Origin of the sequence: Siphonobacter sp. SORGH_AS_0500, from assembly GCF_031453245.1 — a bacterium.
In the GTDB taxonomy this organism is placed as follows: Bacteria; Bacteroidota; Bacteroidia; order Cytophagales; family Spirosomataceae; genus Siphonobacter.
In genome coordinates this window covers 1,012,573-1,127,915 of sequence record NZ_JAVIYT010000001.1, presented here as the reverse complement: position 1 = coordinate 1,127,915, position 115,343 = coordinate 1,012,573, and the positions used below count along the sequence as shown (strand labels likewise).

Annotated in this window: 100 protein-coding genes and 1 pseudogene (1 of these 101 running past the window's edge); 39 read left to right on the top strand and 62 right to left on the bottom strand. The window is 45.7% G+C overall.

What is annotated here, in order from left to right:
* Positions 1-262: 262 nt before the first annotated feature.
* A complete protein-coding gene (locus tag QE357_RS04765; RefSeq protein ID WP_106637975.1) occupies positions 263-736 on the top strand; it encodes a DinB family protein in 474 nt (157 codons plus the stop codon).
* Positions 737-782: 46 nt separating this feature from the next.
* Here the strand turns inward: QE357_RS04765 and QE357_RS04760 are convergent, their stop codons facing one another.
* The 4 genes from QE357_RS04760 to QE357_RS04745 all read right to left on the bottom strand — a co-directional run bounded on the left by QE357_RS04760 (position 783) and on the right by QE357_RS04745 (position 4,433).
* Positions 783-2,168 (bottom strand): HAMP domain-containing sensor histidine kinase, encoded by a 1,386-nt coding sequence (locus tag QE357_RS04760; RefSeq protein ID WP_106637974.1) that lies wholly within the window; start codon positions 2,166-2,168, stop codon positions 783-785.
* Between the two features lie 174 nt (positions 2,169-2,342).
* The gene (locus QE357_RS04755) at positions 2,343-3,023 is read right to left on the bottom strand and encodes a response regulator transcription factor (RefSeq protein WP_106638018.1); all 681 of its coding nucleotides are present in this window, start codon (positions 3,021-3,023) and stop codon (positions 2,343-2,345) included.
* Positions 3,024-3,190: 167 nt separating this feature from the next.
* Positions 3,191-3,757, bottom strand: coding sequence for a DUF4136 domain-containing protein (locus QE357_RS04750; protein WP_309706247.1), 567 nt, complete (start codon positions 3,755-3,757; stop codon positions 3,191-3,193).
* 136 nt (positions 3,758-3,893) lie between these two features.
* The gene (locus QE357_RS04745) at positions 3,894-4,433 is read right to left on the bottom strand and encodes an RNA polymerase sigma factor (protein ID WP_106637972.1); all 540 of its coding nucleotides are present in this window, start codon (positions 4,431-4,433) and stop codon (positions 3,894-3,896) included.
* Between the two features lie 195 nt (positions 4,434-4,628).
* Between QE357_RS04745 and QE357_RS04740 the strand changes: the two genes are divergently transcribed.
* Positions 4,629-5,555, top strand: a complete 927-nt coding sequence (locus tag QE357_RS04740; protein ID WP_309706244.1) for an NAD(P)-dependent alcohol dehydrogenase — start codon at positions 4,629-4,631, stop codon at positions 5,553-5,555.
* Positions 5,556-5,732: 177 nt separating this feature from the next.
* Here QE357_RS04740 and QE357_RS04735 read toward each other — a convergent pair whose 3' ends face one another.
* From QE357_RS04735 to QE357_RS04710, 6 genes are all read right to left on the bottom strand, one after another.
* Positions 5,733-7,028: an amidohydrolase family protein gene (locus QE357_RS04735; RefSeq protein WP_307142204.1), complete on the bottom strand. Its 1,296-nt coding sequence runs from the start codon at positions 7,026-7,028 to the stop codon at positions 5,733-5,735.
* A gap of 168 nt (positions 7,029-7,196) precedes the next feature.
* A complete protein-coding gene (locus QE357_RS04730) occupies positions 7,197-9,920 on the bottom strand; it encodes an amidohydrolase family protein (protein ID WP_309706240.1) in 2,724 nt (907 codons plus the stop codon).
* The gene (locus tag QE357_RS04725; protein ID WP_309706238.1) at positions 9,853-10,269 is read right to left on the bottom strand and encodes a hypothetical protein; all 417 of its coding nucleotides are present in this window, start codon (positions 10,267-10,269) and stop codon (positions 9,853-9,855) included. The genes QE357_RS04730 and QE357_RS04725 overlap by 68 nt, the downstream gene beginning before the upstream one ends.
* Before the next feature lie 594 nt (positions 10,270-10,863).
* On the bottom strand, positions 10,864-11,652 hold the full coding sequence (locus tag QE357_RS04720) for a polysaccharide deacetylase family protein (RefSeq protein ID WP_309706236.1): 789 nt from the start codon (positions 11,650-11,652) through the stop codon (positions 10,864-10,866).
* Positions 11,627-12,334, bottom strand: coding sequence for a glycosyltransferase (locus tag QE357_RS04715; protein ID WP_309706234.1), 708 nt, complete (start codon positions 12,332-12,334; stop codon positions 11,627-11,629). Before QE357_RS04715 ends, QE357_RS04720 begins: the two co-directional genes overlap by 26 nt.
* Before the next feature lie 37 nt (positions 12,335-12,371).
* Positions 12,372-13,565, bottom strand: a complete 1,194-nt coding sequence (locus QE357_RS04710) for a glycosyltransferase family 87 protein (RefSeq protein WP_309706232.1) — start codon at positions 13,563-13,565, stop codon at positions 12,372-12,374.
* A gap of 439 nt (positions 13,566-14,004) precedes the next feature.
* On the opposite strand from QE357_RS04710, the gene QE357_RS04705 reads away from it, so the two are divergent.
* The 4 genes from QE357_RS04705 (at position 14,005) to QE357_RS04690 (ending at position 16,084) form a co-directional block, all read left to right on the top strand.
* On the top strand, positions 14,005-14,727 hold the full coding sequence (locus QE357_RS04705; RefSeq protein WP_309706230.1) for a hypothetical protein: 723 nt from the start codon (positions 14,005-14,007) through the stop codon (positions 14,725-14,727).
* Positions 14,728-14,940: 213 nt separating this feature from the next.
* Entirely contained in the window at positions 14,941-15,297 is a 357-nt protein-coding gene (locus QE357_RS04700; RefSeq protein ID WP_309706226.1) for a hypothetical protein, read from the top strand.
* Positions 15,298-15,359: 62 nt separating this feature from the next.
* Entirely contained in the window at positions 15,360-15,611 is a 252-nt protein-coding gene (locus QE357_RS04695) for a DUF6582 domain-containing protein (RefSeq protein WP_106637963.1), read from the top strand.
* A 68-nt stretch (positions 15,612-15,679) separates the two neighbouring features.
* Positions 15,680-16,084, top strand: a complete 405-nt coding sequence (locus tag QE357_RS04690; RefSeq protein ID WP_309706222.1) for a phage holin family protein — start codon at positions 15,680-15,682, stop codon at positions 16,082-16,084.
* A gap of 1 nt (position 16,085) precedes the next feature.
* On the opposite strand, the gene QE357_RS04685 is transcribed toward QE357_RS04690, so the two are convergent.
* The 5 genes from QE357_RS04685 to QE357_RS04665 form a co-directional block, all read right to left on the bottom strand.
* Positions 16,086-17,903 carry a M61 family peptidase gene (locus QE357_RS04685; RefSeq protein ID WP_309706220.1) on the bottom strand — a complete coding sequence of 606 codons (1,818 nt, stop codon included), beginning with the start codon at positions 17,901-17,903 and terminating at the stop codon, positions 16,086-16,088.
* 175 nt (positions 17,904-18,078) lie between these two features.
* The gene (locus tag QE357_RS04680) at positions 18,079-20,559 is read right to left on the bottom strand and encodes a prolyl oligopeptidase family serine peptidase (RefSeq protein ID WP_309706218.1); all 2,481 of its coding nucleotides are present in this window, start codon (positions 20,557-20,559) and stop codon (positions 18,079-18,081) included.
* Between the two features lie 66 nt (positions 20,560-20,625).
* Positions 20,626-21,537 (bottom strand): DMT family transporter, encoded by a 912-nt coding sequence (locus QE357_RS04675; RefSeq protein WP_309706216.1) that lies wholly within the window; start codon positions 21,535-21,537, stop codon positions 20,626-20,628.
* Positions 21,538-21,629: 92 nt separating this feature from the next.
* Positions 21,630-22,709, bottom strand: coding sequence for an LptF/LptG family permease (locus tag QE357_RS04670; protein WP_309706214.1), 1,080 nt, complete (start codon positions 22,707-22,709; stop codon positions 21,630-21,632).
* Between the two features lie 141 nt (positions 22,710-22,850).
* Complete coding sequence (locus QE357_RS04665) at positions 22,851-23,513, bottom strand: metal-dependent transcriptional regulator (RefSeq protein ID WP_307142192.1); 663 nt, start codon at positions 23,511-23,513, stop codon at positions 22,851-22,853.
* A 159-nt stretch (positions 23,514-23,672) separates the two neighbouring features.
* Here QE357_RS04665 and QE357_RS04660 point away from each other — a divergent pair, with 159 nt between their 5' ends.
* Entirely contained in the window at positions 23,673-25,001 is a 1,329-nt protein-coding gene (locus QE357_RS04660; RefSeq protein ID WP_106637957.1) for an Nramp family divalent metal transporter, read from the top strand.
* Here the strand turns inward: QE357_RS04660 and QE357_RS04655 are convergent, their stop codons facing one another.
* Both QE357_RS04655 and kduI read right to left on the bottom strand, forming a co-directional pair.
* The gene (locus tag QE357_RS04655) at positions 25,002-26,255 is read right to left on the bottom strand and encodes an amidohydrolase family protein (RefSeq protein ID WP_106637956.1); all 1,254 of its coding nucleotides are present in this window, start codon (positions 26,253-26,255) and stop codon (positions 25,002-25,004) included. It lies immediately after the preceding gene.
* A 290-nt stretch (positions 26,256-26,545) separates the two neighbouring features.
* Positions 26,546-27,376, bottom strand: a complete 831-nt coding sequence (gene kduI, locus QE357_RS04650) for a 5-dehydro-4-deoxy-D-glucuronate isomerase (RefSeq protein WP_309706208.1) — start codon at positions 27,374-27,376, stop codon at positions 26,546-26,548.
* 194 nt (positions 27,377-27,570) lie between these two features.
* On the opposite strand from kduI, the gene QE357_RS04645 reads away from it, so the two are divergent.
* On the top strand, positions 27,571-29,352 hold the full coding sequence (locus QE357_RS04645; protein ID WP_309706206.1) for an ABC transporter ATP-binding protein: 1,782 nt from the start codon (positions 27,571-27,573) through the stop codon (positions 29,350-29,352).
* Between the two features lie 253 nt (positions 29,353-29,605).
* Here QE357_RS04645 and QE357_RS04640 read toward each other — a convergent pair whose 3' ends face one another.
* The 7 genes from QE357_RS04640 to QE357_RS04610 all read right to left on the bottom strand — a co-directional run bounded on the left by QE357_RS04640 (position 29,606) and on the right by QE357_RS04610 (position 37,354).
* Entirely contained in the window at positions 29,606-30,256 is a 651-nt protein-coding gene (locus QE357_RS04640; protein ID WP_106638331.1) for a LysE family translocator, read from the bottom strand.
* 71 nt (positions 30,257-30,327) lie between these two features.
* Positions 30,328-30,960 carry a LysE family transporter gene (locus QE357_RS04635; protein ID WP_309706203.1) on the bottom strand — a complete coding sequence of 211 codons (633 nt, stop codon included), beginning with the start codon at positions 30,958-30,960 and terminating at the stop codon, positions 30,328-30,330.
* Positions 30,961-31,036: 76 nt separating this feature from the next.
* The gene (locus tag QE357_RS04630) at positions 31,037-31,708 is read right to left on the bottom strand and encodes a bifunctional 4-hydroxy-2-oxoglutarate aldolase/2-dehydro-3-deoxy-phosphogluconate aldolase (RefSeq protein WP_106638333.1); all 672 of its coding nucleotides are present in this window, start codon (positions 31,706-31,708) and stop codon (positions 31,037-31,039) included.
* Between the two features lie 190 nt (positions 31,709-31,898).
* Positions 31,899-32,903 carry a sugar kinase gene (locus QE357_RS04625; protein ID WP_309706200.1) on the bottom strand — a complete coding sequence of 335 codons (1,005 nt, stop codon included), beginning with the start codon at positions 32,901-32,903 and terminating at the stop codon, positions 31,899-31,901.
* 132 nt (positions 32,904-33,035) lie between these two features.
* On the bottom strand, positions 33,036-34,007 hold the full coding sequence (locus tag QE357_RS04620; RefSeq protein WP_309706198.1) for an aldo/keto reductase: 972 nt from the start codon (positions 34,005-34,007) through the stop codon (positions 33,036-33,038).
* A 162-nt stretch (positions 34,008-34,169) separates the two neighbouring features.
* The gene (locus QE357_RS04615) at positions 34,170-35,444 is read right to left on the bottom strand and encodes a DNA polymerase IV (RefSeq protein WP_309706196.1); all 1,275 of its coding nucleotides are present in this window, start codon (positions 35,442-35,444) and stop codon (positions 34,170-34,172) included.
* Positions 35,445-36,433: 989 nt separating this feature from the next.
* On the bottom strand, positions 36,434-37,354 hold the full coding sequence (locus QE357_RS04610; RefSeq protein ID WP_309706194.1) for a TIM barrel protein: 921 nt from the start codon (positions 37,352-37,354) through the stop codon (positions 36,434-36,436).
* A gap of 500 nt (positions 37,355-37,854) precedes the next feature.
* Here QE357_RS04610 and QE357_RS04605 point away from each other — a divergent pair, with 500 nt between their 5' ends.
* Entirely contained in the window at positions 37,855-38,637 is a 783-nt protein-coding gene (locus QE357_RS04605) for a murein L,D-transpeptidase catalytic domain family protein (protein ID WP_309706193.1), read from the top strand.
* Here QE357_RS04605 and QE357_RS04600 read toward each other — a convergent pair.
* The 4 genes from QE357_RS04600 to QE357_RS04585 all read right to left on the bottom strand — a co-directional run bounded on the left by QE357_RS04600 (position 38,607) and on the right by QE357_RS04585 (position 41,818).
* Positions 38,607-39,782 (bottom strand): L,D-transpeptidase family protein, encoded by a 1,176-nt coding sequence (locus tag QE357_RS04600; protein ID WP_309706191.1) that lies wholly within the window; start codon positions 39,780-39,782, stop codon positions 38,607-38,609. The two genes, QE357_RS04605 and QE357_RS04600, sit on opposite strands and share 31 nt — an antisense overlap.
* Positions 39,783-39,925: 143 nt before the next feature.
* Entirely contained in the window at positions 39,926-40,891 is a 966-nt protein-coding gene (locus QE357_RS04595) for a YafY family protein (protein ID WP_309706189.1), read from the bottom strand.
* A gap of 92 nt (positions 40,892-40,983) precedes the next feature.
* Complete coding sequence (locus QE357_RS04590) at positions 40,984-41,505, bottom strand: DUF1697 domain-containing protein (RefSeq protein ID WP_309706187.1); 522 nt, start codon at positions 41,503-41,505, stop codon at positions 40,984-40,986.
* Positions 41,506-41,512: 7 nt separating this feature from the next.
* The gene (locus tag QE357_RS04585) at positions 41,513-41,818 is read right to left on the bottom strand and encodes a putative quinol monooxygenase (RefSeq protein WP_106638341.1); all 306 of its coding nucleotides are present in this window, start codon (positions 41,816-41,818) and stop codon (positions 41,513-41,515) included.
* A gap of 249 nt (positions 41,819-42,067) precedes the next feature.
* On the opposite strand from QE357_RS04585, the gene QE357_RS04580 reads away from it, so the two are divergent.
* From QE357_RS04580 to QE357_RS04565, 4 genes are all read left to right on the top strand, one after another.
* Positions 42,068-43,354 carry an MFS transporter gene (locus QE357_RS04580; protein ID WP_309706185.1) on the top strand — a complete coding sequence of 429 codons (1,287 nt, stop codon included), beginning with the start codon at positions 42,068-42,070 and terminating at the stop codon, positions 43,352-43,354.
* Between the two features lie 401 nt (positions 43,355-43,755).
* Entirely contained in the window at positions 43,756-45,108 is a 1,353-nt protein-coding gene (locus QE357_RS04575) for a M24 family metallopeptidase (protein WP_307142179.1), read from the top strand.
* Between the two features lie 92 nt (positions 45,109-45,200).
* Positions 45,201-46,289: a mechanosensitive ion channel family protein gene (locus tag QE357_RS04570; RefSeq protein WP_106638344.1), complete on the top strand. Its 1,089-nt coding sequence runs from the start codon at positions 45,201-45,203 to the stop codon at positions 46,287-46,289.
* 54 nt (positions 46,290-46,343) lie between these two features.
* Entirely contained in the window at positions 46,344-46,769 is a 426-nt protein-coding gene (locus QE357_RS04565) for an EamA family transporter (protein ID WP_106638345.1), read from the top strand.
* A 6-nt stretch (positions 46,770-46,775) separates the two neighbouring features.
* Here QE357_RS04565 and QE357_RS04560 read toward each other — a convergent pair whose 3' ends face one another.
* The 4 genes from QE357_RS04560 to QE357_RS04545 all read right to left on the bottom strand — a co-directional run bounded on the left by QE357_RS04560 (position 46,776) and on the right by QE357_RS04545 (position 50,401).
* Positions 46,776-47,273: a hypothetical protein gene (locus QE357_RS04560; RefSeq protein ID WP_309706179.1), complete on the bottom strand. Its 498-nt coding sequence runs from the start codon at positions 47,271-47,273 to the stop codon at positions 46,776-46,778.
* Positions 47,274-47,369: 96 nt separating this feature from the next.
* Positions 47,370-47,972, bottom strand: coding sequence for a phospholipid scramblase-related protein (locus tag QE357_RS04555; RefSeq protein ID WP_106638347.1), 603 nt, complete (start codon positions 47,970-47,972; stop codon positions 47,370-47,372).
* A gap of 121 nt (positions 47,973-48,093) precedes the next feature.
* Positions 48,094-49,308 (bottom strand): pyridoxal phosphate-dependent aminotransferase, encoded by a 1,215-nt coding sequence (locus tag QE357_RS04550; protein ID WP_106638348.1) that lies wholly within the window; start codon positions 49,306-49,308, stop codon positions 48,094-48,096.
* Between the two features lie 214 nt (positions 49,309-49,522).
* On the bottom strand, positions 49,523-50,401 hold the full coding sequence (locus tag QE357_RS04545; protein ID WP_309706176.1) for a bestrophin family ion channel: 879 nt from the start codon (positions 50,399-50,401) through the stop codon (positions 49,523-49,525).
* 214 nt (positions 50,402-50,615) lie between these two features.
* Here QE357_RS04545 and QE357_RS04540 point away from each other — a divergent pair, with 214 nt between their 5' ends.
* Together QE357_RS04540 and QE357_RS04535 are read left to right on the top strand one after the other, a co-directional pair.
* Entirely contained in the window at positions 50,616-53,948 is a 3,333-nt protein-coding gene (locus QE357_RS04540) for a PDZ domain-containing protein (RefSeq protein ID WP_309706174.1), read from the top strand.
* 728 nt (positions 53,949-54,676) lie between these two features.
* On the top strand, positions 54,677-55,861 hold the full coding sequence (locus tag QE357_RS04535; RefSeq protein ID WP_409050227.1) for an acyltransferase family protein: 1,185 nt from the start codon (positions 54,677-54,679) through the stop codon (positions 55,859-55,861).
* Here the strand turns inward: QE357_RS04535 and QE357_RS04530 are convergent.
* From QE357_RS04530 to QE357_RS04510, 5 genes and pseudogenes are all read right to left on the bottom strand, one after another.
* Entirely contained in the window at positions 55,858-56,562 is a 705-nt protein-coding gene (locus tag QE357_RS04530; RefSeq protein WP_309706171.1) for a pirin family protein, read from the bottom strand. The genes QE357_RS04535 and QE357_RS04530 overlap by 4 nt on opposite strands.
* A complete protein-coding gene (locus QE357_RS04525) occupies positions 56,552-57,061 on the bottom strand; it encodes a hypothetical protein (RefSeq protein WP_309706168.1) in 510 nt (169 codons plus the stop codon). The genes QE357_RS04530 and QE357_RS04525 overlap by 11 nt, the downstream gene beginning before the upstream one ends.
* A gap of 69 nt (positions 57,062-57,130) precedes the next feature.
* A pseudogene (locus tag QE357_RS04520) lies at positions 57,131-57,866 on the bottom strand (intradiol ring-cleavage dioxygenase).
* 106 nt (positions 57,867-57,972) lie between these two features.
* Entirely contained in the window at positions 57,973-58,656 is a 684-nt protein-coding gene (locus QE357_RS04515; RefSeq protein ID WP_309706166.1) for a LytTR family DNA-binding domain-containing protein, read from the bottom strand.
* Entirely contained in the window at positions 58,653-59,723 is a 1,071-nt protein-coding gene (locus QE357_RS04510) for a histidine kinase (protein ID WP_309706164.1), read from the bottom strand. Before QE357_RS04510 ends, QE357_RS04515 begins: the two co-directional genes overlap by 4 nt.
* Positions 59,724-59,846: 123 nt before the next feature.
* On the opposite strand from QE357_RS04510, the gene QE357_RS04505 reads away from it, so the two are divergent.
* Complete coding sequence (locus tag QE357_RS04505; RefSeq protein WP_106638356.1) at positions 59,847-60,890, top strand: methyltransferase; 1,044 nt, start codon at positions 59,847-59,849, stop codon at positions 60,888-60,890.
* A gap of 61 nt (positions 60,891-60,951) precedes the next feature.
* Here QE357_RS04505 and QE357_RS04500 read toward each other — a convergent pair whose 3' ends face one another.
* Positions 60,952-61,974, bottom strand: coding sequence for an LLM class flavin-dependent oxidoreductase (locus QE357_RS04500; RefSeq protein WP_309706161.1), 1,023 nt, complete (start codon positions 61,972-61,974; stop codon positions 60,952-60,954).
* A 325-nt stretch (positions 61,975-62,299) separates the two neighbouring features.
* Here QE357_RS04500 and QE357_RS04495 point away from each other — a divergent pair, with 325 nt between their 5' ends.
* Positions 62,300-63,646 (top strand): NAD(P)/FAD-dependent oxidoreductase, encoded by a 1,347-nt coding sequence (locus QE357_RS04495; protein WP_106638358.1) that lies wholly within the window; start codon positions 62,300-62,302, stop codon positions 63,644-63,646.
* Between the two features lie 159 nt (positions 63,647-63,805).
* Here the strand turns inward: QE357_RS04495 and QE357_RS04490 are convergent, their stop codons facing one another.
* On the bottom strand, positions 63,806-64,630 hold the full coding sequence (locus QE357_RS04490) for a sugar phosphate isomerase/epimerase (RefSeq protein WP_309706158.1): 825 nt from the start codon (positions 64,628-64,630) through the stop codon (positions 63,806-63,808).
* A 240-nt stretch (positions 64,631-64,870) separates the two neighbouring features.
* Between QE357_RS04490 and QE357_RS04485 the strand changes: the two genes are divergently transcribed.
* The 8 genes from QE357_RS04485 (at position 64,871) to QE357_RS04450 (ending at position 71,983) form a co-directional block, all read left to right on the top strand.
* On the top strand, positions 64,871-66,337 hold the full coding sequence (locus QE357_RS04485; protein WP_309706157.1) for a DUF6600 domain-containing protein: 1,467 nt from the start codon (positions 64,871-64,873) through the stop codon (positions 66,335-66,337).
* A gap of 415 nt (positions 66,338-66,752) precedes the next feature.
* Positions 66,753-67,301 carry a hypothetical protein gene (locus tag QE357_RS04480; protein WP_309706155.1) on the top strand — a complete coding sequence of 183 codons (549 nt, stop codon included), beginning with the start codon at positions 66,753-66,755 and terminating at the stop codon, positions 67,299-67,301.
* A 240-nt stretch (positions 67,302-67,541) separates the two neighbouring features.
* Positions 67,542-68,402 carry a methylated-DNA--[protein]-cysteine S-methyltransferase gene (locus QE357_RS04475; protein ID WP_309706153.1) on the top strand — a complete coding sequence of 287 codons (861 nt, stop codon included), beginning with the start codon at positions 67,542-67,544 and terminating at the stop codon, positions 68,400-68,402.
* Positions 68,399-69,112, top strand: a complete 714-nt coding sequence (locus QE357_RS04470) for a 2OG-Fe(II) oxygenase (RefSeq protein ID WP_309706151.1) — start codon at positions 68,399-68,401, stop codon at positions 69,110-69,112. Before QE357_RS04475 ends, QE357_RS04470 begins: the two co-directional genes overlap by 4 nt.
* Before the next feature lie 3 nt (positions 69,113-69,115).
* Positions 69,116-69,364: an Ada metal-binding domain-containing protein gene (locus tag QE357_RS04465; RefSeq protein WP_309706148.1), complete on the top strand. Its 249-nt coding sequence runs from the start codon at positions 69,116-69,118 to the stop codon at positions 69,362-69,364.
* Between the two features lie 36 nt (positions 69,365-69,400).
* A complete protein-coding gene (locus QE357_RS04460) occupies positions 69,401-70,012 on the top strand; it encodes an alpha-ketoglutarate-dependent dioxygenase AlkB (protein WP_309706146.1) in 612 nt (203 codons plus the stop codon).
* Between the two features lie 109 nt (positions 70,013-70,121).
* Positions 70,122-70,502 (top strand): hypothetical protein, encoded by a 381-nt coding sequence (locus QE357_RS04455; RefSeq protein ID WP_309706144.1) that lies wholly within the window; start codon positions 70,122-70,124, stop codon positions 70,500-70,502.
* A 491-nt stretch (positions 70,503-70,993) separates the two neighbouring features.
* Complete coding sequence (locus tag QE357_RS04450) at positions 70,994-71,983, top strand: hypothetical protein (RefSeq protein ID WP_232793851.1); 990 nt, start codon at positions 70,994-70,996, stop codon at positions 71,981-71,983.
* Between the two features lie 96 nt (positions 71,984-72,079).
* Here the strand turns inward: QE357_RS04450 and QE357_RS04445 are convergent, their stop codons facing one another.
* A complete protein-coding gene (locus tag QE357_RS04445; RefSeq protein WP_309706141.1) occupies positions 72,080-72,949 on the bottom strand; it encodes an AraC family transcriptional regulator in 870 nt (289 codons plus the stop codon).
* Positions 72,950-73,093: 144 nt separating this feature from the next.
* On the opposite strand from QE357_RS04445, the gene QE357_RS04440 reads away from it, so the two are divergent.
* Positions 73,094-73,678, top strand: a complete 585-nt coding sequence (locus tag QE357_RS04440; RefSeq protein ID WP_309706139.1) for a sigma-70 family RNA polymerase sigma factor — start codon at positions 73,094-73,096, stop codon at positions 73,676-73,678.
* Between the two features lie 49 nt (positions 73,679-73,727).
* Positions 73,728-74,072 (top strand): DoxX family protein, encoded by a 345-nt coding sequence (locus QE357_RS04435; protein ID WP_307142156.1) that lies wholly within the window; start codon positions 73,728-73,730, stop codon positions 74,070-74,072.
* Between the two features lie 48 nt (positions 74,073-74,120).
* Here QE357_RS04435 and QE357_RS04430 read toward each other — a convergent pair whose 3' ends face one another.
* The 3 genes from QE357_RS04430 to QE357_RS04420 all read right to left on the bottom strand — a co-directional run bounded on the left by QE357_RS04430 (position 74,121) and on the right by QE357_RS04420 (position 78,010).
* Entirely contained in the window at positions 74,121-75,074 is a 954-nt protein-coding gene (locus QE357_RS04430) for an aldo/keto reductase (protein ID WP_309706136.1), read from the bottom strand.
* Between the two features lie 339 nt (positions 75,075-75,413).
* The gene (locus tag QE357_RS04425) at positions 75,414-76,499 is read right to left on the bottom strand and encodes a D-TA family PLP-dependent enzyme (protein ID WP_309706134.1); all 1,086 of its coding nucleotides are present in this window, start codon (positions 76,497-76,499) and stop codon (positions 75,414-75,416) included.
* Between the two features lie 203 nt (positions 76,500-76,702).
* Positions 76,703-78,010 (bottom strand): gluconate:H+ symporter, encoded by a 1,308-nt coding sequence (locus QE357_RS04420; protein WP_106638372.1) that lies wholly within the window; start codon positions 78,008-78,010, stop codon positions 76,703-76,705.
* Positions 78,011-78,240: 230 nt separating this feature from the next.
* Here QE357_RS04420 and QE357_RS04415 point away from each other — a divergent pair, with 230 nt between their 5' ends.
* Entirely contained in the window at positions 78,241-79,956 is a 1,716-nt protein-coding gene (locus QE357_RS04415; RefSeq protein WP_309706132.1) for a M3 family oligoendopeptidase, read from the top strand.
* Positions 79,957-80,325: 369 nt separating this feature from the next.
* Complete coding sequence (locus QE357_RS04410) at positions 80,326-81,657, top strand: DUF58 domain-containing protein (RefSeq protein WP_309706130.1); 1,332 nt, start codon at positions 80,326-80,328, stop codon at positions 81,655-81,657.
* A gap of 57 nt (positions 81,658-81,714) precedes the next feature.
* Here the strand turns inward: QE357_RS04410 and coaE are convergent, their stop codons facing one another.
* The 12 genes from coaE to QE357_RS04350 form a co-directional block, all read right to left on the bottom strand.
* Entirely contained in the window at positions 81,715-82,305 is a 591-nt protein-coding gene (coaE, locus tag QE357_RS04405) for a dephospho-CoA kinase (RefSeq protein WP_309706128.1), read from the bottom strand.
* 61 nt (positions 82,306-82,366) lie between these two features.
* Complete coding sequence (locus tag QE357_RS04400; RefSeq protein ID WP_157830190.1) at positions 82,367-83,044, bottom strand: hypothetical protein; 678 nt, start codon at positions 83,042-83,044, stop codon at positions 82,367-82,369.
* Positions 83,045-83,142: 98 nt separating this feature from the next.
* A complete protein-coding gene (gene yajC / locus QE357_RS04395) occupies positions 83,143-83,439 on the bottom strand; it encodes a preprotein translocase subunit YajC (protein WP_106635161.1) in 297 nt (98 codons plus the stop codon).
* Between the two features lie 44 nt (positions 83,440-83,483).
* Entirely contained in the window at positions 83,484-83,906 is a 423-nt protein-coding gene (locus tag QE357_RS04390; protein ID WP_307142149.1) for a DUF1573 domain-containing protein, read from the bottom strand.
* Between the two features lie 69 nt (positions 83,907-83,975).
* Positions 83,976-84,272, bottom strand: a complete 297-nt coding sequence (locus QE357_RS04385; RefSeq protein ID WP_106635159.1) for a YtxH domain-containing protein — start codon at positions 84,270-84,272, stop codon at positions 83,976-83,978.
* Between the two features lie 192 nt (positions 84,273-84,464).
* Positions 84,465-85,616 (bottom strand): transcription antitermination factor NusB, encoded by a 1,152-nt coding sequence (gene nusB, locus QE357_RS04380; protein WP_307142148.1) that lies wholly within the window; start codon positions 85,614-85,616, stop codon positions 84,465-84,467.
* 407 nt (positions 85,617-86,023) lie between these two features.
* The gene (locus tag QE357_RS04375; protein ID WP_309706124.1) at positions 86,024-87,136 is read right to left on the bottom strand and encodes an MBL fold metallo-hydrolase; all 1,113 of its coding nucleotides are present in this window, start codon (positions 87,134-87,136) and stop codon (positions 86,024-86,026) included.
* Between the two features lie 43 nt (positions 87,137-87,179).
* Complete coding sequence (locus tag QE357_RS04370; protein WP_309706122.1) at positions 87,180-88,226, bottom strand: bile acid:sodium symporter family protein; 1,047 nt, start codon at positions 88,224-88,226, stop codon at positions 87,180-87,182.
* Between the two features lie 915 nt (positions 88,227-89,141).
* Positions 89,142-91,250: a M3 family metallopeptidase gene (locus QE357_RS04365; protein ID WP_309706120.1), complete on the bottom strand. Its 2,109-nt coding sequence runs from the start codon at positions 91,248-91,250 to the stop codon at positions 89,142-89,144.
* A 97-nt stretch (positions 91,251-91,347) separates the two neighbouring features.
* On the bottom strand, positions 91,348-92,457 hold the full coding sequence (locus QE357_RS04360) for a glycoside hydrolase family 18 protein (protein ID WP_309706118.1): 1,110 nt from the start codon (positions 92,455-92,457) through the stop codon (positions 91,348-91,350).
* A 329-nt stretch (positions 92,458-92,786) separates the two neighbouring features.
* Entirely contained in the window at positions 92,787-93,692 is a 906-nt protein-coding gene (locus QE357_RS04355) for a DUF808 domain-containing protein (protein ID WP_106635151.1), read from the bottom strand.
* Between the two features lie 416 nt (positions 93,693-94,108).
* On the bottom strand, positions 94,109-95,191 hold the full coding sequence (locus QE357_RS04350; RefSeq protein WP_309711318.1) for an acyltransferase: 1,083 nt from the start codon (positions 95,189-95,191) through the stop codon (positions 94,109-94,111).
* Positions 95,192-95,685: 494 nt separating this feature from the next.
* Between QE357_RS04350 and QE357_RS04345 the strand changes: the two genes are divergently transcribed.
* Both QE357_RS04345 and QE357_RS04340 read left to right on the top strand, forming a co-directional pair.
* The gene (locus QE357_RS04345) at positions 95,686-96,879 is read left to right on the top strand and encodes a hypothetical protein (RefSeq protein WP_309706116.1); all 1,194 of its coding nucleotides are present in this window, start codon (positions 95,686-95,688) and stop codon (positions 96,877-96,879) included.
* A gap of 10 nt (positions 96,880-96,889) precedes the next feature.
* A complete protein-coding gene (locus QE357_RS04340; protein WP_309706114.1) occupies positions 96,890-97,645 on the top strand; it encodes an MBL fold metallo-hydrolase in 756 nt (251 codons plus the stop codon).
* Between the two features lie 26 nt (positions 97,646-97,671).
* Here the strand turns inward: QE357_RS04340 and nudK are convergent, their stop codons facing one another.
* Positions 97,672-98,250 (bottom strand): GDP-mannose pyrophosphatase NudK, encoded by a 579-nt coding sequence (gene nudK, locus QE357_RS04335; protein ID WP_309706112.1) that lies wholly within the window; start codon positions 98,248-98,250, stop codon positions 97,672-97,674.
* Between the two features lie 113 nt (positions 98,251-98,363).
* Between nudK and QE357_RS04330 the strand changes: the two genes are divergently transcribed.
* The gene (locus tag QE357_RS04330; protein WP_309706110.1) at positions 98,364-99,116 is read left to right on the top strand and encodes a DeoR/GlpR family DNA-binding transcription regulator; all 753 of its coding nucleotides are present in this window, start codon (positions 98,364-98,366) and stop codon (positions 99,114-99,116) included.
* A 181-nt stretch (positions 99,117-99,297) separates the two neighbouring features.
* Here QE357_RS04330 and fumC read toward each other — a convergent pair whose 3' ends face one another.
* Positions 99,298-100,701, bottom strand: a complete 1,404-nt coding sequence (gene fumC / locus QE357_RS04325; protein ID WP_106635146.1) for a class II fumarate hydratase — start codon at positions 100,699-100,701, stop codon at positions 99,298-99,300.
* Between the two features lie 131 nt (positions 100,702-100,832).
* Complete coding sequence (locus tag QE357_RS04320; RefSeq protein WP_309706108.1) at positions 100,833-102,815, bottom strand: T9SS type A sorting domain-containing protein; 1,983 nt, start codon at positions 102,813-102,815, stop codon at positions 100,833-100,835.
* A 266-nt stretch (positions 102,816-103,081) separates the two neighbouring features.
* Here QE357_RS04320 and QE357_RS04315 point away from each other — a divergent pair, with 266 nt between their 5' ends.
* Positions 103,082-104,521, top strand: coding sequence for a serine hydrolase (locus QE357_RS04315; protein ID WP_106635143.1), 1,440 nt, complete (start codon positions 103,082-103,084; stop codon positions 104,519-104,521).
* A gap of 193 nt (positions 104,522-104,714) precedes the next feature.
* On the opposite strand, the gene QE357_RS04310 is transcribed toward QE357_RS04315, so the two are convergent.
* Positions 104,715-104,975, bottom strand: a complete 261-nt coding sequence (locus QE357_RS04310) for a response regulator transcription factor (protein WP_232793547.1) — start codon at positions 104,973-104,975, stop codon at positions 104,715-104,717.
* Positions 104,976-105,118: 143 nt separating this feature from the next.
* Between QE357_RS04310 and QE357_RS04305 the strand changes: the two genes are divergently transcribed.
* From QE357_RS04305 to QE357_RS04290, 4 genes are read left to right on the top strand one after another with little or no spacing between them, the layout of a single operon-like run.
* Positions 105,119-105,700, top strand: a complete 582-nt coding sequence (locus QE357_RS04305; RefSeq protein ID WP_106635141.1) for an RNA polymerase sigma factor — start codon at positions 105,119-105,121, stop codon at positions 105,698-105,700.
* 16 nt (positions 105,701-105,716) lie between these two features.
* Positions 105,717-106,421 (top strand): tetratricopeptide repeat protein, encoded by a 705-nt coding sequence (locus QE357_RS04300; RefSeq protein ID WP_106635140.1) that lies wholly within the window; start codon positions 105,717-105,719, stop codon positions 106,419-106,421.
* A 48-nt stretch (positions 106,422-106,469) separates the two neighbouring features.
* A complete protein-coding gene (locus tag QE357_RS04295; RefSeq protein ID WP_309706103.1) occupies positions 106,470-108,041 on the top strand; it encodes a S8 family serine peptidase in 1,572 nt (523 codons plus the stop codon).
* Positions 108,007-110,739: a CHAT domain-containing protein gene (locus tag QE357_RS04290; RefSeq protein WP_309706101.1), complete on the top strand. Its 2,733-nt coding sequence runs from the start codon at positions 108,007-108,009 to the stop codon at positions 110,737-110,739. The genes QE357_RS04295 and QE357_RS04290 overlap by 35 nt, the downstream gene beginning before the upstream one ends.
* On the opposite strand, the gene radC is transcribed toward QE357_RS04290, so the two are convergent.
* Together radC and rpsT are read right to left on the bottom strand one after the other, a co-directional pair.
* A complete protein-coding gene (gene radC / locus QE357_RS04285; RefSeq protein WP_309706099.1) occupies positions 110,717-111,418 on the bottom strand; it encodes a RadC family protein in 702 nt (233 codons plus the stop codon). The genes QE357_RS04290 and radC overlap by 23 nt on opposite strands.
* 89 nt (positions 111,419-111,507) lie before the next feature.
* On the bottom strand, positions 111,508-111,771 hold the full coding sequence (gene rpsT / locus QE357_RS04280) for a 30S ribosomal protein S20 (RefSeq protein ID WP_106635137.1): 264 nt from the start codon (positions 111,769-111,771) through the stop codon (positions 111,508-111,510).
* A 179-nt stretch (positions 111,772-111,950) separates the two neighbouring features.
* Here rpsT and QE357_RS04275 point away from each other — a divergent pair, with 179 nt between their 5' ends.
* Positions 111,951-112,901 carry a zinc dependent phospholipase C family protein gene (locus QE357_RS04275; protein ID WP_309706097.1) on the top strand — a complete coding sequence of 317 codons (951 nt, stop codon included), beginning with the start codon at positions 111,951-111,953 and terminating at the stop codon, positions 112,899-112,901.
* Positions 112,902-113,414: 513 nt separating this feature from the next.
* On the top strand, positions 113,415-114,605 hold the full coding sequence (locus QE357_RS04270; RefSeq protein ID WP_307142133.1) for a class I SAM-dependent rRNA methyltransferase: 1,191 nt from the start codon (positions 113,415-113,417) through the stop codon (positions 114,603-114,605).
* 231 nt (positions 114,606-114,836) lie between these two features.
* Here the strand turns inward: QE357_RS04270 and QE357_RS04265 are convergent, their stop codons facing one another.
* Positions 114,837-115,343, bottom strand: partial view of an inositol oxygenase family protein gene (locus QE357_RS04265; protein ID WP_309706094.1) — the 3' portion only. The gene runs 369 nt beyond the window's last position; only the last 507 of its 876 coding nucleotides appear in the window; its start codon lies off the right edge, out of view; its stop codon occupies positions 114,837-114,839.

Here is a 115,343-nt window from a genome sequence, read left to right as displayed (position 1 = left end):
TGTAATTTTTGCATTCCCTCTGCTACTCTTTTCATCCGTGATTAACACCTGATTCTTTTCAAGGTCTTTCCTGCCCTAAACCTGCCAATTTTTACCGCACAAGCTCCTATATTTGACTGATGAAGAGCTATCCGGCTGCGACTGATTCTAAGGAAGATAGTAGTTCAAAAAAAATACCTTTTACAGGAAGAAGTGCATTTTCCTCCATAAAATTTAATAGTAACCCTATTTTCTAGCATTTATTCCAAACATATACCTAATAATGAGAGTAGAAGTTGATCGGATCACCTCTTTGTTAACCGCCATCTATGACGGGGAAGCCTGGCATGGCCCCAGCACACAGGAAATTCTGACGGGGATTACGCCTGAAATGGCAGTTTTTCGTCCCTCCCCAACAGTTCATAATATCGCTGAACTTGCCGTTCACTTAACTAACTGGCGAATTTTTGTCCTGGAAAAGCTAACGGATTCCGTGAGCTTCGATATCATCCTGAATTCTGAAGCCGACTGGTCGGTTATTAACGAATTAACGGATGACAAATGGCAGGAAATTTTAGATAATCTTCAGGAAACGCAGGAAGAGTTAGTAGAAACGCTGGGCCGAATTAGCAGCCATAAACTGAACGATCAGGTTCCCGGTCGACGGTATAACTATTATACGCTTTTACACGGGATGCTTCACCACGAAGCCTATCACAGCGGGCAGATGGCTCATTTGAAAAAGATGTTAGTATAAGATGAAAAAGCCTTCTCAGCATAATTTGAGAAGGCTTTTTCATGAATTAACTGGTAATGAGTTTCTTCGACAACGATACCGGTAGCTTAATCATTACGTTAGTCCCCTTTCCTACTTCCGACTGAAAATGGATCGTACCCCCGTGCAGAGCGATAATTTTCTGAACAACAGCCAGCCCAATGCCAAATCCGTTTATGCTGGAAACTTCATTACTTCGGAAAAATGGCTCCATCAAATGGGGTAAATCGCTGGGATTAATCCCGTTGCCATGATCTTTTATCGAAAGCGAAATCATATCTTCCTGACTTAATACGATTTCTACCGATCCTTCCGAATACTTACAGGCATTATCAAGCACGTTCAGAATACAAGTCGTTAGTAGAGAACCATTCCCTTGTGTTTCGAAAAATGTCCCGGAGTCATCCCCGGGTAATATCCCAAAATCGTAATGAATCTGTCGATCGGGGTATTTATTATGAATGTGTGCAAGAGCATTTGTGACACAATCATCCACCGAAATGGTTTCCAGCCCAACCAGCCCTTCGCCCGTTCGGGCCAGCGAAAGCAGACTGTTCGTTAAGGAAATTAGCTGCCGGATTTCCTCCATCGCCGAACGAATCGACGCTTTCAGTTCTTCAGAATCCTGATCGTAATCGTGCGAGATTTGAAGCGTGCCGAGCATATTGGTCAGCGGTGTTCGCAACTCATGGGAGGCATGGGACACAAAACTCCTCTGAGCTTCAAAAGACTTTTGAAGACGGTTTAACATCTCGTTAAAAGTCATCGACAATCGGGCTATTTCATCCCGTCGGTTTCCTTCGTCCAGCCGTTTGTCCAAATGCTGGGCCGTGATGGTATCGACCTCATCCATAGCTTTGGATATAGGTTTCAGCATTCTTTTTACGAAAAAGTACCCCACCGCTACCAGCAAAATTATACTTCCCAGATTTCCCCAGATCATTAACTGTTTCAGCATAATGAGCCGGGTGAACCCAACCCGGTCATACCCCATCGCCACGACCCGAAAAGTCTGCGAAGAATCCCGGTGAGCCATGCCCACGGCTTCATTTTCGCCCAGTTGAGCAAAGGTGGGTTGGTTTGTTTTCAGGGTATGAATAAAGTTCATCAAACTCGGCGAAGATTCTCCACGACGGTTGGTATACACCAGCGTATCACGATCATCAAAAATCATAATGTGCTCGTCAACAATCGTGAGCATATCACTCTCCATGAGCTGATTGAAAAAGTCATCAAACTGGTGTCGACGATTGATTAACAAGCTCGCTGCTGTCTGGGCCTTTTCAGTTAGCCGCGTCCGGAAAATGACCTGACGGTATAAGGAAAACGTTGAGTAAAGAAAGGTTGAAAACAGAATTAGTACGCCCATCGTCAGGAGCGTAAAAAGCAGGATTAATTTATTACGTATAAGCATCTAGGTACGAGGTTATATTCTGGTTCGCCACAAAGGCCCAAGCCACGCAGTTTAACAAAGGAAATGAAGTAATTCATTCCCTCCAAGGGATAGATTTCGCCTTTTTAATCTATAGCAAAAATGGCTGGCGAAAACACCAGCCATGCTATTATTTTATCGTCACAGGAAACTTACTCAGTTTTCTTCCCGCAAAACATAACCCATCCCAATCACGGTGTGAATGAGCTTTTTGGGGAAATCTTTATCTACTTTTTTACGGAGGAAGTTAATGTATACTTCAATCGTATTGGTTCCGGTGTCAAAATGTAAATCCCAAACTTTTTCGGCGATATCTACGCGAGAGACGACCCGTCCGCGATTTCTGAGAAGGTATTCAAGTAAGCTAAATTCTTTCGCAGTCAGGTCAATGCGACGGCCACCCCGGCGGGCTACTTTTTCTTCCAGGTCCAGCTCTAGATCGGCTACCTGTAAAATATGCTGACTCACCGGCCCCGACTGGCTTCGGCGGTATAAGGACCGTAGACGAGCCAGTAACTCCCGGAATTCAAAAGGCTTTACCAAGTAATCATCCGCTCCTGAATCCAGTCCGGTTACTTTATCCTCCAGCTCTCCTAAAGCCGTCAGCATCAATACGGGTGTATTAACTCCTTCAGCCCGAAGCTTTTTTACTAAATCAAAACCATTAATATGGGGAAGATTAACGTCCAGAATTATCACATCAAAAGACTCACTCAGAGCCATTTTCTGGCCAATCATTCCGTCATAGGCTACTTTTGCGTCAAATGCTTCCGCTTCCAGTCCACGCTTTACAAAGGCGGCTAGTTTAGGTTCATCCTCTACAATCAATACTTTCATAGGAGTTGTCGGTACATTTTCTTCCCGGAAAGTAGTAATATTTTGATAGAGCATCATCTCTTTCGACTTTAATATTGAAAATCGGTTGGTTTTCCTGCAGGAATCGGTGCCTGATGAGCAGAAGCAATCTGCATCAGGCACCGACCTAACATTTTTATTTTCAGATCCTAAGCCAATCCGGCAGGATAGTGTTTCATCATTTTATGAATACCTCTGGCAATTTCCCGTTCCAGTCCACGAGGGCCATTTAACGCTCCCTGAGCTACGCCTCTCCAGACCAGATGGTGCGTATGGGTATCCATCATATCTATTACCAGCGTTCCTTCGGTATAGTGATAGTTCTGGTAGCTGGGACCATAGCCATACATGAAAGGACTATACAAAAATCCACGACCCCAGCCATAACCGTAATAAGGGTAGCCATAACCGCCATTCATTACCCGTTGCGTTTTATTTTCGGTGTAGGTATGAACGGTGATTTGTAAATCGGGCTCATCACTTTGGGAAATGCCCCGAGCGTTTAATTCGTCGGCCAGATTATTCTGGATATTCTGAAGAATCAGATCGCTGTGGTAGACCGGATTTGCTCCCGTACGTACGTCAGCGGGAGCCCAATTAAAGGTGTGATACTGGCTAAAATTGGCCTGATTATCTTTATCAATAGTTACCTGAGCGGAGCTATGGAGCGTTACCAGACCCAGGAATAGCGTTGTCAGAAGCAGGATTTTTTTCATGGCAATCCGTCGTTTAAGTTAATCTCAAAACCCCTTTCGTTTCATCGGGTATCTTCCGATTCTTTACGCTTCGTTTGAGTATCATAAACGTAGAAACGCGACCTGAAATCCGTATAAAATCAAGATTATAGCGGGATTAAAAATCATTGCGACGACCGAGAATATACTTCTCTACTTTCTGTACGGCTAAGTGGTAATTAGCTTTAAGAGCTCCTACCGACGTTCCGGTTTGCGTAGCAATTTCTTCGTAGGGTAACTCCTTGAAATAGCGTAAGCGAAAGACCTGACGCTGTTTTTCGGGCAAATGCTCAATGGCCTGCGTAAGCCAGATGGTTACTTCTTCACCGTTCCAGGTCGTATCTACATCCGCGAAAACGGGACGATTTTCCAGAACTTCCGTATCCATCTGCGTACCTACGTGGTGCTTTTGTTTACGAAGAAAATTCAGGGCTTCGTGGGTCGCAATTCGATACATCCAGCTAAACAGTTGAGAGTCCCCTCTGAAATTAGGGAGCCCCTGCCAAATCTTTAACAAAGCATCCTGAGTCACATCCCGGGCATCTTCGGGATCGCGTACGTAGCGACGAATGTGATAGTTCAGTTTACGTTCGTATACTTTGACAATGGCATTAAAAGTGCCAAAGCGATTCTCAGGTTGGAAAGTGACCGTTTGCATGGCTTTACAGAGTTAAGACTGTGGCGATTTCTGACCCAAAAGTCCCGCAACTGAGTTAAGGTGAATTTAAAGCCACATTAAAACGCTATTAAAGTCCAGATGGAACAGCTTTAGTGTGAGGAGATAGGTGTAATAGAAGGGTTCCATGAGAGTCCTTTCTATTTTTTTTTTAGTAACCAATTAATATCCAACCTTATGAAAGCAGCTGTGTTAGAATCCTATGGCTCTGCGGAGCAGTTTATTATCAGAGAAGCATCCACCCCAGACATCAAAGAAGGGCAAATTCTAATTCGGAATGAGGCTTCTTCTGTTAATCCGGTTGATACCATTATTCGTTCAGGAGCAATGAAACTAGCCTCCGGGCTCTTCGGAGATCAAATCATTGGCAGTGATTTCAGCGGTACCGTTATCGCTACCAAGTCTGATAAGTTTAACATTGGTGATGAAGTTTTTGGACATGTTAGTCCGGTAAAAGGCGGAGCTTACGCCGAATATCTCGCTGTCGATGAAGACATCGCAGCGATCAAACCCAAGAACATTAGTTTCGAAGAAGCCGGAAGTCTTTCATTGGTAGCCACTACTGCCTGGCAGGGGCTGGTAGACCATGGCCAGATCGAAGCGGGGGACGAAGTGCTGATTAATGGCTGTACGGGCGGCGTAGGGAGCATTGCCGTTCAGGTCGCCAAAAGTTGGGGAGCCATTGTCACTGGTATGTGTAGCACTGAGCACGTGCAAACGGCCCGTGACCTGGGTTGCGACGAAGTCATTGACTACAAAACCCAGTCCATTCCCGCCACCAAACGCTATGATCTGATTTTTGATGCTTCGGGTAAGTTTTCTTTCGACGACATCAAGGATCATTTGACGGAAGAGGCATATTACGTGACTACTCGCCCGGAAATTAAGGACGTGAGTACGGCAATTGATGTCATCTTTCGTAAACAGGTAAGGCCTTTTATGGCGAAACCCAACGGCAACGATCTGGAAAAGATTAAAATGCTGGTGGAGGAAGGACACTTGAAGCCATACGTCGCCGAAGCTTTTCCGCTGGAAAATATTACGCAGGCTCACCAGAAACTGGAAGAAGGGCACTTTGTGGGAAAAGTAGCGGTGACTATTTAAAGGTGGATTTGACCGCTCAACTTCCACGATAGTTAAGCTGCTATCATACTCGAATGCTGTTTCGGATTTGCCATCCGAAACTTCCGTCTGTCACGGGTTTATAATCCGCCTTCTCAAAATGAAACGGCCCTGAGTCTTTCGATTCAGGGCCGTTTTTAGTAAAAAAGTCAGAAGTAACTACTTCGCGTATTTACTGGAAAACGTACGATAGAGTTTCTTCTGCTTGTCATCAAGGTTTAAGGATTTACCCTGAATATAAGCCTGTTCAACCTTAGCCGTCCGCATGTCCAGAATATCTCCGGCTGAAACGATTAACGTGGCGTGTTTCCCTTTTTCGAGTGAACCTACTACGTTATCGATCCCCAAAATCTTCGCATTATTCAGCGTAACCAGCTTCAAAGCCTCTTCCGCCGTCATGCCATGACCGCCCACGGTTCCAGCTAAAAAAGGCAGGTTTCGCGTCCGCCAGTTCAGACCCACATACCCCAAACCTACCGTTAGCCCTTTTTGGGAAAGCAGGTAAGGCAGTTTATAAGGCAAATCCGTATCATCGTCCGTACGGTTGGGTAAACGGTGCGTGGTATTCACGATAATCGGAACATTGTTTTCTTTCAGGAAATCAGCCGCCATTAATGATTCTTCTCCACCAATGATGACTACTTTTTTCACGCCTTTAGCCTTCGCAAAACGTACTGCTTCAATGATTTCCTTGCCATAATCAGCCGCTACGTACAGGTTTTTCGTTCCGTCAAACAGCCCTCGCATAGCTTCCAGCTTCATATTAACAGGCGAAGCCGCTGGCGTTTGAGCATAAGCAATAGCATCGCTAAACAACTTATCCAATTCGCGAAACTGCTCCTCACGACGATCATTTTTACCGACACTGAATGACCCCGTTTCGAAGTTATATCCCCGGCGGAAGTAACCCGGCCAGTTCACGTGAACGCCGTCGTCTTTCTTCAGAGCAGCATCTTCCCAGTTCCAGCCGTCCAGTTGCATAACGGATGACATGCCCGAGACTACTCCACCAACGGGCGTAGCCTGCGTTAATAAAATCCCATTACCCCGCACGGTTGGAATGACTTCTGAATCGGTATTATAAGCGATCAAAGCCCGCACGTTGGGGGTATAATCGCCTACTTCTTCCTGATCGTTCGTCGCCCGAACGGAGGCAATTTCTACGAGACCTAATTGATTGGAAGGAGAGATTAATCCCGGATACACGTGCTTTCCAGCGACCGAAATGCTTTGCGTTCCGGCGGGTAAGGTCGGCGTTCCGCTGCCTACGTAAGTAATTTTTCCTTTATCAAAAACGACAGTCCCGTTCTGAATGACCTCGCCCGTTCCTACGTGAATGGTGCCTCCCGTCAGGGCAATGGGAGCCGTTTGTGGCGAAGCAGCAGCCTCATTCTGAGCCTGAGCCGTCTTCAGCATCGTGCTGAGTGCCAGTAGGGTAAATACTATCTTTTTCATTAAAATATCTTTAGGATAGCGTTTGAAAAGGTTTGAGATATTGGGCTTGAAAAGTTTGAATAAGTTTAAGAAGTTTGATCAAACATTCTTTACTTATTCAATCTGTATCCTATCAAACCTTCAAACATCTCAAACTATATCTAACTCTGTCAAACTTCATCAAACCAATTAAAACCCGCAAGAACCGTCGCAGTTGAACTGACCGAAGAAACGCATGTGGCCTTCTTCTTCCGACAAACCACCCAGGGTATTGCAGTGGAAGTGACGGGGACGTTGCATGGCTGGACGTTGCGTTGCCGCACCGGAAGCTTTTGCCGTCAGTAACTTCTGGATTAAACGGTTCCGTTCGGTATCAATTTCCTTACGTAATACTTTGTCTTTTTCCAGATCGAAGTAAATCGCTCCTTCAATGATGGTTTTTTCGGGCTTGGCGTATACGGATAAAGGATTGTTATTCCAAATTACTACGTCGGCATCCTTACCTACTTTGATACTACCCAGACGGTTATCCAGGTGCATCATTTTCGCGGGATTCAGCGTTACCATTTTCCAGGCCTCTTCTTCCGAAACCCCACCATACAATACCGTCTTCGCCGCCTCCTGATTCAATCGACGAGCCATCTCTGCGTCATCGGAGTTAATAGCCGTATTTACCCCTACTTTCGATAACATAGCCGCGTTGTAAGGAATCGCGTCTTTTACTTCCATTTTATACGCCCACCAGTCAGAGAACGTCGAACCATTGGCTCCGTGTTTTTTCATTTTGTCGGCCACTTTGTAGCCCTCCAGAATGTGCGTGAAGGTGTTAATGGTAAAGCCCAGTGAATCGGCTACTTTCATTAACATGTTGATCTCCGACTGGACGTAAGAGTGACAGGTAATGAAGCGTTTTTTGTTGAGGATTTCCACCAGAGCATCTAACTCCAGATCACGGCGGGGAGCTACCATCGAAGCTTTCTTCGAAGAACCGTTATACTCTTTCCACTCTTTCTCGTAAGCTTTGGCACGAATGAAGGCATCCATCATCACCTGTTCCACACCCATCCGGGTTTGTGGGAAACGCACACGGGCCGCATCGCCCCAGTTCGCCTGCTTTACGTTTTCACCCAGGGCAAACTTGATAAACTGAGCTTCGGGAATGAGTAGATTGTCTGGCGTTTCGCCCCATTTGAGTTTAATAACCGCCGACTGACCACCGATACAGTTCGCGGAACCGTGTAATAACTGTGAGGAAGTAACCCCACCCGCCAACTGACGGTAAATGTTGACGTCTTCCGAATTCACTACGTCACCCATCCGAACCTCGGAAGTAACCGACTGCGTGCCTTCGTTTACGGAATACAGGCCAATATGCGAGTGCTCATCGAAGATTCCGGTAGTCAGGTGTTTACCCGTGCCATCAATCACTTTTGCCCCTGAAGGTGTGGAAAGGCTTTTTCCTACTTTCGCGATCTTACCGTTTTGCAGGAGCACGTCCGTGTTGGGAACGATACCGTCTTTTTCGTTCGTCCAAACCGTTGCGTTTTTAATGAGAATCGTCTCAGCTTTGGCTTTTTCTTCGGTTCCGTACCCGGCGAATGGGAAAATCAATTTACCCATTTCATAAGGAGCCGCTTTTCTACTAGAATCCGAACGAGCACGATCCGCCTGGGGAGCTGATTTGTAAGTAGCCAGGAAGGTCAACGGAGCTCCCGTCGCATCGAACCCATCCCCTTTGATGTTCTTACCATCGTAATAAGCAGAAATCCGGTTCTCTCCTTTTTCGGCTTTATTGAGTTTAAACGAAAGGGTTAATAAATCGCCCTGACGAGTTACTTTCGGGGTAATTTTGGTGGTATCTACCTGAATTTGATACGTAGGTTTATCCGCCTTCCCGGTAATGTTCAGTTTCAGATTAGAGCGAGAACCTAAGGCCAGATCGTAGGAGCCACGGAAATCGCTTGCATTCATATCGGTCACGATGTAGCGTGTCCCTTTCACCCAGTTTTCGTACAGGGTGTTTGATTCACTGAATACACTTTCAGAAGAAATCAGGAAGTTGGCCAGCATTCCGGGTTTCAGACTTCCTACCATATCTTCAATTTTCATCAACTGAGCCGGAACTGTCGTCAGAGCTGCCAAAGCCGCTTTTTCATCCAGACCCGCCGCAATTGCTTTCCGAACGTTAGCCATAAAATCCGCTTTACTGCGAAGACCACTAGTGGTAAAGCTAAAGGGGATGGATTGCTTCGCCAGTAACCCAGCATTGGCCGGAGCCATTTCCCAATGCTTCATGTCTGAAAGCGAAACTACGCTTGCATCGAAAGGATCTTCCACATCCAGAGCCGTAGGGTAAGTCACGGGCAGGATGAAGGACAAACCCGTAGCTTTAATTTCGGGTAAACGCTGGTATTCATCGCCGCTGCCTTTGATGATATAAGTTACGCCGAATTCCTTGCCAATTTTAGCCGTGCGTAAGACCCCGAGTTTATCCGTTACTTCAAAAACCTGGGGTAAAGATTGATTCTGATTGAAGGCTTCCAGCGAAAGGTTTGTTTCCGTGCGACCCTTCAAGCCTTTATACCACTGAGCATCGTAATACGTCTGACGAACCAGAGCTACTGAGCCCATAAGTGAGTTGGGATAATCCTGCGTAGAACTGCCTTTGGAATACGAGTAATGAGCAGAAACATTCGATTTTAAAAGGGCTTCCTGATCTTTAGCATCCAAAAGAGCAACCAGAGCCGATGTTCCACGAACGATACCATCCTGCGAGTGGGTTACTGCCGAGCCAAAGCCGATGTTCCGTAACTCTGCTGCTTCTTTAGCGTTCCCACTGAACATTTCAGCGGCTTTCACTTCGGGTAACACGGCCTGATTCCAGCCGTAAGCCCCTTTTTTCTTGGATTCCATCTGCGGCCGTTCCGCGACCCATGCGAGCCTCCCGCTTTACTTCGGGCATACCATAAGCCGCATACACTTCGACGAACGAAGGATAAATTCGCTTGCCCTTCAGGTCAATTACCTGCGTACCCGTGGGAATTTTTACGTTTTTGCCAACCGCTTCAATCAAGCCGCCCTGAATCAACAGCGTAGCTCCTTCAAGTGTGGTTTGGGCATCGGTAACAATGGTGGCATTGGTGAACGCTACCCGACCGGGCCGCTCATCCTGAACACCGTTCGTGGGGAACGTCGGCGTTTGGGCCATGGCCTGCATTCCTGCCAGAATGAGGCATAGCCAGAAGAGTAATCGTTTCTTCATAAACAGATGAAGTATCAATGTGGAAATTAGAGAAGTAAAAACCAAAGATAACCTTCATAAGATAATTCAGAAGAAACCTCATCCATCCCAACGACGAGTAAAAGAAAAGTTGCGACGATGTGTAATAGTCATTCCTTTTGTACTGTTTTCTCTGCGAAAAACAAAATTATTCTGTGTTCAGGATAACAGAATCAGGATATTGAATAAATGTAGAGACGTCCATTGATAGCGTCTCAGTCGGAAGATAGAAATAATTGAAAGGTAATAAAAACCGTCTCTACCCAGACGCCATCAATGGACGTCTCTACCTTGAAGAAATTTATCGAGGAGTAACTTTTACGCCGTGGTTGGTGTCTCACCAACCGCTGTTTGCGGCATAAGGGCCTATTTTCTACCTCCAGCTGTCATTCAGAGCAAAGCGAAGAACCTTACCTGAAGCTGGATTTCACTCGTTGGCAGTCAGGTTAAGGACATTCGAAAACGTAGAGACGTCCATTTATGGCGTCTCCGCCGGGTAATGGAAATGATAGCAAGGTACCTGAAAACCGCCTCTACCCAGACGCGATAAATCGACGTTTCTACGAAAGAAGAAACCTATTGACCCGTAGGCATTTCCCGGATGTATTCCTGGCAGGTCAGGAACGTTGCCTTCTGTTTTTGAAGCGATACAATCAATTTTTCAAGTCTTTGCAGTAACCTTTCCCCATCCACTTTTTTGACGTAAGAAGGCACGTTATACGACTGAATATCAGCAAATTCCCAGGGATGAAAATACAGCATTAAAATCTGCCGTTTGTTCAGCGTTTGAGCCGCCCAATAGCGAAATAAAGCCGCAGGCAGATTCTTGAACGATAACCAGAATAAGGGTAAACGAAGCAAAGGCGTTGTTGAACTGGGTAACTCCATCAGACCGTTGCGAAGATGAGGCTGTGGATTTTCGTGCAACAAGTTATAACGTCCGGGCAGGTAAGCCGGATTAATGGAGGCATCATAGGTAATGCCATAATCCAGTAACTTTTCCATGGCAAAAGGCTTCAATCGGGGCATTCGAAACCCCTTTACCTCCTGCCCGGTTAAGGCTTCCAGTATTTGCTTGGACTCCCGTACATCTTCAATCTGGAATTCATGCCTGGGCGAGTGATACAGTGCGTGCGAAGCAATTTCATGCCGTTCGGCTACGGCCCTGATTAAATCAGGATTCATACGGGCGTAATGGCCCGTCGTGAAAAAGGTAGCCCGAACCTTATATTGATCCAGCAGGGTTAATAAAGACTCCGTGCCCCGCCGCGTGACCTCCATTTGCTCACGCTCGGGTACGAGCTGCCCGTACTCTTCGGGAATATCGAATTCTTCCAGATCAAAAGTCAGCGTAACCGCCTGCATACGTCTCGGGTTGGATTTCTATCATGGGTATTTCCACTGCCGTCGCAATGGGAGCTTTCCGGGTAAAGATACGAACCAGATTAATGAGTTCCCGCCAAAGCGTCTGCGAGCCAAAGTCACTAAATACCAAACCGGGTTCAGGACTTACCGCCACCGAACGAATCTCTACTTTTCTCTGCATGAGTTTTCGAATAAACTCAATTTCAAACACAAATGAATTGGTTTGCGTAGCCAGCATTTCATTCAATACCTCCCGACGCAGAGCCTTGATACCCGCCTGCGTATCTTTGATTCGGGGGGAAAGCAGAAATACATTCAGCATTTTCAGACACTGGGATATTACCTTCCGCTTGAAAGGTAACTGCCGGAAATACTGTTTACTGCGAGCCCCATACACAAACTGACATCTGGGGTTGACTTGCAGTAACTCCACCATCTCTACCACCGGTTCGATGCCGAAGGGAAAATCAATGTCGGTATAAATAATAATTTCACCGTGCGAAGAAGCCGCCCCTTTACGAATGGACGCTCCTTTGCCCTGGTTTTCCTGATTGTTTAAGAAAAGGATACCCGTCTCCCGGCTCAAGCGTTCGACTTCTTCCATTTGCAAACAGGTAGAACCGTCGTTTGAAATGATGCATTCAAGTTCGTATGCGGGCCAAATGGCCTTGAGTTCCTGCATACGTTTCAGAATCAAATTACTCCAGCCTTCCGAGGGGTTATAGCAGGGAATAACTAGGCTGATTCTCAGGGGTTCGGTACTTACGTTGTTGAAGCCCACGACTAATCAATTCAAATTGTAAAACAAACCAAATCAGCGTACAGGGAATGACTTTCATGAGGTAGGGATAGAAAAACTCCCTACGCCAGAGGGGGGGACAAAGGTCCGTGGCAGGAAAAATGGCCAGCAAAACGACCAGCACCGCACAGGTATACGCCCAGCGGGGCCGCTTTTCTTTTTCGAGTAAAATATAGAGAGCCGCTCCTTGAATAGCGATGATGTACGTTTGAGCTTCAGCGGCATGATTAAAGAGGATGACCCATAAGCATAAGTAAGCCAGTAAACTCAAACGGGTAGCCAGATCCAAGGGCCGGTAAAGCGATTTCAGGAAGTAGAGGCCCCAGGTTAAGGCCAGTAGTAACAAACCTACCACCTGCACCTTTCCCACGGCTTCAAAAGTCGGCTGTACCAGTTTAATGAGGCCCATGATGGAAAAGCCGTAATTGACTTTGTAGTCGGCCTGTAAGCAGGCCATCCATTGCTGATATACTTCTACAAAACGACTCCAGCCCAGCAGAGGTAAGGGCAGAAAAGTCAGGATCAGTAACCAGCCCAGCGAACTGAAGATATACCGCCAGGGACGCGGATAAAACAAGAACATTCCGGCGAAAATCAGCCCGTACCCCTTGATGCAGAAGGCCAACAGTGGAAATAAAGCAGCCCAGCCCATTTTCCCCTTTTCAAGAAAAGCGAAGGTTAACAAACCCAGAGCTATAATAAGTGGATTGGTTTGCTGATAATGCAACGCAAATACTACTTCCAGGAAAACAAACCACCAGCAAAATAGCTTTTGCGAGTACGTCACTGGCAACTGCCGGATGGCGTAGAAGAGTACCAGAGCACTCCCAGCCGTCCAGAGTGGCATGCCTAACCAAATGGGGAGGTAGGAAAAAGGACTGAAGAAAAGGCAAAAGCTGGGATGATAGAGGAAAATATCAAAGTACTCAGCCGGGTACTCTACGTACGGATTAGTACCCGCCAGCAGGTGTACAAACGACTGCCGGAAGATGAGGTAATTGTTGTAATATTTGGGGCCCATGAAATAATGCTGGATGCCCACGATCAGACCCATTAGCAGAAAACTAACGAGCACTGTCCCTTCTTTCGAAAAGAAGGCCTTACTTTTTTTCATGCAATGGGGTGAGTAACTATGAAAGCAAAAGTATAGACTTTTTAAGTGAAGTATTACATACTTAATAATTAATAAGAATTAAATTATTTTAATATTCAATCCAACTTATCTGGTTTTTCAGGTTTTCTTTCTTTTATAGCAGTGGTCGCTTAGAATGTTGCTTTGGTAGAAGTAATGAATAGGTTCATCTTACTAATAAGCATATCTCAGTATCTGTTAATCAATGAATTGAATGTATCTAAAGTCATCTTCTCTTGTACTATTTATAGGTTTAGGTCTGGTAATTTCAGGCTGTAGCCGAATTCACTCATCAGTCAGAACTAGTTATTGTCAACCTGCTTTTCATGTCGAAGATCCCTATATTCCTTTAACTAATACGGACTCGCTACTCAAGCATACGACGGGTTTAAGTCCTTACTTCTCCAGTCATGATCTTCTGATGGCAAACGCCACCGGAACCTTGACTTTTCTGGAAAAGCTGATTCAGAATCAGGCAGATTCTTCGCTGGCAGGCAAAGTGAATCGGCTTCACCTGAAGAATGAACTACAGAACCGACTCCTGTTAGTAAGTACGGAACTTAATTCCTTTTCAGCCGAGCTGGACTGCGAGGGCGAACGAGCCGATCAACTGGCCTCGTATCTGGACGAACGGGCGGATCACCGAAACGATTTACTCACGGTAGCCTCCATCACCGTGGGTGCTTTAACCACCATTTTAACCGTAGCTATTCCCTCCGACGCAACCCAGAAAACGGTAGGTCTGGTGGGTGGTCTGATGAGCGGGGGCTTAGGGGGAAGTAGTTTGATTAAAGGTCGGAAAGTACAGTTCGATCATCCCAGAAATGTACTGAGGGACATTTGGTTAATGCCTGAGAAATCTGAAATCTACACGCCTTTCATCTGGTACATGCTCAATGAAAAAAGCTTCAGCAATGAGCATAAACAGGGAATTATCCGCTCCATCCACGACCGCTGGTTAACCCTGGCATTTGATGGTGACAAGGGAGGGAAAAAACAGCAATTATTGTTTGGTAAAGGCGGCACATACAAAGCCGAAGATTTGCACACCCGGGCCGATTTGCTGAATCAGTTACAATCCAGCATTCGTTCGCTTAATCAGGATTTGCAGAGTTTTGTAATGGCGGTAAACCGTTTGCCCTAAGGAGTGATGCCTTACATTTCGACGTCGCAAATAGTAGAAAAATGCATGGATAATGCTTCAGTGTCGCATACGCGGACTAACAGTGCGTTCATGCACCGCTACTAGCAAAAAAGTGGGCCGGCCACACTGCCAGCGAATGCCTGGGAATTAGTATTTTCTCAATCCAACCTTCTCCCTTGTTCAAGGGTTTTACTAGTAAAAACCCACTTTATTATGCGTTATCTTTTACTTATTCTTTTACTCGGCCTAGGTCTGGGCTGTAACAAAAAAGACGTAATACCCAACACCTGTGGCGTTAAACGTCCGCTCAAAGATTTGTCCTGGTTAAAGGCTAAGACGCAGGCAGTTGAGTCGATTTCTCAGGCCCGTTATCAGGATCAGACGGTTTATGTAACCGCAACTTCCAGCCGTGGTATTGCTGGTGCACTTGTAACAATCTATAGCTGCGATGGTACCAAGCTGTGTGATTTCATGTTAGTACGCATTTATAATCAGCCTGGTCTATGCGAAATATATTCGCAATTAACAGATGAGAAAGTAATTTTTGAACAAAATCTTTACAACTGGTAGCTGAGGATACTGAGGCTGGTACAGTGTTTGTTACAGGTTTCCTGAACCAACTCTACCAAGCCATGAGTACAAAAATTGATCGTCGGGACGACGTCAATCCCGAAGAAGGGGAACGGAAATACGGAGATGTTTCCTTCGCCGATACTACCAATAACAAATATCCCATCGATACGCCAGAACACATCCGGGCGGCCTGGAGCTATATCCATCACAAAGACAATGCCTCTACATATGACTCAGATGAATTGGAATTAATTAAAAGTCGGATTCGGCGAGCTGCCGACCAACACCATATTGAAATAAAAAATGAGTAATAATGCGTCGCATTGTTACTCATTTTTTATGTTTGAGTAAGTATTTTCAACCTTAAATTATTTCATCGATGAATTTAATTCTGCATTTGCTACTTGACGCAGCTGTCATTTTTGGTCTGGCTTATGTGATGCCCCAAGTTGACGTGAAGAGTTTTGGAAAAGCTTTTCTGGTCGCTATTATCCTGGCTTTTCTAAACGTTACGATTGGCTGGCTTTTACGCGGAGTCGGTAATCTGGTTACCTTCTTCGCTTTGTCATTTGTCATTCGGCTGGTCGTTACGGCTCTTTTACTAAAGCTGGTCGACTCGTTTATGAGCAGTCTCACCATTCAGGGTTTCTGGCCCGCGTTGGTCATCGCCCTGGCAGTTGCCGTGGCTGGAGCTGTTCTGGATCAGGTGCTTGCTCCTACTCCTGCCGCTACTTATGACTCGGTTACGCAACTCATGCCGGTGTCATCAATACAAACTTTTTAAGCTACTGGCCCAGCCAGCTTTGTAAAATTTCTTTTTGTAACGGTGAAGCTTGTGGCAGGTAAGAAAGGGTAAAATCTTTCGTTCCTTTTTGTCCAAGCGTCACCGTTATTTCTTTGATCTTTCCATTCTGCCATACCTTCATTTTCACCATTTCTCCTACTTTGCGGTCCTTCCAAATAGCGTCTAACGCTGTTGGCCGCTGATCGTCTATTTCAAGTATAGCGACCTTACTCCGCAAGCCCGCTTTCCAGGCAGGAGATTCGTACTCTACGTTTGTAATGAGTAATGAATCACCTTTGGTTGCCGCATTAATGCCCAACCACCCACCGGCTAGGGCTTTTGTGGTGGTATCTATCGCCAGCCCAGCGTAACCGAAATATTTTGGGTAATTGATTTCCTGCGTAGTAGAAGCATAATCGAAGATTTCTTGCAGCGAAGTTCCAGCGATTCTCTCGCAGCCTTTTCTAAATTCATCTTCTGTAAAACCTCTTTGCTTTTTCTGGTAATATTGCTGATAGAGCAATCGCATGACATCATCAAGCGACTTCTTATTGTGAGTTTCATGTCGAATAGCGAAATCGAGCATGGCTCCGAGCACAGGGCCTTTGTTGTAATATGAAATCGTTTTATTAACCTCATCTCCTGTTCGTCCAAACGGTCCATCTTCCCAGGTTTCGTAACTCGACTGTGTAGCCGATTGAAACAAATGGCCGGGCTTATTTTCATAACTCTGAATTTCCTTCTGGAAAGCTTTGATTAACTCTTCGTCTGTCATCAGGCCAGCCCGCTTTACCGCCAGGTATTCGTAATAAACCGTAAATCCCTCTGATACCCAGAGCATTTTGGTTTTATTTTTCTGATCATAATCAAAAGGTCCCAGTTCGATGGGACGAATACGTTTAACATTGTAATGATGAAAATATTCGTGAGCCAGAAAGTTATACATCTTCAATTTTCCGGATCGTGTATTCATCTGCTTGCCACTGAAACTCACGGCAGTGGAATTCAAATGTTCAATCCCACCTCCACCGGGACCAATCGCAATAAAGGTGTAGTGTTTGTAGGGAATATCACCAATAACCTGAGAAGCCTGCTCTACAATTTTTTTAAGATCCGTCATGAACGTTACCCGATCAAATTCGCCCATGTTATATCCTACGAAATAATGCGGAATGCCCTTCACTTCAAACGGTACTAATTCCTCCGTCTTTCCAATCAGAATGGGGCTGTCGTATAAAATATCAAAATTCGGAGCAATGTAGGTTTTTGGCGAACCTGCCAGGGAATCCAGTCCCGTCGCAATACGAGGATTCCAGGAAGAATCAGGTACAAAAGTGACCGTCACCTTTTGATTCAACTGGCCCCTCGGGTATAGGAATAAACCCGCTGGAGAGATATAAGCCCGGTTTTCATCCAGATAGTTGCTAGCTACGAAAGACATACCTGTCCGAACCTGATACTTTACTTTTAAGGTTTTACTACCACCCGTCCGAACCTGCCAGGTACTAGGTGTGGACTTCTCGAACAGCAGAATTTTACCTGCTTCATCACTGGCCTCGAAACCTTCTACCGATTTGGCATAATTCATCAGTTGGTAATATCCCGGCGTCCAGACTGGCATTTTCAGCTCAAGCACGGAGGAGGTAAGCCCGGTATACGTAAGACTTACCTGATAAGTATGGTTTTGAGGGTTTTCCATCCGAACTGTATAGGCGATCGACTGAGCCCAGATCGTATTAGAAAAGAAGAGAAGCAGAAGGCTTATCATATCTTTGTAAAAACGCAGCATATCAATGGAAGAAAGAATATCATATTCCATAATCACCATCAATAATACCGCATATTGATCCTTTTACAAAATAATATTCCAAAAGGTCCTTTAATGAAAAAGCCCGGCTGGGCCGGGCCTGAATCTCTTATTAACTATTAATTAAGACAATAAAAAGGCCTGCTGAAAACTCAGCAGGCCTTTTTAATCAACAATAAACTTCTAATTACTTTTCACCTTTACCACCCACAGAACCCGAAGCTCCCGTGGTTTTTCCGGCATTTTTCACGTATTTGTCGAGCCAGTTATTCATTTCGCTCAACATGTGCATGAGTGACTCCTGCGAATCATAATGGTGACTTTCGTAAGGTAAAAATACCAGTTTCGCTGTTGCTCCCATTCCTTTCAACGCATTGAAATAACGCTCGGACTGCACTGGGAAAGTGCCCGTGTTGTTATCCGCTTCTCCGTGAATTAGCAACAGGGGGGTCTTCATTTTATCAGCGTTCATAAACGGCGACATCGTATTATAGACATCCGGTGCCTGCCAGTAGGTGCGTTGCTCATTCTGGAAACCGAATGGCGTTAACGTCCGGTTATACGCACCACTCCGGGCAATACCTGCCTTAAACAGCTTGCTGTGCGTTAATAAATTGGCGGTCATGAAAGCTCCGTATGAGTGCCCCCCTACGCCTACGCGGCTGGAATCTACCACACCCATTTTCACACCCGTTTCAATGGCGGCTTTGGCTGAAGCTACCAATTGTTCAACGTATGTATCGTTAGGCTCTTTGTCACCTTCGCCGATGATGGGGATAGAGGCATTGTCGAGAACCGCATAACCCATCGTAACGAAAGCCGCCGCACCCCAGAAACTGATGGCGTTGAATTTATAAGGCGAACCACTCACCTGACCAGCCGCATCCTTGCTCTTGAACTCAGCCGGATACGCCCACAGGAATGTAGGCAATGGACCGTCTTCTTTTTTATACCCCGCAGGCAGGTATAACGTTGCCGTTAAGTCTACGCCGTCGTTACGCTTGTAACGAAGCACCTGTTTCTGAATCCCTTTCAGTTGTGGATAAGGATCGGGGAAGAAGCTTACCTGCGTCAGAGCTGTTTCGTTTTTCTTCTTCTTTTTGGCGTTGAAATTCAGGTTACGAACGAAGTAATTCGGATTCTGGTCAACGGCTTCGCGACGGGTCAATACTTCGCCTTTTTCCGCATTCAGAATGCTTACTGGAATTTCAAAGTAAGGTGCTTCTGAACGCCAAATGATTTTATTCTCCTTCGTTTTCAGGTTTAGCACACTCACAAACGGACGGTCGCCCTCGGGAGAGGCTCCGGTTGTGTTGAGGTAATAGACTTCATTTTTCGCATTAATGTCCAGCACCTGACGACCGTACTGATTTTTCTTCGTTTCGGGCTGACCAGGATCGGAGTATTTGTCTTCGAACGAACGTTCTAACAGCACAACGGGATTAGCAGGGTCGGAAGGATTCAGAATCTTCGTCACCAGCTTCCGGTTTTGCCACCAGCGTTCAGAAACGATGGCCGTTGTAGCGTTCCCCCAAACTACGCCACCGAAACGCAACGCACTTGAGTATAAGTCTTTTGCTTCGCCAGAGAAGGGAGCTTCCAGAGCTTTCAATACATCGCGAATCGCTACTTTCTTACGGGAATCGCCGCCGTCTTTAGGCTCTACCCAGGTTACCGTTGCAGGCACGTCGGCACGCCAGTTGTAGTTACGAGGAAAAGGAATCGTGGCGTCAGAACCCCAGGGAGCATTTTCTACCAGCGGGTTATCCGTCAGCATTTTAATGGCGGATCCGTTCGTATCAAAAATCTCTACTTTCGAAGGGAAATAACGCAGCGGAACGATGTACGAGAAAGGACGGTGCACGCTTTCCACTAACACGTATTTACCATCGGGAGAAGGCGTTGCGTCACGTACCAGCATGGGCTGACCGATATTCTTCACCGAACCATCCAGTCCTAATTTCACGACCTGAGCGGTGGCGTAATACTCAAACTGCTTTTCATCCGATGGATTTTTCAGCAAATCCTGATACGTGGGAGCCTGACCTTTTTTACCCAGGTTTTCCTGAATGGTCGGCCCTACGGGTACGCGACTTACTTCAGGAGCCGCTCCGCGAGAGGCAGGAACAGTAGTAACGATCAGAGACTGAGCATCAGAAACCCAGCTCACGGGGGAACCTAAAGCGGCATTCAGGGCCAGGTCGGTAACCTTGCGAGCTGTAGCCGTAGCCACGTCGATGACGTATAACTCGATTTTCGTATCTGTCGAGTTAGTAAAGGCGATTTTCGCATCATCGGGCGACCAGCTCAGGTTAGAAATCGCGGCCTTTTGAGGTAAGCCTTTGACCTGAATTTCTTCCTTACCATTCAGTTTACGCAACTTCAGGTTGATGAGCGGAAAACCACGGCTGGGACCGTTATTAGCGGGGTTAATTCGCAGACCAGCGATGCGTAACTCGGGTTGAGATAACTCAGCGATGGAAGGGTTTGCAGCCCGTTCGGTAATAATGACCCACTGCCCTTTAGAGTCTACACTAAAACCGGGCGTTGGCGGCGTGTTCACTAAATCGGCCAGAGCTTTCGGCGGCGTCTGATACGTGGCGTCCTGAGCCTGTACAAACGAAACCATACCCAAGGCCAGAACCAGCACAAGGAGTTGTTTTTTCATGCAAGAATTTGTTAGGAGATGAAGTTCAGTACTTCGGTAATCCAATGCTCTAATTGGATGAACAAGTTAAGAGATTACCGAAGCCTTTGCCCGCCGATTCGACCAACGGTTTAAAATCGGATACAACAGCACTGCTCCCAGTATCAAAGAAGCTCCCGCATAGAAGCCCGCCGTCATTTTTTCAGCACTACCAAAAATGAGAAAGGCGAGGATAATCCCATAAATCGGCTCCAGGTTAGTGGTCAAATTCATGACAAAAGCAGAGAACGTCTGGAATAAACGTACAAAAGCCGCGTAGGCATAAACGGTACAGACACCCGCCAGAATAAGCACCCAAAGCCAGTCCCAACCCTGTGGAATAAGATTCATTTTTTCTTCAGGAGCAATCAGGAAGTAATAAATGGGCAGAAAGATCGCCGTGCTTATCCAGGCCCCGGCCATTTCGTAGGCCGTGATCCGACGAGGCTCTAACGTCCTTGCAAAAAGGGAATTGAAAATGGAAAATAAAGCCGATAACAACGCTGCCACCACGGACATGGTTAATCCTAAAGCATGGTTAAACTCGAACAGGAAAATCAGGTATAACCCTACCATCACTAATAATCCAAGAAAAACCTCCACTAGACTCAGCCGACGATGGGTAAAAAGGGGTTCGAGTAAAGCCGTCCATAAAGAACTCGTCGATAAACCTGCGAGGCATACCGAGACGTTGGAAACCCGGGCCGAGCCGAAAAATAATATCCAGTGCAGAGCCACCAATCCACCCGTCAGCAACAGACGAATGATTAATCCAGCGGAAGCTTTAGACGTAGTTTTCTGAGTTTTTAGAAAAGCCCACATCCCGATCGTAGCCAGGCCCGTTCGCCAGAAGACCAAAGCCAGCGGCGGAATACTAATCAATTGACCTAAAATGGCCGTAAAGCCAAAAATCAGCACCACAAAGTGTAGCTGCAAATACGATTGTAACGATGGTTTCATGGGAGAGTTTGGGAAGTTTTGAGTTTAGGGTTTAAAACAGTTCTGGTATCTCCAGTAACCCAAAACCCTAAACTCAAAACTCGAAACACAAACTATTTAGGGACGGTTCGGTATAGAACCAGGCCAATGAGAGAGAATACGATATTGGGTAGCCAGACGGCCAGGAAGGGATCGAACGCTCCTTTCTTGGCAATGCCGCTACTCATCATGAAGAAGAGGATATAAACAAAGGCCAGACCAAAACCGAGAGCGATCTGGAACCCCACGCCTCCGCGTGATTTACGGGCCGAAACGATAACGCCAATGGCGGTCAAAATGATGATACCGAAAGGATTAGCGATCCGGGTATAACGTTCAATCTGAAATAACACCACCCCTTCGGCTCCGCGACTCTGAAGTTTGGCGATGTGATTGTTAAGCTCGGAAAGGGTGAAGGTTTTCTCCAGATTGTTCGTATTTTCAAAATCCTTGGGTTCCAGAGCAATCGTGGTATCTATTAACTTTCCATACGTCATGGTTTCACCCGTTTCGGTAATGGTTCGAATGCTATAGTCTACCGCCGACCATTTCTTAATCTCCGGTTTCCAAACGATGTAAGCAGCCGAAAGCTTCTGAACCAGCTTATTATCTTCAAACTTTTCCAGCGTAAACTTATCGCCCTGCTGTGTGGTGTTGTTATAACTGGAAAGATAGGCGTACACACTAGGGCCTACCTGAATATGAACGTCGCGTTTGTCGAAGTAATAGGTACCCCCCTCAACGTATTTCTGCTCAAAAGCCAGTCGCTTTTTGTCAGCTGCCGGAATTACATAGGCTACCAGACAGAAAATAATACCGGCAATCAGCATGGAGGCCATCATATACGGACGCATGAAGCGAATAAAGCTAACGCCAGTGCTAAAAATGGCAATGATTTCGGTCTTTGCCGCCATGTTGGCCGTAAAGAAAACGACCGTAATAAACACCATCAACGGGCTTACGTAATTCGCCCAGAAAATGGCCAGGTTCATGTAATACGTAACCAGTAGTTCGTACGTGGAAGGTTTGTAACGAATGAAGTTTTCTACCTTTTCGGTATAGTCGATTACTAAAATAATCAGCGTTACGAGCGAAACGACGAAGACATAAGTCGTCAGGAATCGTTTAAAAATATACCAGTCTAGTATTTTCACTGCCTATGATTTGTCTGTGGTCAGTTTGCGGTTTTCAGGGATGACTTGTAAAAAATGGAATCCTTCAGCCCTGATTTATCAATGTCAACCCAGCCTTCTGAACATTCCTGATTCTATCCTTCACTCATTCCCTCATTGAACTTAAACTGAAAACTTAATCAAAATATTTCTGGCCACTTCGTAACTGACAAAAGAAGGGCCGGATTCGTTTATTTTCAATAGCATGGATCGGTCGAAGTCATTGATTTCCAGCACCGAAACTACACTTCCGGGAATTAATCCCGCTTTACTTAAAAATTGCAAAAAAGAAGCGGCGTGCTCAGAAACGCCCATCATCGTTACCTGTTTCCCGGCGGTTACTTCGCAAAGCTTCTCGTATTCAGCGGAAGGCATCTTCCCCGCTGCCGTCGGAATGGGGTCACCGTGCGGATCAGAAACGGGAAAATCCAGAAACGCATCCAAACGATTAATAAGTTCTTCCGAAGCAATATGTTCGAGTTCTTCCGCAATGGGATGTACTTCGTCCCAGCGAAAACCCAGCTTCTGAACCATAAAGACTTCCCAGAGCCGATGCCGACGGATCACCTGCAAAGCTACCTCCTGCCCTTCCGGAGTTAGCCGAACGCCCTGATACTTCTTGTAGTGGACTAGATTTTTTTCAGCTAGCTTACGTAACATATCCGTCACCGAAGCCGCTCGCGTCTGTGTTTGTTCCGCCAGGGCGTTGGTACTGACTTCATCTGCACCGGAGCCGGACAGATGATAGATCAGTTTCAGATAGTTCTCTTCTGCTAATGAAGCCATTCAAGTTTTCGGAAGTTGGCTGCAAAGGTAGATTCTCACCGTGCAAAATAAAAATTTAGGTGAGTCTAAATTTTTATTTTGATTTAACAAAACCTTCATTACATTTGTTTTACTCATTCAGACATTGCACACACAATCAGACGAATAGATCAATAATAGATGAATACGCCTATACCCAACACAGATCATAAATATAATTTATTGGAGCAGTCCCTTCCCGAATCTCATGCATCTATCCAGATTCCGCACAATGCCAGTAACTGGAAAAAGTTCATGGCTTTTGTTGGTCCTGGTTTAATGGTAGCGGTGGGTTACATGGACCCCGGTAACTGGGCAACGGATATTGAAGGTGGCTCGCGGTTTGGCTACACCCTTCTTTCCGTGGTACTGATCTCCAATCTCTTCGCGATGGTTCTGCAGCATCTAGCCTTAAAGCTAGGCATTGCGACTGGACGAGATCTAGCCCAGGCTTGTCGCGATCATTTCTCCAAACCTGTTGGATTTATCCTTTGGATATTTGCCGAAATTGCCATTGCTGCTACCGATGTGGCCGAAGTCTTAGGTTCTGCCATTGCCCTGAATCTGCTTTTTGGACTCCCCCTTACGGTGGGCGTGGTCATTACCATTCTGGACGTTCTGGTGATTCTGTATTTTCAGAATAGGGGATTCCGGGCGTTGGAAAGTATTGTGGGGGGGTTAATCTTCGTGATTCTCTGTTGCTTTGTGTATCAGATGATTGCGTCTAATCCCAGCCTCCCAGCCATTGTTCAGAACCTGATTCCCAAACCTGAAATCATCACCAACGGCCCCATGCTCTACGTGGCCATTGGCATTTTAGGAGCGACTGTGATGCCGCATAATCTATACCTGCACAGTAGCATTGTGCAAACCCGTAATTTTAATCGGGACGATACTGGCAAGCGGGAAGCCATTAAGTTTGCCACGCTTGACTCCACGATTTCGCTATTCCTGGCCTTCTTCATCAACGCCGCCATTCTGATCGTAGCCGCCGCTGCTTTTCACGCTACCGGCAATCAGGATGTGGCCGACATTACCGATGCCCATCGTTTACTCGATCCCGTTTTGGGGGTGAAGCTGGCGAGTATTTCATTTGCCGTAGCTCTACTTGCCGCCGGACAAAACTCTACCGTTACTGGAACTCTGGCGGGGCAAATCGTTATGGAAGGTTTTCTGAATCTGCGACTGAAGCCCTGGGTTCGCCGCTTGTTAACCCGCTCGATTGCCATTATTCCGGCTTTTGTAGCTACAGCATGGTACGGCGAAAAAGGTACCTCCGAGTTACTGGTTTTCAGTCAGGTAGTGCTTTCCATTCAATTGAGTTTCGCGGTTATCCCATTAGTTATGTTTACCTCGAACGCCAAAATGATGGGAGCATTTGTAAACTCTTCGGTACTGAAAGTTGTGAGCTGGGTTATTGCAGGAATTATTCTGTTACTGAATAGCTACCTGCTGATCCAAACGATTTAGTCAGGGTCTCTTATACCATTGTCCATTTTTCATCACCATCGTTACCTTTCTTAAGGCAGAAATGGTTTCAGTCGGGTTACCTTCTACGGCAATCAAGTCGGCGAGGTAACCCGATTTTATTTCCCCCAACTGCTTCATTTCAAATATTTTCGCGGGAACGGAAGTCGCCGAGCGTAACACGTCCAGTGGTTTCATGCCATAGGTGTTCATTAATTCCATTTCCCGAACATTATCACCGTGGGTAAAGACACCCACATCGCCCCCCATCACAATCGCCACGCCCGATTCCAGAGCGGCTTTGAAGCTTTTCCGTTTTTGCTGAACACGTTCGGGTTCAGCTTCCTGCCCTTTTTTCCAGCCGCGATACTGCGAAATGGCATCACTGGCCGCTAAAGTTGGGCAATAGGCTACGCCTTTATCTTTCATTAACTGAAATAGCTCTGCGGTAGCGGCATCCCCGTGCTCAATGGTTTTGCATCCGCCTAAAATCGCTCTGCGAATGCCTTCTTCGGTAGAAGCATGGGCCACTACCGACCGGCCCGATGAGGCAGCCACTTTCACCATTAACTCAATTTCTTCCTGAAGAAACGTCGCTTTCGCTTCGCCCATTAACCCCCAGCGATAGTCGGCGTAAATTTTCACGACGTCAATGCCACGCCCTATTTGTCCGCGAACAGCTTGTATTAATCGGTCGTTACCGTCGGCCTCTTCAGCTCCCTGCGGTACATTCGAGCGAGTATTATACCCTTTCGGGCCATAGCTTCCCGTAGCAATCAACGCCCGTCCGACCGTAATCATCCGCGGGCCGGGAATAATGCCTTTTTCAATGGCCTGTTTCAGACCCACATCATCGAAATCGGCTCCTTCCGTTCCTAAATCCCGAACGGTGGTAAACCCAGCTAATAAGGTTTTTTCCGCATGAATAACCGCCCGGGCAGCTCGCTCCATCGGTGATTCCTTCAAGACCTGATCGTCCCAGGACGTTTCGTTATACGGATGTAAAAACAGGTGGGAATGGCCTTCTACTAAACCGGGTAACAAAGTCTGATTCTTGAGAATGATTTCTTCCGTTCCCTCCGGCTTCTTGAGGTTAGCCCCCACGGCTTCAATTTTATTATTAATGACTAATACCTGCCAGTTCGTATGTACCTCTTTCCCATCAAAAACCCGATCAGGAATCAATAAGTACGGTTTTGAAGATTGAGCATTCACTAGCGTGCTTAGGAAGACTAAGAATACTAAAAGTCGTTTCATCAGGATGGGAAATGAGGAGTTATGCTTTTAAGATGAGGTTATGAAATCATCCTCTTCCGCAGGTTAACACCCGGGCTATTGTAAATTTAATCCCGCTGAGGTTATTATCAAGTATTAATTTAAGTAGTTCGTAGCTCTGTTTTGTATTTAATTAGTTACCATAACCCCAGCGGGGGTAACATAAATAGCACTAGGGGATAATCTAAAGAAGAAAGAAGCTGGCAGCGTTTTGAAAAGTAATAAGCCCGAAACCATACCGATTTCGGGCTTATTACTTTCAAAAGTTTGTATTACTTCAATTCTTTCAGGTCCACCAGATCCATGTCGGTGTACGTATAGTTTTCACCAGCCATCGCCCAAATGAAGGAATAAGCTGCCGTTCCCGCCCCAGAGTGAATCGACCACGGTGGCGACAAAATCGCCTGATAGTTATTCACCAGCAAATGACGGGTTTGCTGAGGCTCGCCCATGAAATGGAACACCCGCTGATTTTCAGGAACATCAAAATAGAAATAAGCCTCCATTCGACGGTCGTGCACATGGGCGGGAATGGTGTTCCAGATACTACCCGTACTCAGGATAGTCAGCCCCATCACCAGTTGGCAAGACTCCAGACCTTCGGCGTGAATGTATTTATAAATGGTACGCTCATTAGCTGTTTCCTTGGCTCCTGCCTGAACGGGAGAAGCTCCTTCTTTCGTCAGTTTGGCGTTAGGGCACACGCGGTGAGCGGGTGTAGAAGCCAGATAAAATACTGCCGGGCTGGTCGCATCGGCACTGGCAAAAGTTACATCAACCGTGCCTTTACCGAGATAAAGGGCTTCCAGTTTGCTTAATTCGTAGGTTTCGCCATCAGCGGTAACTACGCCGGGGCCACCTACGTTAATGATTCCTAACTCGCGGCGTTCGAGGAAAAAACCGGAGCGTAACTCGTCATACGTGGGTAAGCTTAATACTTCGTTAACGGGTTTCACACCGCCTACAATAAAGCGGTCATAATGGGAATACGTAAATTGAAACTGATCGTCGGCAATGACGTCTTCAATCAGGAATTGCTCCCGTAAACGGTCGGTGTCGTAGTGCCGAACGTCGTCGGGATGGTGTGCATAACGAGTCTGCATAGGAGTTTGAATAGTTGCTACAGCTAAGAAATAGACGACTTCCGTGCCGAATACCCTTCAATTGCAAAAGAAGCGAACCATTCCGATGTATCTTTGTTTTCAGTCTACAGTCTTTCATTTTTTGCGGTATTTGACTGAAATGGCCACCCTTACGACGAGCCCTGATTGCATCCATACATCGAACATTTATACTCTTGAAATCCCTCGCTTATCTTAACAAATACTTGTGGAAGTATAAAGGCACCCTTTTGCTGGGCACTTTATTTACCGTAGTTTCCAATCTTTTCGGAATTATTCCGGCTCAGATCGTCCGGCATGCCCTGGATCTGGTCAAAGAAACACTGGATCTGTATTTTCTTTTTGACGGCTCGAAAGTTCAGGCTAACATTTACGAAGATTTTGCCTATAACATTCTGATTTACGGCGTATTAATCCTCGCCATGGCCCTACTCAAAGGTGTCTTTCTGTTCCTCGTTCGACAGACGCTTATCGTGATGTCACGTCACATTGAGTTTGATCTGAAAAACGAAATCTATGAACATTATCAAACCCTGCCCTTAAGTTTTTATCGCCGGCATAACACGGGGGACTTAATGGCTCGTATCTCCGAAGACGTTTCGAAAGTTCGGATGTATGTCGGACCGAGTATCATGTACGGACTGAACCTCATTACGCTTTTTGTAATGGTCATTAGTTACATGCTTTCGGTAAGTCCACACCTAACTTTTTACGTGTTATTACCCCTGCCGATTCTTTCCGTAAGTATTTTCTTCGTCTCTAACATTATCAATAAACGTTCAGAGGAAATTCAGCGGAATCTTTCCATGCTTTCGACCAACGCTCAGGAAGCATTCTCGGGCATTCGGGTGTTAAAGGCGTACGTTCAGGAATCGTTCTCGACTAAACAGTTTGAAAATCAGTCAGAAAACTATCGTAATAAATCATTAAATCTGATTAAAGTCGATTCGTTATTCACGCCGCTGATTTTCCTGCTGGTGGGGCTTTCCAACATTCTTTGCGTATACATTGGTGGTCAGGAAGTTATTGCGGGTCGATTAACACCCGGTAACATTGCCGAATTTCTCATTTATGTGAACATGCTGACCTGGCCAGTAACGGCTCTGGGCTGGACGACCTCACAAATTCAGCGGGCGGCGGCTTCACAAACCCGGATCAATGAATTCCTGCAACAGAAAACAGATCTTGTTTCTACCGAAAATCTACAAAAAGAAATTTCAGGAGACGTTGAATTCAAGCACGTTACCTTCATTTATCCCGATTCAGGTATTATTGCTCTGAAGAATTTTAACCTGCGTATAAAAGCCGGAGAAACGGTAGCCATTCTCGGTGGAACGGGTTCGGGTAAGAGTACGCTGGCGAACCTGCTGACTCGCATGTATGATACCTCTTCGGGGGAAATTCTGATTGATCAGGAAGCTATTCAGGCCTATGACATTCCGACGCTGCGTCGTCAGATGGGTTATGTGCCACAGGATGTGTTCCTGTTCTCGGATAATATTTCGAATAACGTACGGTTCGGGCTGCCCGACTTACCTCAAGATAAAGTAGTTCAGGCCACGAAAGACGCGGATTTATACGGGAACATCATGGATTTTCCAGAAGGTTTTGAAACTAAAATCGGAGAACGCGGCATCACCCTTTCCGGGGGTCAAAAGCAACGGTTAAGCATTGCCCGAGCCATTGCCCGGGAACCTAAAATTCTGATTTTGGACGACTGTTTATCTGCCGTTGATACCAAAACGGAATCGACGATTCTTTCGAATCTGAAAGGTATTATGCAAAATCGTACTTCACTGATTATCAGCCACCGGGTATCTTCTGCTAAACTAGCCGACCAGATTGTATTACTCGACGAAGGCGAAATTGTAGAGCAAGGCACGCACGAAGAATTAATGAAGAAAAACGGGGCGTACCGTGAGTTATACGAAAAGCAGTTGCAAGGCGAAGAAGCTTAGTAGGTTGAGCGTTTTGAGTTCAGTTAATCTACTTACTCGCAGTCGCTCGGCTCTAGCCGAGTGACGCAATAGCTGTAGGCCTCTGGACGTCTGACTCAAAAAAGATGTGTTTTTTGTACTAAATGTAGAGACGCGACTTTATCGCGTCTGGGTAGAGGCAGTTTCTGTTAAGCCTTTCACTGTTTAAGACAACAGACAGGAATTTCACACCAGTTAATCCTATTCAATCCTTCTCTCATTTAATCATTCAATACTAATAAAAGGCCTGTACGGCTTGCCATAGACCTAATAGAATGAAACCCCAGCCAGTTACCAAGCGAATGGTTTGGGGTTTCATTTTTTCCAGAATGCGTTCCCTATTAATAAAGGTAAGCTTGGCGTACAGGTAATTCATGGCGAAAGACCCCGCCGTTGCTCCGAGTATAAAAGCTATTTCGTCAAAGAAAGTATCGATGGAAAGTTCGGCTTTTCGATTGAACCAGACGGCGGCTACTAACCAGAATGGGATTAACTGCGGGTTGCAAATATTCAAGACCATTGCCTTTAGAAAAGCCTTTCGACTTGCAGGCTGGTCGTCGGTGACCTCATTTTCGGTAGCAGCAGTTGGCGAATCGGGTGTTTTTTTATTGCGTAAAGTGAAGAATCCAACTAGTAATAAAATGGGAATAATCGACCATTGAAACCAGATCAGTACGTCGGGTACTTCTTCGAGCCAACGCATCCCTCGAATGGCCAGAATGCTCCCAATTACTTCCGGCAATGAAGCTCCCACCGATGCCCAGAATCCGACCCGAAGATTTTTCTGAATAACGGATTGAACAACACTTAATTTAACCGGCCCCGGATAAACCGAACCCAGGAATCCGACTGTCAATGCAACAATAAAAATCGATAAAACTTTCATAAATGACCGACTCGTGCGTGGGTAAAATCGCCAGTCAGGTTGTCCTAATTCATGAAAAAGCTATTCCATCTTTAGGATTCCCAGAAGAAAAGAAGGGCCTGCCAAATCCCAACGGCAATGAATAATAAGCCAATAATTCGCTCCATCCATTCAATTTTCAGGTATTTCATCAAACGATCCTGATACTTGCGGGCCAGTGTAGCGTAAGTACACTGCAAAGCGAAAGAGCCCACACTGGCTCCCGCAACAAAACCCGCCTGGTGCCAGCCTGTTTCTACCCGCAGCCAGGGGTAAATCTGATAATTCAGCAGAATAGCAAACCAGTAAATCGGTAACTGTCCGTTAATTAAAGACAGAAAAGCACCTTTCAGAAAAGAAAGTTGGGAGGTCTTCGTCTGGGGAATTTCTGGATTTACCTGCGGTTTGCGAAGGAGGGCCAATACGCCCAGTAAAATCAGGATAGGGATAACGATTAGCTGTAATAGCTTTAATCCGGTGGGGTAACGTTCCACAAAATGAATGCCCTGCAAAGCCAGATAGCCGTAAGGAATTTCTATGATAGCTCCTCCCAAACCAATCCACAAGGCAGCGGGAAAATTTTTTCTCAGTACAGACTGAATCACCGAAAGGTTAACCGGACCGGGATGAATGGAACCGGCAAAGCTGATAAAAAAGGTTACAAAAAAAAGGATAATCGTTTTCAAGGCATCGTTAGATCAGCCACAAAAATAAAAAGATCGCTTCTGAAAGCGATCTTTTTATTGAGCTAAGCCCTAAGTTCTACTGCTCTTTTACCCATTTAGCTACGCGGACAGCTTCGGTGATTTTATCAGCAACCGTCTGCCAGTCATTCGCCTCAACCAGATGTTTTGGGAACAACTGCGAACCAATGCCCACGCCACGCACCCCAGCGTCAAACCAGCTTTTCAAACTAGCCTGCGTGGGTTCTACTCCACCCGTTACCACGATATCGGTCCAGGGCATAGGGCCTTTGATCGCTTTTACAAACTCAGGAGAGGAAGCCTGACCGGGAAATAATTTCACAATTTCGGCTCCCCATTCTTCAGCTTTGGATATTTCAGATAGCGTAAAGCAACCGGGCATCCAGGCAATTTTGCGGCGATTACAAGTAATGGCTACATCCTGGTGTAACACGGGTGCAACGATAAAATCAGCTCCCAATTGCAGATATAACGTTGCTGACGCAGCATCTACAATGGTTCCGGCCCCTACTACTAAGTCGGGGAAGTTCTTCTTACCAAATTTCCGTAACTCCGAATACGTTTCGTGGGCATAATCGCCCCGGTTCGTAAACTCACAAATCCGAATACCGCCTTCGTAACAGGCCGTCAGGATTTTCTTAGCAACTTCTAAATCATTATGGTGGAAAATCGGCATAATCGGATTTTCCAGTAAGGTTTGATAAACCTGTAATCGCGTGAAACTAGCCATTGTAGTTCAGAGTTTTTTGTTTGGAGTTTTGAGTTTTTGCTTCTAACCAGTCTCAAAACGTTGACTCCACTATCACTATAATAATCGTCTAAATTTATACTCTTATTTTACCATTTCGTGATTAAAATTTGAGTATCTCTTTTACAAGCAAAATACCTCCAAACTCTAAACCTAAAACGCTAAACCTAACTTACCTGCTCAACCGTCCGCTCGTGTCTCCGTTCATTACTGTTTCGATTTCAGCCACGGATGCCAGGTTAAAATCGCCTTCAATGCTGTGTTTCAGAGCCGAGGCTGCGGTGGCAAAATCGATTGATTTCTGATCGCTATACCCTTTAATCTGACCATAAATAAAACCAGCCAGGAAAGCATCCCCACCACCAATACGATCCACCATAGGAACCATTTCGTGTGTGATGGTTTCCAGTAGTTCCCCATTCCAGCAACGGCCCGATAAGGTATTGTGAGAAGCCGAAACAGAACCGCGTCTGGTATTAATAATCTTCTTTACGCGAGGGAATTTCTCCTGAAGTTGTTCGGCGACTGAAATAAAGCGATCTCCTTCTCCTTTAGGTCTGATGTCAAATAACTCTTCAGCATCACCTTCCGCACAAACAATCACGTCACAGCCAGCGGTCAATTCTGTCATCACTTCACCTGCCGGACGACCCCATTTCCAGAGGTTTTTTCGGGAATTTACATCCGCTGAAACGCTAATTCCTAATCGATTCGCCGTTTCGACGGCTGCTTTACAGGCCAAATAAGCTCCTTCTGAAATAGCCGGAGAAATACCCGTGAAGTGAAACCACTGAGCATCGGACAGAATTTCTTCCCAATTGAATTCACTGGGGTCCATCTGAGCGAAAGAAGAGTTTGTACGATCATAAATGATTCGACTGGCCCGCATCATGGCTCCCGTTTCCAGAAAATACGTTCCGATCCGATCACCACCCTGAATAATATCCTGAGTCTGAACTCCGTAGCGACGTAGCATCGCGGTAGCCGCATAGCCCCAGTCGTTATCAGGAAAACGGGTTACGTGACTAGCGGGAACATCAAGGTAAGCCAGAGCTGCGGCTACGTTTGCCTCGCCGCCACCAAAGTTTACATTGAGACTTGTCGTTTGAACAAATCGGGCGAAACCGGGCGTACTCAGCCGCAACATAATCTCGCCAAAGGTGACAACTTTTTTCATGCAGGGTAGTAATCCTTCTGAGGTAGAATATAAATTATCTGACGTTCAGCTATTTCTCCGAACGTCAGACTCATTCCTAATAAAGAGACGCAAATAAGCGATAAATACCCGTATAATCTTTGGGTAATCGTTCTATTGGCTCCATTCGGTTGGGGTGCGGTCCCACCGATGGTTTTTTAAATCCTGCAATAAGGCTGGCATTAAGCCTTCTCCGTCGGAAGCGGCCATGTTTGCTTCTACATTTTTGATCTTCCGCATACCGGGAATAATCGTTCCGACATCAGGATTACTTAAAATAAACCGCAAAGCCATTTCAGGCATGGTCATTCCAGCCGGAATGAGCGGACGTAAAGCCTCGGCGTGGTGAACGCTGTCTTTGAGATTTTCAGGAACGAAATACGTTGAACGCCAGTCGTCGGCGGGGAAGGTAGTTTCTTCGGTCAACGTTCCGGTTAATGTTCCTTCATCGAACGGCACGCGGGCAATAACGGCGACATCAAGTTCCTTACAAAGCGGGAATAAGGCATCTTCGGGAGCCTGATCGAAAATATTATAAATTACCTGTACTGAAGAAATAAGGCCCGTTCGAAGCGTTTCCAGCACGTTTTCGGGTTCCCAGCGATTTACAGAAATGCCCCAGTGGGCGACTTTTCCTTCCTGCGTTAATTTCTGAATGGCTTCTTTCCATTCATCATGCGTGGCCCAGGCATCTTCCCAAACGTGAAATTGCTGCAAGTCAATCTGCTCGACTTTCAGGTTTTTCAGGCTCTTCTCGGTGTATTCGATGATGTGTGAAGCAGGAAAGCACTCTTCTAACGTATAGTCTGGTTTAGAAGGCCATTTGAAATTTTTGGGAGGAATTTTGGTAGCTGCGTATAAGCGACGATCCGAGTGGCGTTTAAGCAAATCGCCTAGAATTTCTTCACTTTTTCCGGCTCCATAACCCCAGGCTGTATCAAAAAAGTTGCAGCCTAACTCTACCGAGCGATCCAGCGATTTATTTACTTCTTCAATATCAGAGCCGGTCCAGCCAGCTAGTCCCCACATGCCATAACCCATTTCGGAAATCTTCCAGTCGGTACGGCCAAATCTACGATAGTTCATATTGTCGAGAGGTAATCATTGTTTAGTATGTAGCTGTAGCAGCCCGTTACTTTTCTCAAAGGTATAACAGGATTTTCAGGGATTACCCGCTTTCAGCAAATTTCAGAGGCTCTACTAAATCTATGCAAGACGAGTCAGTGGGTGCTTACGATACTTCGCGGATTATACATTCTGACTGTACATATCCTTCACGGAACCAAATCCGATGACATCCTTCACTGGGGGGTCATCGCTTACTTCTGCGGCCCGCATTATTTTTCTGCTTCCGTGTTTATCCCGTAATTCATAATACACTTTTCGAAGTTTATCCTTCCGAACATTGTCTTCAAAAATTTGATACTGCACCAACTGATCCGGTATAAAATGCCGAACGCCTACGCCGATTAAAACTAACCCTGAATTAAGTATAGATTCGGAGGAATGCTGCCACTGGGCCTTGGTAGCCGCCCGTTTCAGAATCAGATTGAATAAGGCTACTCCGTCCTGAATGGGCATTTGAAACAGCATTTCGTCGCTATACGTCCTTCCCTCTTCGTATTTCGCCCAAAAGAAGGCCGTTTTGCAGAATACATTCTGTTTGACCATGCGTCGTTCCAGCGTCTGACAGAGCATAAAGAGGATTTCTTCCAATACTTCCGGGAATTGCCTTTGACTCCGCGACAGGTGCCGCATGGCCTGCATACTTTTGTACGCGGGCGTGTATTCGGTGTCTATTTCGTAAAAATTGAGTCGCAAGTGCCAGTGCCACCCAATGATGCTCCGACAGGCCGCACGCAGAAATTCAGGATCGGCATAACGCAATTTTAGCGGAGAATCAATACCGGAATGCTGAAGCCGACGGGCCATCCCTGTGGCAATACCCGGCAAATCTACTAACTCCAATTGGCTTAGAATCAAATCAATGTTATCGGGTGTAATGACAGTTAACCCATTGGGTTTAATCAGATCAGACCCCAGCTTAGCCAGAAATGCATTGGGGGCAATGCCGATGGAGCATTGGAGGTAATCGCCTACTTCCTGTTTGATGGCCTTTTTAATAGCAGAGGCAACTTTCTCCAGATCATGATAGATCAGCCGATGATTGGTAAGAATGACGACGGCTTCATCAATGCTTCGCGGAATGACCTGATCCGAAAATCGTTTTAGAATTTCTATGATTTTGGTATGATAATCCCGATACTTTTCCGGGTTGGTAGGAAGTGGCACCAAATCCGGGCATATTCGCATGGCTTCATTCAGACGCATTCCGAGTTTGATACCTTTCTTCTTGGCTTCGATAGACGGAGCTATCACACAGCCAAACTGACTTGGATATACGCATACTGCTACGGGTCTGCCCCGTAGGTAATAGTTATCCTGCTGCTCGCAACTAGCGAAGAAGCTGTTCATGTCTACAAAAAGTACCGCTGCTCCCGGAGGAACTCTGAATTCGTTCATAATTCAAAATCAATACTTTCTGAGCAAGAAAACAAGCTTTTTGATTAAATTATAAAGACAATTAAGAGCATTAAAATATCTATTGATTAAAAATTATATTCATTTTATATATTTTGTCTTGTTTCATTGAACATTTGAGCATTAGTAGTGTTCGTGTGCTTCTTGTATTTCGCTGACTATCTTTTGTTTTTACAGACTTGAATAGTATCCTGAGTTAGTAATCGAGTCCGTCCAGACCGGGCCCATCCAGACCGGGTCTATCCATTATGTAACCCCGGATTTCATCCGGGCTATTCGTATTGGAACCCCTCTGGGGTTATAGTGTGTAGTGGCCTCGCCGTTGCCAGCTTTTTCGCTGGCAACATGAGCCATTGGCAGGAAGTTACTAAATCACTGGAGTTTAACTGTAGCACTGCATCAATCCATTAATCACAGTTTTACTAATGATTCCATTGAGATTTAACATAGACCGACCCCAGTCTGTGTAAATGATAGATATTAACTTATAGAGGTGACTCATGTAAGTAACTCCTATTGCCAGCAAAAAAGCTGGCAACGGCAGGGCCACTACACACTATAACCCCGGAGGGGTTCAATACGAATAGCCCCGGGTGTAGCCCGGGGTATTGCGGATAAACCTAAATTAGATAATAATTTGAGGAGTGACTCCCGCTAGTAACTCATGTTGCCAGCGAAAAAGCTGTCAACGGTAGGACCGCCATATACTTTAAACCCCGGAGGGGTTCAATACGAATAGCCCCGGGTGTAACCCGGGGTATTGCGGATAGACCTAAATTAGATAATAATCTGAGGAGTGACTCCCGCTAGTAACTCATGTTGCCAGCGAAAAAGCTGGCAACGGCAGGCCACCACATACTTTAAACCCCGGAGGGGTTCCATACGAATAGCCCCGGGTGCTAACCCGGGGTAATACGGATGGGACCGGTCCATCTAGACCGGGTCTGGATAGTACCCGGTCAACACCCTGATTAAATCTGAAAACTATCGGCCTGTTTGTAAGCTTCAATTAACTTTTTCTCGCCTTCCACGCCGCGAAAGGAAATGCCGTGTTCCATACCGAAGATGAAATCGCGATTGGTTTCTTTCATCTTCTTGTAGATATGCTTGAAAACATTCTGGTAATTAATTTCTCCTGAACCGGGTTCGTTCCGGCCGGGGTTATCCCCCATCTGGAAGTAAGCAATTTCGTCCCAGGCCCAGTCGATGTGCGGAATGATATTCCCCTCGTTTTTCTGCATGTGGTAAATGTCAAACAGAATTTTACAGGAAGGACTATTCACCGCCCGGCAGATTTCATAAGTCTGATCGGAAGTGCGGAGGTATAAATCAGGCGTATCGCTCAGAGGCTCCAATACCATAATCAGGCCGTGTGGTTCCAGCATTTCCGCTCCGCGACGCAGGGCATCAATAACGTTACCAGTCTGAATACCAATGGGTAAGTTACGTTGAAAGTCACCGGGAACCACCGTCGTATATTTAGTTTTACAACGTTTAGAAACCTCAATTGCGTTTTGGCAACCTTTCAGGAAAATGTCTACGTGCTCTTTCTTGCCTGCCGCCAGCGTATTAGCCCCATTTCCACCTTTATGCAAAACAAATACCCCCATTTCCATGCCCAACTTCGTCAGCATGTCACCGATTTTGGTTTGCTCAGCCTCCGGGCGGCCCGTCATGCCATTGTCTTCCAAAGCTTTGAAACCCTGATCAGCCATGAACTGTAATTGCTTGAAAATGTCCTTTCCGGCCAGGTTTTCAAACATTCCAAAGTGAGGAGCATATCTGAGCTTAAAAGTGTGAGCAGGTGGTGTGGCTGCGGAGGTCTTTATACCACCAAGCATGGCAATGCCAGCAGCAGCAGAGAGGTTTTTAACTAACGTACGACGTAACATGTGATGAATTTAGAGGTATTATATTCAAGCTGAACGGCCAGATTTTCAGACTGCCATCGGGAAATTCTGTCGTAAGGTATAGTAAATTTTTAATTACTTATACTCCAAATGGCCTTCAAAAACTTTAGCTAGTCCATGAATAATGATCCGTTTTAGAAAAGGCCCCAACAGGCCTTCCCCAAAATACCCTTTCACAAAAAGAATTATTAAAAAATTCAGACGTTACGCAAACTAATTAGACCAGTCAGATCGTATATGAAAGATGTTTTATCTAAGTCAGATTTTCCCCATTTTTGGGTCAAAAATGGCCAGATTGTGTAAACATCGAGCTTTGAGAAGAACTGAGGATAAGATTGATGCTTCTACAAAAACTATTCAATCCTTAGGAACTTAAGCAAAAGATTTGCCGTTTCTTAATAATGTCAGTATTTTTCAACTGCCTTCTCCACTAGAGCTTTTATTCGATTAGTACGTTTTTTCACCAACCAAACGAACACTAAATGAACAAGTCACTAGCGATTCTGGTCGCTTCGACCCTGGTTTTTGTCTTCTCACTTGGATTTATTAATCGCTTTACTTTTAACGAGAAAAAAGAAATCCCCCTCTCAAAGACCATCGTCGTTAGTCCCGATCAGGAATGGGTAAGTTTGTATGATAGCTTGGGCCTTAATACCCTTGGCTTATCCTCCGAAGCATTTCATTATGCCTGGTATGGCTTCCAGCGGATGAAACTACAACAACCCATTATTGCCATTGCTGATTTCAGCCAATCATCACGTAACAAACGCTTGTACGTGATTGATTTACTGAAAAAGAAAGTAATTTATAACACTTACGTAGCTCACGGAAGAAATTCCGGTCAGGAATTCGCTACTCATTTTTCCAATGCCAATTCGTCCTATCAGTCCAGCCTTGGGTTTTACCGGACTTTAGGTACTTATCAGGGAAAACACGGCCTTTCTCTCAAACTCGAAGGTTTGGAAAAGGGAATTAACGATCAGGTTTATAATCGTGCAATTGTTATGCACGGAGCTGATTACGTGAGTGAATCTTTTATCAAACAAACGGGTCGTTTAGGTCGCAGCCAGGGTTGTCCGGCCGTTTCCTATGCCGATCACAAAATCCTGATTAATCTCCTAAAAGGCGGCTCAGGGTTGTTTCTGTACTCACCCGATGAGACGTATTTAAAAAAATCAGACCTGTTAGCTGGGTTTTCAGGTTCCCCCGCTCACAAGCCTGATCAGTTAGCAAATCAGGCATCCCAGCCGTATACGTCTTTATAATACACTAGCTTGCCATTCTCGTCAATGTCTGCTCCTAAGTATAGCAGAAATACGGGTACTTTTTGAGGCAAAGCATGCGACTCTGGCGGGAGAGAATAGGCTCCATTTTCTTCCAGAGAATCATTCTCAAGCAATTTCTCTCCTGCCATGAAGTTAGCCAGATCTGTAGGTCGTTGCACCCGCACACAACCATGGCTCCGCCAGCGTTCATTTTTTGCAAACAGGTAACGGGCGTTGGTATCATGCAGGTAAATCGCCAGCGGATTTTTCAGTTCTACTTTTAATAACCCCAGCGAATTATCTGCTCCAGTATCCTGGCGTAATCGATACGGAAATTTATTTACCGAAAGAGCCGCCCAGTCCACATCTTCGGGATCAATGCGATTGCCTTTCGAGTCAATTACCTCGATATTATTTGCTTCCAGAAAGCCTGTATTATTCTGAATTTTGGGCAACATCTCCTTTACGGCAATGCTACGGGGCACGTTCCAGTACGGATGCGTAATGATCTGCGTAGCGTAGGTATCCATGCCCGGCGTGGCCTTGTCTTTCTTACCAGCCACAACCCGCATTTTTAAATCTACCTTGCCCGACGAATCCATTCCTACCAGATAGGCTCCCCGAATGTTAACCAATACCAAGCGAGATGATTTTTTCGCCTGCCGATGAATCCATCGATACGCGTTAAGCGATTCGGCTACCCACTGAGCACTATCTGATTTATTTTCTGTCAGCAAGCGAGTATATTCCTGTTTCAGTCGGTCATACGCTGGATAGTTCGGCTCCAACTGCTTCATAGCATCGGCTACGTCCACACCCTGTACGATACTCCAACCCGCCATTCGTACCGCAGCCGAATCAATGGGTTGTACTTTCTCAACGTACTTCATATACTTGGGCTTATGTCCAAAACCGATTTCAGAGAGTAAGGCAAATCCAGAAGCTTCTGGATCGGTGAAAGTCTCCGTTTCAATACCGTTTTTCTGAGCATATTCCACCAGCTTTGCACGAACTTCCTCTTCATTCAACTCCTGCTTCAATGCCTCGTCGGTTCGTTCAGAAGCTTTTTCGTATTTCTTTTTACAGGAGGTTATTAAACTAATGCAAAGAAGTATAGGTATTAGGTATCGCAGTGGTCTGTTCATAGCTTTGTAACTAAAGTTTATTGCTATTTATTATCAAATAGTTATGCTAAAATCCAGCCTGAACATTATTGCTGATTATCAATTAGTTAATTAACATCCTTCTTTAATAATATGTGTACAATATTCCCCAATTGTCTTTTTAGTTAAACCGTGACGGGCAAAGCGACACTCTGATACAAACGCGTAATTTTCTCCCGAAACTGCTCAATTAACGCTTCAGGACTGATAATCCGCCCGTGCTCGGCATAGAGTATAAACCAGCGAAGAATAGCTTCGGGCCAGGCCGTAAAAAAAGTCATTTCGACGTAATCGCCTACTTCTGTCTGATCCACGAAACCGTATTCGTATTTCTGCGTTTCCAGGTATCTCATCATCGTCTTTTCTACCTCAATAACTACCGTCTGAAGCTTGCGATTGGAAGCATTTTGCTGGAGATATTCTTTCAATAAGGGGTGTTCCCGGCTAAAGGGAATGGCGGTAAGGTGTAAATTACGAATACGATCGACCCGGAAGTCACGGTATTCTAACCGAAGATGGCAATATGCCACCACATGCCAGCAATCATAGGCATAAAAAATCCCGATGGGTTCGATCAGGCGATCGGTAGACTGCTCTTTATTAAAAGCCTTATACTGAACCTGAAGGCTTCGTTTCTCTGAAATACTTTGAAGAATGGGATGCAGAAACGCATGTTTTGCATTTGCCAAACCGGGCGGTAATGGTTTCTGCCGGATTTCGATGCGGTTCTCTATGTGCTCAAGCAAACTCTTCTCCGAACTTCGTAAGACCGATCTCACCTTATACATCGCCGACTGATAACTCTCCCGGATGGAATTGTCGGTTAGCTTCTCAATGAGTTTTTCAGCCGTCAAAAATGCCGTTGCCTCTTCGCGGGTAAACATCACCGGTGGCAGCCGATACCCTTCCATGATGGAATATCCCACGCCCGCTTCGCCAATAATCGGCACTCCTGCTTCGCAAAGCGTATTGATATCCCGATAAACCGTTCGCAGACTAATCCCAAAACGATCGGCAATGTCCTGAGCTTTCACCACCTTTCGGGATTGCAACTGAATTAAAATAGCGGTTACTCGGTCAATACGGTTCATGGCAGGCAGATGGTTAAATCAGGGCTTGTTCATCCCTACCCCTAAACTACTAATGGCTGGCGAAGATGCCAGCCATTAGGGTATGTTTTCCTCTAAAATAGATTTAGAATCTCATTAATCGTTCGCCAGTTTCGAGTAGTGGCTTTTACTTTGAGTTTACTTTCCAAAAAAGAATTACTCAGTTTGGCTCTACCATAGCCGTCAGGGAATTGAAGGAAAATATCTTTATTCTTCAACACCAACTGCTCCGTTCCCAGGTCTAACGAATGTAAATTAGTCCACCTTTCGGGAGAGGGCTTTTCTGCCAAAAACGTGACGTACACTGCTTCAGTGGTTTCAAACGGATTATTGTTTATGACTTGTTGTAACTCAGCCGCAGTTCGAATGAAAACCGTTACGTCAAACCCATAAGTAGCTTCAATGGTACGCTCAATCTTCTGTTGAATAAGTACTTGATCTTCCTGCTCGGTTTCAAAAACGACATTACCACTTTGAATGTAAGTTTTCACGTTTGTGAAGCCTAACTCTTCGTATAAAGTCTTTAAACCAGCCATCGGAATTTTTTTATGTCCGCTGACATTAATTCCCCGAAGTAACGAAGCAAATAATGGCATCGAGTCCTTAGGCGTGAGGCATTTTAGAAGCTAATACATTTACCTGCTCGATGATCGGGGGGCCTGCCAGCAAGTGTGGAGCATTCGCTAAGAGTGCTTCGGCGATCTCACCCGAAAGGTGAGCCTGACGGCCTTTTTCGTGCGGGAACGTATCAAAAATACCGAACGTTGTGGGTGAAATCTGAATGGCGTACCAGCTAATAGTTTCCGTTTCTTCTTCGGCCAGATGTAAGGCGGCTTGAATAAAATCTGCTACTTCCTGCTCTTTTCCGGGCTTCGCTTCCAGGCGAACCAGTAATGCTACGTTTACCATGATCTTCTTGTTAAATGTCATTAAATTGTGCTTTACAAAGAACTAAGAAATAAGCGAATAACAAATATTCTGTGCCAGAATTTAGAATCTCTGCAATTCTTGTGATGATTAACTTTCAACTTTTCTGTTTAGCCTGGCAACGGGCTTTTCACTTTTCTGGTTAAACCCTGCTTTTATCGCTCCTGCCTCGTAATCTTCCGATAGAAATCGGTTTATTTAAGCGATGTTTTACTAATCCTATCTTTCATCATGGAATCAACCTCTATTTCTACAAGACGGCTTAAGGCAATTCTTGGAGGTTCCGTCGGAAATCTGGTGGAATGGTACGATTGGTACACCTATTCGGCCTTTGCTCTGTATTTCTCCTCGGCCTTTTTTCCATCCGCAGATCCTACAGCCCAATTACTCAACACTGCCGGAATCTTTGCCATCGGTTTTCTCATGCGACCGCTCGGCGGCTGGCTTTTTGGTACCATCGCTGATAAGATTGGCCGCAAAAAATCCATGACCTTTTCCGTATTACTCATGTCACTGGGTTCATTACTTATCGCCGCAACCCCAACCTATCACACCATTGGCCTGGCAGCTCCGGCGATATTACTGGTCGCTCGCTTATTACAGGGCATTAGCGTGGGCGGAGAATACGGCGTTTCGGCCACCTATCTCAGCGAAATGGCCACTGCCGATCGTCGGGGCTTTTATTCCAGCTTTCAATACGTTACCCTCATCGGCGGGCAACTCATGGCTTTAGGCGTTCAATTGATTTTACAGAAGCTGTTATTAACCGAAGAGCAAATTCACGACTGGGGCTGGCGAATTCCATTTGTGATTGGAGCTCTACTTTCAGTCGTGGCCTTATACCTCCGCCAGCATTTGCATGAAACCCACGCTTTCGAAAAAACAGTAACAAAGAAAGAAAAAGGAAGCATCCGGGAGTTATTACGGCATCCTAAAGCCGTTTTCACGGTGATCGGGTTAACGATGGGCGGTACCCTCGCGTTTTATACGTACACGACTTATATGCAGAAGTTTCTGGTTAATACGGTTCATCTGACGAAGGGCCAGTCGACCCTGATTTCGTTTTTGTCTCTACTGATTTTCGCACTGTTGCAACCGCTCTTTGGGTTACTGTCTGATCGCATTGGCAGGCGGCCCTTACTGCTGGGTTTTGGTATCGCTGGTACACTCGCCACGGTTCCTTTGTTAACGGCACTCAGCCACGCTACTGGCCAATGGGAAGCCTTTGTACTCTTACTCATCGCCCTCCTTATTGTAAGTGGTTATACCAGCATTAATGCCGTAGTGAAGGCCGAGTTATTTCCCGCCGAAGTTCGGGCTCTGGGAGTAGGCTTACCGTACGCCCTGACCGTAGCCATCTTCGGTGGCACGGCTGAATACATCGCTCTGGATCTGAAAAAAGTAGGGCACGAACCTTATTTTTACTGGTACATTACCGGAGCTATTTTCATTTCGCTGCTGGTGTATGTATTTATGAAAGATACGCGGGATACTTCAAAACTGAAGGAAGACGCCTAGCTATTGGAATTCATCTTTTTGTAGAGACGCGACTTCATCGCGTCTAGCCGGAGGTGAAAATAATTGGCTAGTAATAAGTATCGCCTTTGTTGGAACACGTAACTCATTTTGAATCATCAATAAAAACCGCCTCTACCCAGACGCGATGAATCGCATCTCTACCTTACTTGCATTGCTTTTTCACGTTTGTGATCCCTGATCGTTAGGTAGTCAACTCAAAACTTCCGCCCTGGTTGGTGTCTTCACCAACCATTAGGCTTAGTAATGCTGGTGAAGACACCAGCCACGGCGGAAAATTATTTTAAATTAGCACCAAAGCCATCTCTACCCAGACGCGATAAAGTCGCGTCTCTACATTATTTACAAAACCCTAAACAACCAAAACTCTCTTCCTTATAACCATGATTAAAACTTTATTATCTGTCCTTTTTTTCTTTTGGGGATTCGTTACTGTCGGTGCCCAAACTCTTCCCGTCGTTCTTAATGAACGAGCCCGTGCTGCTACCGTTGATGAAATTCTGGAAGACCGTTTTGAACGTTTACTACCCCGATTGATGCGGGAAGAAGGTGTTGACATGTGGGTAATCATCTCGCGGGAATACAATGAAGATCCGGTTATGCGAACCATGTTACCCAGCACCTGGATTGCCGCCCGCCGTCGTACGATTATGGTTTTTTATGATCCGGGAAAAGACAAACCACTGGACAAACTCGCCATTGCCCGTTATGATGTCGGCACCTTACTCAAGGGCGAATGGGATTTGAGTGCCAATCCTGATCAGTGGGAAGCGTTAGTCAAGGTTATTCAGGAGAAAAATCCGAAGAAAATAGCTCTGAATTATTCTACCACTTACGGCCACGCCGACGGCTTGACGTATACCGAACAGGGCGAGTTCATGAAGAAGTTACCTCAAACTTTTCATGCCCGCATTCAGTCTGCCGAGCGGCTGGCCGTTCGCTGGCTGGAGACGCGTTCGGAAAAGGAAATGGTGATGTATCCCCTGATTTGTCGTCTTTCACACCAGATCATTGACGAAGCTTTTTCGGAAAAAGTGATTCAGCCGGGTGTAACCACGACAGAAGATGTCGTCTGGTATTTACGGCAGCGAGTGACTGACCTCGGGCTGGACACCTGGTTTCATCCCACCGTGGACATTCAGCGGGCGGATGAAGCAAAGTTTGATCATTTACGCACCTTCTCCAAACGTCCCGGAACGCAGGTCATCCTGCCCGGCGATTTATTACACGTAGATTTTGGCATTACCTATTTACGCCTCAACACCGACCAGCAACAACACGCGTATATTCTAAAACCCGGCGAAAAAGAAGTGCCGGATTACCTCCAGAAAGCCTTCCAAAAAGGAAATCGATTACAGGATATCCTAACGGAACGATTTAAGACGGGTAAAACCGGGAATGAAATTTTGGCGGAAGCTTTGCAACAGGCTACTCAGGAAGGTATAACTGCCAGTATTTATTCGCACCCCATTGGTTTTCACGGGCACGCCGCCGGACCAGCCATCGGGATGTGGGATAACCAGAAGTCGGTGAAAGGCACGGGCGATTATCCACTTTTTAAACAAACGGCCTATTCCATTGAGTTAAATGTATCGGTGCCGATTAAAGAGTGGAACAAGTCTGTTCGGATTATGCTGGAAGAAGATGGTTATTATGATGAGAATGGGTTCAGGTACATCGACGGTCGTCAGCGGAACATCTTCATGATTCCCCGAAAATCTGAATCCGTCCGGTAGAGACGCGGCAGGTCGCGTCTACAGGGTTAATCGTAAAAGTATTTTCACCCAAAGACGCGACCCATCGCGTCCCTACGTATATAGATCTATTCATGAATAGTTTCTTACAAAACCTTTCCCATCAAATGCCCGATTATGCGTGGAACTTATGCGTGATTGCATTTTCCATCTTAATCGGCGTTATCGTAAAGTATCTGGTCGTGCCCGTCATTAAGAAATTAACGGCGAAGGAGTTACCTTATTCCGTCTTCCGTTCTTCGATCCGGCACTTTAAATCGATTCTGATTTACTTTATTCCTATTCTGGTTTTCAATACCTTATTTCCATTAATGCACCTGGAAAAAGGAACCCGATTTGTCATTAACCGGATTCTGGAAATCAGTATTATCCTTTGCTTTACCATCATCTTAATCAAAGTAGTCCGGGTCGTTGAAGATTATTTATACCATCTGTTTGACTACAATAAAATTGATAACCTCAAGGAGCGGAAACTTCGAACACAGATTCAGTTCATCCGAAAATTTGTCATTTCCCTGATTATTATTCTGGCGGGCTCGGCGATTTTGCTCAACTTCGAAAGTATGCGTAAAATTGGAGCCGGGCTATTAACGGGCGTTGGCATTGGCGGGATTATCATCGGCTTTGCTGCTCAGAAGTCGCTCGGTAACTTACTGGCCGGCTTTCAGATTGCCTTCACCCAACCCATTCGAATTGACGATGTAGTTATTGTAGAGGGAGAATGGGGAAAAGTGGAAGATATTACCCTCACCTATGTAGTGGTTAACATCTGGGACAAACGCCGGTTGATTTTACCGATTACCTATTTCATTGAAAAGCCCTTTCAGAACTGGACCCGCACAACGGCTGAAATTCTGGGTACCGTTTTCATTTACACCGATTACACACTTCCGGTTGCTGCCGTTCGGGCGGAACACAGCCGATTGTTACGAACAAATGCCTTATGGGACGGAAAAGTAGACGTAGTGCAGGTAACTGATTTCACCGAAACCAGCATGCAGATTCGCTGCCTGATGAGCTGTCGGAATTCGGGCGATGCCTTTGATTTACGCTGTTACATTCGGGAGCATCTCATTACTTACATTCAGAATAACTACCCGGAAAGCCTATCCAGAACGCGGATTAGTCTGGAAACCAATAAGCCAGAAGGTTTTATTCCCTAGAACTCTTGGAACATCCTTTTAGAGTAAAGCAGGCTCAGCTTCTTCTCTAAACGTATGTGGATTGTTTTTGCTCTTCTGGCTGCCTTGTCGGCTGCTTGTGTCGTTGTGCTTTCTAAAGTTGGCATTAAGAACGTCGACTCCAGCGTGGCTTTCGCTGTACAATCGATCCTCATCATTATTGTAGCCTGGAGCGTAGTAGCCTGGCAGGGCAATCTGGTTGAGGTTACGCGAATTGAACGCAAAAGCTGGGTGTTCCTCATTGCTGCCGGCATTCTTACCTGCTTTTCTTCCCTGCTGAGCTTTCGAGCTTTAAAGCTAGGCGATGCGGGTCAGGTTTCCCCTATCACGAATCTGTCCTTTCTGCTGGCTCTGATTTTAGGGATTATCTTTCTGAAAGAAAAGATCAATTGGGTGGTGATTGCCGGAGCCATTCTGATGGCCATTGGTGGCGTCATGATCGCTACGGCCCGGCAATCGTAACCAACTTTATTCGTTAACCAGAATGTCTCCGTGGCCTTTATAGACACAGCTTCCGTCAATGAATTTATAATAAAGTCGTAAGGTATCTTTAGGAGCCGAGGCGGTCAGATCAAAAATATTGATCCCATTCGGAATACTATCCCGCGACAGAATTACCTTAAATTCTTTATCAACCAGGCGTATTTGCACCTGCGTGGCCTGAAGCTTCGTAATGTTTAGCTTAATCAGGCCTTTATTGGGATTGGGAAAGGCAAAAATGTTGTGATTGTGAGCCTGCGTACAGGAGGCTTCCCCCGCGGTTGGGAATAATTTAGCTTCCTGTTCAACCCAGGTGTCGTTAAATCGCCAATCCGTAGTATCTCTCCTCGCAATAATGCCGACATCGTTCGATTCGGTAATGCCCGTGAAGTAAATCTTTTTAGGGGTTTCTTCTTTTTCAGGTTCAGGGTCTTTATTACAAGCCAGCAGGGTTGCAAAGACTAGCAAGTGCGTTAACTTTTTCATGGCGGTAAGCTTATAGTGATAACTGAAGGTAATACTTTATTACTTGAAAAAAGAAACGGTCCATCTAAATATCCGGCCTCCTTTTCTTCGAAAAATTTAACGCTCTTTCAGAACCATATCAATGGTAATCGCAGTAGAAACAATGGCGATCTTACGGGTATCTTCTGCTACCGACTCTTCGATAGAAACTACGTATTTATCGGCTGAAGTAAAGATTTCTCGCATCGCCCCGTTCCATTTTTTGGAAATGCTTCCAATGGGCATGGCATGGGCGTCGGTGATAGTGAAATCCCAGGCTTTCCAGTCGCCGTTTATTTCGGCAATGGTCTGGTCATCTTGATCTGTAATAATAAATCGGGGCTTGAATAGTTTGAACTTCTGCTTAATTGAACCAATAGTTACCCCATTCGAATCAGTAATACTAATTTTAGACAGGAACAGCGTCCATCCCCGACTAATGGTAGCTTGAACCATCCCATTTGTATCCAGAATTTCCAGGGTAAAGGGCATCATCTTTTTCAGATCACCAATGACCCTTAAGGCTTTGTGGAACCCAGAAACTCTCTGCTGAATTAAGCCAATTTCTTCGCCTTCCCTATTAAAGACTTTGTAAGCATTAGAGAATTTAAAAAGGCCTATTTTTTCGTCAATAACAAATTCGTTGTAGTCGAAGAATTGAGGATACTTGGGTACGTTCATAGCAAATGGTTTAAGGTAAAAGTAAAGCCCAAGTATACTCAAATTATCTGAAGATAATGTAAAAAGACCTGCAAGGTTTCCCTCACAGGTCTTAACAAACAGGCAATAAAATCCAAAAAACTTAGCTCAGTTTAGCTACTGCGGCTTTGATACGATCACAAGCTTCAGCCAGTTGCTCGTCAGCAGCAGCGGTAGAAATCCGCATACAGTTAGGGGCACCGAAACCAGAGCCCGCTACCGTAGCAACGTGAGCCTGATCGAGTAACCAGTTGCAGAAATCGTCTGAGTTATGAATAGTCGTCGTACCGTCAGACTTACCGAAGTAAGCACTGATGTCGGGGAAAGCATAGAATGCTCCGTCGGGTACGTTTACTTTGAAGCCGGGAATTTCTTTCAGCTTACCTACCACCAGTTCACGGCGACGCTGATACGCTTCTTTCATTTTCTTAGCATCGTCCAGAGGACCGTTGAAAGCCGCTACGGCTGCTTTCTGAGCGATAGAGTTTGTACCCGAAGTTACCTGACCCTGTAATTTTTCAACACCATCGGCAATCCATTTGGCGGCTCCGATGAAACCAATCCGCCAGCCGGTCATGGCATGGCCTTTCGCTACACCGTTCACGGTAATCACCCGATCCTTAATTTCAGGAATCGAACCGATGCTGAAGTGACCTTCAGCCGTGAAATTGATGTATTCGTAGATTTCATCTGCTACCACGAACACGTTTTCATGACGAGCCACTACGTCGCCAATCGCCCGTAATTCCGCTTCTGAATAAACGGAACCCGTAGGGTTATTGGGAGAGGCAAACATTACTACCTTCGTTTGGGGCGTAATGGCTGCTTCGAATTGCTCCGCCGTAACTTTGAAGTTATTATCAAAAGCACCATCAAGAACCACTGAAGTTCCTTCGGCGAGCTTTACCATTTCAGAGTAACTAACCCAGTAAGGAGCGAAAATTACTACTTCGTCACCGGGGTTTACCAGCACCTGTAATACATTAGCCAGCGAGTGTTTAGCACCCGTAGACACTACGATATTTTCAGGTTTCCAATCAATATTATTATCACGCTTCAACTTATCGGCAATGGCCTTCCGTAAGTCGGGATAGCCAGCAACGGGTGAATAACCGTGGAAACCATCATCGATGGCTTTCTTGGCGGCTTCGCAAATGTGTTGCGGGGTTTTAAAATCGGGCTCCCCAACGGAAAGGCTAATCACCTTGTGTCCTTGGGCGGCCAGTTCGCGGGCTTTTTTCGTCATGCCCAACGTCGACGACTCTTCCAACGCGTTGATACGGTCGGCTAGTCTCACTTCCTGTTCTGCCACTGCCATTTGAATAAATGAATTTGTGATTAATTGATCGGTAATTGCCGTAAGGCTAAATCGGCGGCAAAGGTACGTGTTTTCAAAACAAGATTAAACGAAGGACTGGCTGATTTTTAATAAAGAAATTAATTATTTACCAAAGCGTTAATAAAACGCTGTCTTTCTTAAAGATATGAAAAAAAATGGAGCCATTTCCAGCCCAGATTTACGAGGACCCGCTTTATAATAATTCTTCGACAGCCTTCCGAATTCCATTGGAAATATCGTCCGTGGGTAAATCATTATAATCCTTTCCGAAAGGATCTTCAATTTCCTCCGCGATTTCCTCCAGACTGGTTAATACGTAGAAAATGAACAGCACCATCGGGATCACGGAGTAATGCAGGGAAACTACGTAACCAAAAGGCAGCGAAAGGCAGTAAATGGATATAAACTTCTTGAGGAACAGACTATAAGAAAAAGGAATCGGCGTTTTCTTGATTCGCTCGCAGGCTCCGCAAATATCAGTAAAGGACTGAAACTCGGGGTTCAGTACCAGCAAATGTTCAGGCCGAATGATTCCTTTCTGGTATAACTCATCCATTTTTCCGAAAATTCGCATCGCCATCTGGTTCGGTAAATGATTTTCCTGCTTCAAATCCGTCGTCCGAAAACCGGGAGCTTCTTTCAATTCTTCGGCAAGAAAATACCCTCTTAAATGATTTTTTAAAGTAAAGGCGTAATTAGGAATCATGTAGCGAAAGAAAGCCCGGTCTTCTTCATTGGTAGCAGGAATAATGTGGGCTAGCTTAATGGCCAGATTGCGGGAGTTATTGACTAGTGAGCCCCAAAGTTTTCGTCCTTCCCACCAGCGATCATAAGCCGAATTAGTCCGAAAGACGAGTAACAATGACATTACAAAGCCCAGTAAAGACTGCACAGTGGCGATGCTTTGCAAGTGATAATTAGGTCCGGGTTTCCAGAACTCAAGGACAACGACGGCAACAATCGTTGTGTAAACGGTCATTGCACCTAACAGGGGAGCGAGCCGATTGATCGTTTCGGCTTTATGAATCCGAAAAACGGCCTTGAACCAGTCTTTGGTATTATACTCAACCATGATTTTGTTGTTGGTTGTTGTTTCGTAAGTGATTAGTTGTAAGGAGGGACGTAATAATCGTTGTAAAAAATCATTCAAGCACCTAAACATACGAATGGTTCTGGTTTAGTAACCGTTCATAATCGACACCAACCAAAAACGGATAACCCGCATCAAATCTAATCTTTCGGCTATAACTTGCATCTTATCATATACGACATCAACTCCTTTGTACATGCGGCATCTATTATTGACTGCTCTGGGAGCTTTGCTGCTGGCTCAAAGCCCGGCTCTGCGTGCCCAGACTCCCCCTGAAACCTTGCTATTACGGCAGCCCACCTTATCAAAAACGCACATTGCCTTTACTTATGGGGGTGATCTCTGGATTGCGAATCGGGACGGGTCACAGCCCCGTCGATTGACCATTGCTCCCGGAACGGAAACGGGCCCTTTGTTTTCGCCCGACGGCCAGACCATTGCCTTCACCGCAAATTACGATGGTAACGTTGACGTATACACCATCTCCATTAACGGCGGCGAACCTAAGCGTATTACCTGGCATCCCAGTGCGGACATCGTACGAGGCTGGTCACCCGATGGGAAACATTTGCTGTTTACGTCCACGGGGGAGTCCATGACGCCCCGTTATGCCAAGTTATTTACGGTTTCGCTAAATGGTGAGCTACCTCAGCAATTACCCTTCATCATGACGGGTAACTGGGGCAGTTATTCGCCCGACGGCAAAACGCTGGCTTATACCACCATTTCCGATGCCTTTAATACTTGGAAGCGGTATCGCGGGGGAATGACAACGCCCATTCGGCTCGTGGATTTGAAAACGCTGGAATCGGAAATTATTCCGCACGTGAATGCCTCAGATGTGCAACCCGTCTGGATTGGTTCGAAGATCTATTTCCTGTCGGATCGAAACCGGATCATGAACGTCTTCGAGTTTGATCGTTCTACGAAACAGGTTCGTCAGGTTACCAACTATACCGATTACGACGTCAAAACACTGACGGGCAATGGCTCGGAATTAGTGTTCGAATACGCCGGTCGCCTCCACACCCTCGAACCCGCTTCGGGCAAAGCGACAGCCATCCCTGTTAGTATTTCTCCCGAAATTCTGGCCTTACGCCCCACCTGGAAGAACGTATCCAGCATGATTCGTAGTGCGAGTCTGTCACCCAGTGGCGTTCGGGTTGCTCTGGAAGCTCGCGGCGATATTTACACCGTTCCCGCCAAAAAAGGCGATTGGCGTAACCTGACTCATGCGGATGGCTCCCATGAACGAAATCCAATCTGGTCACCCAAAGGAGACAAAATTGCTTACGTTTCTGACGCTTCCGGTGAGTATCAGCTGTATCTGGTGGATCAGAAAGGCGAGAAAGAGCCCGAAGTTATTTCGCTCGGCGATCCTTCCTTTTACCGACTTGATGAGTTTTCTCCCGATGGTAAAAAGATTCTGTATCAGGATAAAAAATTAAATCTCTGGTACATGGATTTATCGGCGAAAAAACCCGTAAAAGTCGCTACCGATACCTATGGCCCCAGTAACAGCCTGGAGGGACATTTCTCACCCGACAGTAAATGGATCGTCTTCTCTGAAAAACAGAAAAACTATTTCAATACGATCTTCCTCTACGAAGTGGCGACGGGTAACCGTACGGCCATCACGGATGGAAAAAGCGACGTCAATAATCCGGCCTTTAGTCGCGATGGCAAATATCTGTTCTTTACCGCCAGCACCAATACGGCAACGACCGTGAGCGGCCTGGACATGAGTGCGTACGACCGCCGGGTAACGAGCAGTATATACGTAGTAGTATTGAATGCGAAAGATCCTTCCCCATTCGCTCCCGAATCGGACGAAGAGAAAGGTTCTGACTCGGAAAAAGCGAATGATGAGAAGAAAGCAGACGAGAAGAAGTCCGATAAGAAAGACGACAAAAAAGCTAGTAAGAAGTCCGAAGACAAGAAAGACGAACCCAAGAAGGATGAGTCCAAGAAAGATGACGCGACGCCGAAGATCGTCGTGGATCTGGAGGGCATTGGCCAACGCATTCTGGCACTCCCTATTCCGTCGGCTGCTCTCGGTAATCTGGCCGTAGCAGACGGTGGTAAGCTATTCTACGTCAATTATGGTGACGCGATTACCAGTCCGGCTCTGCATCGGTTTGACCTCAAAGAGCGTAAAACTGAACCTTTCCTGCCCGGAATAGGAAATTATACCCTCAGTGCCGATGGCAAAAAGCTGTTGTACTTTGGAGGGAGCTCGAACATCGGTATTGTTGACGTTGGCGGTAAAGCGAACCCCGGCGATGGTAAAATTGAAGTAACGAACCTTCAGGCCCAGATTAATCCCAAGCACGAGTGGAAACAGATGATCGATGAATTCTGGCGAATCGAGCGGGATTACTTCTACGTGCCCAACATGCACGGAGCCGACTGGAAGGCCGTAAAAGAAAAATACGCCAAATTTCTTCCATACGTTTCACATCGCTCAGACCTGAATTATGTTATTGCTGAAATGATGGGTGAAATGGTTGTGGGCCATAACTACGTTTCAGGCGGTGATTTTCCCGAAGTAAAACCTATTCAGATAGGTCTGTTAGGGGCTGACTACGAAACGGATAATGGTTTTTATCGCTTTAAGAAAGTTTACAACGGCGAAAACTGGAACCCCAACCTGAAGGCTCCTTTAACTCAACCCGGCGTAAACGTTAAAACGGGAGAATACTTAATTGCCGTCAATGGTCGACCTTTAAGAGCCACGGATAACGTATACAGTTTCTTCGAAAACCTTGTAGGTAAGCAGGTAGTCTTAACGGTTAATACTAAACCATCCGAAACCGGAGCCCGGAAAGTAACCGTCGTGCCGATTTCTAATGAAATAGGGCTTCGGCAGATGAATTGGGTGGAAGAAAATCGCAAAAAGGTAGATGCGGCCACCAACGGAAAAGTAGCGTACGTCTACTTACCTAACACGGGCGGAGACGGCTATGAGTTCTTCAATCGGTATTACTACAGTCAACTTGACAAAGATGCTGTCATCATCGATGAACGCTTCAACGGGGGTGGCTTCGTAGCCGATTACATCATTGATATGCTTAATCGACCCCTGCTTAGTTATTGGGGTAGCCGCGAAGGCCGTCCGTTCTCCTCTCCTGCCGCTTCTATTTATGGACCTAAAGTAATGATTGTCAATGAGTACGCAGGTTCGGGAGGGGATGCTTTACCCAACTTCTTCCGCCGCCGGAATTTAGGTACTATTATTGGTAAAAGAACCTGGGGAGGACTGGTCGGTATTTCCGGGTATCCTTCTTTAATTGACGGAGGATCAGTGACTTCCCCCAGCTTCGGCATCTTTACACCCGATGGCAAATGGGAGGTTGAAAACATCGGGGTAGCTCCTGACATTGAAGTAGAAATGGCACCCAAAGACACCCAAAATGGGAAAGATCCGCAACTGAATAAAGCCATTGAAACCATACTGGATCAGTTGAAAAAGAATCCAGTGAAGCGTCTGGAGACTGCTCCACAACCAGACACGCGTGCTAATAACTAGATTAGATTATTTAAATTATCAAAAAAGAGTTCGTCCAAAAGGCGAACTCTTTTTTGATTAATTATCCTCATATAACCGGTAATTATACTAACAAATGTTATTGTAATTTTAGTATTAAGTAGCGATTAAAGCCTACCTATTCTGACTCGTATTTAATTAGAGCTATTTACTAAAGGTTTTCTTTTTTTTAAAAAATTAAATACGGATTAAAAATAAAATACGTACAATTATTAATAGATTTAAATTATTGATAGTCAACGAATTACTAAACATATACACTTGTAAAAATATCATTTATAATGACTATATTTTTATTTTCAGAGCGTACCTTCAACAAAAATGGTGTGCGATTAATGCATACTTAGCATTTAATTTATGATCTTTGCGGCCAATTTATCATTCGAACAATCAGCTCTTTAGAGCCTGTTTATAAAGCACAATACCTAACATCGTTTACTCCAACCTACTTGTATTGATTCGTCATTCAAGTAAAACGATGTTCATTACTGGCGGTTATCTGACAAACCATTATTCACATGAATAATGGTTTTCTTTTTAATTAGACTTTTCTCCTTTTACTTACAGAATAGAGCGAGACTTAGGTTTAGTATTCAAATAATATCCTTTATCTTATATTAAATGTGATTTTCTTTAATCTATCATTTTTGGTTATTTTCACTCATTCCTAGTATCTTGCTTCCTACCTCTACCATTAATCTATTTTACCAGTGCGAACTACTGCTGATTTTCAGTCGGAGCGACTGATTTCTATGGACGTCTATCGGGGCTTTGTGATGTTTCTGATGATGGCCGAAGTATTACAGTTTTCCCAGATTTCTGAAGCCTTTCCCCAAAGTACGTTCTGGGCTTTTTTAGCTCATCACCAAAGCCATGCAGAATGGCTGGGTTGCACCTTACACGATTTGATCCAGCCGTCTTTTACTTTTCTGGTGGGTGTAGCTCTGCCCTATTCGTTAGCTAGTCGGCAGGCCAAACAGCAATCATATCGGCTTCAGCTCCGACATACCATTCAACGTTCGCTGATTCTGGTCCTATTAGGTATTTTTCTGCGTTCCGTCGGACGTAGTCAGACTAACTTTACTTTTGAAGATACCTTAACCCAAATTGGCTTGGGTTACCCTTTTCTTTTCCTCTTAGCCAATCAGCCCAAGCGACAAGCCTGGAAAGCCTTATTCATAATACCCTTTTTGTACTGGCTGGCTTTCCTGCTTTTTCCCGTTCCAGCTATTGATCCCCAAACCGTTGGTGTCCCCGCCGACTGGCCTTGTCATTTCACGGGATGGGCTGCCCATTTTAATAAAAATACGAACCTGGCCTGGGCTTTCGATACCTGGTTTCTGAATCTTTTCCCTCGTGAAAAGCCCTTTCTTTTCAATCAAGGCGGTTACGCAACGCTGAGTTTCATTCCTACTCTAGCGACTATGATTCTGGGCCTACAGGCGGGAAAATGGCTAAAAGCAGGGTTACCCGGAGAACTCTTAATGCGAAGATTTATTTTTATGGGTATTGCGGGTTTAGGACTAGGATGGCTATTTACCATCACCGGGATTTGTCCGTCTGTCAAACGCATCTGGACTCCCTCCTGGGTTTTGTTCAGCGGAGGCTGGTGCTTTCTTTTACTCGCCGGATTTTATTACGTTGTAGATATGCTGAAGTTTCGAAGCTGGGCTACCTTTTTTGTCGTCATTGGCATGAATTCCATTGCCGCTTACGTCATCGCTCATCTCTTGGAGCCCTTCATCGCCGACACCTTCCAGACTCACTTAGGGCCTTCCGTCTTTTTAATTTTCGGGGAAGTTTACGAGCCTTTAACCAAGGGTATTTTTGTTTTGGCGGGCTACTGGCTCATTTTGTATTACCTATACCGAAAGAAAATCTTCATACGGATTTAATCTTCTATTTCGATCACTAATAAAAGGGCATGGCTGGAAAGAGCTTCAAATTCTACTTTCCGGCCATGCTTCAGTGATAAGCCATCCCGACTCTCGAGCAGGCGATCCTGCACTTCAAACGCTCCTTCAATGACGAAAACAAAGACACCGGCCCCCAGCTGAGTGATTTGATACTCCGACTGCATACGTCCATCGTACTTACCGATAAAGGCCCGATAGTTACTGACATTCGCTGGCTTTTGTAGAGGTAAGAATGTATTCCTTTCTGTGAGGTCAATCTTTTCAATGACCAATCGCTCTTCAGCTTTTGGATTCTTAATCCAGATTTGCAGGAAATTAATCAGCGTATCCGGGTAAGGATTCGTGATTTCATAACTTCCGGCCTGCGTGGACAGGTGCAGGATTTCGCCCGGCGAAGCGAACCCTTTTCTACCATCGGCCAACCGATATTGTAAACCGCCGGACAGGGGAATAATCATCACTTCCGTGCCCTGTTCTACGTGCATACCCAGCGTCGCTTCTGCGGCCAGTGTATCATCATTCAGCACCTGCAAGACTCCAAAAGGCATGCGGCCTTCCGCCTGATAGGTGCCGAAATTAAACGTGTGCAAACTTCTGAACCAGTCCAGTCCGGAATACCCTCGCTGACCAGATAGGTAAATTCTAGCCTCGGAGGAATCATTCATTACCTTAGCACTCATGAGCTTCAATCGAATGAATAGTTAAAAAGGGTTGCAATGGGATTAAATCCGTTTCGACCTCCTCGCCCTTCCTCAACGCTTCCCGACTATCTTCATAGGCAATAAGCAGGTTGGGGCCAACGGTATCAATCCATGTGAGCGGTTCGGTATAAAAGTAAATCGCAACGGCGTGCTCTTCTTTTCGCTGCATGTGCGAATGAATGATCTCAAAACGAAAGTTTTGAAAGGGAAGACACCGCTTTCCATACGCATTACTCACATCGGGAATCAGGCCTTTTAACTGCCGGATATACCCAACCGCTGCCGTGCTCACCAGGGAATGCAGGCGATCGGCCTGCGGAATGTGGGTTACTAACTCAGCAAAGGTTTGATACTTACCTTGCTGATCGTAAAACTGAGCCTGCATGAAAAACTCCCGATGAGTATCTTCAAAAACCTGCCGATCCCAGGCCTTGTCCGAAGCCGCATTAATCACCTTCCGATAACCTAATCGTATCATACGTGTGGTCCACATCTCTAGTCGCTATGTAAAAGTCTAGATACCGTCTATCCAGACCTTCCTGTAAATTTAGGCACTTACCACAATGGTATGAGTAATAACATACCCCTCAGCAATACTGCCCGTCAAGGTACCCAGCTCCAGAGAAACCGAATCCGAGAATACATTATCTCTGGCGTTGGTAGTGTCCTGCTTTCCTTTTTTATAATAATTGGTTGCGGTGGTATAAATCGTGTTGGTAACATCCTCGGGGAAGGCGATCTGAGTTACTAATAACGACTTGCCGCTGGCGTTATAAATGTGCACATGAATGTGCGTAGCCCGACCGGAATACCAACCGGGAAAGATTGACGTAAAGGTGACCAAAGCCCGCAGTATCCGTCGTCTGGCGACCACGTAAGAAATGTACCGAAGCATAATTGGTTGATTGCATCTGCGTCCCCCCGTATTCGGAATAGTTACCGTCGGCATCGCAGTGCCAGATGTCTACTAAAGCTCCGGCCAGGGCGGCACAACTGTTATTTTTGTTCTGAATGGTAATCTTGATCGTGAAAGGTAAACCCGTACGGTCGGAACGAATGTCATTGGTAACCAGCGAGCTGGGTGATTTCGTAGGGAAAGGGCCTTCCGTTTCCGAAGGCGTGGAAGTACAACTGCCCGTACTGGTACCACTACCCGAACCTGATCCTGAATCGGTATCAGGGGTTGTACTTTCGGTATCTTTTTTGCAGGAGCCAGTTAGTGGAGCAACAGCCATCAGGCCTAAAGCGGTAAAACCTCGTTTTAAAAAATCTTTACGTTCCATCGTTTGCTTATGGTGAGTAGTTCAGTGAATAATACGTTCAACTACCGGGCAACGTTGCAAGCCTTTGGAGCTTTGAGGTAAACACCCGAAATGTCTCGGTAAATGACTAGTTGCGGAAGCGTTTCTGGAAGTCAGCTTCGTAACTGGCTCCAATCGGAATCTCTTCATTGCCGAGTACAATGATCTTATTCCGCACCGATTCAATCCTGGAAAAAGGTACAATGAACGAGCGGTGAACTCGGATGAATTCATCATCGGGTAATTGCTGCATCAGGCTTTTCATGGTCAGTCGGGCGACGATGGGCTTACTTTGCTTTAGATGAATTTTCAGGTAATCGTCCAGTCCTTCGATGAATAGAATATCTGAAACATCAATTTTATGTACGCTGTAATCAGCCCGAATGTAGAGGTAACGCGAAGGTTCCGATTGATTCAGAAAGCGATAATACTCGCTGGCTTTGGTAACCGCCTGCTGAAAACGTTCAGCCGTAAAGGGTTTCAATAGATAATCGACGGCCTGAAGATTAAAACCCTCCACGGCGTATTCCGCGTAAGCCGTTGTAAAAATAACCATGCATTTTTCGGGTAAAGTTCGGTAGAAATCAATCCCGGAAATGGCGGGCATATTAATGTCCAGAAAGAGCAGATCGACCGGATTTTCCTGCAAAAATTGCAATGCTTCGGCGGTGCTGGTGAACGTCTTCAAAAGCTCCACTTCTGCCCCCTTACTGCAAAAATGGGTAATAATGCGAAGGGCGGGCGGTTCATCATCAATGGCAATCGCTTTCATAACTTTAGGGTTAGTTCAATCGTAAAAGTGTTCTCGGTATCCTGAATGTGCAGGTCATGGCGATCTGGATAGAGTAATTCCAAGCGGGCTTTGGTATTTCGTAACCCAATCCCACCAGCATTTTCGTCGGAGGGTACAAGGCGTACTTTCTGGTTAAAAACGAACAACCGTAACTGGTGTTCGTCCACCCTTACCCGAATGATTATTTCCGATCTTCCTTCCGGGTTTACTCCGTATTTAAACGCATTTTCAATGAATGAAATCAGTAGCAACGGAGCAATTTTTTGCTGAGACGCTTGTCCCTGATTGCTATACTGTAGCTGCACGGTATCATCCAGCCGGATTTTCTGAAGAGCCACGTACTGCTCAATATAATCCAGTTCCTTTTTCAGCGGAACCAGATCATTCTGAGCATCGCGAATCACGTACCGCATGAAAGACGATAACTGTACAATGGCATCAGCGGTAGCATCTGATTTTTCGATCGCCAGCGAATAAATACTGTTGAGGGTATTAAAGAGAAAATGAGGGTTTATTTGAGCTTTCAGGTACGATAACTCCGTCTGCAGACGATCCTGCTCGGATTGCTGCCAGCGGTCGTTAATGCGAAGCGACAAGGATAGAAAAAGGGCCAGCAAAAACATGAATAACTTCTGACTCAGGGCAAAATCCAGCGGTGGTTTTTCCCAAAATTCCTGCGGTGGAGGCAAGTTCTTTTCCTCCCCTGACGGCATAACCCAGGACCGCGAGAATTCCTCCTGGCGGGGTCGCTCCCGTTTAAAATCTTCCCTGGGGAATGTTCCAACAATGCATAAAAAAGCCATGAATGAGAGGCCCGCAAAGACTACGTATTTCTTCGGAAAGAAAAAACGGGGAATCAGGACGAAGTAACTCAGGTAAAAAAAGGCAACAATTAATACCGTTGAAATCAGGTTACTCCGCTCGTGTGGATTGGTGCCTAGTTGTAATAACTCAGGAAAACCATACGGCGAAAAAACGTAAGGCAGAATGAAAAATGCTACGCCGGCGATTACCAGTCCCAGCGTTCGATAGATACTTTTTTTCATGCCTTTGTTTCGGATTGTATTTCTGATGCTGAAACTACAAAAGTGAATTCCAAAGCAAAAATCTGTACGGTAAACAGCCGGAATCCGTAGGTTTGTAGCTTTCTGATCTTATACTCTACTCCTATGTCTATTGATTTGGCTCCCATTACCCGACACCTTCGGGCCATGTACGGCTCCCGGCTACTGGTGGCGGCAGTTAACCACTTTCAGATTTTTGAATTATTTAAAAAGGGTCCGCTTTCTTTTTCTGATTTACAGAAAAAATTAAAACTGAAAGATCGTCCCGCCTACGTACTTATTCCCAGCTTGTGTGCGATGGAATTACTGGCGTATACGCCTGAGGGTACGCTCGAACTCACGGAACTGGGCACCTACCTGAGCGAATCAAATCCGGATAATCTGATTGGGTATGTAGGACTTGAAAAGGATGATTCGGGCGTATTGGAAATGGTTACCCGCCTGAAAAATGACGGTCCTCTGGATACTTCCGAAGGATTTTCCTACGTAAAAGAAGGCGAAGGTCCCTCGCCAATGGACGATGCCGAAGCAGCCCGTTTCTTTACCCTAGGTCTGGCCGGAAGAGCCCGGAAGCTGTCGCCGCTGGTAGCGGCCCGCTTACCTCAAAGTCAGGGGCATTTGCTGGATGTAGCAGGAGGTTCGGGTTATTATACCTTTGAATGGTTACGGCTGAATCCGGGAGCAACGGCCACCTTGTTTGACCGTCCGCAGGTGCTGGAAGTGGCGAAAGAGTTACTGGAAGAATTTAGTACGAGTGGAAAAGAAGGAGCCGATTCAGTCAAAGAACGCCTAACCTTCCACCCCGGCGACATGCTGACCGACGAGTTACCCGAAACGGATGTATTACTGGCCGCCAGCCTTTTTCACGACTGGCCTACTGAAACCTGTTTATTACTAGCCAAACGTTTTGCGGCGGCTCTACGACCCAACGGCGAAATCTGGGTGCATGATACATTTTTGCATGATACCCTGGATGGCCCCAAACCCGCAACCGATTATTCGGCGGCCTTGTTCTGGGCGACCAAAGGACGAATTTACAGTCGGCAGGAACATGGAGAATGGTTTAAATCGGTTGGTTTAACACCCTTGGGTGATGCCATCCCCACGCAGTTGGAATACGGTTTGATTGGAGCCCGAAAAGAGGATTAACAAGCCGAAAAAAACCGGGGCTATTTCATTTTAGCAAAAAATAACCCCGGTTTTTTATTAATTAATTGTGAACGGGAGCCACCGTTTCAAAGGCTTCCGCTAACAATTCAAACGTCCGTAAACGATCTTCGAAGTGGTAAGTCATGGTCGAAGCCATGATTTCATCGACGTCATATTCGATAGCCAGACGGGTTAATTCGTCCTTTACCTGATCGGGCGTTCCCGATACCACCCGGTCGGCATGAACGTAACGAAGTCGGTCTTCTTCAGCCAGTGTAAACTCGTAATCTTTGATGGTTTCGTAATCATCTACGCCTTCAAAGCGTCCTTTATCCATTTGCACCAATCTATAGTCCAGCACCTTACGTAGTTGCCGAGCTTTCTCTTCGGTATCGGCACAAATGACAAACAGAGCCAATAAGGCAGCGGGCTCTGCCATCGTTTCGGAAGGTCGGAATGAACGTTTATACTGCTCGACAATTTGCGGCGAAACTTGTCCATTGATGAAACGGGCCACGGCCAGACCCATGCCATACTGGGCGGCTAACTGACTACTACCGCCGCTTGAACTTAAAATCCACTGAGCCGGAATCGTATCCGCCTGCGGCACGGCCAGGATGGGACCGTACTGCGTTCCGGCGGAATCTGTGAAGAAAGTTTGCAGATAATCGAGCTGTTGACGGTAACTTTGCTCACTGAAGTCGTTGGATGGATTAAGTAAAGCCGACGAAATGCGGTCTCCACCGGGAGCACGCCCCATCCCGAGGTCAATGCGACCGGGAAAAAGTGATTCGAGTAACCGGAAATTTTCCGCCACTTTTAAAGCACTGTGATTGGGCAACATGATCCCACCGGAACCCACCCGAATGCGTTCGGTTTCGTCAGCCAGCTTTACCATCAAAACTTCAGGAGCAGACCCGGCAATGGCCGCAGCGTTATGGTGTTCAGAAACCCAGAAACGGGTATATCCCCACTGATCTGCCTTTTTAGCTACGGTTATGGTTTGTTGCAGGGCATTGCGGGCGGAACCACCTTTGTGAACAGGAGATTGATCCAATATGCTTAGTCGAAGAGGCTTGCTCATACAATTTGTATTAATCGGTGTTTTAAGTACATATTTTCAATACACTAAACACAAACAATAAATATAAATGAGGCTGATTATGAACAGAGTATAAAAAATTTTGTTCTTTAGAAAAGAGAAGTTGATTTTTGTACTAAAATTCGATTTGCCCGTTTGATATTTACAATGAGTAGAAATACGAAATCAAGCATGTAAGTGCTCTTTTTCCCATTTTTAAACAATTAACCATTAAACGTTTTCGAAAGCCATTCGTTCCTCTTCGGAGTTTTTCCGAAGGAAGTGGTTCAGTTTTTTAGGCTTCGAGCGTTGTCCATCGCTTTGTCAAATGCTTGATTTAAATGATCTTTCGCTAAATATTCCTGAAACCACCAAGCCGCGTGTTGTCATCATTGGAGGTGGATTTGGAGGAATTAACCTGGCTCAAAAACTTCCCGGGAAGTCTTTTCAGGTGGTTATGCTCGACAAACAGAACTATCATGGGTTCTGGCCTCTCCTCTATCAGGTTGCAACGGCAGGTCTGGAAGCCGACGCGATTGCAGAGCCTCTTCGGAAAATGTTTGATGAAGAGTATGAGGACTTTCACTTTCGTCCGGTTCGCGTAACGAGCATTAGCCCCGAAACAAAAACCATTACGACGTTAATTGGTGATTTGAAATACGATTATCTGGTTATCGCCACTGGTACGAAGTCTAACTTCTTCGGTAATGATCAGATCAAGCAGAATTCTTTTCCGCTGAAGAAAATTACGGATGCACTGAACCTGCGTAGCCAGATTCTGCAAAGCTTCGAGAAAGCAAACATGACGACTAACGCCGAGTTACGTCAGAGCTTGCTGAACATCGTGATTGTAGGTGGTGGCCCAACGGGCGTTGAAACGGCAGGTGCCTTAGCCGAAATGCGTAAACACGTATTACCCGGCGATTATCCAGGCATGGATTTCAGCAAAATGAACATCTATCTGGTGGAAGGTCTGGATCGGGTATTACCTCCGATGTCACCCGAGTCGAGCCAGAAGACGCAGAAATACCTGGAGAAAATGGGCGTAATCGTAAAAACGAAAACGCTGGTGGAATCGTACGACGGCGAAACCGTAACCTTTAAAGGTGGTGAGCAAATCAAAACACAAACGCTGGTTTGGGCGGCGGGTGTTTCCGGTGCAACGATTAAAGGTATTCCTGAAACAATTATCCAGCGTGGCGGTCGTTACCCCGTAAACCTGTTTAACCAGATTGAAGGGTATACGGACATTTTCGCTATTGGTGACATCGCGATGATGAAGTCAGAGAAATATCCGAATGGTCACCCCGGCGTAGCTCAGCCCGCTATGCAACAGGGTGTGCATTTAGCGAAGAACCTGAAGCGTATGTTAGCCGGACAGGAAATGACGCCATTCAATTACTTCGATAAAGGTTCACTCGCCATCATTGGTCGGGCACGTGCAGTAGCGGATTTACCCGGTAAAATCAACCTGGGTGGTATTATTGCCTGGTTTGCCTGGCTATTCGTTCACATTTATTACCTGATTGGTTTCCGTAATAAACTGGTAGTGTTGAGTAACTGGCTGTATCGTTTCTTCACTTACGAACGCGGTACCCGTCTGATTATCCGTCCGTTTATTCGGAAGGGGGACAAGGCTACGGAAGTATTTATGCATAAACAGCAAGCTGATTAAATTTTGGCTTACAGCTATGAAAAAGGGATTCGGTGTCATTACCGAATCCCTTTTTTTGTTGAATGAATGGTTAATAGTAAATACTTTGTAGGCATCTCTCCGATTTGAAAAGTTATTACTTATCCAATCCATTACTCCTACACAACTAACAACCATCAACTACTTTAAATAAATGGCTCGAAAATTCTTCACGCTTTCCGCAATTTCGGGGCCGTTATTTTCCCACTTGTATTCGTATTCTGCTGAAATCGGGCCTTTGAATTTCTGACGTTTCAGTTCTGCAATTACTGCCGGAATATCACATACGCCCGTACCCCATACGACGTCGTGTGTTTTGGGGGCTTTCTCTTCGAGGTCCTTGAAATGCATGCCTAGTACGTGACCTTCTAGCTTTTTCAGACATTCCACGGGATCTAATCCCGAACGAACCCAGTGGCCAATATCCGAGCAGGAACCCAGGTAAGGATTAGTACCAATAACCGATAAAACCGAATCAGGATGCCAGTAATGCGAAGGCTTGGGATGATTATGCAACGCGACATTAATCTTGTATTTCTTAGCCAGTTCGCCAATGTAGGAAATCTGTTTAACGTCCGGCTCGGTGTTGATATTACGAATGCCCATTTCCTTCGCAAATTCAAAGAGCGATTTCCATTCGGCTTCGTCTTTTGCCCGCACCACGCCATAAGCGACCAGCGTAAGTCCCCGATCTTTCAGTAACTTTTTCACCGCCTGACGCGTATCCGCATCCATCGTGAAATTCATAGTTCCGGCAATGCCGCCGCCAATTTGCTGGGTGGGGAAAGCTTCGACGTATTTCAGGCCGCAGCTATCAATTTTTCGTAAGGCTTCGCTAAAGGGAAATAATCGAAACGAGTAAGACTGAGCTCCCAGCATCCAGCCCGATTTAGATTCAGGTGTTTTCTGAGCGAAGAGGTTTCCCATCAGCAATACCGTACATAGTAAAAGGAAGGCTTTTTTCATTGAATTTAGAGGTATAATGAATGTCCGATAAATATCAGAACTATTTCCAGAATAACCATAACGCTAATAAATGTTAAAATACGGCCTTACCACTGCTTATGGTATAAACTTCTACGTATCTAAAGTATCCAATACCCGTTAACTCACTAGCCCTGAATTTAACATTTTTTAGGTAGCGAATCCACCATAAATTACTCAACTTTAAAGCTTTAAAAGAATCCTCATCGATTCATACCAGCCATGAAAACATCCCGAATCATCGCTTTGGTCTGCTTGCTAACCACTGGACTGGGCATTGCCTCGGTCCAGGCTCAGCCGGGCGTCAATATATCTTTTGCTACCTTCTATAACGAGCTTTCCCCCTACGGTGAATGGATTCAGAACCCTGAATATGGACAGGTCTGGTCACCCAACGTAGACCCCGGTTTTCAGCCTTACGGAACGGCTGGACGTTGGGAAATGACCGAGTATGGAAATACCTGGGTATCAGATTATCCCTGGGGCTGGGCTCCTTTCCACTATGGCCGTTGGGTCATGGCGTACAACCGCTGGGTTTGGGTTCCCGATTATGAGTGGGGACCAGCCTGGGTAAATTGGCGGAATGGCGGCGGTTATTACGGCTGGGCTCCGCTGGGACCGGGCATGAACATCAATGTCAACATTAACCTTCCTTGGAATTACTGGGTATTTGTTCCCCGTCAGTACTTACTAAGTCCTCGTATTTACTCATATTGCGTTCCCCGGACGCGGGTTGTCAATATTTATAATAATACGACAATCATTAACAACGTCTATCAGTCGAACAACCGGACGTATGTGAGCGGTCCGAATCGTCGGGATATTCAACGTGCTACCGGACGTCCGGTAGATGTGCGTCGGGCGGATGATTTTGGTCGCCGAGTTGGCTTTTACAACCGGGATTACACCTCCAATAGAGGGGATCGCAATGGCAATTGGGACCATACGAATGGAGGAAACTGGAATCGTCCCGGCGACCGGGATAATACGCCCAACCGTCCTGACAGAAATGGTACTCCCGATTATCAGGGAAACCGTCGTAACAATGGCATGAATGGTTTTGACGGAACCGTTCGTCCTGACCGTGGTGGTAATAACAATACCCCCTGGACTTCAGGACGAAACGAAAACGTTCCCAACACCCAACCCGGTCAGGAATCTAACAACCCTTTTGGTGATACAGGGAATCGGGCCAGACGTGGATGGAATCAGAATCCAGGAGAACCCTCAACGCCCAATCGGGATAATAATCCTTTTGGCGATGCGGGAAATCGAGCCAGTCGTGGATGGAATCAGAACTCAGGAGAGCCTTCAACGCCCAATCGGGATAACAATCCCTTTGGTAACAGTCAGCCCAGCCGTCAATGGAACCCAGGCCGCAGCGACTCGCCCAGCCCTGCTCAACCAGGTCGGGAAAGCAATAATCCCTTTGGTGGCATGAGTCGTCCCGACCGTGGTGGTTCACCTGACTTCCGCTCGAATCGTCAGCCATCCATGAACCAGCCTTCTGCCCCTTCCATGGGCGGCAGTCGGATTGAACGGAATGGTGGAATGCCTTCGGATGGAGGCATGAGACAACCTTCTGAGAACCGGGGCGGCGGATTTTCTCCCCGGGGCGGCGGTGAAAATGCGGCTCCTGGTAATCCAGGAGGTGGTGGTGGAGCTCGTTCCAGAGGAAGCAGAAATTAACCCAATGATTTGTTTATTGCCGCAAAGCCGTACTTCGAAAGAAGTGCGGCTTTTTCACTTTTTAGTTATTTATATTCGGTTTTCAGTTGAGAAATTTTTATCTCCCGCCTTGGCTAGTGAAGACACCAGCCCTTACTAAAAGCCTAGTGGTTGGTGAGGACACCAACCAGGGCGGAGTTTTCGCCCCCTTTCATGTCCCCCCTATTTCCAGTTACCTTCCTATTTTACTAATTTTTGATTTACTTACTGGGATTGCCAATCCGAAAGAGCTTTTAAGAACGATGCCATTAAAAATGTAGAGACGCGACTTCATCGCGTCTAGCCTAGAGATGGACCTAATCTATGCCTAAATCGTATCGACTAGGATTGCTAATCCGAACGTATGTATCACGCCATTTTTGATATTCATTAACTTATGAACGAAGCGTTACAGAAACTTTTTCTAGCCGATCAGGAGGAGCGAGTAAATCACCCAGAAGTGGGGACACTTGCCTATGAATCCTTACGGCAACGTGATCAGGAACGACGCAAATGGGTTCAAAAGATGGTGGAAGAAAAGCAGGTAATTACCGCTCAGGACTATTACCATGCTGCGTTAATTTTTCAGCACGGCGACACCATCGATGAAATCTGGATGGCTCATCTCTGGGCTTTGACGAGTGTTGAATTGGGTAATCCGGCTGGAAAATGGTTGGCTGCGGCGGCCTTAGACCGTTGGCATATGTATCAGGGACAACCGCAGAAATATGGCACCCAAATGGTTCCTGACGGTATTCGTTACCGACTGTGGGATATCGATCCGGCTACTACCGATGAAGAGAGAGCCCAATGGGATGTGCCTAGTTTAGCCGAAATGGAGCAGCGAGCCCGGCAACTGACCTCCGCCAACCAGGGCAAAATACCTCCGCTGGATAAGGCTCCAGAATGGTTAAAACAGGCGATCGAAAAATGGAACAAAGTGTAGGTTTGTAGTCCCCATTAGCAAAGGATTTTGTCCTCACTGTTTTCATCAAATCGCTTTCGTATTATAGATCTGAAAAGCGTAGAGTGTACCGTTTACTTTGTAATTCTGCATCCTAACTCATCGTCCCTATCATTCCTGCTTTGCTATTTCAGCTAACATCGACTGGAATTCACATTCAGCATATTTCGGATTTTATGACGGCCTGCGATCATAGAAATTTGTCTCACAAAACGAACGATCATGGAAACACAGGCAGCCCTTAATTACAGCCGAATCGCAGAAGCGATTGCGTACATCAAGGATAACTTCAGAGCACAACCCAATTTAGACGACGTTGCCGAGAAGGTTCATCTAAGTCCGGCCCATTTTCAACGGCTATTTACCGAATGGGCAGGAACAAGTCCCAAGAAATTTCTGCAATATGTCAGCGTAGAACACGCGAAAAAAATCTTAGGAGAAACCCGGACTACGCTGATTGATGCCACCTTTGAAACAGGACTTTCCAGCACCAGCCGTCTGCATGATTTGTTCATCAACATTGAAGGGATGACACCCGCTGAATATAAAAATGGCGGTAAAAATCTGCGGATTAATTTCAGTTATGCCGAAAGTCCCTTTGGCTCTTTACTCGTGGCCTCCACCGCCAAAGGCGTTTGTTACCTGGCTTTCGAAGAGAACGAAGAAGTCGCCTCTGCTAAACTTAAAGCGAAGTTTCCCAATGCTGTATTTCAGCAGAAATTAGACGTCATGCAGCAAAATGCTCTATTCATTTTTCAACATGACTGGAGCAAACTCAACCAAATTAAACTACATCTGAAAGGCACCGATTTTCAGTTAAAGATCTGGGAGAGTTTATTAAAAATTCCCATGGGCAAGCTATCCACTTACGGCACTATTGCCGAGCAAGTGGGCAGTCCAAACGCTTCAAGAGCCGTTGGAACAGCCATCGGAAGTAATCCTGTGGCGTTTTTAATTCCCTGCCATCGAGTGATCCAGTCCTCGGGAGCTTTGGGCGGGTATATGTGGGGTACCACCCGCAAAACAGCCATCATTGGTTGGGAAGGAGCCCAAATGTATTCATCCAAAGAATTGGAATTATGAGCACTATCGTCCAGAAAATAGAGGCATTAGACTGGCCAACCCTTACCGAAGCTATGCATCAAAAGGGGTATGCTACCCTCTCCAATTTGCTTACGAACGAACAATGTGAAGCATTAAAAGCCAGTTATGATACCTCAGCTTTGTATCGAAAAACGGTGACAATGGCTCGCTATCGTTTTGGATTGGGAGAGTATAAATACTTCAACTACCCCCTTCCTGATCTTATTCAAACCATCAGAGAGACCCTTTATCCATACCTTGCTCCTATTGCAAACGCCTGGTTTAAAGTGCTGAATATTGACACGGTGTTCCCCTTAACCCACGCTGAATTAGTACAACAGTGCCATCAGAATGGGCAGACAAAAGCAACGGTTTTGATTTTAAAATACGGTACAGGTGGCTTTAATACCTTGCACCAGGATTTATACGGAGACGTTTATTTCCCTATCCAACTCGTGTTGTTTTTGAATGAACCTAACAAGGATTATTTCGGAGGGGAGTTTGTCTTAGCCCAGCAAATACCTAGGGCACAGTCCAAAGCCATTGTAGTAAGTCCCCAAAAAGGAGATGGCCTGATATTCACTACCAACTTTAAACCCGAAAAGGGAACCAAAGGCTATTATCGGATCTTTATGAAACACGGAGTAAGTGAAGTAAAAGCAGGCGAACGCCACACGTTAGGAATCATTTTTCATGACGCCATAAGTTAAATCATGATACGGCATTCTGACCTATCTCCGACTACGCTAAGGCATATAATCAGACGTAGAGAAGTAGTTTTAGGCGGGAATATGAAGCTAAAGATTTACGGAAGTCTTGGTTGCTCTTCAGGCAAAAGAATGAGAAAAGAAAACCGGGTATTTTTTCATTCCGAGGCAGAAGCCCTACAGCATCACTACCGCCCCTGCGGGCATTGCCTGAGAGAAAAATACAAAGCCTGGAAATTAGATCATAAGAGATAGCTACCCATTTTCGTACATGCGTTACCAAGATTCCGTATGATGAATTTATTTGATTACGAACCAGACAGGCAGAAAAACTGGCTTCCTTACGACGGAACGGTAAATTATTACGACAAACTCTTAAGCCAATCAGAGGCTGATTTTTTCCTAAACAAGCTATTGGAAACGATTCAGTGGGAAAACGACAGGGCTGTTCTATTCGGTAAGGAAATCATTACGAAACGGAAGGTAGCGTGGTATGGGACAGAACCCTACCAGTATACGTATTCCAATACGACCAAACATGCCTTACCCTGGACACCGGAATTGCTGGTATTAAAAACGCTAGTCGAAAAAGAAACGGGTGAAACTTTTAATTCCTGTTTACTTAATCTTTACCATACTGGCGAAGAAGGAATGAGCTGGCATAGCGATGCCGAAGCAGATTTGAAAAAAGACGGAGCTATTGGTTCATTAAGCTTTGGAGCTGAAAGAAAGTTTGCGTTTAAACACAAGCAGAGCAAAGAAAAAGTAGAGCTTTTGTTAGAGCATGGAAGTCTGTTGGTTATGAAAGACGCTACGCAAACCTTCTGGCTACACAGACTCCCTCCCAGTAAAAAAATAGCTACGCCAAGGGTTAATCTAACGTTTAGAACAATTGATGAATAAGCTCATTGCGAAAGTAGAATACCATTGAACAGGTAGCTTTTAGTTTGATAATCCGAAAGAGCCTGAGGAATAGCGTTTATTTTTAATCCACTGAACCCAAGAAAATATAATGCGTACGTCACTGGTATTACTTCTATGTTATGGTTTGTCCTACATGATATTCTCTGACTTATTTGGTTACCATGACATAGGTAACTTTCCTTCGAAAGCAGCGGCTCAAAAGGAAGCTTTGCATCATTTATCCAATCGTTTTTACCTGATCTTTGGTAACGATTATAAGATCATTTATAGGTTTGAAGAAAAAGGTTCTTTAAAGCCAGAGGCGATGCATTACAATGGAAGTACTCACTTCTTTGGTTTGGAAAACGATATTCATAGCGGTCCTTCCATCGCCTGGAAGAATATCAATCATAGTCAAATAAAACACTTGCTATTTCAAGCTAGCCGTGGTGTCACTATTGATCAAACCCTAGGCCCCGGTACTTATTAGGGTGTTCCTCGATTACATTGATACTTCTGGTGCGAGATTCTATCTTATTCCTACAAAAACGGCAGGTTCCCACCTGCCGTTGGTATTTATTACTACCCCCCAAACTGTTTCGGGTGATGCGGGGGATTCCATGTCTACCAAGCTTAACACCTGCGACCATTTGCTTTTTCCTATTCCTGAGAGCATCTAACACAATGGCCCGGCGTAGTCCCAGGATTGCAAGTTCGAAAGAGCATGAGTGGGATTAATTTACGATTAAACCCGTTGCTTCCAGCTTTCATCTTATTGCCTAGCTTTTATCTTGCTCCCGTTTCAATAGGCTGATTACTCTAATATCAGCATGTAAGTCCTTAGTGATTTCTTAGGAGTCCCTATAGGTTTACCTCAAGGGTTCTATAAGATAATACGCTAGTAATAGATGAATAACACTCTGAATGCTCATTGTCTTCAACCTTTGTATTCAGGATATTAATACCTATACCATCATGATCATGCGACGTCTTTACTCACCGTTAGCTGGCTTTTTTCTACTTGCCATTCTTCTTACCGGATGTATGGCTTCCCGACAAACTAAATCAGCCCTTGCTAAAGTGGCTACTGACAATTGCATTATTGATTCCAGTGGTACTTCGGGATACGTTTTTCATCCTACTGATTTACAGGCGGGATCAAGCGATGACTCCTTACTTAGACATCGCTATGGCGACCGTGGCTTGCGAATGGCTCAGGCCGTAGGACTTACCCCATTACTCGTACGTGCCACGCAGCTAGAGCAGCAGCAAAATCCTAGCGAGCCTGCCTCTAATGAGTATCTGACCATACGGCAAAAAATGACCGACCAGCTTCAACTGGCCAGCTTTGATATTGCGACGGCAGTTGCACTCGTTGACTGCGACAGTAAAAGAGCTGCCTTGACGGCTACCTTACTTACCCGGCAGGAAAACAGTCGGGAAAAACGTATGACGATTAGTGCCATTACCACTGGGGCATTAACGGCTCTGATGGTTGGTTTTCTCAAATTGGGTGACCATGAGGATGCAGGCGAATGGGTAGGTATTGGTGGAGGACTAGCCGAAGCTAGTTTGGGTATTACCTCTTTACTACAAAAACCACCTAAGACTGATTATCGCCACTTAAATAATCCATTGCGGGATATATGGGTACATCCGGTTACGTCGACCGTTTTTCCTCCCTTGGTTTGGTATTACCTCAACAAACCCAAGTCTGCCAATAGTCCTTCTTTGATTGAGGGTTTACGAAGCCGTTGGGAAATTCTGGTTTCGCTTGATGCCGATGCCAAGCAAAACCGTAAGCACAAAGGTCATGAAGTCGATTACTTTGGCACGGGAGACCTCTATACTACGGAAGACTTAACGGTCCGCTCGACGATGCTGGGGCAGCTAGCTACTGAACTTCAGTTGATGAACAATGACCTGACTATTTTGCTCAACGAAATTGTTAGGTCACCCCAAAAGCGGTAATACGGTTAATGGTTGGTTGGCTAATCTTTCACAAACGGCCATTGGTATACAGCACAAAAAATACTTCAGGCATTCCTTTACTTTCAAACTTCAGCCTTATTCCTTCTGGTAAGCCCGGCGGTATTCCACCGGAGTTAATCCCGTAATGCGTTTAAAATGGCGGTTGAAATGCGAGAAGTTCGCGTAACCGCTTTCGTAACAAACCTGAGCAATGGGTAAATCCCCGGAAATCAGAACTTTGCAGGCCTGACCAATACGTACCTCCGACAGAAACTGTGTATACGTTTTTCGAACCCGACTTTTGAAATACCGACAGAACGAATGCGGATTGAGAGCTACCTCCTCCGCAATTTCTTCCAGCGTAATTTTTTGGGCGAAATGAGTAAACGTGTAATGGTAAATCTTCGCCAGACGCTCTGTATCGTTACCATCTACGGGTACGGTATAGCCCACACTAGCCAGTGGCGTTAGCTCTTTCGACAGAGCCAGTATTCGCAGAATGTCCATTAACCCCAGTAATCGGTATAAATCATCCTGCCCCGTAAATTCCAGCATCCGTTGCTGAATCTGTTCTTTGGTAACACCCGTTACTTTTAAACCATACTGAGCCTTTTGAAATAAGTCCCGCAGGGGTTTGGTTTCGGGTAACTGTGTGAATTCTTTCCCCGCAAAATCTTCCGCAAAATGAATTGACAAGGAACTACAAAGCTCGGCATTATCGGGATGAAAATAGGCTTCGTCGGATCGCCAGAGGTGGGGCACATTAGACCCCAGCAGGATTAACTCGCCACTTTCAAAAGCCTCCACGTGATCCCCGACAAGCCGCGTACCGGTGCCCTTCTGAACCCAGGTAATTTCAAATTCAGGGTGGTAATGCCAGCGGTTATAGAAGTAGGGTTCTACTACCTGTCGCAGTCCAAATGATGAACTTCCTTCAAAATTAAACCGATGATAAAGGGGCTTCATGATGCGTAGTTTTCAAACCTTACCTGACAATTACGAAAATTATGCAAATATAGTATCAATTAAAGACAAGCTCTGGTAAGTTTTGTATGCAGGGATTGCCCAATTTTGTTAGGTTAAACGAGCTTTCTAACCTGATTCAGTACCGTGTCCACTTGTTCTGACCAAATTTTATGGAATGCCTTACTGGACGGCGACGCCGATGCCTGGGGTATTTTATACAGTCGACATTACCGACCCCTGCGTTCCTGGGCCCTTAGACGTTTTACGGATGCAGATATGATTGAAGATGCCATTCAGGATTTATTTCTCTGGATCTGGCAGCATCGGCAAAATCTGAATCGAAATGCTCCCTTAACCCCTTACCTGAAATTCTCGCTTCGGAATCAGATTCTGAAACTTTTGCCCGCCCACCATATTTCCCTGAATCAGGAAATGGAAGGGATCGACTTACCCGTGGAAGATTGTCCGGAAAGTCGTATGATCGAAAAGGAAGTAGATTTTTCCTGGCAAAGCTTCGCTACTCAATCCCTAAACACCTTACCCCGCCGCAAACGGCAGGTGATGGAATTACGGTATAGGGACGGGCGATCCATCGAGGAAATTTCGGAACATACCGGGCTTCAATACCAGTCGGTAGTAAATGCCGTTCAGCTTTCGGTTACGCATCTGCGAAATCAGGCGATTCTGGCGGGCTATAATTATCAGGTATTTCGACGAAAATCCCGTTAATCCGCAAACAAACTTCCGGGCTAAAGACTTTATTCATAAAAATCTGACCATGAGTCTTTATCTAATGTCTCTGGTTTACGTTGTGGCCGGGATTCTGCATTTTATCCGTCCGGAAACGTACGTTCGCATCATGCCACCCTACATTCCGGCTCCCCTGACGATGGTTTATCTCAGTGGAATTGCTGAAATAATCCTGGGCTTTGCCGTATTGATTCCCTCCGTCAGAGCCTGGGCGGCCTGGGGCATTATTCTGCTGCTGATTGCTGTTTTTCCCGCAAACTGGTACATGGCCATTTCCGATAAGTTTTCCCACATTCCCTCCTGGATTTTATGGGCACGACTCCCGCTTCAGCTCGTGCTGATTTACTGGGCCTATACCTTCACTAAAAAATAAACGCAGACAGGTCTGGCCCATCTGCGTTCATGAAGATTCGGGAGTTACCTATTGCCAGTTACTCGCTTGATCTAATTTTTCAATCGCTTCTGTACTCAACGAGATACTTACGGCTTCTTTAAACGAATTCAACTGATTATCACTGGTAGCACTGGCAATCGGAGCCGCCACGGATGGACGAGCGATAAGCCAGGCCAGCGAAATGGCCGCCGGACTTACGTTGTATTCCTTCGCCAGTTCATCCAGCACGCTTAATATAGTTAACCCCTGTTCGTTCAGGTATTTCTTTACCCCCTGCCCCCGCTGACTTTTATTTAAATCGGCTTCGGAGCGATATTTTCCGGTGAGAAAACCACTCGCCAAAGCGTAATAGTTAATCGTGCTGAGCTGATGTTCCAGAACAATCGGCTCGTAGGCTTTTTCGTATTCTTCCCGCTCCAGCAGATTATAATGCGGCTGTAGGGTTTCGTAACGCGGGTAACCGTATTTCTTACTCGCTTCCAGCGAAGCTTTCAGCCGTTCAGGACTCATATTAGACGTACCAATGATCCGTACTTTTCCCTCACGTACCAACTGATCGTAAGCTTCCAGTGTTTCCTCCACAGGCGTTGCTTCGTTGTCATAATGGGTCTGATATAAATCAATATAATCGGTTTGCAAACGACGAAGTGAATCTTCTACCCCTTTCAGGATATACGCTTTACTGACATCCGGCTGGCCTTTACCGTTATCGGCTCCAATCTTAGTGGCAATAACCAGCTTGTCGCGATTGCCCCTAGCCTGCTGCCATTTTCCAATAATCGTTTCCGATTCTCCGCCAATATTACCCGGTACCCAGCGGGAATACACGTCTGCCGTGTCAATGCAATTAAATCCAGCGGCTACAAAAGCATCCAGCAATTGAAAAGATTTCACTTCGTCAATTGTCCAGCCAAACACGTTACCCCCAAAAATCAGGGGTGCAATTTCCACCGCCGATTTCCCTAATTGTCTCTTTTGCATAGGTTTTCAAGTTTACAAAATAGAATACACTGAAAAATCAATTCCAGCCCGGAATGAACCAAGCCTATTTAGAAACGATGAAAAAGGAAATTTCCGTTCATTATAAATGTGGTAGAGACGCGACTTTATCGTGTCTGGCTCTCCTCACCATGGCTGGTATCGCACCAGTCATTTGTACGCAAACCGTGGTTGGTGAGACACCAACCACGGCGTAAGACTTGTAAGACTACTAGTAAAACCCGCCTCTACCCAGACGCGATGAAGTCGCGTCTCTACCTTGTAAAAAACAAAGGTTCGGCCCATTGCGGAGTCGAACCTTTTGAACCTTACTATCTACTATTAAACCGTAATTTTTCGTTTTCTCGACAGAATATTCCATTCGTCAACGACCTGCCCATCTTCCACCACAGTGGCGGTTTCGTGTAGAGCAACGGTTGGGCAAACGTGGTAAGGAATGGCATATAATACGTCGCCTACCTGAAGTGATTCCCAACTGGATACTTTTAAAACCCCATGCTCTTCGCTTTGTCCGGTTAATTCATAATCCACCAGATTAAGGAATTTTACCCGACGGTCCACCGGATTCTCAGCAGCTACGGCTTTGTGTCCTAAATCAATGGTAATGATGCCTTCGGTTGGCTTAGAGACGACCCGCGTAAGGAGCACGGCAGCCCATTCAAACGGCTGCTCTTCCAATAAATCGTCATACCCCCAATCCCAAAGCAAACAAGTCCCCGGGCTCAGGTAGTTACCTTCCCGCAAAGCATGAACTGTAAACGAAGGTGTACCTCCGGTAATAACCATCCAGTCTTCCCGAATTTCAACCGCTGTAATTACCCGTTCATACGCTTCATTGACTTCTACTTTACGTTCTTCAAAGTCTGGATTACGGAGGTGTCCGTCGTAGATGTGGAGTCCTTTCAGCTCCAGGTTTGCCAACGATTCAATGTGTTCCACCAACGCAGGTAAGTCCTCTACTTCAGCTCCCGTACGGTTCATTCCATTATTAACATCAATGAAAAGCGATGCCTTTTGATGTTCAAAAAACGTATGAATCGTATCCGCTGCGGCGATGTTATCTACCAACGCAGAAAACTGCGTTTCGGGATATTTCTGCATTAACTCGTAAAAACGAGCGATGTTGGGACCCACCAGCGGATAGGCCAGTAACACCCAGGGAGCACCTGCCAAAGCTGCCATTTCGGCTTCGGCCAGGGTGGATACTTTGAATTTAGAAATCCCTACTTCCAGTTGCATTTTCAGCACCTCAACCGTTTTGTGGGTTTTGGTATGAGGTACTAGTCGCTCGGAACTTCCCGCGATGGCCACCATAATGGCAATGTTTCTACGAATCCGGTCGCGATAAAACACGATTCCGGGTGACGCTACAGCGTCGGGATTTTGCAGGGAAAACCAATCTTCCATGAATGATATGGGAATAATAAAACGGCCGCCAAAGCGGTTTGGAGTTAATTAACCCCGCCTCTTATTTTGATGAATGACTAACTAAGCAGTTGATCGTTTTTAGCGTCCGCCGCTTCGGTTGTTAGTTAATAGACTATTAATCAATATTTTACAACTACAAAAAGATACTATTAAATAATTACAAGAGCTTATTAAGCAACCACTTAAATAAAGGCGTCCAGAATTAATACGCCGAAAAGACCAATAATGGATACCAGGGTCTCCATGACCGTCCAGGTTTTAAGCGTTTCTTTAATACTAAGATTAAAATACTCTTTATATAACCAGAAACCGCCGTCATTGAAATGCGAACACATCAAACTTCCCGCTCCGATGGATAATACCATTAACTCTGGCGAAACATCGGGACGAGCCACTAATATCGGAGCAACTAAACCCACAGCGGTTAGTCCGGCGACGGTCGCTGAACCCACGCAGATACGAATCAGTCCGGCAATGAGCCAGCCCAATACCAGCGGGGAAATGGGCAACATTCGCAATTGCTCTCCAAGGTAGGTACTAATTCCGGCGGCCTGCATGATTTCCTTCAAAGCCGAAGCTCCGGCAACGACCAGAAGAATAACCGAACAGCCTTTAAAAGCCTCTTCCAACTGACCCGTTACCTGCTTCATGCTTTTGCCGCGAGCGATACCCAGGGCATACATGGCAACCAATACCGAAAGAAACATGCCAAAATAAGGCTCGCTGATGAGCTGAATGGCTGGATTGGGTGGTAAATAAGGCCGAAAGATCGTAGTTAAGGCCAGCAGAATGACGGGTAATAAGGCCGTAAACAAACTAATGCCCAAACCGGGTAACTCTTCGGCTGACATCTTTTTTACAGAAAGCAAATCGGGATCCAGTACCGGATTATATTTTTTTAAGGTTCGTCCGAAAATAGGGCCAGCAATGGCAATGGCTGGAATAGCGATTGCTATTCCGTATAATAACACCTTTCCTAAATCAGCATTAAACCGACCCGCAATGGCCGCTGGTGAAGGGTGCGGTGGCAAATACCCGTGAGCCACTGACAGGGCGGATAACATGGGAATTCCAACGGTTAGAATGGGAACCCGAGCCGAAACCGAAACGGCCACGATTAGAGGGAAAACGATGACGAAACCGGCATTATAGAAGAGCGGAATACCAATGACAAAACCCGCCAGAGCCATGCCCCAGGGTAGGTTTTTCTTTCCGAAAATCTGAACAATGGCATCCGTAATTCGCTGAGCAGCCCCGCTTTCAGCCACCAGTTTTCCCAGCATGGCTCCGAAGCCAACGATTAACACCAGATCACCCAACGTGTCGCCAATGCCTTTTTTAATGGCCTGGCCCACAGCGGCCACTTCCATTCCACTCGCCAGACCGAGGCCGATACAAATGATGAGAAAGGACAGGAAGGTGTCCAGCCGAACATAGGCGATAAAAAAAATGAGTAACGCAATGGCCAGAAAGGTCAGGATAAGAGGCATTTGATCAATAGCTAGAGGTTTAAGTCTTTCAAAGAAAAGAATTTTTTAATCGAAATTTCTCTTGAATGCTTTAGATTGAAAGCAGGTTTTGTTAGTTAATCTAATGTTTGGAGTTTAGAGTTGGGAGTTTAGGGTTAAAGCTTGGCTATCCAAACCCTTTACTTTTGTGAAAAAGATCGATTCATTCTGTTCACGCATAACTCTAAACCCAAAACTCAAAACATATTTCCATGATCGAGTCACTGCCTCAGCGAGAGAGGGCTTTTTTGCCTGCTGCTTATGAATTAACCGACTGGACGAGCGTTCAGCCTTATTTTGATGAACTGAAAGATCGCATCGTCCTGAATGCCGACGAATTACGAACCTGGTTTCAGGATCGTTCGGAACTGGAAAGTTACCTTTCCGAAAATTTCGCCTGGCGATACATCCGTATGACGACTGATACGAGTAATGAAGCGTACGTCTCGGCCTTCCATGAGTTTAACGAAAATATTCAACCGCACTGGGCCGAAATTTCCAATGTTTTGGATCAGAAAGCCCTTGCGAGTCCTTACGTAGATGACCTGAAAGACGAAGGATATTTCATTACCCTTCGGGCCATGCGTCGGCAAATTGAGATTTTCCGAACGGAAAACGTGCCCCTTTTCACCCAGATTCAGCAATTACAAAGTCAGTACGGAAATATTGCCGGAGCCATGACGGTTACCCTGAATGGGGAAGAAATGACGCTTCAGAAGGCCGGCGATTTTCTGATGCAACCTGATCGGGCCGTACGAGAAGAAGCCTGGAAAACCATTTGGGAACGTCGTTATCAGGATCACGAAGCCCTGGACGACTTACTCAATCAGCTTCGTGACCTTCGGCATCAGGTAGCTCAGAATGCAGGCTTTGCCAACTTCCGGGATTACATGTTTGCCGCGATGGGTCGCTTTGATTATACCGTGGAAGATTGCTTCAACTTTCACGATGCCATTGCTCAGACGGTAGTTCCGGTGTTGAACGAACTTTCAGCGGAACGCAAACAAGCTTTACAAACGGCTGACTTGCGTCCCTGGGACAAGCTGGTCGATCCAACCGGGCAGGCTCCACTCAAACCCTTCGCGGGCGGGGAAGATTTATTAACCAAGACCATTGAAGTTTTTGACCGACTTGATCCTGAATTGGGCAGTTACCTGCGGGTGATGCGAACGATGGGCCGCTTTGATCTGGAATCCCGCAAGGGTAAGGCTCCGGGCGGGTATAACTATCCGCTGGAAGAATCAGGGGTGCCGTTTATTTTCATGAATGCCACTTCTAACCTGCGGGATATGGTGACAATTCTGCACGAAGGGGGCCATGCCGTTCATAGCATTGTTACCCGGGACTTAGCCCTGAATAGCTTCCGTAATGTGCCCAGCGAAGTAGCCGAGCTGGCTTCCATGAGCATGGAGTTAATTACGATGGATCACTGGGATATCTTTTTCCCGAATCCTGAAGACTTACGTCGGGCGAAGCTGGAGCATCTGGAAGATATCATTGAGACCCTACCCTGGGTAGCTACCGTTGATGCCTTTCAGCACTGGCTCTACGAAAATCCTACCCATTCCATAGACGAACGCAATGAGGCCTGGTTACAAATCTTTGGTCGATTCAGCGATACCATTACCGACTGGAGCGGACTGGAGCGTTTCAAAGCGTATCAGTGGCAACGGCAATTGCACATTTACGAAGTGCCTTTTTATTACATTGAATACGGCATTGCTCAGTTAGGAGCCATCGGCGTTTGGAAGAACTATAAGGAAGATCCGAAAAAAGGGTTGGAAGGTTACCTGAATGCTCTAAAACTGGGGTATACCCGCCCGATGGGAGAGATTTACGCAGCGGCAAATATTCCTTTTGATTTCTCGAAAGAACACATCGCCAGTTTGATGAATTTTGTGAGAACGGAGATTGAAAAGCTGAAATAGTTTTCGGGATCTGTTTACGGTTTTCCGTTATATAGAAGCTACTGTACTTCGATACGGTAGCTTCTATAACCCAAGAGGGGTTAAATATGAATAGCCCCAAGCTAAAATTTATGCCGGAATGGATATATAATGGGTATCGCATTTTTCCCCGGATTATCATCCGGGGCTATCCATATTGAACCCCTCCGGGGTTATACCTCCCATTTCAAACAAATCCCTTACCTTTATGGATTTTCCCTTTTAAACCCTAAACCCTAAACCCTAAACCCTAAACCCTAAACCCTAAACCCTAAACCCTAAACCCTAAACCCTAAACCCTAAACCCTAAACCCTAAACCCTAAACCCTAAACCCTAAACCCTAAACCTGCTTGGCCTTCTTCCGTTCTCTTTACCTTTCCCGACTGTTCTTTACGGTATTAATCAGTATCGTTTTTCTGTTTTTGCTGGCATTTATGATGCCCTGGCTCTTCAGTATCATACAAGTCGCCTTACTGGTGTTTGGAGTGCTGATTGTAATGGATATTTTACTGTTATACCTGCCTGGACAAACCCTGATGGCCCGGCGGGACGTAGGTGAACGCTTTTCCAACGGTGATGCCAATCCGGTTTCTATCTTCCTCGAAAACCACTATAATTTTTCAGTTAAGCTGGAGATTATTGATGAAATTCCTTTTCAGTTTCAGAAGCGTGACGTGCTCTTCAGAACCGAGCTAGCTACCGAAAGTCAGCAGATTATTCGGTATGAGTTACGACCCGTAGAACGTGGCGTTTATGCCTTCGGAGCCGTTAATATCTATGTTCAAAGCCCCATTCGATTGGTGAAGCGTCGGCATCGTTTTTCGCAGGATCAGCAGGTAGCGGTTTATCCTTCTTTTCTGCAAATGAAGCAGTACGAATTCATGGCTATTTCGAGTCGATTAACCGAATTGGGTATTAAGAAAATCCGTCGGGTTGGGATGAGTCAGGAATTTGAGCAGATTCGCCCCTACGTGCCCGGCGATGAAGTGCGGACGGTCAACTGGCGAGCAACAGCCCGACGTAACGAGCTGATGGTTAATGCTTTTCAGGAAGAAAAATCTCAGGCGATTTACTGCCTGATTGATAAAGGCCGCGTCATGCAAAGCCCTTTCAACGGACTAAGCCTATTGGATTATGCCATTAATTCTACGCTGGTCATGAGTAATATTGCCCTAATCAAACAGGACAAAGTGGGCGTATTTACCTTTTCCGATAAAAAAGGACAAATCCTTCCCGCCGAACGCAAGCCTGGCCAGTTGCAGCGAATTATGGAGTTACTGTATCGGCAGAAAACCCGTTTTCTGGAAACGGATTATGAACTGTTATACGTAAACCTGAAAACGCAAATCCGGCAGCGGAGTTTGCTGTTGCTATTCACGAATTTCGAAACGGTAAACGCCATGCGGCGGGTACTTCCTTACCTGCGTCGCCTAGCCAAGGATCATCTCGTTGTCGTTATTTTCTTTGAAAACACGGAGTTAAGCTCCTTACTTACAAAGCCCGCTCAAACTACCGAAGAAATTTACCTGAAAACCATTGCTGAGAAGTTTTTCTACGAGAAGCAGCAAATCATGCGTGAACTTCAGCAATACGGCATTCAGTCGGTATTAACCCCACCCGAAAAATTAACGGTAAATACGATTAATAAATACCTGGAAGTAAAAGCTCGGGGAATGATCTAAGCGTTTGAAGTTATGGATTTAGAGTTTTTATACTCTTTCACCTCTGTAGTTTACCAATTACTTCCGTAGCTCTTCATCAAGGTTCAGCACTTGCTCGATGACGGATGTTTTTTCGTCGTTCCAGATGATGTAGTCCGCTATTCGCTGGCGTTCTTCTTCGGAGGCCTGACGGGCTATAATATCCCGAATGGCTTGTTCTGTGCGATTATCCCGCTGCTTTACCCGCCGAATCCGTAACTCCAGCGGAGCTTCCACGACGATCACTTTTTGAAAGTTATTGCCTTCTCCCGCCGCTTTCATAATCGCCGCTTCGTATAACAGATAAGGAGCCGAGGCATGGCTCTGAGCCCATTCTTCGCCATCTTTTCGAACACGTGGATGCACCCGTTCATTCACCTGTTGTAACAACTCCGGCTTATCAAAAATCTGGCTTGCTACCCATGTCCGGTTGTATTCGCCCGAAGGTAAATAGGCTTCTGGACCCAGCAATTCCAGTAACTGATTTTTCAGAACAGGATCGTTCTTAATTAGCTGTTTGGCCCGGTCATCCGCTTCGTAAATGGGAATACCTAAACAGGCAAAAATCTTAGCAATCAGGCTTTTGCCCGAGCCAATTCCACCCGTAATGCCAATCACTTTAAGACTCATTTCCTGGATTATAAAAAAACGCGAACCGTACCTTATCCGTACTGATTCGCGTTTGACATTATTATTTTTTTACTGGTAAAGGACTCAGTAATTCAGCAATTTCAAAACTAATATTTACCTGTTTGGACGAAGCATTTACATGGGGATTATTGACCAGCGGAATTGGAATTTGTTCATCAAAATCACCCGTAATTTTTTTAGGTAATGGAATCTGAATGATGCTGGGTATTTCCCTCATGGCTGACTCCGGCCCTTCGACCGTAATCGTTTGTGGAATGACGTTAATAACCGTTGATACAACAAATCGACTCGGGAATTTCACACCACTGGTGTCCGCCATCAGTTTAACCGTCTTCACTACTCTTCTTTCAAAACTAATATTCAGCGAGTCGGCAATGATGTAATTCACGTGCGTCTCCTGTAAGCGATTTGAAAGTAAATCCGTTAACGAAGTCGTATTAATAAATTTCGTATGTAACGGATTAACGACGGAGTAACGAATGGGCTCATTTCCGAGGGAAATCATACGCCATAGTAAATCCCAGCCACTGCCGGTAATACTGGCCTGAATTTGACGCGGAAGCGGAGAAGTAGGAACATACAATGAATCATCGTAAGCTACTTGTAATGGATACGCTAATCGGGTTGAATAGCCCTGTTTATTCAAAGCATTCATCAGCCAGAAAAGCAGAGCCCCTAACATGCAGAGACCCGCAACTTTCCAGTCAGGTTTCATCATTTCAATGATCAGTGATCAATTATCAGTGAACAATTCATTTCGTCGGAAACAGATAAAAACCTATTCCTTACCCGAAATGCATCAACTGATCTTTGGAATTATTGAGCCAGACGCTGGCTGCTTTCGCGAGAAATAGCCGTTTTTTCGAAAACCAGACGCATGCCACGTCCTACGTCAAGTGTAACGGTTTTATCGGTCGTTTCAACGATTTTACCGTGTAAACCACCAATCGTGATTACCTGGTCGCCTTCTTTCAGTTCGTCAACAAATTTCTGTTGATCTTTCGCCTTCTTCTGTTGAGGACGAATCATGAAGAAGTACATAACTACGAAAATACCGCCCATCAGAACGAGGCTGTACCAGTTAGTTCCGCCAGCGGGTGCCTGCAATAACATATCTTTACTTAAGTTAGGATTAATGGTTCGTTTCGAGAAAAGCGTTATTTGGCTTCCAGCACTTCTACCTTAAAAGCCACCGTAGTTGTTTCTGGCTTGGTATTCGCCATCACCGTAACCGTCTTGGTATTCGCTCCTACTTTATTTTTACTGTTGAATTTGACCAGCAAACTGGCCGTATCTCCCGGAGCAATCGCCGCCGTAGGAATAATGGGAACCGTACAGCCACAGGAAGCGGAAGCCGACTGAATGACCAGCGGAGCATTCCCCGTGTTTTTAAAAGCAAACCGATGCAGAAGGGTATCTCCCTCGGTTACTTTCCCCAGATCTACTTCGGGCTGATTGAATTTCAGAATTGGGAATTTCGTGGGGTCATCTGAGGTAGAACCTTCTTTCTTGCCATCTCCGCAAGAGCTAAGTCCCAGAAGGCCCATCAAAGCCAGTCCTAGTACTAATGTGCTTTTCATTCCTCGTGTGAAGTCCTGCATATGAGCTTTAAGCAAACCTTGAAGCTCATATCAAGCCCAATTATGATCTTAGTTTCCTTTGATTTGGCCCATCAGCATTTCGACATCTGCCAACAAGCGTTCCGCTTTTTCGCGAGCTTCGTCTACTACTTTTTTACCTTCCGTTTTTGCCAGACTTTCGGGTAAATCGCCCTGAACAACCAGATCTGAAATCAGACGCTGTAACTGCTCACGGTATTTCGAAAGACGGTATGCTAAACGGTCACGTGTATTTTCACCTGAATCGGGTGCGTATAAAATTCCTATAGAGGCCCCAACCGCGGTTCCGGCTAAAAAGCCAATTAAAGCAAGGGTTGATTTTTTCATAACATTCGCTGTAAAATTCGGATGCCTTTAAAAGTAAATCCACTCCGTTTTTGTTTTTAAAACTAGAAAACAGAAACAAAATCAGACATCCTGGACATTCAAACTGGCTTTTACTTACTGATAATCAGTACTAGGTTTCTAAATTTAGCCCTAAGGCCCCTGAAAACTAGAAATAGATTGATCAAAATCCAATTATCGATTGTCAATCAGCCCCCGACCGCTCTTACGAATCGTACCGTTTTCACGCAGTTTTGCTGATAGTGTATCCAGTACACCGTTCAAAAACTGGCCGCTTCGGGGAGTGGAATAATCTTTGGCTACCTCAATAAATTCGTTGATCGTCACTTTCACCGGAATACCTGAGAAGTAAATCATTTCAGCCAGAGCCATCATCAGCAGGATACGGTCCGTCAGGGCAATCCGTTCAGAATCCCAGTTCGTAACCTGATCTACAATAAACTGCATGAAACGCTCTTCGTTATCTAAGGTATGACGAAGTAAATCTTTGAAGAAGGTAATATCGTCCTCACCGCCGGGCAGTAAAGTCTGCAAACGGAGGTCGCCATCCTGGTAGGATTTAACCGTTTTCGTACTTAAGCTCCGCAGGATGTCTTTATCTTCTGACCATTGCAGGTTTTGCTCGTCGAAGATTGTTTTAATCATTTCATTCTTGAAAATCACCTGCTTCAGTAAGTGCATCACCAGCTCCGCATCCTCTTCGGGTGTGTGCTGATTTTTTTCGCAATACTTCTGGAAGGTTTCGTCCTGACGTACGTCTTTGAAGAAAGGACGAATGTATTGAACCCGATCTTCTTCCGTCCACTTCAGGTTTCGGCGAATTACTTCGTTTTCGAAAGTAGTGTTCTGGCGAAGGGCCTGAATGAATTGATTATTGGCTAATACTTTCGTGTTCAGACCATCGTCAAGGTAACGACGCTCCTGGAACAACTGAGCTTCATCGGCCAACTCCAGCAATAAGAGCAATATGGTCAGATACTGATCATAGATGTGCTCGATGGAATTCGTAGCATCACGTACAAACCGTAAGCGATCCTGCTGCGTTTTCTGGCGGTAAAAATTCAGGGCTTCCGTAGCCACCTGACGGGCCATTAAGGGAAGCTCCTCTTCCGTTTCTTTCTTATTGACCGACTCTTCCAGTTGCATCAGGGCTAACTTCCGAAGGCCTTCAAAGCGTTCGGGGTCCTGGCGTTCCATGGAGTTAAGGTCGGGTTGCAGGGTTTCAACGATGAAATCCTGGGCTAGTTGGTAGTTGGAACGTTCGGCCTGATGGATCGCATAAAGCGTTTGCATGGCCTTGATTCGCAACGTCCTCCGATTCAGCATATTCGGTAAAAGCGATTAGTCAAAGAACTTATTTTGGGTTCGCAAAGGTACGAAATGAAGGGCAGAGTTTTGAGTTTTCAGTAGACTGTTTTCAGTTTTCAATGCGTAGAGCCACCGATTTATCGCGTCTTCTTTTGCCGTGGTTAGAGCTATTTCACAATCCTAATTTTTCTTAGCTAACTTTCTGATACAGATTCATTTCGCCAAAAATCCTTTCTGAAAAAGGAAATTTGGCAAAGCACAAAAAAGACGTTACCAGAGCAACGTCTTCATGCTAACTCAAAACAATCAGGGACATGGGTACATCAACCTAAAACTTTATACTCCCAACGCGAAACACTGGAAAAATAAAAGCGATGAATCGACAGCACTACAAACGAATAACCATAAACTAACTACGAAGAGAATTAATAGCCATTCCACCAATGATCCGTGGGATAGTTACTACCAATGTGCACCAACTCCCCAATACGGGGTGTAGTGATGGGTTGCTGAAGCTCCTGAGCTTTTTTCGTTACCCGCTCAATGGGTTCTTTCCAAGGGTGCAGGGCCAGCGTAAACTTGCCCCAGTGAACGGGCATTAATACTTCGGTTTTTAAATCTTTCGCCGCCTGAGCCGTTTCTTCGGGCATCATATGAATGAGGTGCCACATGGCATTATACTGTCCGCACTCCAGTAGGGCCAGATTGAAAGGGCCATATTTCTCACCGATTTCTTTAAAGTGAGGGCCATATCCCGAGTCACCTCCCAAAAAGATCTTCTGCGTTGGTGTTTTCAACACGTAAGAATTCCAGAGTGTTTGCCCGCGTTTCAGTGCCCGACCGGAGAAGTGTCTGCCCGGAGTAGCTGTTAACTCCAGATCATCCGAAATTTTTCCGGATTCGTACCAGTCGTATTCGGTAATAGCCTCGGGTTTTACGCCCCAGCGTTCCAGGTGCGAACCTACGCCCAGGGCCACATGAAAATGTTTGGTTCGGGAAGCCAGTTTCAGAATGGTATCGTAATCCAGGTGATCGTAATGATCGTGGGAAATGATAATGGCATCCAGCTCCGGAAAATCATCTGCTGCATACATTTCGGTGCAGGGGTAAGCCTTTGACCCAACAAACTGAAAAGGCGAAGTCCGTCCACTAAAGACGGGATCGACCAATAGATTTTTTCCATTGATACGAAGGAAATAGGACGAGTGACCAAACCAGACCAATACGGGTTCTGCCCCGGTTAAAGTTTTTAAATTGGTTTTTACGGATGGCAAAGGTCGTTCCGGCTCTCGACCTTCCGATGGTTTCAGGTATGCCTGAAGAAGTTTGAACCAGGAAGATTCCGGGTTCATCATCGGCGTTTCGAGCGGATAGGCAAAGGTGCCGTTTTTGTATTGCGGAGAGTGTTGAATTCGCTCCAGTCGGGCACCCGAAGCCGTTCCACCAAAGGTGGGTAACTGTAACACCAATACCGTTACCAGACCTAAAATCACAAGAATACTCAGCAGAATAATCATGCCTTTTTTTACTTTTTTCATGGGGGATAAGCGAAAGTCCAATACTTTCAAAATCAGGTAATTCTCAATTCGCTAAAGTAGTTCCCGCTGACAAACGATGAGCCGCCGCCATGCGTTGAGCAATAACGCTAACGACGATCAGTTGCAGGGCATGATAGAGCATTAACGGTAATAATATAATACCCAGAGCAGCACTATTTGTGAAGAGTACTTTTGACATGACTGTCCCATGAACCAGTGATTTTTTAGATCCGCAAAAAACAGCCGTAATCCGATCTTCCCGGTTGAAACCGAGCAAATTACATACGCCCGTAATAATGAAGTAACCAGTAAAGAACATGGCTAACATTCCAGCTCCGAGCATCAGTAGATCGCCCCAGCTTAGGTTACTGAACAGGTGCTGATCGAACGATTCACTAAAAGCCGTATAGACAATAATTAAAATAATTGTCTGGTCAAAATAACGAAGAAACTTCTTCTTGCTTTCGGCCCAGGCTCCGCCGTATTTATTCAGCAAAATCCCCAAAACAACGGGTAATAACACCTGCAAGACCAGTTTTCCCATAATGTCGCTCAGGTGACTTTCGCCGCCTTCTGCCGAAGAATTCACTACCTGCATCCAGATGGGCGTAATGAATACGCCCATAATACTGGAAATACTCGCATTGAAAATGGCCGCCGGAATGTTTCCCTCTGCAATGGAAACCATCACAACCGAAGACGAAACCGTAGAAGGCAAGGTTGATAGGAAAAATACACCCATCCACACCATTTGATTATCGGCGTTTTCGAATAAGGTTTTGGCGATTAATACCAGCACAGGGAAAAGAACGAACGTACTCACATGAACGACGATGTGTAACCGCCAGTTGGTCAGCCCCGCCTTGAGTTTCTCCTTACTCAGACGCAGGCCGTAAAAAAAGAAAATCAACGAAACGCCGTAATTAGCCAGTGTAGACAATGAAAAGGGTCCTTCGCCCAGTCCGCCTTCGGGCCAGAGATACGCCAGGCCAATCATGCCCAGTAAAGCCAGAATGAAGCCATCGAGGCCAATCTTACTGAGGATTTTCAATGGATTAAATGAACGGGAGGATGACGATAGAGTAGACATAATAAAGCAGTTAGTGGGATACTTTTCGCATCGGTATTTTTAAATAAGATCGTACCGATCCATTAGACCTTTCATAATCAGACGCCAATTACGTGGGTAGGTAACAATTTCTTGGCCATAAATCTGAAAAATTAAAAGCAGGATGCTGAAACGCATCCTGCTTTTAAGTCATTTTCTACTAAGAATTATACCTGCTGAAACCTTCACCGATGAAGAATCGGCGAGGCGAGCCAAGCCCCTTCTCTCTGGAGACAGCTTGAGGTATAAACTAACTCTCCCATCTGTCATCTCGAACGAAGTGAGAGACCTTCTGAAGGCATGGGACGGATTCAAGGAGAGACTGATTAATTCCCAACGAGAAAGTGTTATCCAATACTACTATAAGGTTCTTATGTTTTGAATGAAAGTGGAGGATTGTGGGGAGTACCTCATCGTTTTATTAGACCGCTGGTCATCCTCACAGTCGCTCGGCCAGAGCCGAGTGACTGCAAGAAAATGCAAGGGACAAATCCATAGACTTCAGCCCAACCGATGCCAGCTTTTTCGCTGGCATCATTCGTCTAACATCCAAATTGTTGATACCCAACCCTGCAGTCTCAGCTCTAGCCAAATAACGCTGTAGTTGTGCAGGCCTCTGCCCGATGTGTACAAGCCTGTTTTGAAGGGGATAAAGATGTCTTATTACTACCTAGGGGTTCGCATTCTACCGGCCAGAGGCCTGCTAATTGGTCACTCGGCCAGAGCCGAGGGACGGCGGGAATAGCAAGAGCCTTCACTGGATGAAAGGCTTGAGGATAATGGCAGGCAGGAACCTGCCATTAGTGTAGGAACGAGAATGGCGTTAGTCCAAGACAGTGTCTTGGACTAACGCCATTCAACCTCAATTTTATTTAAAATGTCCTTTCAGACCGTCGCTTACATCTCCGTTAATAAACCCCGACGACGCAACAGCGGTTTGATGTCAGGTTCGGCTCCACGGAAGTTTTTGTAGAGCTTCATGGGTTCGTCAGTACCCCCACGTTCGAGAACATTTTTACGGAACGATTCCGCCGATTTTTTATCGAATAATCCTTTTTGTTTGAACACTTCAAAGGCATCCGCATCCAGCACCGCCGACCAGATATAGCTGTAATAACCAGCCGAATACCCCCCAGAGAAGGAGTGCTGAAAATACGTACTACGGTAACGGGGAGGAATCTGCTCGATCAGGCCGATTTTATTCATGGTCTCTTTCTCAAACGTCAAAACATCACTAGGCGTCTGACCGGGAGCCAGCGTGTGGTACGCCATATCCAGAATTGAAGCTGCCAGGTATTCGGACGTCAGGAAGCCCTGATTGAACAATCCACTTTTTTTCAATTTTTCTACCAGAGCTTCTGGAATGACTTCACCCGTTTGGTAATGTTTTGCGTAGAGTTTTAGCATTTCGGGTTCCGTCGCCCAGTTTTCCATGATTTGAGAAGGTAACTCCACAAAGTCACGGGGAACCGATGTTCCAGACAAACTACCGTAATTCACATTCGAAAGTAAGCCGTGCAACGCATGCCCAAACTCGTGGAAGAACGTGGTCGTTTCGTCCATACTCAGTAAAGCCGGTGCATTACCTACGGGCTTCGAAAAGTTACAAACAATGGAAACGACAGGAGCGATAAACTTACCGTTTTTCACTTCTTGCTTGCGGTAACTCGTCATCCAGGCACCGCCACGTTTGCTGGCCCGTGGGAAAAAGTCCATGTAAATAATGCCCACGTGTTTGCCGTTGGCTTCTTTTACTTCATACGCCATCGCTTCGGGATGATACACCGGAATCTCGGGGCGAGCCTCAAATTTCAGTCCGTACAAGCGTTCTGAAAGCGTAAAAATGCCCTGCTTCACATTTTCCAGTGAGAAGTAAGGCCGCAGTTCTTCTTCGTCGAGGTTATACTTTTCCTTGCGGAGTTTCTCGGCGTAATACCGCCAGTCCCAGCCCGCGAGTTTTTCGTTTTTACCTTCTTTGTCCATCATAGCCTGCAAATCAGTGGCTTCTTTCTTCGTTACCGGAACCGTAGCCGACCATAACTGACTCAGCAGCTCATTTACCTTCGCGGGCGTTTTCGCCATGCTTTCTTCCAGCACATAAGCCGCGTGGTTTTCGTAACCCAGTAGCTTTGCCCGTTCTGCCCGCAGAGCTACGATTTTCTTGATGTTCTCTTTGTTATCGCGAGCATCATCATGATTGGCCCGTTCGATATAAGCCTTGAAGATTTTCTCACGAAGTTCCCGGTTATCAGCGTATTGCAGGAAAGGCATCACGCTAGGATTTTGCAGTGTAAAGACCCATTTACCCGCCAGCATACGCTTTTTAGCTTCCTCAGCTGCGGAGGCAACTAGTGAGGCTGGTAATCCGCTTAAATCAGATTCTTTGTCGATGACCAGTGCAAAAGCGTTGTTTTCGCCCAATAGATTCTGACCGTATTTGAGCGTTAAAAGCGATTGTTCCTGATTAATCTCCCGCAAACGAGCCTGTTTTTCGGGAGATAAAGCAGCTCCGCTTCTGACGAAATTCTTGTACGTTTTTTCAAGTAAAGTCAGTTGTTCAGTGGTCAGTTTCAGAGACTGACGTTTGTCGTAAATGGCTTTGACGCGTTTGAATAAGTCGGCATTGAGCTGAATATCATCGTGGTGTTTCGATAATTTGGGAGCCAGTTTCTGAGCAATTTTCTGGATTTCATCACTCGTATTAGCCGAGTTCAGGTTATAGAAAACGGTACTAACCCGATCCAGAATATCGCCGCTGTTATCCAGAACGACAATCGTATTTTCAAACGTTGGCATATCCCGGCGACGCAGCATATTCTGAATCTGGCCGGTCTGCTGACGCATACCTTCTTCAAAAGCAGGTTCAAAATGCTCCGTCCGAATTTTGTCAAACGGTGGTACTCCAAACGGAGTCGTATAGGTAGCTAAAAAGGGATTGTCTGTGGCGGGACGAGGCTGCCCAAAAGCCAGCGATGCAGTGACCATTAGCGGTAACAGGAGTTTCATTCGTAAGCTTTGTTGATGCTGAAAAAAGAAGCAAGGTACACTTGAAAGTTGGCTCTGGCAAAAAAAGACCCCGGGGGTAGTCCCGGGGTCTAATGGGTTACTTTAATCCTTTTTCAATGCTGGTCATCAGCGTGCGGGCGGGCAAATCGTGGTTATACTCCCAGAACATAATTCCCGCCATGCCCTGATCTTTGATGTATTTTGTTTTGTACTTGAGCGACTCTTCATCAGCATACGACAGGAAGGATTTCTCTTTTTTATTCCAGAGGTAAGGCACCTTGGCGGCATCGTCCCAGTACCTTTTCCAGCCGTTTTTATTGATGTATTTATCCATCAGCTCGGTGTAACTGATGAAGGAATGCTTGGTATTTTCCGTCTTCTGAAATAAGCCCTGATTAGCCGGATTCACGTTCGTCCAGCCGCGACCATAAAACGGAACGCCCAGCACAATTTTGTTGATTGGAACCCCCGCTTGCACGTGCCCTTTCACGGCATCATCCGAACTGTTCCGCGAACGATCGCTCGATTTAGATTGATACAAAGGACTGTGATGGCCCGTTACCACGTCATTACCGTGATACAAATCATACGTCATGATATTTACGTAATCGAGATATTTGGCGGCATTACCCAGTTCAGTGTGATTGACAAAAGCCGTGTCGCCACCCGTGGCTGAAGTCAACAGGTAATGATTTGCGTTTAGTCGCTTATCCTTTTTACCCTGCTCATCCAGTTGCTCGCGTAGGGTTTTCAGTAATAAGGTATAATTCTGCTTGTCTTCGGGTCGGAAAATGTTACCTGCTCCAATCTGATCAGGGTATTCCCAGTCAATATCCACGCCATCCAGGTGATGCGTATTTAATAGGTCCAGACAACTCTTGGCGAATTTCTGGCGAGCTACTTCATTCAGGGATACATCTGAAAAGTATTTACAACCACCCCAACCACCAATCGAAATCAGGATTTTCAGGTCTTTATTTATCTTCTTCAATCCCGTTAGCGTGGCGAGGGTTTTGATGGATTGCTTGTCTAAAGGAGCCAACACTCCCTGCTCGTTAGGAACGGCAAAAGCGAAGTTAATATGGGTCATTCGCTTGGCATCGGCTTCGAGGCCTTCTTTCGTCCAGCCGCCTCCGGTTACATAACCAATGACTACATATTTTCTACTTTGAGCGAAAGTAGTCAGGCTCAGGCATGCGATCAGCATGCTGACTATTAGTTTTTTAGGCATAGTTGTTAAGTATGAAATGTCAATCAAAAACTAAAAATACAAATCCCTGACGACTGGAAGTCCGAGTTATTAATTTTTTTTATAAATCATTGTCTAACACCATTTTTAGTAGAAACGCGACTTCATCGCATCTGGAGCAGAGGCGACTTTTTGATTTGTTGACGAGTATACGTTTGATTCAGAGACGAGTTTGGTTACCATTCAACTGAATATCATCCTCTGACTAGACGCGATGAAGTCGCGTTTGACAAACAAAAAGCGGCTGGTGAGGACACCAGCCGCCGTATACCTATTCCTTTAACGGATTATTTCTTCCGAAAAATGCTCAGGATTTTATCGATAACAAAACCCAGGATTACCCCACCAACAGCACACACCAGAGCTTTGGCAATCCAGGCCAAAGCAGCTCCGGGAATGGCATGTTCGAAATGTTCCAGAGCATGGTGCAGGAACGGAACACCGTGTACGATGATCTCAGCCCCTACCCAAAGCATGGCTACAGTACCGATGTAACCCAGAGCCGTTAATAACTTAGGCATGGCTTTCACCAGTCCACGACCAAATTTCTGAATGGAAGCCGGACGATTCGGGCCGGCCAGGTTAACCCCCACGTCATCCATTTTCACGATCACCCCTACCGCACCGTACACCCCTACGGTGATCACCACCGCCACGATTAACATGACAATGATCTGGTTAAACAGCGGCTGACCTGTCACCGTACCAAAGGTAATCACCATAATTTCAGCCGACAGAATCAGGTCCGTGCGAACGGCACTGTCTACACGGACTTTCTCCAGTTCTTCTGGAGTTATAGCTTTAATATCCTCATCCGACTCGTCGTGACCTTCGTGTTTGCTGAACATCGAGTGTACTTTTTCGTACCCTTCGAAACACAGGTACGCTCCCCCCACCATCAAAATGTAAGGAATAACCCAGGAAACGTAGAAGCCCAGTAGTAACACGACGGGCGTCAACAGGAAAACTTTATTAATCAGCGATTTCTTGGCAATCTTGAAGATGATCGCAAGCTCACGCGAAGGGTCTAGACCAACCACGTACTTAGGAGTTACAGCGGTATCGTCGATCACTACGCCCGAAACTTTACTGGTAGTTTTGGCAACCTGAGTAGGAACGTCGTCCAAACTTGCCGCACTGGCTTTCACCAGAGCTGCCACGTCATCTAAAAGAGCTAAAAGGCCCGAAGCCATTGTTTGTTGTTTGTTTTGGTAAAATATATTGTGTTGAAAATGATTGTTCCATCTGTATGAGTGAGAACGGGGACGAAGATACAAGTTCCCCTGAGCAATCAATGAACTTTACTAGATGGATGGTAACAGGACTGGACTAAACTGGTTCTTTTAACGATGAGATTTGGGTTTTGCTGTTTCCAGCCATCCATTTCGCTCTCCTAACGTTCTTTCTACGTCGGTCATAGAAAACCCCCGTTAATCCGTCTAGGAAAACAAAATAAATGGATCGTATCATCTATCTGTAGGAATGATTGCGATTCAAGAAATCAGTAATCGATAAAAACGAATAAGGCATAGCTCATACTTGGTCGGATGCAAATCGAATTCAACTTAAAGATTTACAATCCGATAGAATGTAATCATACATCGCTGAGCTAATGAAGGGACGTTTGCTCAGCGATGGGTTTCTTTTTACCTATAAACTTACTGAGGGTTTTAAGCTTCAAGGCTGGTTTCTCAATCCAATGCCAGGATAAATAGGCAAACACTGCTGATACCAGAAGGCTTGAGATAATCAAGGTATTAGCACCGGGTTTGAAGAAGTAAACGAGTGTCTGCTGCACCGGGAAACCGTAAATATAGAGTCCGTACGAAAGGTCGCCTATGTATTTAGTAATGGTACTAACTCCCTTTACCGGGATTAAACTGGCACATAAGACGATGAGTGGTAGCATACTAACGCTCGCATACAAAAAGCCCGGACGGCTTGTCATGTAAATAAATACACTCAACGAAACGAGAAGAATTCCAGTTAGATAAGCAATGGGTAATCGTTCCAATCCTAATACGGCTAGTAACGATCCAGCGGCGAAATAAACGCCTAATTCAATTAAATACCAGTCAAGAATTGGGTAATTCCATTTCTGAATTTCTTCAAAATTTACGGTATCAAGTTTAGCTAAAATCAGGTAGATAACTGCCAGAATTGGAATAAGAAGGTTCCGTTTATTTTTAATAAAAAAGAATGCAGATACGGCGATGTACATCGTAAACTCAAATGCAATTGTCCATAAAGAACCGTTAATAGCGAACGGGTGAGGGTTGTGTTCGAAGATACCGGGAATCGCGTATTGAATCCGATAAAGGCCCAGATTATTCGTAAAATAAGTTTTCACGGCCTCATTCTTCCAGTAAGGTATCTCACCCTTGTAGACGAGTGGCCCTAATGCAATTGTCAGTGTAAGCACTACGATCAAGGCGGGATAAAGCCGCAAAACACGCTTCCAGTAGAAATCCAGCAGGTTTCGGGATCTCTGTAAACTTTGAAAAATCAGATAACCGCTAATGACAAAAAATCCTCTTACGGCAATCCAGGAAAAGGAATATTGCCCGTGAGACATCTTACAAAGCCAGTCGCATTCCTGAGACGCTGTCAGTGGATACGCGTGAGTAATAATTACGCCTGCAGCAAAGACTAAGCGAAGAAAGTCAAAATTATTTTTTCTAGAATTTTCTATGACTGAAATACTTTTAGTTCGCGAAAAGCGAAATTAAACTAAAAATCTGATTTCTATTTCTTCGATTTTTATGTTTGAATTATTGATAATTAAAAAGTAACATTATTCAATAAATTTCTTCCAGTAATCGTCTATAATTTATTTCTCCTTTCTGGAGTATAGTACTTATTTCAAAATTCTTCTAAAAAGGTCATTTGCTATATCCGTTCATCTCCAATTTGCCAAGAATGATTTGCCGCCCTTTCTTAAAGCTGGCCTTTCCTTGAAAAAGAATGATCTGTTCAGCATATGCATTGTGTCCCCTTAACTCCGTTTAAGCGAAGCAAATCCTGAGTATATAGTTGAAATGGATAGCAGAAAATAAATTGCCATAAATCATTCCATAACTCTTTGATTATGAGACACAAAACATTCAATAATTATTATAAAAAAATAGTCTTTCACAAATAAACCAGACTTCACGAACTTTGTAGCCGCAATGTGTGACTGGAACGATGACTGATTCTGAAATACCTTATACGCCCTCGTGGCTGCGTAGTTTGTTACTGGGACTATCCCAGATTTTTGCATGGGGCGGTTCTTTTTTCCTGATGGCCGTCCTCATCGGACCCGTTACCAAAGAAACAGGCTGGCCTTCTTCCTGGGTATACGGCTCTCTTTCGTTAAGCATCTTTATATCGGGACTATTAGCCCCAAGCGTGGGTCGACAAATTGCCCGTCAACGTGGCAAAGCTATTTTGATGCATAGCGGCTGGGTCATTGGAGCAGGGTTAGTTGTGGTTGGTTTGGCTCCGGTCTTACCCTTGTTCATACTAGGCTGGTGTCTGATTGGTGTGGGTATGTCGATGGGTTTATACGATGCCCTTTTTGCAACGTTAGGACAACAGCATGGACTGGAAGCGAAAAAAATCATCCCCCATATTACCCTTATTTCTGGTTTTGCGACGACTATTACCTGGCCAAGCCTAGCCTGGTTAATTGAACAGTTCGGCTGGCGACACACTTGTACAGGTTATGCCGTCTTTCTGAGTACCATTCTCCCAATTTTGTATCATTGGGGTTGCAGAGGGCAAACCATCCCTCAAACCATTCAGACTCAGCATCACGCTTCGTCTTCAGGTTTATCGACTGAAAACCAGCTTATGTTTCGGTGGGTGGTCATTAACTTCATGATTGCGGCAGTACTCATGACGGCCATTTCCGTTCAACTTCTATCCATTTTACAGGCCAAAGGATTAACCCTTAAGGCAGCCATTCAGTTAGGGGCCTTGATCGGTCCCTGTCAGGTTGGCGTACGATTGCTGGATTTGATGGGTCCCAAAAAACATCCAATCTGGAGTGCCCTGATTTCATCCATTCTGGTTTTAGTCGGATTACTACTGTTAGGTTTGGACGTGAGTCTGGCGACGATTGGCGTGGTTTTATATAGTTTAGGAAATGGTATTCGCTCCATTCTGAGGGGAACCTTACCGCTGGAGCTATTTGGCCCGGAATCCTTTGCGGTTGTACTGGGTCGACTGGCTCGTCCGGCTCTCATTGCCCAGGCCCTTACGCCCTTACTTGGAGGTTATCTTGTGCAACACGGAGGGCCTCTAACTTTACTGGCCGTTTTAGCTGCTTTAGCCTTTTTAAATATCGGCGTTACCGTTGCCATCAAACAGCAAATGACGCCACGGCTCTCGCATTAACCCTGAATGTATGAAAATCACTGCTTTATCTGAAGGTCCGTTTTCCGTTGATTTTAGTAAAGTATTTACGCCCGTCGAGCTGGATACGTACGTTCCAGAACATCACCCCGCCGGAACCACGCTGTTATCGGTACATCCGTTTTTGGTCGTTACTTCGGAAGAGGTCATACTACTGGATACAGGTTTGGGGTTGAGTGAAGGCCATGAACTTCAATTGTATCGTTCCCTTCGCCGGGAAGGACTTGAGCCCACTCAGGTAACGAAAGTATTTCTATCCCATTTGCATAAAGATCATACGGGCGGCGTGGGCACCATTCAGGCAAACGGGAAGTTTCAGTTTAACTTTCCTAATGCCATTTATTACGTTCAGGAACGGGAGTTAACCTTTGCCCTGGCTCAAAAGGATAACCCCTCGTATCATCCCGCTACGCTTCAGGCTTTAGCTCTACATCCCAATGTTCATTTTCTGAATGAAGAGGAAGGGGCATTAACTCCAGATATTTCCTTTCAGGTTACGGGCGGGCATACGCCTTACCACCAGACGTTGACCATCACCCATGATGGAAAAAGGTATTTTTACGGAGCGGATGTATTACCCCAGAAAAGTTACATCCAGCAAAATTTCGCCTATAAAAACGATTATGACGGTAAACGAGCCAGGGCCTTTCGGAAAGAATATGCTGAACAGGGTCAGGACTGGATTTTCCTGCTTTGTCACGCCTTGAGCAAACCCATAGTTTCCTACCCGGATTTAATGAAAAAGTAAAAGGCCTCCTTTGGTAGTAACCTTGGTTACGCTTTCATCCGATCTTTCAACTGCAAATGCTGAAGTAACAAAACGGTTTTGGCGTCTTTGATCTCATCCGTTTCAATCATCTTCAAAGCTTGAGGGAAAGGAAGTTCCAACACCTGAATGTCTTCCTCTGCTTCCACTCCACCTCCTTCATTCATTTTGTGGACTTCCTGATATTCGGCAATAAAAAAGTACAGAATTTCGGTAACTGACCCCGGGCTCATGTACAGCTCAAATACTCGTTCGGGTTTAGTAATGCGATATCCTGTTTCTTCCTCGGTTTCCCGTCGAATGCAATCTTCAGGGCTATCAGCGTCCAGTAATCCGGCACAGGCTTCAATCAGCATGCCATCCTTATTTCCATTGACGTACGTCGGCATACGAAATTGCCGGGTTAGAATTACTGTATTTTTTTCTCCATTGTAAAGCAGAATGACCGCCCCGTTTCCTCGGTCATAGCATTCTCGCGACTGTCGCTGAGTCGACCCATCTTGCCTGATATAATCGAAAGTAACTTTGCGAAGCGTATACCAATGATCCGAAAGTACTTCTGTGCTTACGATTTGAACCGTATTCATAAATGTTCATTTTTGTTAGTTGATTATTATTTATTTACAATATTCGATCATTTTTGATCAAAATAAAATACTAACAATCAAAAAAAACAATAAATGATCAATCATAATCAAAGATGAGCATTACCAGACATAGACAAATTCTGGCGTTTTTGGCTGACGGTGACGAGCGAAGCGTAAGCTTTCTAGCCGAGCAGTTGGATACCTCAGAAATAACCATTCGCCGGGATTTGAATACCTTGGCGGAACAAGGCAAACTAATTCGCACCCACGGCGGAGCGATGCGTAATGAGCTTCCCTTTATTCCTTTCGTACAAAAAGCCTCCATTCAGACGCAGGCCAAGAGGCAGATTGGACAGCGGGCGGCTTCATTAGTAGAAGAAAATGACGTACTTTTTCTGGACTGTGGGAGCACCGTGCTAGCCATGGCTCCGCATTTGAAAGCCTTCCGAAATCTTAAAATCATTACGAATTCATTGCCTCTGATTTGGGAGCTGCGGGAAGCTCCTCATCTGTCTATTAATCTCATCGGCGGTGAACTGGATCTTAATCGTCAAGCCGTACATGGATCCGTTGCTCTTGAACACGTTGCCCGGTATCACGCGACGAAGGCGTTTGTGGGCGTAGATGGTATTTCGCTAAAAAACGGGTTAACGGCCCGCAGCGAAACGGAAGCGTCCTTTACCAACGCTCTACTGACCCATGCGAAAGAGCGTTTTCTACTAGCTGATTCTGGAAAATTTGAGAATGATAGTTACCTGAAATTTGCTCCACTCACGGCTATTCACCACATCATTACCAATGCCGGGCTGGATCAGAAACTGATCCAACAGTATCAGGAAGCGGGTTGCCACTGGATTGAAGCCTAACCCGTAGAGACACGGCTTCATCGCGTCTGGGGAGAGGCTTTTTTATTACTAGTCTGCACCATGGTTGGTGAGACACTAGGCATGGCGGGGAAGCCAGACGCGACTCCGTCACGTCTCTACGATAAGGATATAAAAAAAGCGTCAGACTTTCCGTCCGACGCTTTCCTGATTCGTTGGAAAACTAGATTTCGATCTTTCCAACCATATTCTCTGGTTTCACCCACTCGTCGAATTCTTCGGAAGTTAGGTAACCCAAAGCAATGGCCGTTTCTTTCAGCGTAGAGCCGTTTTTGTGAGCGGTCTGAGCGATTTCGGCAGCTTTGTAATAACCAATTTTCGTATTCAAAGCCGTGACCAGCATCAGGGAGTTGTTCACGTGCTTTCTGATGTTTTCCGTCAGAGGCTCGATCCCTACCGCACATTTGTCGTTGAAGGCCACGCAAACGTCACCAATCAGACGAGCCGAATGCAGGAAGTTGTAGATCATAACGGGCTTGAACACGTTCAGTTCAAAGTGACCATTCGAGCCACCAATGTTAATGGCCACGTCATTACCTAAAACCTGAGCGGCTACCATCGTCATCGCTTCGCACTGAGTAGGGTTTACCTTACCGGGCATAATCGAGCTGCCGGGTTCGTTATCAGGAATGAAGATTTCACCGATACCCGCCCGTGGGCCAGACGATAACATTCGAATATCATTACCGATTTTCATCAGACTAACCGCTACGGTTTTCAACGCTCCGTGAGCTTCCACAATAGCATCGTGAGCCGCCAGTGCTTCAAATTTGTTTTCAGCCGTTACAAAAGGTAAGCCCGTCAGGTCAGCGATGTGCTTCGCTACCAGCTCCGAGTAACCTTCTGGGGTATTGATACCCGTTCCTACTGCCGTTCCACCTAATGCCAGTTCCGATAAATGCTCCAGCGTATTTTTGATGGCTTTCAGGCCGTGGTTCAGTTGAGAAACATACCCTGAAAACTCCTGACCGAGCGTCAGAGGAGTAGCATCCATGAAGTGCGTACGACCAATCTTCACTACGTTTTTGAACGCTTCTGCTTTCGCCTGCAACGTATCCCGCAGTTTTTCGATACCGGGAATCGTGATTTCGATCAGGATTTTGTAGGCCGCAATGTGCATGGCCGTTGGGAAAGTATCGTTCGATGATTGTGACTTGTTCACGTCATCATTGGGGTGAACGAATTTCTGTTTGTCTCCCAGATCACCCCCGTTAATCACGTGAGCACGGTAAGCTACTACCTCGTTCACGTTCATGTTGGACTGCGTACCTGAACCCGTTTGCCAAACCACCAGTGGGAACTGATCGTCGAGTTTACGATCCAGAATTTCGTCACAAACCTGAGCAATCAGATTTTTCTTATCTTCAGCCAGAACGCCCAATTCGAAGTTAGTAATAGCCGCCGCTTTTTTCAGGTAAGCAAATGCCGCAATGATTTCTTTGGGCATTTTATTGATATCCTGAGCAATGGGAAAGTTCAGGATTGAACGTTGGGTTTGAGCTCCCCAGTACACATGAGCGGGCACTTGCACTTCGCCCATGGTGTCTTTCTCAATACGGTATTCCATGATTTGTCTGTTAACAGTTCAGCGTTTCAGGCCCATTCGGGTATGCCACCAGATCGGGCCTGATTTTTGCCGCAAAGCTACCAAGCGAACGGAACGCTCGATGGATTTTTTTCAAAAATTCTGGTAATTTATTAATGGTGAACCAGTAAACGTTGCGTATGCATTCCCGCCGAACTTTGTACCCGCAACACATAAACCCCATCAGGAAGGTTACCAAGCGATAACCGAACCTGACTTTCGGAACTGGTTTGGTGCCAGCACTGGCGTCCATTTAGGTCGTAAATAGTGACTTCAGAAACCATTGCCCGATTGAATTTCAGCAAAGCCTCCTGTTGAACAGGGTTGGGCGATACGATCACCTCCCACGATTGTAATGATTTCGTCATAGTAGGTAAGGGCATGATAACCAGCAAACGGCATTCAATTTCCTCACCCGTGGTTAAGCTGGTTCGAAGTCGGTAAATGTAGCGTTGCCCCGGCAGAGCACTGTCATCGGTGTAATTTGAGACTCCTGAAGCAAGGGTAGCAATTGTTTTGAACGCTTCCTGATCACCCTGCCGTTCCAGTACCAGTTGCCGTGTATTGGCCAGCGTATTCCATTTCAACTGCGTTTGGTATAAGCCTACCTGAACCAATTGCAGGGTTTGGGAAGGTCGATAACTTTCAATTGGGACTTCGTAAAAACTAAAGGCATAAAGATTCCGCTGATTCAGCATGTACGGCCCTGGGTAAACATCCGTATGCCCCACCGGAAAATAATCCGGCAAATAGGTAAGCTTCTGAGCGGAAGATGGTTGCTTCAATTTCAGATGCACTTTATACCCTTCTACCCAACCCGAATCCAGTTGGTTATTTACCCCATCGAAATACATAAACTCTCGCATGTGATAGGTAACAACCCAGCCATTGAGTTTAGAGATAACATTGACCTGGTTCTGAAAAACCATTTGCTGATCCACGTCGAATTCTAACGTTACCTGCGTTCGTTCGGGATTGGAGTAATAAATCCGGCGAGGGTCGGGCGATTGGATTTGAAGTGTATCCGTTGAGTTATAGAAATCTCTGTCAACCAGTGGGTATAAATTATGGGCAAACTGCACGTGTCCGCCGCTTCCATAATGAATTCCGTCTGACTCTTTCAGCCCGATGGCGGTAATCGTCTGTACATCCGGGTAAATCCGGGACGTGCGTCGCTGAAAATCCCGTAGGGCCGGAGCTAAGGAACTCGTCATCACAGGCTGAATGCCCGTCTGCGTTACGTATACTTTCTTAAGATTCGGATAATCCAGATGCCAGCCTTTGTAGAGTCGGTCAAAATACTGGGGATAACTAGTGATTTCAGATGAGGTACCTCCTACTTCAAATTCCCCCTGTCGCCAGAAAATGGCTTTTACAAAATCCCTGACTCCCGCCTGAATACTCCGATTGAGCGATTGCCCATACGCCGTGTTATCATCCGTGGGGTTATCATCATTTCGATCACTAAAGTAACGAATCGGCATACCGCCATTCCCATTATTCAGAATACAGGTTGGCATCTGATGATTCTGGTGAATAAGCCGCTGAATTTCCGTTCCCCAAACCCCTACGTTGATATTATTCCCATTGGCAACAGCCCATTTCGGGCCTTCTCCGGGGTAATTGGTAGTAAAGGTTCGACAAAATTCATTCAGTTGCGGATTGTAGGATTGGTAACTTCCGCCCTCGCCCCCGGCAACGGCGTTGGATTGCCCGCCAATCAGAAAGACATCGCCTGCTACCAGATTCATACGCGTCATTACCAAAGAGGAATCCCGATTTTTCACCAGATAAATGCGAGCCAAATATTCCACGGCTTCGGCTTTGATGGAAGGTTTCAGGGAAAAAGCAGCCTGGCCATTCTGAAAAGTTAAGTTCTGGGAGCTATAGCGATACGGTTGTTGACCTCTCAGAATCAGTACCGAAACCCTGGTTGCTGCCGCGTCGGTTACGGTTCCTTCAATGAGAATCTGCCCCTCCGACTGATCATTTCGGGGAAATAGCTGATAATCGAGTGGAGCTTTAGTAAAGGTGATTTGGGCGTTTAAGAAAGAATGAGTCAATAGTAAGAACAGGCAAGTAAAGAGTCGGTTCATTGAGTTAAAGATGATGGGGCTATTCGTGCGGGAATTCGGAAACAATATGCTGAAATATGGTGACATTCAATTCATCGTAGCCTTAAAATACCTCTATAAACTTTCACTTTACTTAAAGCCAGCCCAGGTGTCTATCCGTATATGCCTGGACTGAATTTCAAATTAATTCATAATCTACCTGCAACATTTTCGTTGTTGGCTTGTATGATTTAAAAAAGATTAACGGTTAATTTTGTTCAGTTCCCATATTAAAACTCCGATTTGCTGTGTCTGTTGCTCGTTTCTGTTCTGTTGTTATCATCTCGGGTTTATTTTGTTTGTTAGGCTGTTCCCAGGGTCCCAAAGACGCCTCGGAAGTAACTGTGGCAGAAAATCCGATGCTAGCTCATTATAACGACAGCATCGCCAAACGCTTCAATCCAATCGAGGCAACCCGGAAAGCAGGTCAGCTCGATACGTTCTTTCATAATTTACACAGCAAATACGGTTTTAATGGAACCGTGCTCGTCGCTCAATACGGGCAGGTGATTTACAAAGGAGCGTTTGGTTACAAAAACCTGACCTTACGTGATACCCTTACGACTACCACTCCTTTTCAGCTGGCTTCGGTTTCCAAGCAATTCACGGCGATTTCTATCATGCAGATGAAAGAAAAAGGCTTACTGAATTACGACGATCCGGTTTATAAATACATTCCCAATTTCCCTTACGATTCTTCGATTACCATCCGGCTTTTGCTCACCCACCGCTCCGGTCTACCGAGTTATCAGTATGGGTTAGAAAAATATTGCGACAAATCACAACCGCTGAGTAATAAAGAAGTAGTAGAAAAGCTTTGCCAGTACAAGCCCGTTCCGTATGGTCACCCCGACGTTCGGTTTCATTATAATAATACTAACTACGTCTTGTTATCATACATCGTCGAAAAACTGAGCGGAAAGCCCTTCAGTAAATATGCGGAAGAACATCTGTTCAAGCCACTCGGCATGACAAGTACCTTCGTTTTTGACGGCACCAACACCAATCGCTTACTCACCGCCGCCACGGGCTATACCGGCAGCAGACGTTCTTTTGCGATTGATTACCTCGACAGCGTTACCGGCGACAAAAGCCTGTATTCCACCGCAGAAGATATGTTCAAGTGGGACCGGGGTTTGTATACCGAGCAGATCATCAGTCAGAAAGCCTTGCAGGAGGCCTTTTTACCTGCCAGCAATGACACCCGTCTCGTAACTAAAAACTACGGCTTTGGCTGGCGTTTACAAAAAGTCCCCAATAACCAGTGGTTAACGTTTCACACGGGCTGGTGGCATGGATTCAAGAATTACTTTATGCGAAATCGCCCCGATCAAAGTACGATTATTCTACTTTCAAACGTGGCCAACAGTTACCTTTCTCAGGTAAAAATGGTGCAGGCCATTTTATATCCCGAGAAAGCCCGGTTCTTCTTGCGGGGCGAAAACGTCGATCCGGAAAATGGCGATGATACCATGATTAGCGAGGGCCTTCAGGGTGGCGGCGACAACGCTCCCGAGTTATCTCTCGCCGATCTTTACAAGATGTTACCGGCAGCTCCGGTAGTCAAGAAAAAAGTGGTGCATCGTTCACACCTCAGAGCGAAAGGGGCCGTGAAGAAAAAAGCCGTTTCCCGCCGAGCACCCATCAGGAAAAAAGCGGCAATCCAGAAAAAAAAGAAGAAAAGATAACGAATGCAAAACCGGATCAGGAATTAACTGATCCGGTTTTTTATGGCTCATCATACTCACTTCTGTTTTACAAGTTCTTCAATTATTTTGAGTATGCTTTTCTTTCTCTAATTACCTATTCACAAGTAATAAAGGGCTGATTCCTGCGGAGTCAGCCCTTTATTGTTCATCAGTTGAAGGTTGAACTTTACTACTATAAGGAGATAATTCCCTTACGCAAACCCGTCAGAATGGCTTCTGTGGCTGAGTTTACGTTCAGTTTCATGTAGATTCGTTTCAGGTGGGTTTGCACCGTATTGAAGGTAATGCCGCATTCAGCCGCAATCATTTTGTAACTCATTCCCTGAGCTAGACAGGCCAGAATTTCGCCTTCCCGAAGGGTTAAAGAGGTATTGGCAGACTGCAATTCTCTCGGAGAGACGTACAGACGATGAGACTGAGGTAGACTTGACATGACAAAGCTGTTTTTTGCGTTCTGCTTTCTTAGTCGATTATTCAGGCACTTCGGGTAACAACTTTTCAAAAAAAATTCCCACATTTAAAAAATCAATCAGTAACTCCCTAGTTTACAGGAACTCTAAGCTTAACTTCAGTTACATGATTTTTTTTAAACGTACCCTTTCCGATGCTGATCTCATCGCAGGAATCCGGGCTGGAGGCCTGAATCGCCGGAATTGTGAAAACTGTTTGTACGATCAGTTTCGCTATCTGATTCGGGAAGCCACGTTTAAGCATCAACTGCTCCCCGACGAATCTGCCAGTGCTTATTCCGACGCCGTTCTTACCGTCATTGAACATATTTCTTCCCAGCGTTATGAAGGCCGTTCGGGCCTGAAAACGTACCTCTATCAAATTTTTTATAATAAATGTGTTGACCTCGTTCGTAAAAATTCGACTAATCGCGAAAGTGTCCATCAGGGCCTCTCACTCGATAATCTAAGCATTGCAGACGAAACCCGTTCCATCCTGCAAAACCTGATTTCGGACAGTGAAATAAGCTACCTCCGACAACAATTAACCCTGCTGGGCGAAAAATGTCAGCGTATGCTATTGGCCTGGGGAGAAGGATTCTCTGACGAGGAGATCGCCCGGAATCTGGATTACCAAAGCTCGGCAGTAGCCAAAACCAGCCGACTGCGGTGCCTGGAAAAGTTAAGGACACTCTACCGTACCCGTTAACGAGACCCACCATCCAATGAATGAATTAGAACAAATTGAACGTTTTTTTCAGGGAGAGATGTCAGCTACTGAACAGGCTTCCTTTGAAAAACAAATTCAGGAAAACCCTCAACTGGCTTCGGCAGCGGCTTTTTACTGGCAAGCCCATCAGGCCGCCCGGCTGGAAGTACTAGCTGAAAAGCGAAAGCAATGGGAAAAAGCACCTGCGGTTAAACCCCTACGAAAACCCCGCTTTTCCATCGCTGCGGGCATTGCTGCTGTGGTGTTATTGGCCATTCTTTGGCTCGTATGGAATCGTAGTCAACCGAATCTGACGGAGCGTGTCATGGCTTATTCCAACACGAATTTCCAGCAGTTAAGCTTAACGATGGGAAACGCTACGGATTCATTACAGGAAGGAATTATCCTTTACAATCAGGGGAAATTCCCTCAGGCTGAGCAGATTTTTGAAGTCCAGTTAACACACGCCCCAAAAGATGCCCGAGCTCTGAAATTTGCCGGAATTACGGCGATGCGTCTCAAAAACTATGATAAGGCGATTCAGTATTTTCAGCAATTAAGTCAAACGGATTTGTACGAAAATCCGGGGCCCTTTTACGAAGCCCTGGCTCGTATCCAGCGTAACCAGGCTGACGATCAGGCCAAGGCTCAACAGTTACTGAAAAGGGTCGTTCAGGAAAATTTACCCGGCAAAACCCAAGCCACCGAGTGGCTCGATTAACCCATTATTTATCCCAACCAATCAACCTTTTTCTACCTCATTGCTTCTATGAAACACTACTCCCCCGATGGACCGGAGCGTCCTTCCAGCCATTCCGAAAATTTTCCAAAACGACTCGCTCCCTCGCCCACTTTTCGAAGTCGAAAGCAGATTAAAACTTTCCTAGGAAATGAACGCAACTACCCTCACGTTACGGAAGTTTCTTCAGGAACGGGCTTTGCCGTTAGAAATCAGTTGTTAATTCAACTGGATTACCTCGAATTTCCCGCTGACTCCTCGAATGAATATAAGATCATTAAGGGCCGGACAGCTTTACTGGAATTCTTTAACAACGCTACCCAACCTGGTGCCCCACAGCCCTTTTTACTGGACGGAAATGGTAAAAAAATAATACTTCAGTCCGTAGAAGAATGCCTGTGTCTGAACGATACTACATTTCTGCTGAAGGGCGAAGGGCTACACGAATGCCTGGAAATTAAAGCCGCGGGCGAAGAGCCACCTGGACGACACACCACGCAGCCTCCCATTCGGGCTTCCCTGAATTATATCATTCCTTCGGCCTGGGTCAATGAAGATTCGCTGGAGGTAGAGCCCCTGGAACGCTGGAATGATTACGCAAAGGACTGGAGTCAGATTCAGGCCAAAACGGATGGTTTAGTAGTTGCCATTCTGGATACGGGTATTGAAGATAATCCTCGTTATCCACTGCCTTTCTGGTATAAAAAATTCGAAGACCCCTGCCGCCGTCAGCATGAACTTGAACAGATTGGCTGGAATTTCTCCACGCTTGAGTCGGAGTCTGGTAATCAGCCTACGGATGATAATGTGCTGCGGCATGGCAGTAAAATCGCTCATATCATTCATTACCTGGCTCCCGGAAATGCCGCATTGATGATTCTCAAAACGTTTGATCATTACGGCTTCGGATCACTGGATAAGGTCTTTTGTGCTCTTCAATACGCCATGGATAACGGAGCCCGAATAGTCAATGCCAGCTTTGGGTATTATGGTAATGAAATTCCATTGTTGCGGGATTTACTGGAACAAATGAACGAGCGGAAAATCCTGGTTGCCGCCGCGGCGGGTAACCATACTGATTTTGATGGATTCCCCAATGATATTTCCGTACAGCGTTTATACCCTGCCTGTTACAGTCTGGAACTGGACAATGTAGTAACCGTTACTACCCTGACCTGCGAGCCAAAAGAGGAATGTGACTGTCAGGAAAGTAAGTCAGAACGGTTGCTGAATTCTATTACCAAAGTCATTGATAAAGCCCTCGACATTAAGGGTCACGAGCGGCTTCCCTACGAGAATTACTCTTCCAGCTTTGTCAATCTGGGTATTGAGACTCAAGACGGAAGTTTTCGGAATCTCTATCCCATTCAAACGCCGGGCTATCAGGAACCCGCTTCCATTCAGGGTTCATCCTACGCTACGCCCGTTTTTGTGGGCATTGCCGCCCGGTATTTCCTGGATATTCAAAGGGCCATTCAGCAAAGCCCGAATGAGCCCTTGAAGAAAATATACTTCTCGGTTCTTCAGCAAAAAGGAGTGATTCGGAAAGATCAATCCCTAAGGCAATATGTCAGAGGCGGCTTCTATATGCTTTCGTATTAACTTACTGCTGGTACTCCTGATCAGCGGAATTGGGGCGTTCGGACAATGCCCTGATTCCGCTTTTATGCATCGGGAGTGGTTTCGTATTAAAGCTCAGGATTCGTCGCGAATAAAACTGGAGAAACTCCGAACCCATTGGCTTCGCTGTCGCATTCCACAGGACTCCATTTACATTGAGTTATTGGGGGAACTAGCCTGGCAATACTGGCAGGAAAAGAATTTCTCAGCGACAAAACAATTTGCCGAGGCGGCCATTCAGGGTGCAAATCGCGGCGTACCCAATCTAAAACCCAAGCATTTATACTTCTACGGGGCTTACCTGGTTGGAATGAATCAGGACCAGAGAGCTCAGCAAATTCTTCAGGAAAGTATCCGGGTGAGTCGGCAATCCAATCAACTGGAATGGGCTGCCGCCGCGTCTTATCAGCTTTCGTTTGTTCAACATTCCTCCGGTGATTATCAGGCGGCCCTGAATTCCGCCACCGAAGGCGTACACTTCGCCCGACTGGCCAAAAAGCCACACCGCGAACTGGTGAGTTTATACCAGCAGGCTCAGGCATTGGTGGAGTTAAATCGTCTTGAGGAAGCTCAAGTGGTGATGACTTCGCTGCTGAAGGTAACCCGCAGGCACCCGCAATTACTCATTTGGCAGTATTACGAGTTAGCCGCCGATATTAGCCGGAAACGTAAGGATTATTTCACTAGCCGAGCTTACTTGCGGCAAGCCCAGGAACTTATTACTCCTCATCAAACAGAGGCCCAGGTTTCACTAGCTATCGTCGCTGGTTTATTGGCCGAAAATGAAAATCAGCCTGATCAAGCCCGGCAACAATACGAAAAAGCGTTAACCATAGCTCAGGATCCGCCCGCTAAAGCTTTACTATATAATCATCTGGGCAAGCTGGCTTCGTATCAAAGAAATTACTCGTTAGCCTTGCAATTAATCAGGAAAGGAATTAAAAGCATTATTCCCTCTTATGATGAAAATCAGCCAATTAATCCTACCGCAAAGGTTATCCAGAGTGTCTCTCGAAAGGAATATTTGTTTACGTTAATCAAGCAGAAAGCCTCGTTTGAATTATTGATTTATAAGCAAAAACCTACGGCTCAAAATCTAGCTCAAGCTCTGGCCACCTTCGCTACTGCCGATCAGATGGTGGACTATATGCGGATGAGTCACGAAGCGACAGAGTCCAAATTGCTTTGGCGAAACAATACCCACCGTTTGTACCAACAGGCGATTGAAGCAGCTTTTCTTCAGCAAAACGCACCCCTAGCTTTTTATTACCTGGAAAAAAGTCGAGCCGTATTATTAAATGATCGACTCAATGAGTTATCCGCCAACCAAAAACTTTCGCCTCCATTGGCTGAAAAAGAACTGAGCTTTCGGGTTCGGCAGGAACAACTATTAGCACAACTTCATCAACACAAACCGGGCACGCCAACTTATACAAAATTATTCAATCAGTGGCTTAATCAACACGAAGCTCAGCAGACATTCATTGAATCCTTACGCAAGAGTAATCCTGCCTATTTTCAGTATCGTTATGATAATCAGGTGCCGTCGATTACTACCATTCAGCAAAAATTATTAGCTAAAGATCAGGCTTTTGTGAGTTATTTTCTTGGGGATGACGCGATTTATGCCATTGGCATTACTCCAGACAAAACCGTTCTCCGTAAGTTACCACTGACCGGATTTAATCACGAAGCCGATGAATTTCTGAAACTCTGCTCCAGTCCTGACCTTCGTAAAATAGAAGTTCAGCAATTGCAAAAAGCGGGTTATCAGCTTTATCGTCGCTTAGTAACGCCATTGCGTTTGCATTCTTCCCGAATGATCGTTTCGTTGGATGGGGCTTTTTTACCCTTTGAAGCATTCAGTAATTCCCCCACCCAACCAAATGCCTATTTAGTACATCAGCAGGCTTTTAGTTATACCTATTCGGCCCGGTTTCTACTTCGCGAAAGACCTGTTTCTAGCTGGCAAAAGCCCTTTTTAGGCATGGCTCCCGAGCAATTTTCAGCCTCCTTGAAGCAATCGAATTTGCCGGGTTCCGCTCAATCGCTAGCGGATATTGCGGAGTCCATCCCTTTTGCTCAGACCAAAACGCATCAATCGGCCACTAAAGCTACTTTTCTATCGGAAGCACCCGATTTTAGAATTTTACAGCTTTTTACGCACGCGGACGCCCATGTTTCAGATCATACCGAACCCGTGCTCTACTTTGCCGATTCGGCCCTGAAATTGTCAGAATTAAACATCAATCGCCCTTTCCGAACGCAATTATTAGTGCTCTCGGCTTGCCAGACAGGACTGGGGACGAACCAAACAGGAGAAGGGGTTTTTAGTCTGGCTCGCGGCTTTGCGGCATTGGGTATTCCGAGTACGGTAACGACCCTCTGGAGCGTACAGGATCAGGCAACTTATACACTAGTCGAACATTTTTACCAGCAATTATCAGAAGGATTACCCCAGGACATCGCTTTGCAAAGGGCCAAAATACAATGGCTCAATGCTCAGGAGCATCAGCTACCCTATTACTGGGCTGCTTTAATCCAGATTGGCTCTACCACTCCTATTGAAAATCCCAGCGTTATTCCTGCCTATGCGGGCATTGCAGCCGGAGTCATACTGGTTATTATAGGATTATTGATGTATCGAAAACGAACCGCTACAACAGTCCCTCATCCATAAAACTGAGGTATTTCTGATCAGAAATAATGAGGTGATCCAATACCGGAATGTCGAGTAACTTTCCTGCTTCCTTCAGCTTTCGGGTCAAATCTTTATCGGCCTGACTGGGTTGAAGATTACCCGAAGGATGGTTATGAGCCAGAATAATACCGCTGGCCAAGTGTTCCAGAGCGTGTTTGAAGATTAATTTGGGATCGGCTACCGTTCCTGCGACTCCGCCCGTAGAAATCTGGACAGGACGAATCACATGATTGGCTCGGTTCAGCAATAGCACCCAGAATTCTTCATGCAGTAAATCCATCAAATGCGGGCGGAATGCCTGATATGCCGAGTAAGAACTGGTAATGGAAACTCGGGCCTGCGGTTCGGTTTCTTTGCGACGACGCCCTAATTCCAGAGCCGAAACGATGGTAATCGCCCGAGCTTCTCCGATGCCCTTAAATTTGGATAATTCCTTAATACTGAGCTTGGCCAGTTGATTCAGATCGTGATTAACGCTGCTTAAGATCAGCTTTGCCAGATCAACGGCGGTGTATTGCTGAATACCGGAGTTAATCAGAATGCCCAGTAACTCTGCATCGCTCAAAGCAGCTTTACCTTTTAGCATCAGTTTCTCGCGGGGGCGATCCTCTTCGGCCCAGGTCTTAATCGTTGGAGCCGCCAGGTAAGTAGTTTTCATGGGTGGATATAGCAAAAAAGCCTTACTCACAAAAGTAAGGCTTCCGAACAAACGGTGTCCTACCGTTCGATCAATGAGCAATCCGCTACTTAAGCTGCTACTGACAGTTTGTTGACAAATCTTGCCAACTTCGACTTGTTGTTTGCTGCTTTGTTTTTGTGGATAACATTTTTCTTCGCGAGTTTATCCAACATCGAAGAAACTTTTTTGTACAGATCCTGAGCTTCTACTTTATCAGTAGTGCTACGCAGTTTCTTGATGAACGTACGGGTCGTTTTATGCTGGAAACGGTTACGAAGGCGTTTTGTTTCGTTAGCACGGATCCGCTTCAGAGCTGATTTGTGGTTTGCCATGTCTTTATATTACTGGAACTATGGATTTTCGGAATAGGAATGCAAAAGTAAGTCTTTCTTTTTAAAACTCCAGCCGTTGTCTCAAAAATTCTTTACTAATCCGGTGAATTACTTCAAATTAGCTATCCAAAAAAAATAGTAACCAGCCTTCCTTCACCCCCCTAAGACTTGCTTCACCCATGAAACGTGTATCTATCTTTATTTTTTGCTTTCTGACTAGTCCTCTGGCTTTCAGTTGGGGTTTCTACGCCCATCAACGCATCAATCGCCTCGCCATTTTTACCTTACCCCCAGAAATGGCCCGTTTTTACAAAAAACATCTGGTGTATTTGATGGAGAACTCTGTCAATCCCGACAAACGCCGTTACGCGGTAGTGGGAGAAGCTGCCCGTCATTACCTCGACGTAGAAGCCTACGGCGACAGCGTCTGGGTGAAGCCTTACTGGAAAGAAGCAGTGGCATTCTGGGGTGAGGATACGCTCAATGCTCACGGCATTGTCCCCTGGCAAATTCAACGGATGAAGTATCAACTAACAGCGGCCTTCAAGGAGCATCATACGTCCCGCATTCTCAAGCTTTCGGCAGAGTTAGGCCATTACATTGCCGATGGTAATGTACCGTTGCATACGACTAGAAATTACAATGGTCAATTGACGGGACAGGAAGGCATTCATGCCTTCTGGGAAAGTCGCCTGCCCGAATTATACGCCGAGCGATACGACTTCTTTGTGGGACCTGCCGAATACGTGCGTTCGCCCGCCCAGCGAGCCTGGGCCAATGTGAAACAGGCTCATCATTGCCTGGATTCTTTGTTTTTACTGGAAACGCAGTTAACGCAGGAATTGGGGGTAACTCGAAAATACAGCATTGAAGAACGGGGAGCTACGCATCAGAAAACCTATTCCCGCGATTTTTCCGAGCGTTACCATCAGGCCTTGAATCATCAGGTTGAAAAACAGATGCGGGCTTCCATCAAAATGATCGGTGACTTCTGGTATACCTGCTGGATCGACGCAGGACAGCCCGATTTGAATACCCTTCAAGAGTTATCTGAGCAGGATAAAAAATCCGAAGATCAGGAAAAACGCTCCTGGCTCCAGCGACTGCTCGGCATTCGACCGGAGGAGTAGTTGTTGGTTGTTGGTTGTTGGTTGTTGGTTGTTGGTTGTTGGTTGTTGGTTGTTGGGCAGTGCTATTGTGTACTATTAAGTTCCAGGTCAAGGGCCTTTATTAATTAGTTTCTTAGCTAATTTCCTGAAAGCTTTGAGTCGAATTTCTAGATGTTCTTTTACCCGCTTATTTTTCTCCTGCGAATAGCTTTATACTAATAACCAATAACCACCACTGACGCTCTAGCTGGGGCCCTACCAGCCTTTCTTTGCACGTAATGGTTGGTGAAGACACCAACCTTGGCGGTAGTAGCTTTTGGTAGATTTTTATTACCCATTTTCACCCATACTCTTCACTGACGCTTCGGCTGGTGTCTTCACCAGCCTTTCTCTGCAAGTAATGGTTGGTGAAGACACCAACCTTGACGGTAGGGAGGGTTAGGTTACCTACTTAATTTTCCCCCTAACAACAACTTTTACCCAACAACCAGCACCCAGCAACTAACAACCCCAAGTCCGCCGTATCTTTGCCTAATGGAATCAGTTGTTCAGATCATATTAAAGCCCGGAAAGGACGCCCCCGTTCGTCGTTTTCACCCCTGGGTATTTTCGGGTGCTATTGCCAAAGTCTTCGGGAAGCCACAGGATGGCGAAGTGGTTGAGGTTGTCGATCATCAGAAAAATTACCTCGCCACGGGTCATTACCACGAAGGTTCGATCACAGTTAAGCTCTTTTCGTTCGAACCCATTACGCCCGACGCTGATTTCTGGTTCAAGCGTTTGGAGAAAGCCTTACGCGTACGGCAGGCACTTCAGTTTACGAATACGACCTGCTACCGACTCGTGCACGGCGAAGGCGATGGTTTTCCCGGTCTGATTCTTGACTGGTACAACGGCGTAGTCGTTTTTCAGGGCCATAGCGTCGGCATGCACCGCGAACGCGAAAGCATTACTCAGGCTTTGCAAACGCTTTACGGCGATCAGTTACTAGGCGTTTACGATAAAAGCCACGAAACCTTACCCGATCGTTATGCCCAATCGGTTCAGAACGGTTACCTCTGGCAAAAAGAGACGATAAGCTTACCTCATCCCGTGCTGGAAAATGGTCATACCTTCCTGATTGACTGGCAAACGGGTCAGAAAACGGGCTTTTTTCTGGATCAACGCGAAAATCGTCAGTTATTAACCAAGTACGTGAAAGGCAAGCGGGTTCTCAACGCCTTCTGTTATTCCGGTGGTTTCTCGATTTATGCTCTTTCAGCTCAGGCTTCGCTGGTTCATTCGGTTGATGTTTCCGAAAAAGCCATTCGTCTGGTTGAGCAAAACGTAGCTGCTAATCACGAAGGTGGTCAACCCACGCATGAGGCCTACGCGGAAGACGTAATGAAGTATCTGAAAACGCACGATCAGCAGTATGACGTCGTTGTTCTCGATCCCCCGGCTTATGCCAAAAGCATGGACGCTCGTCACCGGGCCGTACAGGGGTATAAGCGACTTAACATTGAAGGGCTCAAGCGATTGGCTCCGGGTGGTATTCTGTTCACATTCTCCTGCTCACAAGTCGTAGATCGTGAATTGTTCTACAATACCATCGTTGCAGCAGCCATTGAAGCCGGTCGGCAGGTTCGGGTATTACATCACCTTTCACAAGGCCCCGATCACCCCGTGAACTTCTTCCATCCCGAAGGTCATTACCTGAAGGGTTTAGTTTTATACGTAGAATAAATAAAGGAGCCGATTCACTGTTGAATCGGCTCCTTTATTTATTGGTAATAGCTGTTCGTCCGTGTTTCTCAGGCATCCGTGTACACAGCCGCGGACAACAATAGAAAAAAACTTTAACTCAGATTACCAATCATTCTCCTACGGCAGATAGTAACTGCCTCCTAATAAATTATCCGATTTCTCGAGTAAGGTTTCTCACTACGTTCGAAATGACAGAGTATAGGACTATCTCTAGAATTTAATCGTTGCGGGCAGATACTTCGCAATTAAATCCTGATAGTAAGGCTTCAGTTCCTTCACATTCGGTGGCACCGGAGCTTTTGAATACAGATCATACGGATTGAATAAACGAACGTATTTGAACATCTCGCGGTCATGATCGTCCATAAGGTGATCGTAAGCTTCTTCACGGTGCTGAGCGTAGAACGAGTGGTAACGCATCATGTACAGAGCTGATTCAGGCAGGTAATCCTTCATCATGTGATACAGATACTCATCGTGTCCCCAGGACATGTGTACGTTTCGTAAACCGCAATTGGGTTCGTAAACACCGTATTTTGTGTTATATCGCTCGTCCTTCGTATCAGGATTGGCTTCAAAGAATTCAGGATAAACAATCCTATCTGAAGGTTTGCAACCTACCGGGAATGTATCACCCACGACTGCCCATTGAGGCTCTCCGAAGAGACATAACACCTTACCCATATCATGTAATAACCCTGTCAACACAAACCAGTC

Bases quoted from the DNA above. Each gene is read 5' to 3' on its own strand.
- QE357_RS04475 (WP_309706153.1), top strand. From the start codon at position 67,542: ATGGAAACACAGGCAGCCCTTAATTACAGCCGAATCGCAGAAGCGATT.
- QE357_RS04575 (WP_307142179.1), top strand. From the start codon at position 43,756: ATGATTAAAACTTTATTATCTGTCCTTTTTTTCTTTTGGGGATTCGTT.
- QE357_RS04680 (WP_309706218.1), bottom strand. From the start codon at position 20,559: ATGAAAAAACAACTCCTTGTGCTGGTTCTGGCCTTGGGTATGGTTTCG.
- QE357_RS04725 (WP_309706238.1), bottom strand. From the start codon at position 10,269: ATGAAGAAACGATTACTCTTCTGGCTATGCCTCATTCTGGCAGGAATG.
- QE357_RS04560 (WP_309706179.1), bottom strand. From the start codon at position 47,273: ATGAAAAAGTTAACGCACTTGCTAGTCTTTGCAACCCTGCTGGCTTGT.
- QE357_RS04665 (WP_307142192.1), bottom strand. From the start codon at position 23,513: ATGGCTTCATTAGCAGAAGAGAACTATCTGAAACTGATCTATCATCTG.
- QE357_RS04745 (WP_106637972.1), bottom strand. From the start codon at position 4,433: ATGCAAACGGTCACTTTCCAACCTGAGAATCGCTTTGGCACTTTTAAT.
- QE357_RS04630 (WP_106638333.1), bottom strand. From the start codon at position 31,708: ATGGCTAGTTTCACGCGATTACAGGTTTATCAAACCTTACTGGAAAAT.
- QE357_RS04450 (WP_232793851.1), top strand. From the start codon at position 70,994: ATGCGACGTCTTTACTCACCGTTAGCTGGCTTTTTTCTACTTGCCATT.
- coaE (WP_309706128.1), bottom strand. From the start codon at position 82,305: ATGAGTCTTAAAGTGATTGGCATTACGGGTGGAATTGGCTCGGGCAAA.
- QE357_RS04555 (WP_106638347.1), bottom strand. From the start codon at position 47,972: ATGAACGTACCCAAGTATCCTCAATTCTTCGACTACAACGAATTTGTT.
- QE357_RS04600 (WP_309706191.1), bottom strand. From the start codon at position 39,782: ATGAACAGACCACTGCGATACCTAATACCTATACTTCTTTGCATTAGT.
- QE357_RS04550 (WP_106638348.1), bottom strand. From the start codon at position 49,308: ATGGCAGTGGCAGAACAGGAAGTGAGACTAGCCGACCGTATCAACGCG.
- QE357_RS04445 (WP_309706141.1), bottom strand. From the start codon at position 72,949: ATGAAGCCCCTTTATCATCGGTTTAATTTTGAAGGAAGTTCATCATTT.
- QE357_RS04270 (WP_307142133.1), top strand. From the start codon at position 113,415: ATGGAATCAGTTGTTCAGATCATATTAAAGCCCGGAAAGGACGCCCCC.
- QE357_RS04400 (WP_157830190.1), bottom strand. From the start codon at position 83,044: ATGATGAAACCTGACTGGAAAGTTGCGGGTCTCTGCATGTTAGGGGCT.
- QE357_RS04495 (WP_106638358.1), top strand. From the start codon at position 62,300: ATGCTTGATTTAAATGATCTTTCGCTAAATATTCCTGAAACCACCAAG.
- QE357_RS04275 (WP_309706097.1), top strand. From the start codon at position 111,951: ATGAAACGTGTATCTATCTTTATTTTTTGCTTTCTGACTAGTCCTCTG.
- QE357_RS04290 (WP_309706101.1), top strand. From the start codon at position 108,007: ATGTCAGAGGCGGCTTCTATATGCTTTCGTATTAACTTACTGCTGGTA.
- QE357_RS04540 (WP_309706174.1), top strand. From the start codon at position 50,616: ATGCGGCATCTATTATTGACTGCTCTGGGAGCTTTGCTGCTGGCTCAA.
- QE357_RS04675 (WP_309706216.1), bottom strand. From the start codon at position 21,537: ATGAAACCATCGTTACAATCGTATTTGCAGCTACACTTTGTGGTGCTG.
- QE357_RS04590 (WP_309706187.1), bottom strand. From the start codon at position 41,505: ATGCCATTATTTGCTTCGTTACTTCGGGGAATTAATGTCAGCGGACAT.
- QE357_RS04375 (WP_309706124.1), bottom strand. From the start codon at position 87,136: ATGAAAAAAGTAAAAAAAGGCATGATTATTCTGCTGAGTATTCTTGTG.
- QE357_RS04545 (WP_309706176.1), bottom strand. From the start codon at position 50,401: ATGGTTGAGTATAATACCAAAGACTGGTTCAAGGCCGTTTTTCGGATT.
- QE357_RS04310 (WP_232793547.1), bottom strand. From the start codon at position 104,975: ATGTCAAGTCTACCTCAGTCTCATCGTCTGTACGTCTCTCCGAGAGAA.
- QE357_RS04365 (WP_309706120.1), bottom strand. From the start codon at position 91,250: ATGAAACTCCTGTTACCGCTAATGGTCACTGCATCGCTGGCTTTTGGG.
- rpsT (WP_106635137.1), bottom strand. From the start codon at position 111,771: ATGGCAAACCACAAATCAGCTCTGAAGCGGATCCGTGCTAACGAAACA.
- QE357_RS04485 (WP_309706157.1), top strand. From the start codon at position 64,871: ATGAAAACATCCCGAATCATCGCTTTGGTCTGCTTGCTAACCACTGGA.
- QE357_RS04695 (WP_106637963.1), top strand. From the start codon at position 15,360: ATGAGTACAAAAATTGATCGTCGGGACGACGTCAATCCCGAAGAAGGG.
- QE357_RS04715 (WP_309706234.1), bottom strand. From the start codon at position 12,334: ATGCAGGAACTCAAGGCCATTTGGCCCGCATACGAACTTGAATGCATC.
- QE357_RS04740 (WP_309706244.1), top strand. From the start codon at position 4,629: ATGAAAGCAGCTGTGTTAGAATCCTATGGCTCTGCGGAGCAGTTTATT.
- QE357_RS04750 (WP_309706247.1), bottom strand. From the start codon at position 3,757: ATGAAAAAAATCCTGCTTCTGACAACGCTATTCCTGGGTCTGGTAACG.
- QE357_RS04385 (WP_106635159.1), bottom strand. From the start codon at position 84,272: ATGAAAAAATCAACCCTTGCTTTAATTGGCTTTTTAGCCGGAACCGCG.
- QE357_RS04320 (WP_309706108.1), bottom strand. From the start codon at position 102,815: ATGAACCGACTCTTTACTTGCCTGTTCTTACTATTGACTCATTCTTTC.
- QE357_RS04470 (WP_309706151.1), top strand. From the start codon at position 68,399: ATGAGCACTATCGTCCAGAAAATAGAGGCATTAGACTGGCCAACCCTT.
- QE357_RS04685 (WP_309706220.1), bottom strand. From the start codon at position 17,903: ATGGAATATGATATTCTTTCTTCCATTGATATGCTGCGTTTTTACAAA.
- QE357_RS04710 (WP_309706232.1), bottom strand. From the start codon at position 13,565: ATGAAAAAAAGTAAGGCCTTCTTTTCGAAAGAAGGGACAGTGCTCGTT.
- QE357_RS04525 (WP_309706168.1), bottom strand. From the start codon at position 57,061: ATGATACGATTAGGTTATCGGAAGGTGATTAATGCGGCTTCGGACAAG.
- QE357_RS04720 (WP_309706236.1), bottom strand. From the start codon at position 11,652: ATGCAGGCGGTTACGCTGACTTTTGATCTGGAAGAATTCGATATTCCC.
- QE357_RS04425 (WP_309706134.1), bottom strand. From the start codon at position 76,499: ATGGAAGATTGGTTTTCCCTGCAAAATCCCGACGCTGTAGCGTCACCC.
- QE357_RS04435 (WP_307142156.1), top strand. From the start codon at position 73,728: ATGAGTCTTTATCTAATGTCTCTGGTTTACGTTGTGGCCGGGATTCTG.
- QE357_RS04295 (WP_309706103.1), top strand. From the start codon at position 106,470: ATGAAACACTACTCCCCCGATGGACCGGAGCGTCCTTCCAGCCATTCC.
- QE357_RS04615 (WP_309706196.1), bottom strand. From the start codon at position 35,444: ATGAACGAATTCAGAGTTCCTCCGGGAGCAGCGGTACTTTTTGTAGAC.
- radC (WP_309706099.1), bottom strand. From the start codon at position 111,418: ATGAAAACTACTTACCTGGCGGCTCCAACGATTAAGACCTGGGCCGAA.
- QE357_RS04705 (WP_309706230.1), top strand. From the start codon at position 14,005: ATGGCAAACGCCACCGGAACCTTGACTTTTCTGGAAAAGCTGATTCAG.
- QE357_RS04490 (WP_309706158.1), bottom strand. From the start codon at position 64,630: ATGAAAAAAGCCTTCCTTTTACTATGTACGGTATTGCTGATGGGAAAC.
- QE357_RS04580 (WP_309706185.1), top strand. From the start codon at position 42,068: ATGGAATCAACCTCTATTTCTACAAGACGGCTTAAGGCAATTCTTGGA.
- QE357_RS04620 (WP_309706198.1), bottom strand. From the start codon at position 34,007: ATGAACTATCGTAGATTTGGCCGTACCGACTGGAAGATTTCCGAAATG.
- QE357_RS04605 (WP_309706193.1), top strand. From the start codon at position 37,855: ATGAACAAGTCACTAGCGATTCTGGTCGCTTCGACCCTGGTTTTTGTC.
- QE357_RS04625 (WP_309706200.1), bottom strand. From the start codon at position 32,903: ATGAAAAAAGTTGTCACCTTTGGCGAGATTATGTTGCGGCTGAGTACG.
- QE357_RS04640 (WP_106638331.1), bottom strand. From the start codon at position 30,256: ATGAAAGTTTTATCGATTTTTATTGTTGCATTGACAGTCGGATTCCTG.
- QE357_RS04660 (WP_106637957.1), top strand. From the start codon at position 23,673: ATGAATACGCCTATACCCAACACAGATCATAAATATAATTTATTGGAG.
- QE357_RS04345 (WP_309706116.1), top strand. From the start codon at position 95,686: ATGACTGATTCTGAAATACCTTATACGCCCTCGTGGCTGCGTAGTTTG.
- QE357_RS04510 (WP_309706164.1), bottom strand. From the start codon at position 59,723: ATGAAAAAAAGTATCTATCGAACGCTGGGACTGGTAATCGCCGGCGTA.
- QE357_RS04760 (WP_106637974.1), bottom strand. From the start codon at position 2,168: ATGCTTATACGTAATAAATTAATCCTGCTTTTTACGCTCCTGACGATG.
- QE357_RS04390 (WP_307142149.1), bottom strand. From the start codon at position 83,906: ATGAAAAGCACATTAGTACTAGGACTGGCTTTGATGGGCCTTCTGGGA.
- QE357_RS04370 (WP_309706122.1), bottom strand. From the start codon at position 88,226: ATGTCTACTCTATCGTCATCCTCCCGTTCATTTAATCCATTGAAAATC.
- QE357_RS04595 (WP_309706189.1), bottom strand. From the start codon at position 40,891: ATGAACCGTATTGACCGAGTAACCGCTATTTTAATTCAGTTGCAATCC.
- QE357_RS04655 (WP_106637956.1), bottom strand. From the start codon at position 26,255: ATGAAACGACTTTTAGTATTCTTAGTCTTCCTAAGCACGCTAGTGAAT.
- yajC (WP_106635161.1), bottom strand. From the start codon at position 83,439: ATGTTATTGCAGGCACCCGCTGGCGGAACTAACTGGTACAGCCTCGTT.
- QE357_RS04585 (WP_106638341.1), bottom strand. From the start codon at position 41,818: ATGGTAAACGTAGCATTACTGGTTCGCCTGGAAGCGAAGCCCGGAAAA.
- QE357_RS04735 (WP_307142204.1), bottom strand. From the start codon at position 7,028: ATGAAAAAGATAGTATTTACCCTACTGGCACTCAGCACGATGCTGAAG.
- nusB (WP_307142148.1), bottom strand. From the start codon at position 85,616: ATGCTGAATCGGAGGACGTTGCGAATCAAGGCCATGCAAACGCTTTAT.
- QE357_RS04765 (WP_106637975.1), top strand. From the start codon at position 263: ATGAGAGTAGAAGTTGATCGGATCACCTCTTTGTTAACCGCCATCTAT.
- QE357_RS04755 (WP_106638018.1), bottom strand. From the start codon at position 3,023: ATGAAAGTATTGATTGTAGAGGATGAACCTAAACTAGCCGCCTTTGTA.
- QE357_RS04515 (WP_309706166.1), bottom strand. From the start codon at position 58,656: ATGAAAGCGATTGCCATTGATGATGAACCGCCCGCCCTTCGCATTATT.
- QE357_RS04460 (WP_309706146.1), top strand. From the start codon at position 69,401: ATGATGAATTTATTTGATTACGAACCAGACAGGCAGAAAAACTGGCTT.
- kduI (WP_309706208.1), bottom strand. From the start codon at position 27,376: ATGCAGACTCGTTATGCACACCATCCCGACGACGTTCGGCACTACGAC.
- QE357_RS04530 (WP_309706171.1), bottom strand. From the start codon at position 56,562: ATGAGTGCTAAGGTAATGAATGATTCCTCCGAGGCTAGAATTTACCTA.
- fumC (WP_106635146.1), bottom strand. From the start codon at position 100,701: ATGGAATACCGTATTGAGAAAGACACCATGGGCGAAGTGCAAGTGCCC.
- nudK (WP_309706112.1), bottom strand. From the start codon at position 98,250: ATGAATACGGTTCAAATCGTAAGCACAGAAGTACTTTCGGATCATTGG.
- QE357_RS04340 (WP_309706114.1), top strand. From the start codon at position 96,890: ATGAAAATCACTGCTTTATCTGAAGGTCCGTTTTCCGTTGATTTTAGT.
- QE357_RS04480 (WP_309706155.1), top strand. From the start codon at position 66,753: ATGAACGAAGCGTTACAGAAACTTTTTCTAGCCGATCAGGAGGAGCGA.
- QE357_RS04570 (WP_106638344.1), top strand. From the start codon at position 45,201: ATGAATAGTTTCTTACAAAACCTTTCCCATCAAATGCCCGATTATGCG.
- QE357_RS04700 (WP_309706226.1), top strand. From the start codon at position 14,941: ATGCGTTATCTTTTACTTATTCTTTTACTCGGCCTAGGTCTGGGCTGT.
- QE357_RS04300 (WP_106635140.1), top strand. From the start codon at position 105,717: ATGAATGAATTAGAACAAATTGAACGTTTTTTTCAGGGAGAGATGTCA.
- QE357_RS04465 (WP_309706148.1), top strand. From the start codon at position 69,116: ATGATACGGCATTCTGACCTATCTCCGACTACGCTAAGGCATATAATC.
- QE357_RS04305 (WP_106635141.1), top strand. From the start codon at position 105,119: ATGATTTTTTTTAAACGTACCCTTTCCGATGCTGATCTCATCGCAGGA.
- QE357_RS04565 (WP_106638345.1), top strand. From the start codon at position 46,344: ATGTGGATTGTTTTTGCTCTTCTGGCTGCCTTGTCGGCTGCTTGTGTC.
- QE357_RS04610 (WP_309706194.1), bottom strand. From the start codon at position 37,354: ATGTTACGTCGTACGTTAGTTAAAAACCTCTCTGCTGCTGCTGGCATT.
- QE357_RS04360 (WP_309706118.1), bottom strand. From the start codon at position 92,457: ATGCTGATCGCATGCCTGAGCCTGACTACTTTCGCTCAAAGTAGAAAA.
- QE357_RS04355 (WP_106635151.1), bottom strand. From the start codon at position 93,692: ATGGCTTCGGGCCTTTTAGCTCTTTTAGATGACGTGGCAGCTCTGGTG.
- QE357_RS04330 (WP_309706110.1), top strand. From the start codon at position 98,364: ATGAGCATTACCAGACATAGACAAATTCTGGCGTTTTTGGCTGACGGT.
- QE357_RS04730 (WP_309706240.1), bottom strand. From the start codon at position 9,920: ATGGAATCCAAGAAAAAAGGGGCTTACGGCTGGAATCAGGCCGTGTTA.
- QE357_RS04415 (WP_309706132.1), top strand. From the start codon at position 78,241: ATGATCGAGTCACTGCCTCAGCGAGAGAGGGCTTTTTTGCCTGCTGCT.
- QE357_RS04430 (WP_309706136.1), bottom strand. From the start codon at position 75,074: ATGCAAAAGAGACAATTAGGGAAATCGGCGGTGGAAATTGCACCCCTG.
- QE357_RS04505 (WP_106638356.1), top strand. From the start codon at position 59,847: ATGTCTATTGATTTGGCTCCCATTACCCGACACCTTCGGGCCATGTAC.
- QE357_RS04690 (WP_309706222.1), top strand. From the start codon at position 15,680: ATGAATTTAATTCTGCATTTGCTACTTGACGCAGCTGTCATTTTTGGT.
- QE357_RS04500 (WP_309706161.1), bottom strand. From the start codon at position 61,974: ATGAGCAAGCCTCTTCGACTAAGCATATTGGATCAATCTCCTGTTCAC.
- QE357_RS04455 (WP_309706144.1), top strand. From the start codon at position 70,122: ATGCGTACGTCACTGGTATTACTTCTATGTTATGGTTTGTCCTACATG.
- QE357_RS04420 (WP_106638372.1), bottom strand. From the start codon at position 78,010: ATGCCTCTTATCCTGACCTTTCTGGCCATTGCGTTACTCATTTTTTTT.